Origin of the sequence: Sphingomonas sp. PL20, from assembly GCF_017875905.1 — a bacterium.
Classification (GTDB): domain Bacteria; phylum Pseudomonadota; class Alphaproteobacteria; order Sphingomonadales; family Sphingomonadaceae; genus Sphingomonas; species Sphingomonas echinoides.
Map to the genome: position 1 here is coordinate 462,632 of NZ_JAGINH010000002.1, position 112,205 is coordinate 574,836.

A 112,205-nucleotide genomic window follows, 5' to 3' on the forward strand; every position below is an offset into this window, starting at 1 on the left:
CGATGGAAGCTGCCGGGATCCGCGTCGCGGACTCGCCCAGCGAGCTTGGCACCACCTTGTTGGCGGTGTTGAACGGTTAAACAAAAACCTTCTCCCGGTGGGAGAAGGTGGCCCGTCAGGGCCGGATGAGGGTGACGGGCACGGTGCCCGATGTCACCCTCACCCTCCCACCCGCTTCGCGGGCGGGCCCCTCCCTCTCCCGGTGGGAGAGGGGCAGTATGAGGTGACCTATGGGCTTCGAAGGCCAGGATTTCGCGGATGTGGCGGGCAGCGTAAGCCCCGCTTTTATCGAATCGCTGTATGCACGTTTCAAGACGTCGCCCGACAGTGTCGAGCCCTCCTGGCGGTCCTGGTTCGAAGGGCTGGAAGGCAGCGCGGGCAGCGCCTCGTGGCAGCAGCCCAATTGGCCGCTCTCCTCGACCGATGACCTGACCTCGGCGCTCGACCCGACCCAGATGGAGCCCGCGCCCAAGCCGTCCAAGGGCAAGCCTGCCGCTGCCGCCGCACCCGCCGCGCCATCGCAAGACGCGATCCTGCGCGCCGCGAGCGACTCGATCCGCGCGATGCTGCTGATCCGCACCTATCGCGTGCGCGGCCATCTGGCCGCCAATCTCGATCCGCTCGGCCTGTCCAAGCGTGAGATGCCCGATGATCTGAAGACCGAATATCACGGCTTTTCCGACGCCGATATCGATCGTCCGGTCTATCTCGGCGGCACGATGGGGCTGCAATGGGCCACGGTGCGCGAGCTCGTCGATATCCTGCGTGCCAATTACTGCGGCAATGTCGGCCTTGAATATATGCACATCGCCGATGTCGAGGAGCGCCGCTTCCTGCAGGAGCGCATGGAAGGCAAGGACAAGGCGATCGAGTTTACCGATCTCGGCAAGAAGGCGATCCTCAACAAGGTGATCGAAGCCGAGCAGTGGGAACGCTTCTGCGGCAAGAAATATGTCGGGACCAAGCGTTTCGGGCTCGACGGCGGCGAGAGCATGATCCCGGCACTCGAATCGGTCATCAAATATGGCGGCCAGTTCGGCGTGCGTGAGATCGTGTTCGGCATGGCGCATCGCGGCCGCCTGAACGTGCTGACCAACGTGATGGCCAAGCCGTTCCGCATCATCTTCCACGAATTTGGCGGCGGGTCGGACAATCCCGATGACGTCGCCGGGTCGGGTGACGTGAAGTACCACCTCGGCACCTCGACCGACCGCGAGTTTGACGGGATCAGCGTGCATATGTCGCTGGTCGCCAACCCGTCGCACCTGGAAGCCGAAGATCCGGTCGTGCTCGGCAAGACCCGCGCGATCCAGACCATCGCCAACGACCTGACCGAGCATAAGGCGTCGCTCCCCGTGCTGATCCACGGCGATGCGGCGTTTGCGGGCCAGGGCATCGTGTGGGAGTGCCTCGGCTTCTCCGGCATCCGTGGCTACAATACTGGCGGCTGCATCCACTTCGTCATTAACAACCAGATCGGCTTCACGACCAGCCCGCAATATGCGCGCAGCTCGCCTTATCCGAGCGATGTCGCCAAGGGTGTGCAGGCCCCGATCTTCCACGTCAACGGCGATGACCCCGAAGCGGTGACCTTCGCCACCAAGATGGCGATCGAGTTCCGCCAGCGCTTCCACCGCGACATCGTGATCGACATGTGGTGCTATCGCCGGTTCGGGCATAACGAAGGCGACGAGCCGGGCTTCACCCAGCCGCTGATGTACAAGGCGATCAAGGATCACCCGCCGGTCAGCGAAATCTACGGCCAGAAGCTGATCGCGCAGAAGGTGATCGACCGCGCCTGGATCGACGACAATATCCAACAGTTCACCACGCTGCTCGAGGGCGAGTTCGAGGCAGGGGCGAGCTACAAGCCCAATAAGGCCGACTGGTTCGCCGGGCGCTGGTCGGGGCTGCACGCACCCGCCGATGCCGAGACTGCGCGGCGCAACGTCAACACCGGCATCGAGCAGAAACTGTTCGATTCGCTTGGCCGCACGCTGACGACGATCCCCGACGGGCTGACCGTCCACAAGACGCTCAACCGCGTGCTCGATGCCAAGCGCGAGATGTTCAAGTCGGGCCGCAATTTCGACTGGGCGACCGGCGAGGCGCTGGCGTTCGGGTCGCTGCTGTCGGAAGGCTATGGCGTGCGTCTGTCGGGCCAGGATTCGGGCCGCGGCACCTTCTCGCAGCGGCATGCGGTGTGGGTCGACCAGACCGACGAGCATAAGTATCGTCCGCTCGAGACGATCCCGCACGGCCGCTTCGAAGTGCTCGACAGCCCCTTGAGCGAATATGGCGTGCTCGGCTTCGAATATGGCTATGCGCTTGCCGACCCCAAGACGCTGGTGATGTGGGAGGCGCAGTTCGGCGACTTCATGAACGGCGCGCAGATCATGATCGACCAGTTCATCGCGAGCGGTGAGGCCAAGTGGCTGCGCGCAAACGGCTTGGTGATGCTGCTGCCGCACGGTTATGAAGGGCAGGGGCCTGAGCATAGCTCGGCACGCGTCGAGCGCTTCCTGCAATTGTGCGCACAGGACAATATGCAGGTCGCCAATTGCACCACGCCGGCCAACTATTTCCACTTGCTGCGTCGGCAAATGCACCGTTCGTTCCGCAAGCCGCTGGTGATCTTCACGCCCAAGTCGCTGCTGCGTCACAAGCTCGCGGTTTCGCAGACCGAGGACTTCCTCGGCGACAGCCACTTCATGCGCATCCTCAGCGACCCTTCCGCTCCGGCGGATGTCGATGTGAAGCGCCTGGTCCTGTGCACCGGCAAGGTCGCTTATGACCTGATCGAAGCGCGCGATGCGGCTGGCGATACCAACACCGCGATCGTCCGGGTCGAACAGCTGTATCCCTTCCCGGGCGAGCCGCTGGTTGAGCGTCTGAAGAAGATGCCCAATCTCGAGACGGTCGTCTGGGCGCAGGAAGAGCCGAAGAATAACGGTGCGTGGAGCTTCGTCGATCCGTTCATCGAGGAGTGTCTGGTCGAAGCAGGCGTGCGCTCGACGCGCGCGCGCTATGCCGGGCGGGCCGCTTCGGCTTCGCCAGCCACCGGGCTGATGAAGCGCCACCAGACCGAGCAGGCGGCGCTCGTCGCCGATGCGCTGGGGCACAGCGTTCGCGAAGAAATTCGGCGGACGCGTAAGGTTTGATGGAGTGTCTCGCTACCACCCCGGCGAAAGCCGGGGCCCAGTAGCGGGAGGTAGGTAATTTCGCGCGGCGCTTGATGATCGAGCGTTGCGCAACTGGGCCCCGGCCTCCGCCGGGGTGGAAAAAGAGGCGGATATGGCAACCGAAGTCACAGTACCGGTACTCGGCGAATCGATCACCGAAGCGACGCTTGGCGAATGGCTCAAGCAGCCGGGCGACAAGGTCGCGGTCGACGAGCCGATCGCGAGCCTCGAAACCGACAAGGTTTCGGTCGAAGTCCCCTCGCCGGTGGCGGGCGTGATGGGCCAGCATGCGGTGCAGGTCGGCGATACCGTGCTCGTCGGCGCGATGATCGCGACGATCGAGGCGGGTGACGGCGCGCCTGCGGTTACGGCCGCGCCACAACCGGCCGTGCTCGAATCTCCGGCGGCGACCGCCGGGCAGCAGGCCCCGGCCGCGCCGAGCGATACCCCCGCCGCGCTCAGCCCGTCGGTGCGCCGCGCGGTGCTGGAACACGGTGTCGATCCCGCGACCGTCAAGGGCACCGGCAAGGACGGCCGCCTGACCAAGGACGATGTCGTTGCCGCCGCCGCAACGCCCGCTGCAGCCCCGGCGCCGAGCGAGCCGCTGCCGGTTGCCGCCTCGGTCGCTGCCGCTACGGGCCGCAAGGAAGAGCGCGTGCGCATGACGCGCCTGCGCCAGACGATCGCCAAGCGCCTGAAGGAAGCGCAGAACACCGCCGCCTTGCTGACGACGTTTAACGACGTCGACATGAGTGCTGTGATCGCGGCTCGGGCCAAATATAAGGATCTGTTCGAGAAGAAGCATGGCGTCCGCCTTGGCTTCATGGGCTTCTTCGTGAAGGCCGCGTGCCTCGCGCTGAAGGACATCCCCAGCGTCAACGCCTCGATCGAGGGCGATGAGATTGTCTATCACGATTATGCCGACATCTCGGTCGCGGTGTCGTCGCCGGGCGGGCTCGTCGTGCCGGTGGTGCGCGATGCCGACCAGATGTCGGTCGCTGAAGTCGAAAAGACGATCGGCGATTTCGGCAAGCGCGCCAAGGACGGCACGCTCAAGATGGACGAGATGAAGGGCGGCACCTTCACCATCTCGAACGGCGGCGTGTTCGGCTCGCTGATGTCGACCCCGATCATCAACCCGCCGCAGGCCGCCGTGCTCGGCCTGCACCGCATCGAGGACCGCCCGGTCGTCGTCAACGGCGAGATCGTGATCCGCCCGATGATGTATCTGGCGCTCAGCTACGATCACCGTTTGATCGATGGTCGCGAAGCGGTGACGTTCCTCGTCGCGCTGAAAAATGCTATCGAGGATCCGACCCGGATTTTGATCGACCTGTAAAAGGGCATGTGGCGATGAATTGGCGCGACCATATCCATTCGAACCCCGACATTCTCGGCGGCAAGCCCGTCGTTAGGGGTACGCGGATATCGGTCGAGCTGATTTTGGAATATCTCACCGACGGTGCCAGTGTCGGTGAGATATTGGAGGCGTATCCGCACATTACCGAGCCCGACGTGCGGGCCGCGATTGCCTTCACGCACGACATGCTGGTTGAGGAAGCGGCGATCGCCCGCAAGCGCGCAGCTTGAGCGTTGCGGCTTCTCGCGGACGAGAACATGCATCCGGCGGTGGTGACGCGGTTACGCCACGCCGGATATCAGACCGAATGGATCGCGGAGACGTCGTATGGCGCGACAGACGCGAGCATATTGCAACGGCCCGACATAGGATCGCTGATATTGATCACGTTCGATCGCGACTTTGGGGATCTTATCTTCAATCAGAAGTACCCGCCGCCGCTTTCGATACTCTACACGCGGCTTAGCCGCGCACATCCCGACCAGATTGCCGAACGCCTTCTTGCCGCCCTTGATGCGGGCGTGCCGGCGGGCCAGATGATCACCCTGACGAAGAACGGTGAACGGACAAAGCCGTTTCCCGCTGGAGCACACCATGGCTGACTATGATTATGACGTCCTCATCATCGGTTCCGGCCCCGGCGGCTATGTCGCGGCGATCCGCGCGGCGCAGCTGGGCCTCCGCACCGCATGCGTCGAGAGCCGCGAGACGCTGGGCGGCACCTGCCTCAACGTCGGCTGCATCCCCTCCAAGGCGATGCTGCATGCGTCGGAATATTTCGACGCGGCCGCCAATGGCACGATGGCCAAAATGGGCATCAAGGTCACGCCCGAGCTCGATTTGCCCGCGATGCACGCGCAGCGGATCGACGCGGTCACGCAACTGACCGGCGGCATCGCCTTCCTGTTCAAGAAAAACAAGGTGACGTGGCTGAAGGGTCGCGGCGCGTTCGTCGATGCGCACACCGTGCAGGTCGGCGAGCAGACCGTCACCGCCAAAGACATCGTGATCGCGACCGGTTCCTCGGTCACCCCGCTGCCGGGCGTGACGGTTGACCAGAAGGTCGTGGTCGATTCGACCGGTGCGCTCGAACTGGCCAAGGTGCCCGAGCATCTCGTTGTCATCGGCGGCGGCGTGATCGGGCTTGAGCTGGGCAGCGTGTGGCGTCGGCTGGGGGCCAAGGTCACCTGCATCGAATATCTCGACCAGATCCTGCCGGGCTTCGATGGCGACATCCGCAAGGAAGCCAATAAGATCTTCCGCAAGCAAGGCATCGAGTTCAAGCTCTCGACCAAGGTCACCGGCGTTTCCGTGACCGGCGACACCGCCAGTATCACGGTCGAACCCGCAGCCGGCGGAGCCGCCGAGACTATCACGGCGGATTGCGTACTGGTCGCGATCGGCCGCCGTCCCAATACCGATGGCCTGGCGCTCGAAAAGGCGGGTCTTGCCACCAACGCACGCGGCCAGATCGACACCGATCACCGCTTCCAGACCAGCGTCCCCGGCATCTGGGCGATTGGCGACGTCATCCCCGGCCCGATGCTCGCGCACAAGGCCGAGGATGAGGGCATTGCCGTTGCCGAGAATATCGGCGGGCTGACCGGCATCGTGAATCACGATGTCATCCCGAGCGTGGTTTACACCTGGCCCGAAATCGCAGGGGTCGGCCTGACCGAGGAAGCGGCCAAGGCCAAAGGCGAGATCAAGGTCGGCAAGTTCCCGATGGCGGGCAACAGCCGCGCCAAGACCAATCACGAGCCCGACGGCTTCGTGAAGATCATCGCTGATGCCAAATCCGACCGCGTGATCGGCGTGTGGGCGATCGCGGTGCCCGCAGGCACGATGATCGCCGAGGCGGCTTTGGGCATGGAAATGGGCGCGACCAGCGAGGACATCGCCTACACCTGCCATGCTCATCCGACGCACAGCGAGGCGATCAAGGAAGCGGCGATGGCGGTACGCGGGAAGGCGATCCACGTTTGATCGCCCGAGGCCGTAGCGAAGCTACGGCCGAGGCTTGCCGCGATCAGACCGGCCGGCGGCGCTACGGCGCCGACCGACGGCATGGGCTTTGCCCATGCCAGTTTGGGCCGCGTCCATGATAAGCCCGCCCCGCATTCATTTCCTCGCGCAAGCGCGCTACAGGAGTGCGGATGCTCCCCCTCGCCCCCTGGCAATTCGGCTCGATTCTGCCGTGGCTCGATCTGTTCGGGATCGCCGTGTTCGCCATTACCGGTGCGCTGGCGGCGGCGGGGCGCGGGCAGACTTTCGTCACCGCCGCCTTTTTCGCGCTGATCACCGGGGTTGGCGGCGGGTCTGTGCGCGATCTGTTGATCGGTGCGCCGGTGTTCTGGGTGCATGATCCGCTGGTTGCCGCCATTTGCCTCGCGGTGGCGGTCTTGGTGTGGACGACACCGCGCGGCTGGTGGCAGGGCGCGCACGCGCCGACCTCGGCGCTCGACTGGCTCGATGGCGTGGGGCTAGCCGCTTATGCCGTGTTCGGCGCGGCCAAGGCGCTGGCCTTCGGCATCCCGCCCGTGCCTGCGGCACTGATGGGGGTGGTGACGGCGTGCGTCGGCGGTATCATCCGCGACGTGCTGGCGGGCGAACCGTCGATCCTGATGCGGCCCGAACTCTATGTCACCGCAGCCGCGCTGGCGGCGGGGCTGCACGTCGCGCTGGTCGAACTGGGCATATCGCCGACGGTCGCGGCCGGCGTGGCAGCAAGCTGTGGCTTCGCGCTGCGCGCGGCGGCGATCCGGTGGCGGTTGGGGCTGCCGGCTTATGGGGCGAAATAGCTGCCGTTAGGGAAGACGCCATACGACTTTGTGCATCGCGTGCGCTGTTGCAGGTTTTCCGTCACGGTCGATGACCGCGGCATATCTTCCCTTCTTTTTGAAAGCGCGACAGGCGGTGTCGTCCAGAGGTTTTGATCCGCTGGATTGGACGACGCGACAATCGCCAATCAGGCCGTTGGGCTGGATCGTCCATACGATCACGGAGGTGCCCTCCGAATGCGCTGCTATCGCTTCGGAGGGATAGTCGTCGGTGCTGAGCCACGTCGCAACCTCGGTGCGCGGTTTGGGCGTCGGAACGCGGTCGCGTTCGGTGGGATCGATGCCCCAGCTCTTCAGCAAATCGTCCTGGCAGGCCCTCAGCGCCGCTGCCGCGCCCGGCACGCCGGGCACCGCGAAGCTCTTTCGGGTTCCGTCGGCCAACGCGATCGATATGCTGGTCGAGCGCAGTAACTTCGCCGCGATATCGCCTTCGGCGTTCAAGGTGGTGAGGGTGTTGTTTCTGGCGGGGATGCCATAAACGGTAACCTCGCTCTGAAAGGTTTCACCCGACGGCTGCAGTGTCAGCGTACCCTTCAATTTCTGGTAGCGTTTCGCGGGGATGCCCGGCGATACCGTGATGACTTCAAGCGTGTCGCCGAGCGGAAAGGGATTGAACCCGATGGATGTGACTGCGGGCACCGTTCCATAATCCCGCGACAGGATGCAGCCAGCATTGGCATAGTCGACGGTCCACTTACCGCTTGGGACCAGCGGAGCGTCCGTCGATGTCGCGAGAACCTGCCCCAACAGCGCCACAATCGCGATCGTCTTCATGAATTGCCCCCCAGCATCTTCTTTTTTCGGATTTTAGCGGTTCGTTGCCGCTGGGCAACCGATCGTTCGCCGTTACGCGCGCATGCGTTGCTTGGCGCGGCGGATTACGCCGCCGCCCCGCCATCCATGTCATGGTCCGTCGGCTCGTCCGCGTCGCGTTGCTCGACCGCTGCTTCGCCGCCCAGCGCCGCGAAGCGTTCGTTCGCCAGCCATGCCAGCCGATCCGCCTGCGTCGCCAACGCTCGCCGCAGCCCGGCCTGCACGTCGCGTCCGGCGATGATCTGCGCCAGCCTGGCGATGGTTTGCGCGCGCCGGGCGATCCGGACATCGGGGTGTTGGCGAAGCTTGAGCACGTCGATGCTGACGATCTCGCCCTCGATCGCGGGTGGCAAAGCGCATAACGGAACGTCGGGTGGATCCTTTTCGTTGAGGATGCGGCCGAAATCGCTTTCGCTGACGAGCTTTACGAACACGCTGCGTTCCAGCGCGTTGAGGTGGTCTGCCGCGGCGCGCGCAGCGGGCACGCGTTTCGGATCGCCCTTCACGTCCTGATATTCCGGCAGCAGCCAGACCTTGATCGTGCGCACTTCGAATGGATCGAGCACCGACATCGCCACCGCATCGGTCCGCTGGTTGGTCAAATGCCGCCCGATCCGCCCGCCCACGGTTTCGCGCGTCTGGCCGACATAGATCGGCTCGCCATCATAATCGAAAAAGGCATAGACGCCCCATTTCACCGCCCCGACCGAAATCGAGACCCCGGCTTTCGTTACCGGGGCCTGATCGAAGAAATCGGAGAGTTTCTGCCGCTTGAACTGCTCGAGCGCGCGGCGCAGCTCGATCGTCTCATCGGGGGCGCTTTTGGTGCCGATGTCGGCGACCCGACGCCGGGTTGGCGATCGTGGCTCCTTAAGCAGAGGCAAGGGCGATCCCCGATTGCGTCAGCGCAGGTTCCAGCACCCATTCCGCTATGTGGCGCACGACCGGAACGACCACGCCATCGCCCGTCAAATGATAGGCATCGTTATAGCGCTCGGGCAGGCGATACGCTTCGGGCAGCCCCATCAGCCGCGCGGTTTCGCGAGCAGAGATGAGCCGCGTGCGCACCTTGCCACGCTCGACCACCAGGATCGTCTGGCGGCTGGATCCGCCACCCGGCGTGCGCAGGCATCCCGCCAGATCGAAGCGAACCTCGGCGCGCTGCACCTTCTTGCCGCCTTCGAACCGCGTGCGCTTGTAGACCGCACCAATCGCCCGCCGGGCATTGCCCGCGACCAGATCAACCTTGGCCCGGTTCCCCTTGCTCATCATCGCCAGCAGCTTCTTTGTGTCAGCAGCGCTGTGCCACGCCACATCGCCGGGGTGATCCTCGATGACATCAATGAGGCGTGCCTGGCGCGGGGCCGGGGCCGGGGCGGTGAACCACAGCCATTGCGCGCGCAGCTTTTCCGGCAGCGCGGCCTGCGCCTGGCGCAACCGCTCGGGATGCCAGCGATCGACCGCCCACGGGCTGAACACGCGTGCGGGCACCTCCACGTCGCGATCGAGCGCGATGACGAACAGGCGCGGGCGCGACTGCGGCACGAAATGCTGCGCGTCGATCACCATCGCGCCCAGCCAATAGCCGGCGTCTCCCACCGTCTGGCACAGCGCGGCGAAATCTGCGCCGTTCCGCGATGTCAGCAGCCCGCAGACGTTTTCCAGTACGATCGCGCGCGGCTTGCGACCCTGTTTGCTCAAATCCTGAATCAACTTCCAAAACGGCCAGAACGCGCCCGAGCGTGTGCCCGTCAGCCCGGCTCCGGCCCCGGCGAGCGAAAGGTCCTGGCACGGGAAGGAGGCCCACACCAAATCCGCATGACCTGGCAATTGGCCGAGGGTTACCTCGCCCACATCGCCAAGCCACAGCTCGTTCGTGCCCCAATTGTCGGCATAGGCCTTGGCCTTTTTGGGGTCGAAATCATTGGCGAACAGGCATTGCCACGTTCCGCCCAGCCCCGCGCGGGCCATTCCGCCGCCTGCGAAAAATTCGTAAAAGCCGGGCCGTTCGTTCATCGATTCACCATGCCCGATCGCTTGCCCGGTGCAAGCCCCCTGCTTGTCGATGCCGACTGGCGACGCCATGTTGGGTTTTGCCCGATTGCCATTTGCCTTTCAAGAACAAATCTGGAACACGTCCTTCATGCTGACTCATATTTCGGTGCGCGGCGCGCGCGAGCACAACCTTAAGGACGTGAGCGTGGACATTCCGCGCGATACGCTGACGGTTATCACCGGCCTGTCGGGATCGGGCAAATCGAGCCTCGCCTTCGACACGATCTATGCCGAGGGGCAGCGGCGTTATGTCGAGAGCTTGAGCGCCTATGCGCGCCAGTTCCTTGAGCTGATGCAAAAGCCCGATGTCGACCATATCGAAGGCCTGTCGCCCGCGATCAGCATCGAACAGAAGACCACCAGCCGCAACCCGCGCTCGACTGTGGCGACCGTCACCGAGATTTACGATTATATGCGCCTGCTGTGGGCGCGCGTCGGCATTCCCTATTCGCCCGCCACCGGCCTGCCGATTTCGGCGCAGACCGTCAGCCAGATGGTTGACCGCGTGATGGCGCTGCCCGAGGGCACGCGGCTGTATCTGCTCGCGCCGGTCGTGCGCGGGCGCAAGGGCGAGTATAAGAAGGAACTGCTCGAATGGCAGAAAGCGGGCTTTACGCGCGTCCGCATCGACGGCGAGATTTACGAGATCGACGAAGCGCCCGCGATCGACAAGAAACTGAAGCATGACATTGAGGTGGTGGTCGACCGCTTGGTCGTCGGCCCCGACATGGCGACGCGCCTGGCTGAGAGCTTCGAGGCGGCGCTGAAGCTGGCCGACGGGCTGGCTTATGTGGATTTGGTGGACACAACGGTGGCGGCGCTTTCTGCTCCCCTCCCGCCTGCGGGAGGGGCTGTCAAAGAGGCGCGCCAATCATTTTCAGGCGATATGCCCTCCCCCAACCCCTCCCGCGAGCGGGAGGGGAGTCTTGGTGGCGCGATGAAGGGCGCCGGCATCCCCGCCAACCGCATCGTGTTCAGCGAGAAATTCGCTTGCCCCGTATCGGGCTTCACCATCGCCGAGATCGAACCGCGCTTGTTCAGCTTCAACGCCCCCCAAGGCGCGTGCCCTGCCTGCGATGGCCTGGGCGAAAAACTGCTGTTCGACGAGGACCTTGTCGTCCCCAACCATGCGCTCAGCATCAAGAAGGGCGCGGTGGTGCCCTGGGCGAAATCCAACCCGCCAAGCCCCTATTACATGCAAGTACTGGGCAGTCTGGCGCGCGAATTCGGCTTCAGCCTGGATACGCCGTGGGAGGATCTGCCGGGCGAAGTGAAGCTGATCATCCTGCACGGCACGGGCGGCAAGCCGGTGACGCTGACCTTCATCGACGGCAAGAAGTCGTATGACGTGAAAAAGCCGTTCGAGGGCGTGATCGGCAATCTCAACCGCCGGATGCTCAGCACCGAAAGCGCGTGGATGCGCGAGGAACTCGCCAAATACCAAAGCTCCGCCGCGTGCGAAGTGTGCGGCGGCGCGCGGTTGAAGCCCGAAGCGCTCGCGGTCAAGATCGGGATGCGCGACATTTCCAGCGTCACGCGGCTGTCGGTGGTCGACGCGCTCGCCTGGTTCGAATCCGTCCCCGCCGACCTCACCGACCAGCAACGCGCGATTGCCGAGCGCATCCTCAAGGAAATCCTCGAGCGCCTGGGCTTCCTCAACAATGTCGGGCTCGATTATCTCAACTTGGATCGCACCAGCGGCACGCTGTCGGGCGGGGAGTCGCAGCGCATCCGCCTCGCCAGCCAGATCGGCAGCGGGCTGTCGGGCGTGCTCTATGTGCTCGACGAGCCCAGCATCGGCCTGCACCAGCGCGACAATGACATGCTGCTGAAAACGCTGCGGCGCCTGCGCGACCTCGGCAACACCGTGCTGGTGGTCGAGCATGACGAGGATGCGATCCGCACCGCCGATTATGTCATCGACATGGGGCCGGGCGCGGGCGTCCATGGCGGCGCGATTGTCGCGCAGGGCACGTTCGAGGAAGTGCTCGCCAACCCCAACAGCATCACCGCCGATTATCTGTCGGGCAGGCGGGAGGTCGCGGTGCCCACCACCCGGCGCAAGGGCAATGGCAAGAAACTGACCGTCCACAACGCCACCGCCAACAATCTGAAGGGCGTGACGGCCAGCCTGCCGCTCGGCACCTTCACCTGCATCACCGGGGTCAGCGGCAGCGGCAAATCGAGCTTCACGATCGACACGCTCTATGCCTCCGCCGCGCGCGCGCTCAACGGCGCGCGCGTGCTGGCGGGCAAGCATGACAAGATCACCGGCCTGCAATATCTCGACAAGGTCATCGACATCGACCAGTCGCCGATCGGCCGCACCCCGCGCAGCAACCCCGCCACCTATACCGGTGCCTTCACCCAGATCCGCGACTGGTTTGCGGGGCTGCCCGAGGCGCAGGCGCGCGGCTACAAGCCCGGCCGCTTCAGCTTCAACGTCAAGGGTGGCCGCTGCGAGGCGTGCCAGGGCGACGGGCTGCTCAAGATCGAAATGCACTTCCTGCCCGATGTCTATGTGACGTGCGACGTGTGCCACGGCGCGCGCTACAATCGCGAGACGCTGGAGGTGAAGTTCAAGGGCAAGTCGATCGCCGACGTGCTCGACATGACGGTCGAGGATGCGGTCGAATTCTTCAAGGCGGTGCCCCCGATCCGCGACAAGATGGCGATGCTCGCCGAAGTAGGCCTTGGCTATGTCAAGGTCGGCCAGCAAGCGACGACGCTGTCGGGCGGCGAGGCGCAGCGCGTCAAGCTCGCCAAGGAACTGTCCCGCCGCGCGACCGGGCAGACGCTGTACATCTTGGACGAGCCGACCACCGGCCTGCATTTCGAGGATGTGCGCAAGCTGCTGGAGGTGCTGCACCAACTGGTCGAGCAGGGGAATACGGTCGTGGTGATCGAGCATAACCTCGATGTGATCAAGACCGCGGATTGGGTGCTCGATCTGGGGCCGGAGGGCGGCGTGAAGGGCGGGGAGATCGTGGCGCAGGGGACGCCGGAGGTTGTGGCGAAGGCGGCGGGGAGCTTCACCGGGCGGTATTTGGCACCGTTGCTGGGGAAGTAGGAGGGCAAAGCGGGCGATTGCTCCGGAATGATTAAGGGCGACAAAGCCGATCCATTGCCGCTTTATGTTTATCATCCACGTGCTCAATCAGCTCGAGAAGGCATTTGGCTGCATCTGACACTTGTACCAACGTGTACGCAGAAAATGTAATTACGTCGCCGATATTCTCAGAATGAGACTCTAGTTGAGACAAGCGTTCCATCGCTTTGATACGACCTGCGTCCAACCCTGAATAATCTAGTATTATTTTATCGACTTTTGGTTCTAGTCCGGATGAGCCAGGTTCCTTGAATGCGAGAAATATATCGAGTACCTTTCTAATGGCATTTGGCATTAGATATGCGAATCTCTCGAAACCATCGGGATTTTCTGCTAATGACTTTACGAGACTATAGAGGTAATGATATTCTGACTCATAATCTCTGATCAGTCTCGGCATCTTTGTTATTGAGGATGTTCTCGTTCCATCTGCGAGAATGCCAGTCTCTATGAATAAAAAATCAGCTTCCTCTTTTTTATATTTATTAAACAACCATTTTTTTAATTCGCGCATAAAGTCGAGATTATGTGTCATAATAAATATTTGCGCAGGATTCTTAAAGGTTATTCGAATGACACTTACTACATGCGTCATAGCGCGCGCATCTAAGCTCGAAATCGGATCGTCCAAAACAACGATGGTATCCTTGATTTCTCTGCCCTCGGCCGCCAGCGAGGTTAGAAAGTAACAAAATGCCACAGCTGTCTTTTCTCCTTCGCTAAGAGGCTTTTGCGACTCTTTCCGATCTCGACAGATTCTATATCCATCGTCGACTGACTCCAAAGATATATGATCATGCCCTAGATAGCTTTTGAGATGCTTATTTAGCTCGCGTGCGGCGGGGCCGTGGGTTCTGAGCTGGGCACGTGTCTCCGATATAGCTGCCCGTATTTTTTGCAGCTTTTCACGCGACTCATCTAGAGTCTTTTTAGAATCCCGCTCATATAAAACAGCTTCAAAATACAGACTCTTATGGTCAACAAGGTAATGTCGCTTTAACTTATTTTGTGCGCTTTCTTGTTCATTAGAAAAGTTTTCGATGGACGAATTGTTATTATCTACCTCTATGTTTAGAAGTGACACCGCCTCGCGAAATTGCTCATCCCAGGATTCCGCTATCATCGCTGCATCGGCTTGCTGGTCGGGTCTAGCCCGCTTTTCACCGAGTTGCTCAAGCCACTGAGACGCTATCAATTCCCCATCTGAGAGTACGGCTATCACTGCTTTCCGCCGATTTTCGACTGCCGTTCGGAATGTCGGCAGTGTTTCAATCGGATCTGAAAACTCGCTCAAATTGTTCCTGCAATTTTGGACGAACGACGCAATTCGTTCTTGAGCCGCGTCTAGCTGTCGCGCCAAACTCTCGAAGCCCCCCGCAAGAGCTGCTTGGAGTTCAGCAATACGGCGGCCCATTAAGATGTTGCCGCAAAAGAGGCATTCCTGCTCATTTTTGTGAAGAAGCAAGCCGTCTTCAATCCAGCTCAATGCATCTTTCCTCCGCTCTAGGGCGGCTATCGCAATCTCGGCCACTTCGACGCGGAGGACCGTCGAAACGACGTTAGGTAAGTCTCCGAGTGAAAACGAGATCGAAGCGCGGGCAGATTTATTAGGTATTTCGCTTCGGTTAATTATCTCTTTTAGTGACTTGCGCTCTTCGTCTGAAAGCTTGTCATCCAAGGACAGCGTAAGCGCATCATAGTCGGCTTTCAAATTGGCGGCATTGTACCGTCTGCCGACGTTCAGCTCTTCCGCAACAAGGCGCGCAGTGTCTCTGCACCTCGTTTCCAGCGCACGGGACGCCGCACTCCATTCAGCAGAATGTAAAACGTCATTCTGAATCGCTGGTGATTCCTCCGTCTCCAATTCAGATAGCTTTTTTGCGAGGTCAGCCTGTTCCTTGCCCAGATAAATGATTGGCTTGGCAGCACCCTCTTTCCAAGTAAGTGTGCGTTCCACGTAATCTTCGTTAAAAACTGCGATATATCGAGACACTGCACTGCGCAGATCCGACGTTGATGGGTGGCTCCCATCACTCAAGGTGAACGAAAAATCGGAATTTTCAGAGAGGTTCTCGTTAAGACCATCAACACCTAGGGAATCAAGAAGGCGGGAGAGTGTCGTCTTTCCGCACCCGTTAAATCCATAAACTAAATTGAATCTCTTGAAACGATGCGGAAATTGCCCAGTCGTAACATCTGCAAAAACCCCGACGTTCTTTAGGTGTCGTATTGTATCAATTGTCGGTGTTGGCATCTCGATCTCCCACAACGGGAGATTACGCGGTTAATTGAGGAGTGGAAGTGATTTGATGCGTCTATTCAATAAGCCCATGGTGTGGGTGCGGTGACGGAGACAGGTGCGACAACCCTTTAACGGTCGTGTCACTCCGCCCGCCCCAAAACCCGCATCCCCTGCCCAGCCCAAGTCCCAACACTCGCCCGCACTCGCAAGAACAGCCAATCCGGGATCGCGCCGTAAAAGGGCGTGCCGTCGTCCAGCAGGCGCACGTCCGCCCCCGGCCAGCGGAAGCCGAGCTCCCGGCTCAACCCAGCGCCGCCCGCGTCATGCGCAACGGGTGCGGCGATCCGGGCTGACGGTCAAAGTTGCGTACAACCCCACCGCCTTCCGCAACGCGGCATTCATCCGCCCCTGCCAGCCCGGCCCATCGGGGCGAAAGCGCTCGATCACGTCGAGGTGGAGCCGCAGCGTTGGCGCTGCAAGCCTGCCTCCCCGCAATCCCCTTCTTCCCCCTCCGCTTCTGCGCTATATTCCCGCCATGCCCAAGCTCTCGCCCATCGAGTCCGAGTTCGAGTCGACCGAAGCGGCCGAAGCGCATGATCGCTGGGTACGCGCGAAGGTGGCGCAGGCGCTCGCCGAACCAGCGCCCAGTATCCCGCACGATCAGGTGATGGCCGACCTCCAAGCCGTTCTCGAAGGACACGCGCGCCGCTGATGCTGCGGCTGGTCTGGCGCCCCAAGGCGCGCCATGACCTGCTCGACATCGCCGCCTTCATCCGCCAGCGCAATCCGCTGGCAGCGCAGCGCCTGTCCGCCCTGATCCGCGACGCCGCCGAGCGCCTGCCGGAGCATCCCTACGTCTACCGCCCCGGTCGGGTGCCCGGCACGTGCGAGGCGGTGGTCCACCCCAATTATATTCTGATCTATCGGGTACTGGCGGACACCGTCGAGGTGATCACCGTCCTCCACGCCCGCCAGAACTATCCATGAACCCAGGCCGCAGCGCCCCACGACCCGCCGACGTTCTTTGACAGCACCGCACCACGGCCCCACCCCAACCCAGCGTCGGGCGAAGGGGAGGGGCCATCCGCGCCGCTACCGGTGCAGCGTCCTAATCGCGTCCACGATAACCTGCGGGCTGTGCAGCCCCTTATAGACCGGCGGCGGGGTGCGATCGAGTTTGAGCAGCGTGTACACCGCCGTCATCGCGCAGCGCACCGAATATTCCACGGTGAACACCACATCGTCGGGCTGCTCGGCATATTGGCCGAGAAAGGCGAGGTTGGTAGATCCTTCTGGCACCACCTTGGGCCGGTCCTTGCCCGTCCGCACCATGAACTGGCTGGTGATATAGGGCATTGCGCAGGGGATGCAGGTCGATGCCGCCATCACCGCCGCCTGGTCGGCCGCGCTGAAGTGCAGATGGCCGAGCACTTCCTCCAGGATCTCCGCGCCCGTGCAATCGACCATGCGCTTCTTGACGTAATCGCCGACGCGATCGTGGAACAGGCCGTACCCCCACCACACCGACACGCCCTCGGGCTGATCGGCAAAGAACGGCTGGTGATAGATGGAGAGCGTGATCAGCCAGCTCGACTCCTTGAAGGTGATCAGCCCGCCGGTACCGGGGGCGCTGCCGCTGAAGCGTTCCATCAATTGCAGGAACAGCGGGTCCTTGACCGTGACGGTGTAGGAAATCCACGAACTTTCGGCGATGTTGCCGTTGAACGCGGCGGGGTTGCCGAAGGCGGGGCGGCCCTGCGCGAGCTTCTCCCACAATTTCCACGCGCCCGAATGGTTGCTGGCGTCGAGGCCGGGGGCCTTGGTCATCGATCCGAATGCCTTGTCGGCGGTCATCGATCCGTTGGTGACGAACACGCAGTCGCCGGGCGCGACCGGAATCGCCTCGGGGCCGTGATCGGTGAGCGTGGCGATGCTGGTAACGGTGATCGCCTCGCCGCTCGCAAAGCCCAGATCCTCGACCCGCACGCCGAAGCGGAACTGCACGCCGCGTTCCTTCAGCCAGTTGACGATCGGCACGGCGAAGCTGTCATATTGGTTGAGCAGGCTGCGATAGATGCCCTCCTGCGTGTCGATCGTTGAGAAATGGTGGACGAAGCGCTGGAGGTAGCGCTTGAACTCGATCGCGCTGTGCCATGGTTCGAAGGCGAACAACGTGCACCATTCGAACCAGAAATTGCTCTGGAAGAAATGGGCCGAGAAACAATCGACGATGCGCTTGCCGTCGAGCAGATGCTCGGGCTCGGCCATGATCTTGACCAGGTCGATGCGGTCGCGCTCGGTAAAGCCCATGGTGTGGAAATCGGGGATGCTGCCGTCGCGGTTCACCAGCCGCACCTTGTTGTGCCACGGCCACTCAGCATTGGCGCGGTCGGTCTCCTCGCGCACCGAGATGCTGGGGTCGCTGGCCGAGGGGATCGAATCGAGCAGGTCGAAGGTGCATTGATACATCGCCTCGAACATGCGGCTGCCGCTCATGAAATAGCCGTTCTCGGCATCGCCATGCGCATCGAACGCGCCGCCGAACTGGTGGCTTTCCTCCAGGATCACGATGTCCTTGCCGGCAACCTGGCCGTCCCGGATCAGGAAAACCGCACCGGCGAGCGAGGCGATGCCGCTGCCGACGAAAGTATAGGTGCTCATGGGGGCGATCCTTTTCTAGCTGTTGGAGCGCGGTCTATCAGCGCCCCTGCGCGGGCGAGGAGCCTCGGAAACTACGCAGAGGGCGGGCATGAAAGGGCCGGTTCGCAACCTTTCCGGGCGCGGCGCATTTCGTCTTTACAGAATAACTGGAGGAGTTCCGAAATGCGCGCATTCACGCTCGGCTTGATCGCCGCGTCGACCCTGGTTGCCGGTTGCACCGAATATGGTGAGGGGCCGCGCCGCGGCTATGGCAATGGCGGCTATTCGCAATATGATTATGACCGGCCCGACCCTGCCTATAACGGCTATGACGCGTCGCGTTATTACCGCCAGGATGAGCGCCGCTATCAGGAACGCCGCCTCAGCTCGAACGACCGCGTCTATCGCGGCAGCGACGGGCGGTATTATTGCCGCCGCAATGACGGGACGACCGGCTTGATCGTCGGCGGTGTCGCCGGTGGTGCGCTGGGTGCGGCGATCGCGCCGGGCGGATCGGGCGTGCTGGGCGCGCTGCTCGGCGGCGTTGGTGGTGCGCTGGCCGGACAGGCGATCGACAAGAGCGACAACCGCGACGTGCGCTGCCGCTGATGTGATGTGGCCGGGCGAGGGGTGCTCTCGCCCGGCTTCCGCAAACTTACATGGGCCGGATTGCGCAGCCGTAATCCGCATCCCATATCGCTGCACATGAGCGAGAACCCAATGGTGTGGCACGGCACCACGATCCTGTCCGTGCGCAAGAATGGCCGCGTCGTCGTCGCCGGAGACGGCCAGGTGACGCAGGGCCAGACCGTCATGAAACCCAATGCGAAGAAGGTCCGCCGCCTGGGCGACGGGTCGGTGATCGGCGGCTTTGCCGGCGCGACCGCCGATGCCTTCACGCTGTTCGAGCGGCTCGAGCGCAAGCTGGAGCAGCATCACGGCGCTTTGCTGCGCAGCGCGGTCGAACTGGCCAAGGACTGGCGCACCGACAAATATCTGCGCAATCTGGAAGCGATGATGATCGTCGCCGACAAGGACGTGACGCTGATCCTGACCGGCAATGGCGATGTGCTGGAGCCTGAGGCGAGCGCCAACGGCACCGTCGCCGCGATCGGATCGGGCGGCAATTACGCGCTTTCGGCGGCGCGCGCGCTGGTCGATTACGAAGCCGATGCCGAGACGATTTGCCGCAAGGCAATGGCGATCGCGGCGGAGGTGTGCGTCTACACCAACGACCGGCTGACCGTGGAGAGCCTTGCGGCGTCTGCCTGATCCTCTCCCCTCCCGCTTGCGAGTTTCGGGTGAACGATGCCCCGCATCGTTCAGGTCAGGCTGGGAGCCTGACCGACCCGAAACTGGGCTGGGGGAGGGGCGACCACTTTCCAAAATGCTAACGCGGGTGGCGAGCGCGAGCCCTCCCCCTACCCCTCCCGCGAGCGGGAGGGGAGAAGAAGAGACCTAAAATGAACGAAGCCCTTACCCCCAAAGCCATTGTCGCCGCGCTGGACGCGCACATCATCGGCCAGGCCGACGCCAAGCGCGCGGTTGCGGTCGCGATGCGCAACCGCTGGCGGCGCCAGCAGCTCAGCCCCGAGCTGCGCGATGAGGTTTCTCCAAAAAACATCCTGATGATCGGGCCGACGGGGTGCGGCAAGACCGAGATCAGCCGTCGCCTGGCCAAGCTGGCCGATGCGCCGTTCATCAAGGTCGAGGCGACCAAGTTCACCGAGGTCGGCTATGTCGGCCGCGATGTCGAACAGATTGCGCGCGATCTGGTCGAGGAGGCGATCCGGCTCGAAAAGGAACGCCGCCGCGCCGCAGTGAAGGACAAGGCCGAAGAGGCCGCGATGGGCCGCTTGCTCGACGCGCTGACCGGTAAGGGCGCAAGCGAGGCGACGCGCGAGGCGTTCCGCCAGCGGCTGCACGATGGCCATCTGCGCGAGACCGAAATCGAAATCGAGCTGGAAGCGCAGCCCAACATGCCGTTCGAACTGCCCGGCGGTGGCGCGCAGATGATCAACCTGTCCGAGATGATGGGCAAGGCCTTCGGCGGCGGCCAGTTGAAGCGCCGCAAGCTGACCGTGCCCGCCGCCTGGGACAAGCTCGTCGAGGAAGAGGCCGACAAGCGCCTCGACCAGGATGAAGTGAGCCGCGCGGCGCTGGCCGATGCCGAGGCCAACGGCATCGTCTTCCTCGACGAAATCGACAAGATCGCGGTCAGCGACGTGCGCGGGGGTTCGGTGAGCCGCGAGGGCGTGCAGCGCGATTTGCTGCCGCTGATCGAGGGCACCACGGTCGCAACCAAATATGGGCCGATGAAGACCGACCATATCCTGTTCATCGCCAGCGGCGCGTTCCACGTCGCCAAGCCGAGCGACTTGCTGCCCGAGCTACAGGGCCGCTTGCCGATCCGCGTCGAGCTGAAGGCGCTGACCGAGGACGATTTCGTCGCGATCCTGAGCGACACCAAGGCCTCGCTGACGCAGCAATATGTCGCGCTGATCGCGACCGAGAATGTGGGCGTGGAATTCACCGCAGACGGTATCCGCGCGGTCGCGCGCATCGCCGCCGAAGTGAATGGCGAAATCGAGAATATCGGCGCGCGGCGCTTGCAGACGGTGATGGAAAAGCTGCTGGAAGATGTCAGCTTCAACGCCGAGGATCGCGGCGGGGAGACGGTGGTGGTCGATGCCGCTTATGTCGAGACGCATCTGGCGAGCATCGCTCGCAACACCGATCTCAGCCGCTTCGTGCTGTAAAAGGGGGAGGGTGCCCGCACCCTCCCCGCTTTACTTAGTCCCGCTTGGCTTGACCTTGTCCCACGGCACGAACGCGCCCAGGCGGCAGCGCGGGCCGGGGATGCCGATGCCTGAGCGTTCGAGCGTGTAGAACAGGTCGCCACGGCATAACTGACCGCCAAACACCTCGGTCACCACGATCACGTCGTTGTCGAGGCCGGGGCAGGCGTCGGGCAAGTCGTTGCGCCAGATGCGTCCGCCGTCGCGGTACAGCAAAGTGTGATCGTCGATGACCTGCGGGCTACCGATCCGGCTGGTCGACAGGCACGTCTCGGCGTTCCCCGCCACGCGTCCGGCCAAGGCCTTATCAAGATCCTTGCTGTCCGATGCCATCATCGTGGCCAGCGCGGACACGAACAGGGCAGTGCGGATCATGGTTTGCGGTACGGGATGAAGTCGCCAAAGCTGCAGCTGCCGCTCGGGATATGGCTGGTCAAATCGACGGTGCGGACGATATCGCCACGGCAAAGCTGGCTGCCAAAGGTCTTGGTCACGATCGCATCGCCATTCCGCAGCCCAAAGCAGCCGCCGCCGGTATCGGTGCGCATGATGTCGTTGCGGCCGTTCTTGTACAGGATGGTGTCGCCGACGCGGGCGGTGTCGCGGTACCGAATCGGGTCGATGCAGGTCTGCGGCTTGCCCGGCACCAGCCCGGCGAGTTGCTTGTCGAGCTCGACCTTGTCCTGTGCGGCCTGGCGCGCCTGATAGCCCTTGGTGTCGGCGGAAAGTGCGGCAGTCCCGCCGATCAGCAACGCGGCGGGCAGAAGGAATCGGTACATGGCAACGGTCCTTTTCACAGCATCTGCCCCCGCATCATCTTTACGCCAATTCGCGATTAAAAAACATCCTTCGCCGCGCGGCGCTCGGCCAGTTGCTCGGCCGAGCTGGCGCGCAGGAACGGGTTGGTGGCCAGTTCCAGCGCGATCGTGGTCGGCACGGTCGGCTCGCCCGCCGCACGCTTGGCGTTGACGTCCTTCATGCGTTCGGTGACCGCCGCATTGTCGGGCTCTGCGGCGGCGGCATAGCGGCCGTTCGACTGGGTATATTCATGCGCGCAGAACACGATCGTCTCGGGCGGCAAAACGGCGAGGCGCTGCATGTTGGCGAACATCTGCGCCGGGCCCCCTTCGAACAGGCGACCACAGCCCATCGCGAACAGCGTATCACCGCTGAACAGCAATGCATCGTCGGCCATATGGAACACGATATGCCCGGCGGTGTGCCCCGGCGTTTCGATCACGCGCGCGACGTGGGTTCCGATCTTGACGCTGTCGCCCTCGCGCAGGCCGTAATCGAGCGTGGGGATCTTGTCGGCTTCGGCCGCCGGGCCGCTGACGGTCGCGCCCAGCGCCTTGATCTCGGCATTGCCGTTGGTGTGGTCGGGGTGCCAGTGCGTGTTCCAAATCTGCGAGATGGTCCAGCCGCGCGCATTCGCCGCCGCCAAAACCGGGGCCGCCTCGCTTGGGTCGACCACGACGGTTTCATTGGCAACGGCGTCGTGCAGCAGCCACACATAATTGTCGTCGAGCGCGGGCACGCGGACGATGTCGAGCGTGGTCGCCATTACCATTCTCCGGTGTTGGGCATCGACGCCCAGGGCTCGGCGGGGGCGAGCACGCCATCCTGCAGCAGCTCGATCGAGATATTGTCGGGCGTGCGCACGAACGCCATATGGCCGTCGCGCGGCGGACGGTTGATCGTCACGCCGCCGTCCATCAGGCGCTGGCACGTCTCGTAAATGTTATCGACCTGATACGCGAGATGGCCGAAATTGCGCCCGCCCGTATAGGGCTCCGGGTCCCAATTGTGCGTCAGTTCGACTTGCGCGCTGTGATCGCCGGGGGCGGCGAGGAAGATCAGCGTGAAGCGGCCCTTCTCATTGTCGAAGCGGCGCACTTCCTCCAGCCCGAGCAATTTGAAGAAGTCGATCGTCGCGACCGGGTCGGTCACGCGAATCATCGTGTGGAGATATTTCATCGGCGCACTCCTACAGGCTTTGCCGCCCAAATAGGCATGCGCGGCGGCAAGCGCCAGCTACGGTTTGGCGTCGAACTGCGTGAGCGCCGCCGCTGCGGCCTTTCCGGGGGCGCTATCGGGACGCAGCGTCACCGCCTGATGCCAGGCCGCTTTGGCCCCGGCTTCATCCCCGGCCAGTGCGGCGATGTTGCCCGCCTCCAGCTGTACCGCAGGATCGTCGCCGCCCAGGCGCAGCGCCTCGGCAATGTCCTTCTTGGCGCGCGGCACTTCCTGCATCCGCCGCGCGAGCGTTGCCGACAGCAGCCACGCCAGCGGATCGGTCGGCACTTCGCTCAGCGCATGGTCGATATCGTCGCGCGCATTTTCCATGTCGTCGCCCGCCACCATCGCGCGCGCGCGGTCGAGATGCGCTTCGCCCAGCGACAGGCCAGTCAGCGTGCCGGTAGCCAGCGCGGCATCGAGCGCGCTGCGCGCCTTGGAGGCATCGCCCGCTGCCAGCCAGGCATTGCCCGCCTGCGCCCAGTAATTGACGGCTTGCTTGTCCTTGGCCCGCTCCGCGCCGGTCGCCGCTTTCTCGAAGGCGGCAGCGGCAGCGGACCAGCGTTGTTCGCGGCTATAGGCCATGCCCAGGCACTGGCTGGCGAGAAAGTCGCCACCCGCCAACGCCCATTGCCCCGCTTCGGCCTCGGCGGCGGCGGGGTTGGTGGTCGACAGCGCCAGGCAGCGGTCATAGCGGTCGGCACTCGGGGCAGCCGGGCCGGTTGGCCCGGTGGCGGTGCTTTGCGCAAGCGCAGCGGCGGCAAGCAGGGGCAGCAGGATCATAAAGCGCGCGTCACATCCTCGACCGCGGCGATCAGCAAGGCGAGGTCCGCCTCGCGCGACAGCCGGTGATCCCCGTCCTTGATCAGCGTCACCTGCACCTTGGCTGAACGAATCACCTCGGCGAGGCGGATGGTCCGGTTGGCGGGCACCTCGGCATCGGCCATGCCGTGCAGCAGCCGCACCGGCACGTCGATCGGGAGCCCGGAGAACAGCACGCGATTGGCCTCGCCCGATTGCCAGAAGGCACGGGTATAGACCATTGGCAGATCGGCATAGCGCCCGACCTTCTCCAGCCGCCCTTCGGACAGGATCTGCAGTTTCTCGTCGACGGTGAAGCCCCAGTCGGTGAAATCGGGCGCAGGCGCGATGCCGACCAAGGCGGCGACCTTTTCGGGATAATCGCGCGCGACCAGCAGCATCAGCCACCCGCCCATCGACGATCCGACCAGCACGGCGGGGCCTTCGACCAATTGATCGAGCATCGCCAGCACATCGTCGCGCCAACCGGCGAGCGTCTGTTCCTCGAACGCCCCCGCGCTTTGCCCGCACCCGCCATAATCGAACCGCAGATAGGCATGGCCGGTGCGCTTGGCCCAGGCTTCCAGCGCCAGCGCCTTGGTGCCTTCCATGTCCGAACCATAACCGGGCAGGAACACGACGGTGGGGCCGGTGCCCTTGGTCAAATGGTAAGCGAGGGCGGGGCGAGCGGGGGGCGGCGTGTCGGTCATGGCGGCGGGCTTAGCCGAAGATCGGGGGAGGGGAAATCGGGGGATTGCGTCGCCGCCCTTACTTCCCCGCCACAAACGCGATCACTGCCGCCTTGAATGCCTCTGGTTGATCGAGCATCACCATATGACCGCTGTCGCCGATATCGACATAGCTGATGTGCGGTGCTGCGGCATATTGCTTGCGGTAGAACGGATCGGCCATCGCCTTGGTTGGGCGCTCCGCATTCCACGGGTAGAGCAGCGTCATCGGCGTGGTGATCGACCCCAGTACCGGGCGCAGATCGGTGGTCAGGTCCTCATACATCGCTTGCGCGGTCACGCGCGGGTCAGCGGCCTTGGTCCAGGCGGTCATGCGGGCGATGCTGTTGGGCTTGATCGCAAGACCCCGCGTTTGCGCCGCCACCGCCGCGTCACTCGGCACCGTGCCATAACTGGCGGCGATGGCGTCGCGCATTTTGGCGGCTTGCGGCGCGACCATATCGGGGGTGGGGTCGATCCCCGGCGGGGCCATCAGCACCGCGAAATAGGGGAGCGAGTCGACGATCATCAACCGCGCAAGGTCGCCCGGATGCGCCTTGGCCAGCATCAGGCCGACCAGCCCGCCCATCGAATGGCCGATCACCAGCGCGCCGCGCAGTTTTTCGCGCGCGATATAGCCGTCGAGATCGGCGACGATACCGTCGAGCACGCCGGGCTGCAGATTGGCCCCAGGGTCGTCGCCGCCAAAGCCGTTGACCTGCACCAGGATGACGCGGTGCGTCTTGGCCAGTTCGGGCGCAACATCCTCCCACACCGCGCGCGGGGAGGCGAGGCCGGGGATCAGGATCACCGGACTGCCCTTGCCCATGGTGACGATCGAAAGGTGCGGCAGGCGCTGCTCGGCCGTCGTCGCCACCTGTGCCCCCGTCGGGGCGGCCTGCGTCGGCGTGGCGGGCAGCAACAGCGCCAGCGCGGCGATCAAAGCGGTTTTGCGGGCAGACATCATGCGGCGTCTCCTTTGGAGGGGCTTACGAAAATGGCTTCGATCGGAAGCGCGAACAATTCAGCGATGCGAAAGGCGAGCGGGAGCGAGGGATCGTAGCGCCCGGTCTCGATCGCGTTGACGCTCTGGCGCGATACCTCCAGCCGGTCGGCCAGGTCGCCCTGGCTCCAGCCGCGCTCGGCGCGCAGCACCTTGAGGCGGTTGATCACCGCATCGCCCTCCGCTCGCTCGCCGTGACGATCAGCGCGCCGATTCCCTGGCACGGGAACCACGCCAGCGGCACGGCAAACAGCGGCAGGTGCGGCGCGGCGGCATAGGTTTCCAGAAAGCCCCATGCCGTCGCGGCCATCATCACGATTCCGGTCGCGATCAGCGCCTTCCGAATTTCGAGCAGGCGGATATATTCGTCGCGCAGCTCGACGAAAAACTGCCCGTAAAACCAGAAGACCATCGACAAGGGAAACGCGGGCAATAACGCGATCAGCCACAGCGCTGGCCCGGTCGGGTGCAACCATGCGATCAGGAACGGCAGGGCGACGATCAGCGCCAGATAGACGATCATCGTGGGGATGACTCGGCGGACATAGGCCAATTCGGCGGGATCGCGATCGCGGGTCACAGCGCGGCGTCCGCGCCGAACAGCCGGTTGGCGCAGCGGCCAAGCCCAAGCCCGCCAAACCACAGGACTGCTACGTAAAAAGGCTCGATATGGCCAACCAGACCGAACGCCTCCAGAAACCCCCACAGCGTCGCCGCACTCAGCGCGAAACCACTGGCCCATAACGTCTGGCGGACCATCAGCATCCGCAGATATTCATCCTGTTCCTCGACCAAATACCGGCCGATCGCGACAAACACGCCGATGATCGCCAAAGCGGGTAGCGTGCCCACGATCCATGCGGCGGGGCCGGAAACCAGCTGATGCTTGAAGCAATATACCGCGCTGCACAGCGTGAGTGCGTAGAGCAGCGCCAACCAGATCGTGCGGGTTCGATAATGGCGCATGGCAGGGGTGCGTGACATGGAAAGCATCCTTTCACTCTTGTGAAGGGTACTTTACAGTCAAGTCTCCTTGTCTGTCAAGTGAGCTTTCCCATTCGCACGGTCGCCGAGACACACCCGTCCCCCGGGCATAGGGCCGGGGTGACGAAGCAGGATGATTTCAACTTACGTAGGTTTAGACACGCAACGCCTGCGCCACCGCCTCCGCCACCTTGATCCCGTCAACCGCCGCCGACAAAATCCCACCGGCATAGCCAGCGCCTTCGCCCGCCGGGAACAGGCCTGCGGTATTGAGGCTCTGGAAGTCGTCGCCGCGCGTGATGCGCACCGGGGCGGAGGTGCGCGTCTCCACGCCGGTCAGCACCGCGTCGGGATGGTCATAGCCCGGGATCTCACGCCCGAACTGGACCAGCGCCTCGCGCATCGCGGTGATCACGAATTCGGGCAGGCACAGCGACAGATCGGTCATCGTCACGCCCGGGCGATAGGAGGGGGTGACGCTGCCGAGCTTGGTCGAGGGGCGACCGGCGAGGAAGTCACCGAGCAATTGCGCGGGCGCGTGATAGTTGGAACCGCCCGCGACGAAGGCGCGTTCCTCGATCTGGCGTTGCAGCGCGATTCCCGCCAGCGGATGCTCGGGATAGTCACGCTCGGGGTCGATGCCGACCACCATCCCAGAATTGGCATTGCGTTCGTTGCGCGAATATTGGCTCATGCCGTTGGTCGCGACGCGGCCTTCCTCGGAGGTAGCCGCCACCACCGTGCCGCCGGGGCACATGCAGAAGCTGTAGGCGGTGCGCCCGTTCTTGGCATGGTGCGAGATGTGATATTCGGCCGCCCCCAAAATCGGGTGCCCGGCATTGGGGCCGAAGCGCGCCTGGTCGATCCACGATTGCGGATGCTCGATGCGTACCCCGATCGAAAAGGGCTTGGCCTCGACATGCACGCCCTCGGCATGAAGCATATGGAAGGTGTCGCGCGCGCTATGGCCGACCGCGAGCACGACCTGTTCGGCGGCGAGATAATCGCCGGTGTGCAACTGCAGCCCGCGCACGCGCCGCGCGCCTTTGTCGTCGGTGGCGACATCGATGCCGTCGACGCGGGTCTCGAAGCGATATTCGCCGCCCAGCGCCTCGATCGTCGCGCGCATGCTCTCGACCATCGTGACCAGGCGGAAGGTGCCGATATGCGGGTGCGCCTCGGTCAGGATTTCGGGCGGCGCGCCGGCTTTGACGAATTCGGTCAGCACCTTGCGGTCGAGATGGCGCGAGTCCTTGATCCGGCTGTAGAGCTTGCCGTCGGAAAAGGTGCCGGCGCCGCCTTCGCCGAACTGCACGTTGCTTTCCGGGTTGAGCACGCTGCGCCGCCACAGGCCCCATGTGTCCTTGGTGCGTTCGCGCACCACCTTGCCGCGATCGAGGATGATCGGGCGGAAGCCCATTTGGGCGAGGATCAGCCCGGCGAACAGCCCGCATGGCCCTGCGCCGATCACCACCGGGCGCGGGCCGCTCCAGCCTTCGGGGGCCTTGGCGACGAATTTGTACGCGGTGTTGGGGGTCGGCTGGACATGCTTGTCCTTCTTGAAGCGCGCCAGCACGGGCGCTTCGTCGCGGACGTTCACATCGACCGAATAGACCAATTGGATGTCGGTCTTGTCGCGCGCGTCATGCGCCCGCCGGGCGATGGTGTAGCGCACCAGATCGCGTGGGGTGATGCGCAGCCGCTGGCGGATCGCGGCGGCGAGTTCTTCGTCGGCGTGGTGAAGCGGGAGCTTGAGGTCGGTGATGCGCAGCATCGCGCCGCCATAGCGGGGAAGCGAACTTTCGGGAACCGCGTTCCTCCCCGGCACGGGGAGGGGGCTCACCGCAGACGGTGCGCTCGCGGAGGTCCCCCTCCCCGTGCGGGGGAGGATAACGTTAGATCACATATTCGACCGTGCGGCGCTGAAGTTCATCCGCCATCACCGCTGCACGCTTTTCGACGATGCGCTGGTTCAGGCGCAGCACGGTCTGGCTGCCGGTGGTCTTGAACGCGGCGGGCACGAAGGCGTGGACCAGGCACGCCAAGCCGCCGCCAACCAGCTCCATGCCAAAGCGCGAGGCAACGCCGAAATGCTCGGCATAGCTCTCGCCAACGGCTGCGGGGTGATCGAGGAACAGGCGGCGAAACATAAAGCGGCTCCTTGGCAACTCAGGCGACCTTGAGCGCGATTTGTGGCAGCATGTCGGCGGCCAACTGGCTCAGCGTGTCGTCCCGCGCCCCCATTACCACAATCCGGTCGCCGGGTCGCGCTTGCTCGACCAGCCAGGCGGCGGCCTGTGCGCGATCGGCGATGTGGTGGGCCTGCGCACCGATGTCGCGGGCGATATCGGCGCTGGTCACCTCGCGCGCGACGGTGCCGCCTTGATAGACCGGATCGGGCAGCACCAGCAGGTCGTCGGGGGCGAGCGCGCGGCGGAACATCGCGACCAGTTCGGCGCGCATCACTTTCAGCGGGCCATAGCCATGCGGCTGAAACAGCACGCGCAAGCGCCCCGGAAAGGCGTGCAGCGTGGCCAGCGTCGCGGCGATCTTGTCGGGGTTGTGTCCGAAATCGTCGATCACGGTGACGTCGGCGCTGGTCCCGACCAGTTCGAAGCGACGCTTGAGGCCGGTGAAACCCGCAATAGCGGCAATCGCTTCGGCCAGCGACACGCCTGCCGCGCGCGCCGCGCCCAGCGCCGCCAATGCATTGGCGACATTGTGCCGACCTGGCACCGAAAGCCGCACCGGATATGTCGCGCCATCGACGTGCAGATCGAAGGTGATCGCGAAGGGTTCGGGCTTCAGGTTGTGCGCGCTGAGATCGGCATCGGCTTCGACTGCGAAGGTGACCAGTCGCGCAGGATCGAGCGCCGCCGCCAGTGCCGCCGCCTCGGCATCACCGACGTTGAGAATGGTCGTCTCCGCTTTCGCTGCGAAATCGGCGAACAGCGCGCGCAATTCCTCCAGCGACTTGTGGTCGAGGCTGACATTGTTGAGCACCGCGATTTTGGGCGTGTAGAGCGCGATCGAGCCGTCGCTCTCATCGACTTCGCTGACGAAGGCCGGGCCATTGCCGACCAGCGCGCTGGCAAAGGGCGCGTCGGGCGAGGCGAAATTCTTCATCACCGCACCGTTCATCACGGTTGGATCGCGCCCGCAGGCGTGGAGGATCCAGCCGATCATGCCCGTCACGGTCGATTTGCCGCTGGTGCCGGCCACGCCGATCGGCAGCTCGCTCGCGTTGAACAGGGATGCGAGCAATTGCGGGCGGCTCAGCCGCTGCGCGCCGACGCGATCGGCGGCGACGATGTCGGCAACGCTCGGCTCGACCGCGGCCGAGGCGACGACGATCTGCTCGGCCGAGGTGACGCCCGAGCCATCCTGCGGGAACAGCGCCACGCCCTTGGCGGCGAGGTCGGCGAATTTGGCGGGCAAACGCCCGGCATCGAGCGTGCGGTCCGACCCCGCGACGCTGGTCCCGCGTCCGGCCAGGATCATCGCCAGGGGCATCATGCCGCTGCCGCCGATCCCGACGAAGAAATAGGGGGCGGAAAAGGAGTGTTTGCCGTTGCTCATGACAGCGGGCTATCGCGGGGCGTCGGAAAGCACCACCCCTCCCGTACGTTTCGAGCGTAGTCGAGAAACCGGGCGGCGAGGGGCAGGTTTCTCGATTGTGCTCGGCAGAGATGGGCTCGAAACGAACGGTGATGGCATGAAGATTGGGGTGGTGGCACCGGCACGCGGGATCGATGAAGCGCTGGCATCGCGTGCGCTCGGGCTGGCGGCGGTGGCGATGCCCGAGGTCGATCTGGTGTTTCACCCGCAATGCTTCCTCAGCGAAGGGCATTTCGCCGGATCGGATGCGGTGCGCGCGGCGGCGTTTCTGGAGGTTGCCAACGACCCTGCGTTCGACGCGATCTGGTTCGCGCGTGGCGGCTATGGCTCCAACCGCATCCTGCACAGCGTGATGCCGCAACTGGGCGCGGCGGCGCGGCGCAAGACCTATCTGGGGTTTTCCGACATGGGGTTCCTGCTTGGCGCGCTCTATGCCGCCAGGATCGGGCATCCGGTGCACGGCCCGATGGCGTCGGTTGCGGGCAGCGGCGATGGCGGCGCGGCGTTTGCGCGGTCTTTGCTGTGGCTGGCGAAGAAGGATCGCAGCGTGCTGGAACCCGGCCTCGACGGCCGACCGGCGGCGGCGTTCAACCTTGCGATCCTGACCGCCTTGATCGGCACGCCGTGGCTGCCCGATCTTACCGATCATGTGCTGATCGTCGAGGAAGTGTCCGAGCCGCTCTACCGCGTCGACCGGATGTTGTTCACGATGGCGCACGCCACGCAGTTGAAGGGACTGGCGGGGGTGCGGTTGGGTCAAGTCAGCGAAGTGGTGAACAATGATCCGCCCTGGGGTGAAAGCCTTGAGACGATGATCACGCGCTGGTGCGGCGAGATGCGCGTGCCCTATCTCGGGCGCGCCGAGATTGGCCATGTTCGCAACAATCGCGTGGTGCCGTTCGGGGTGGCCTAAGCGGCTCGCGCAAAGGCCGGTCGGTCGTCGTCATTGGCGGAGGGCGGAGCCGCGCGCTTGCCGCGCCGCCGCTGCGCGCGCGGCGCGCGGTGCGGCAGGAACCGAGCGATGAGCGTGCGCCAGCCCGCGCCGCCGCGCGTGGCGGTGGCGACCACCGCCGTGGTCAGCACGATGTCGATATAGGTCGACACGTCCCACAGCACGACCAACGCCATGTCCAATGGCCCGGCCATCGCCAGCAGCTCGGTACCGGCGATCAGGATGATGCTCATCAGGATCAGAAAGAGGATATGGCGGCGCTCGATCCTGCCGAGCCCCTCGCGCGCGGCTGCCACCGCCGTGTCCAGCCACCGCGCTATCGCGGTTTCGGGGAAAACCCGCAGCACGATCATGGCACCCAGCAGCAGTCCGGTCAGCATCATCATCCCCCCTGGCGGAGTGAGTTTAGGTATGCCCAGTCCACGAAGCAATCCGCAAGAAAGCCATGATGCTCCGATACTTCGAGGATATGGAATAGCCCAGGCGGATCATAACGACTCCGAAATTTCCATCTACAATACAAAAGGCAGCTTTCGCCACCGCGTGGGGGATATCCCTTTAACACTAAAGAATGAATTCGGGAGAAGTGCCGTGTATTGGTTTAAGGCGTCCGCGCCGATACGTTTGAAGTTGCTATTGGCTTTTGGATTTTTCGTTGGCCTTTTGGCTCTGACCACCTGCACCCTATGGATGTATCCCAAGAACGCGTTACTGGTCGGCATCGTTGCGACCGCAGTTGGCCTCGTCATGGCGCATCTTTTCCGCGAGGCGATCGCCGGACCCTATGTCGCGACCGTCGGGCGCATGGAGGGGCTTGCCGCTGGTGACCTCGACTCGCCGATCGAGTTCACCGACTTCACCGACTGTGTCGGGCGCATGACCAAGGCGATGTTCACGTTTCGGGAAAACGCCCAGAAGCAGGTCGTCATGAACCAAGAGCTGGAACGCAATTCGGAAATCAACGCGGTGGTCACCAAGACGATGGTCGGCAAGCTCGGGCGGCTCTCCGATGGCGACCTTACCGTCGATATCACGGAGAATTTCCCCGCAACCTACGCGCCGATGAAGAGCAGCTTCAACGAGGCGCTGGGCAACCTTCGCGAGCTGCTCGCCTCGGTGAAATCGAGCGCCAGCAATATTCACAGCGGCTCGAACGAAATCGCCCAGGCGGCAAACGACATCGCCCGCCGCACAGAGAGTACGGCGGCGAGCCTGGAGCAGACCACCGCCGCGATTCAGCAAGTCGATTCGCGGCTCAAGGCGACGGCACTCGCCGCGTCGCAGTCGGTGGAAACGTCCGAGGAGGCCAATGCCGCCGTGCTCGAAGGGCGCGGTCGCACCGATGCCGCCGTGCAGGCGATGACCCGCATGCTCGACAGCGCCAAGGGCATTGACGATGTGATTGGCGGGCTCGACAAGATCGCGTTCCAGACGCGCGTCCTTGCCATGAATGCGGCGGTGGAAGCCGGGCGGGCGGGCGATGCAGGCCGTGGCTTCGCGGTGGTGGCCGATCTGGTGTCGGCGCTCGCCATGCGCGCCGAGGAAGAGGCGAAGCGCGCGCGAGACCAATTGGGCGTGACGCGGATTGACATCGGAGCCGCCGTGGATGCGGTCCAGCAAGTGGACGAGGCGTTCGGCGTCATCCTCACCTCCGGCGACCGCGTCGCCGTGCTGGCCAAGCAGATCGCCAAGGATAATGAGGCGCAGGCGGGCGCGATCACCGAAGTGAGCAGCGCTGTCCACGCGATCGACCGGTCGACGCAGGAAAATGCCGCGATGGTTGAGGAAACCTCGGCGGCGGCCCGCAATCTGACCGGCGAGGTCGGGCAGTTGTCTGCCCAGGCCGACCGTTTCCAGGTCGAGCAGGGCCGACGGATGCCCTCGTCGACCGCGCTGTTGGCAACAGCGGTCAGCGGGAATTGCTGACGGGACCGGCGGGCAGAGGGTGACGGATCGCGCGCGCTTGCTTATATCGACCAGCCCGGCTTAAGCGCCGGGCTCCTATAAGCCAAGAAAGATCCCATCCCGATGTCCGCCCTGTTCCGCATCTCGCTGCCCGACGGTTCCGTCCGTGAGGTAGCCCCGGGGACTACCCCCGCGGATGTGGCCGCAGCGATCGGGCCGGGGCTGGCGAAAGCGGCGATCGCCGCGCGCGTCGATGGCGAATTGCGCGACATTATGCGCCCGTTCGAGGGCGACAGCGCGCTGGCGCTGGTGACCGCGAAGGACGAGGCCGACGCGCTGGAACTGGCGCGGCATGATTATGCGCATGTGCTGGCCGAAGCGGTGCAGAACCTGTTTCCGGGGACGCAAATCACCTTCGGTCCCTCGACCGACGACGGCTTTTATTACGACTTCGCGCCGAAGGATCGCCCGTTCGCTGACGAGGATCTGCCGACGATCGAGGCCGAGATGCGCCGCATCATCGGCAAGGACGAGCCGCTGATCCGCGAAGTGTGGAGCCGCGCCGACCTGATCGCGCGCTGGACCGCGCAGGGCGAAAGCTTCAAGGCCGAATGGGCCGCCGAACTGCCCGAGGGCGAGGAACTGACGGTCTATAAGGCTGGCAAGGGCGACGATGCGTGGCTCGACATGTGCCGCGGGCCGCATCTGGCGTCGACCGGCAAGCTTGATCCGCAGGCGTTCAAGCTAACGCGTGTGAGCGGCGCTTATTGGCGCGGCGACCAGAAGAATGCGATGCTCAGCCGCATCTACGGCACCGGCTGGCTGAACAAGAAGCAGCTCGATGCGCATCTGACGATGCTCGAGGAAGCGGCCAAGCGCGACCACCGCAAGATCGGCCAGGAAATGGACCTGTTCCATCTCCAGTCCGAAGCGCAAGGCAGCGTGTTCTGGCACCCCAAGGGTTATATGCTGTGGCGCCAGCTCGAGGCCTATATGCGCCGCCGGCTCGACGCGGTGGGCTATGTCGAGGTGAAGACCCCGCAATTGATGGACGCGCGCCAGTGGGAGCAGTCCGGCCATTGGGGCAAATATCGCGAGAACATGTTCGTCGTGCCCGACGAAATCCCGGGGACCGAGGATGACGCAGCGATCTTCAGCGGCACCGCCGATCTGATGGCGCTGAAGCCGATGAACTGCCCGGCGCATGTGCTGATCTTCCGCCAGGGCATTAAGAGCTACCGCGACCTGCCGATGCGCATGGCCGAATTCGGCTGCTGCCACCGTAACGAGCCGCATGGCGCGCTGCACGGCATCATGCGCGTGCGCCAGTTCACGCAGGACGACGCGCATATCTTCGTGCGCGAGGACCAATTGGTCGGCGAAGTGCAGCAATTCTGCGAATTGCTCGACAGCGTGTACCAGCATCTCGGCTTCTCCGATTATGCGGTGAAGCTCGCGCTGCGCCCGGAAAAGCGCTTCGGCTCGGACGCAATGTGGGACAAGGCCGAGGATGAATTGCGCCAGGCGGTGCTCGGCTCCAACCTCAGCGAGACGATCAAGGCCAATTTCGAGGAATTGCCGGGCGAGGGGGCGTTCTATGCGCCCAAGCTCGAATTCCATTTGACCGATGCGATCGGGCGGACGTGGCAGGTCGGCACGATCCAGTCGGACCGCGTGCTGCCCGAGCGACTCGACGCCAGCTATGTCGGCGCGGATGGCGAGCGCCACCGCCCGGTGATGCTGCACCGCGCGATCCTCGGCACGTTCGAGCGCTTCATCGGCATCCTGATCGAACATCATGCCGGGCGCTTCCCGCTATGGCTGGCACCGGTGCAGGCGGTGGTCGCGACGATCGTGTCCGATGCGGATGGCTATGCCACCGAAGTGGCCGCGAAACTGGCGGCGGCGGGGATCCGCGTCGAGACCGATCTGCGCAACGAGAAGATCAACTATAAGGTGCGCGAACACTCGCTGGCGAAGGTCCCCAACCTGCTCGTGGTCGGCAAGCGCGAGGCGGAAGAGGGCAAGGTCGCGCTGCGGCAATTGGGCAGCGAGCGGCAGCAATTCCTGACGCTCGACGAAGCGATTGCGATGCTGACCGAGGCGGCCAAGGCACCGGACCTTTAAAATCGACGACCACCCCGGCGAAGGCCGGGGCCCAGTTGCGAAGGTTTTTGCAAGGGAGCGTAGCGCTTTCAGCATTAGCCTGTCCGGCTGGGCCCCGGCCTTCGCCGGGGTGGTATGAGGATCGAACGAGTGCACCTTTCGTTTTGCCCGAAAATCCCCTATATCAGTCCATCAACAACGACAGGAGCTACACCTATCCGTCCTCCCATGACCCGGCAGGCGCCGCCAATGAACGGCCCTCGCTTCAACGAATTCATTGTGTCGTCCAAGGTCCGCGTGATCGATCAGGACGGCGAAAATCTTGGCGTGATGTACACGCGCGAGGCGATGGAGCAGGCGCGCGAGGTCGGTTTGGACCTGGTCGAGGTGTCGCCCAACGCTGATCCGCCCGTCGCCAAGTTCCTTGATGTCGGCAAGTTCAAATATGAGGCGCAGAAGAAGGCGAACCTCGCGCGCAAGTCGCAAAAGACGCAGGAGATCAAAGAGATCAAGATGCGTCCCAATATCGATGACCATGATTACGACACCAAGATGAAAAAGGTGCTCGAGTTCATCGACGAAGGCGACAAGGTCAAGATCACGCTGCGCTTCCGCGGCCGTGAATTGAGCCACGGCCAGCTCGGCATGATCCTGCTGCAGCGCGTCCAGGCCGACGTGGCGGAAACCGCCAAGGTCGAAGCCTATCCGCGCATGGAAGGCCGTCAGATGCTGATGGTGCTCGCGCCCAAATAAGGTTGGGCGGGCAGCGCGCCCGCCCGCTTTGCGTCAGTCTGCAGGGGCCTCCCACAGTTCGATCGGACGGCCTTCCGGATCGTGGATCCGGGCAAACCGGCCCGTTGTCGGGTCGTCCCATTCGGGCTTGGTCAGCACGTCGATTCCGGCACCGGTCAGACTGGCGATCAAGTCGTCCAGGTCCGTCACGCGCAGATTGAGCATGAACTGCCGGTCTGCGGGAAAATAATCGGTATCGGCGGCGAAGGGGGCGAATATGACGGGGCCGCCTTGGGCCTGCCATGACCACGGATCGGGCGTTGCGCCCTCAACCGAAACGCAGCCAGCGCCGACGCCGAGATGATCGCGATACCACGCCGACAGGGCGTCCGGGTCGGTGCTGCGCAAGAATAGGCCGCCAATTCCAAGTACCGGCATGCAATCCTCCTTGTGACAATGTTTGCCCCGAGGCCCACGGAACGCGGCCATGGAGGCACCTCAAGATATCACCGAATACGAACCGCAAAAGCGAAAATGGGGGAGCGGAATCCCTCATAAAGCCGACGCTTCGTCCGTCATATCCGCCAAACCTACGGCTTTCGTGCCCCCCTGCTGTCGCTTGAAATCAAATCCCGCCGCTCGCCCGCTAACGCTTTACCACCGTCTATAAAGAGGGCAGGGCAAGAAGGACTATGCGATGCGTTTGAATATCGGCCGTCGACTGAATCTTCTTACTTTGGCGGCGCTGTGCGCGATGACGCTTGGTCTTGGCGTCGCGCTGCTGCGCTTGGGCGATGTCATGTTGCACGATGTCGCCACGCAAACGCGCGCCACGCTGGAAACCGCTTATGGCGTCGTGGAACAGTATCAGGCGCAGGAGGCCGACGGTCGCCTCACCCGCGAACAGGCGCAGGCGGGCGCGCTCTCCACGCTCCGCAAGATGCGCTACAACGGCAAAGAGTATTTCTGGGTCAACGATCTGTTGCCGCGCATGATCATGCATCCGGTCAAGCCGGAGCTGGAGGGCAAGGATTTGCGCCAGACCACTGATCCGGATGGTCGCTTTCCGTTTGTGGAATTCGTCAAGGCGGCCGAGCGCAACCCGGACGGGGACTTCGTCGCCTATCGCTGGCCCAAGCCGGGCTCGGACGCACCGCAGCCCAAAATCTCCTTCGTGAAGAAGTTCGCGCCCTGGGGCTGGGTGATCGGCACCGGCGCGTACCAGACCGATGCCTGGGCGGCGATCTGGGGCGAAGCCTCCTTGCTGGTTGGCCTTGCGCTGCTCGGAATTCTGGCGATGGCGGCGCTGGGTTGGTTGCTCGCCCGCTCGATCACGCGGCCGCTCAACGCGCTGACGGCGCGCATGGGGGCGCTTCAGGCGGGGGACACCGCGACCGACATTCCCGGTCTCGCCAGGTCTGATGAATTGGGCGATATGGCGCGCGCCCTCGGCACCTTCCGCGATGTGGCGGTGGCCAAGGCAGCCGCCGATCGCGCCAAGGCGGCGGAAGATATCGCGCAGCATGCGGTGGTCGATACGCTTTCACGCCACTTGAAGGCGATGTCGGATGGAGATCTGACCGCGCAGATTCGCGAAGAGTTTCCGAATAACTATGAAGAGCTTAAGCAGAATTATAACGGCGCGGTCGGTGATCTGCGCGAGCTGATGGCATCGGTCACCGATGCGTGTCACGGCATCCGCACCGGCTCCAACGAGATCGCGCTGGCGGCGGATGACCTCGCCCGGCGTTCCGAGGGCAATGCCGCCAGTCTCGAAAAGGCGTCTGCGTCGCTGACACAGATGGAGGGCGTGCTGGTGCAGACGGCGCGATCGGCGGGCCAGACCGTCGATCAGACCGAGCAAGCGGTGTCGAACGTGGTCGCCGGTCGCAACACCGCCGAGCATGCCGTGTCGGCGATGAGCCGTGTGCTGGACGGCGCGAAGGGGATCGACAGCGTCATCGAAGGCCTCGACAAGATCGCGTTCCAGACGCGCGTTCTGGCGATGAATGCGGCGGTCGAAGCGGGGCGCGCAGGCGACGCCGGACGCGGCTTCGCCGTCGTCGCCGACCTGGTCTCGGCGCTGGCAATGCGGTCCGAAGAGGAGGCGAAGCGCGCGCGTGGGCAGTTGACCGCGACCCAGGAGGACATCAGCACCGCCGTTGGTGCGGTGCAGAATGTCGATGGCGCTCTGTCCAACATTTCCGGCAGCGTGGAGCAAGTATTGTCGCTGGTGTCGCGCATGGCCGCGGAAAACCGGACACAAGCCACCACGATCAAGGAGATCGCCGGAGCGGTGAACGATATCGACCGGGCGACCCAGCAAAATGCCGCGATGGTGGAACAGACCTCCGCCGCCGCGCGCAACCTGGCGACCGAAGTCGATGGCCTCGATCGCAATGCCAGCCGGTTCAAGACCCGCGATACCGACAGCGCGCGGGTGGGGGCCAAGGTCCGCGACCATCGCGGCGATGCGGGCGGCAGTTCCGCACGGCGATCAAAGGCGATCGCATCGGGCGGATTTCAGGTGCATTGACCGGAGCGACGTGGATCGCCTACGAGACAGGCTCTCGCAGCTATCCCGCCCCGGCAGACTTTACGCCGCGTCCGTCATCCGCTCGCCCGCCGCCGCGCCGAGCAAGCGGCGCTCGATTGTCTTCAGCCGACTCGGCGCGGCAATCTTGTCGCCCGTCAAATCGGTCAGATAGAAGGTGTCGACGGCGCGCTCACCATAGGTCGCGACATGCGCCGAATGGATCGTCACCTTGGACTGGAACAGCGCGTGCGCCAGTTGGTGCAACAAGGCCGGCCGGTCGCGCGCGTTGATTTCTATAACGGTGAAGCGGTTCGACGCCTTATTGTCGATCAACACGTTGGGCGCGATCGCAAACGCTTCCGCGCGCGGGCGGGTTAGCGGCTTGGCCATCAGCCGGTCGATCATCTTGCCGCGATTGGCAAGCGCGTCCGCGATCGCCTGTTTCAGCCGCGACAGCTGCGCACTTTCGTCGAACGGGCGACCAAAGGGATCCTGTACCAGGAAATTGTCGAGCGCCATGCCGTCGCGGGTGGTGTGGATGCGCGCGTCGATGATGTTTCCGCCGCCGACGCTGATCGCCCCGGCGATGCGGTAGAACAGCCCCGGATGATCGGCGGCGTAGACGGTGACCAGCGTCGCGCCGCGTTCGGGATAGACTTGCGCGGTGATCGACAATTGCGCGTCGCCCGCCTCGGCAATCAGCCGGGCGTTGCGGGCGATCACGTCCTCGGGTTCGGCCACCCAATAAGGTTCGGGCAAGCGGCGCACGAGATGGTCGAACTGCGCCGCATCCCAGCCCAGCAGCACCTGTAACGCCTCCTGCTTGGCGGCGATCCGCTCGCCGCGCCCCTTTTGCTTGTGCCCCAGCCGCAGCACTTCCTCGGCGGATTCGTAGAGGTCCGACAGCAATTGCCGTTTCCACCCGTTCCACACGCCGGGGCCGACCGCGCGAATGTCGACGACCGTCAGCAGCAGCAACAGCCGCAGCCGCTCGGGGCTTTGCACGGCTTCGGCGAAATCGAGGATCGTTTTGAAGTCCGACAGATCGCGTTTAAACGCGGTCGCCGACATCAGCAGGTGATAGCGCACCAGCCAGGCGACGGTCTCGGTCTCGGCCGGGGTCAGCCCCAGGCGCGGGCACAGCCGGTGCGCGACCTCGGCCCCCAGCACCGAATGATCGCCACCGCGCCCCTTGGCGATGTCGTGCAGCAGCACCGCGACAAAGAGCGCGCGGCGCGACACGATCTGTTTCAGCAGCACCGTGCACAGCGGATGGTCGGCCTCCAGCTCGCCATGCTCGATCCGGCTGAGCAGCCCGATCGCGCGGATGGTGTGTTCGTCCACGGTGTAGTGATGGTACATGTCGAACTGCATCTGCGCGACGACGCGGCCGAAATCGGGCACGAAACGGCCGAACACGCCCGCCTCGTTCATCCAGCGCAGCACGGTTTCAGGGTCGCGCGGCGAGGTGAGCACCTCAAGGAACAGCGCGTTGGCGGTCGGATCTTGGCGGATGTCGTCGGCCAGCTTCGCGTCGCGCGCGGCGGCGCGCATCGCCAGCGGATGAATTTCCAGCCCGTGTTTGTCGGCGAGCGCGAACAGCTCGATCAGCCGCACGGGCTTCTCAGCAAGAAAGCCGTCATTGGGGATGGCCAGACGACCGCGCGTAAGGGTGAAGCCGTTCAGCTTGCGTGGGGAACGCCGCAGCGTCGGAAAGCCGAAGCGCCGCCCGCGTGCCGCGAATTTCTCATCGAGATGCGCCAGGAACACACCGGTGAGGTCGCCTGCGGTGCGCGCCTGCAGGAAGTAATAATGCATGAAGCGCTCGACCTTGGATTTGCCGGGGCGATCGGCAAAGCGCATTCGCTCGGCAATTTCGCGCTGCAAATCGAAGGTCAGCCGGTCTTCCGCGCGGCCGGAAATGGCGTGGAGGTGGCAGCGCACCGCCCATAGGAAGTTCTCGGCGCGGTAGAACTGGCGATATTCATCGTGGCTGAGCAGCCCGGCCTCGACCAGCTCGGCGGGTTCGGTGACGTTATAGGCATATTTGCCGATCCAGAAGAGCGTGTGCAGATCGCGCAGGCCCCCCTTCGCCTCTTTGACGTTGGGTTCGACGACATAGCGCGTGTCGCCCATCTTGTGGTGGCGCACATCGCGCTCGGCGAGCTTATCGGCGATGAACTGGCGTGCGGTATCGGCCTGGACCTCGGCTTTGAAGCGCCGCGCAGCCTCGTCATACAGCGCCTGGTCGCCCCACACATAGCGCGCCTCGAGCAAGGCGGTGCGGATCGTTACGTCGCTCTTCGCCTGCCGCACCATCTCGTCGAGCGAGCGGCTGCTATGGCCGACTTTCAGCCCCAGATCCCACAAAGCATAGAGCATCGTCTCGATCACTTGCTCGGCCCAGGGCGGTTGCTTGGCCGGGGTGAGAAAGCCGACATCGACGTCCGAATAGGGGGCCATCTCGCCGCGCCCATAGCCGCCGACCGCGATGATGGTGATGCGTTCGGCCGCCGTCGGGTTGCTGGCCGGATATAGCCGCTGGACGGTGAAGTCGTATAACAGGCGCAGCAATTGATCGACCAGAAAGGCCTGTCCGGCGGCCGCCTCCAGCCCGCGCGAGGGGTGTTCGATCAGCCGCCGCCCGATCTCGGCGCGGCCGGCGTCGAGCGCTTGCTTGAGCAAGACGGTTGCCGCGCTCCGCAAAGTGTTGCGATCCCCCTCGAGTGCGGCGAGCGCATCGGTGACGGTGCGCCGATCGATGATCGAACGACGTTGCGGGAGGGTTTCAAAGCGTGGCGGCATGCGTTCCAGATAGGGGGTCGGGCGATCCGCGTCCACGCGCGATGCGTATGGGGCCGTGGCCAAAGCTTGTCGTGCCGCGGTGTCATGATGCACAGTGTCGGAGGGTGGCGCGGTTTGATGGCAAGGGCCGGGATGCGCCGCGCCGCGCTTCTCGGGTGTAAGGGGCCAATGACCAACCTGCCATTCTCGCCGCTCGATCGACCGATCTGGCACAGTCTCACTGGTCGTCAGGGGGCGCTGGCGATTGGCGACGCCCGCGCGCTGCGCTTCCGGCCTGACGTCAATCTGTTTGGCGAGGCGGTTGATGATTCATCGGAGGCATTGGCCGCGCTCGCCGCGCTCGTCCCGGACGGCGGCACGCTCGGCCTGATCGGGGTGGGCCCAGCCGTGCTGCCGCCGGGGACGGCGATCGTGTCGGAGCGGCAGCTCGACCAGATGGTCGCGACCCGGCTGCACCGCGCGGCGCGCGACGTGGACATCGTGCGTTTGGGCGACGAGGATGCGCCCGAGATGCTGGCGCTGGCAACGCTGACCGCGCCGGGCCCGTTCTTCGCGGCGACGCACCTGCAAGGCGGTTATATCGGGGTGCGCCGCGCCGGGCGGTTGGTCGCGATGGCGGGCGAGCGGATGAAGGTGCCGGGTTTCAGCGAGGTGAGCGCGGTCTGCACGCATCCTGACTTTCGCGGGCAAGGCTTTGCACGGGCATTGATGGAAGCGGTGATCGCGCCGCTGATCGCGGGGGGAGAGGGGGTGTTTCTCCACAGCTATCCCGACAATCCGGCGGTCGCGCTCTACCGTGCGCTCGGCTTCGAGACGCGGCGGGAGCTGACCTATACGGTGATCGCGCGGGCGTAGATCATCGCACATCGCCGCGTGCGCTTGCCGACTGCCGCCATGGTAACGCGCCGGTAAACCCTGCCATGCCAGAAAGGCGGCGATGCAGAGTCCGCCGATCCTGACGAAAGACTGGACTCCCGGGTGGCGGACCTGGGCGATGGTCGTGGTGGTGGCCTTCACTGCGCTGACGACGGCGATTGCGCTGTACGCGCCCTATCCCTCCCCGTTCGACGAACTGGCGCACGTGTCGGTCGCGCGGGCGCAATATGACCATCCCGCACCGTTTGCCGATGCCAGCCGCTATCGCATGCTCAGCCGTGACGATCCGACGCGGTGGACGGCGGCGGGCAATTACATCAACCACCCGCCGCTTTATTACATGGCGATCGGGCAGATCCTGCGAGTCACGTCCGACGTCCTTTTCCTCAGGCTTGCCAATGTCGCGCTGGCGCTTGTGGCGCTGGTGATCGGCCTTTGGGCGGGGTTGCGGTATTTGCGGGGCGAGGGCGACCGGGCGGTGTTCGCGCTGCTGATCGCCTGTTTTCCCAAGGCACCGCTGATTGGCGGGATCGTCAACAACGACAATCTGGCGAATGTCGCGGCGGCAATAGTTTTTGCCGGCTTGACCGGTGTGGGGGGCAGCGCGTGGCTGCTTGGCCTCGGGCTGGCTTTGGCCGGATGGACCAAGCTGACTGCGCTCGTCTCGCTCGGCGCGGCGGTGATCGTTGCGCGCGGCTGGTCGCTGGTGCGGGGGGGAAGCCCGTGGCGCTTTGCCGATCTCTGGCCGATCGCGCTCGGGGCCGCCATCGGCGCGCTGCCCTATCTGGTCAATTATGCGCGCACCGGCCATCTGCTGTACGTCAATGAGGCGGTATATGGCGCAGCGCTGGCCGACCGGCCGCAGATCGATATCTGGGGCTATGCCGCCTTCTTTCTTGGCATGCTGGCGAACAAATGGCCGGCGGCGGAATATCAGTTGCCCCTCGCCGTGTCCGCTTTGCTGGCGCTGACACCGATCGCTTTGGCCGTGGTGGGGAGCCGGGCGGACCGGCGGGTCGGCGCGATCGGCTGGCCGTTCCTGGCCGCGCTGGGGGTGACGCTGGTGATCCATTTCTGGTTCGGATGGAGCGCGTTCCAGCGGATCGGCGACCAGACGATCGCGCAGTCGCGTTATTATGCCGTGCTGTGGCCGGGCATCGCACTGGCCGCGGCGAGCGGTGTCCGTGTGCTGGCGCGGCGTTCTCCGCCGATCGCAGTGGTCGCGGTGCTGATGATCCTGACCCCGACCGTGCCGGGTGGCGCGGTGGTGGCGCTGCTGCTGCGCTGACTTACCCGTCCCGCGCCAGCGCCTTCAGCCGGTAGAGCGTTTCGAGCGCCTCGCGCGGGGTGAGCGCGTCGACGTCGAGCGCCTCCACCTCGGCGCGGATCGCGTCGGCTTGCTCTTCCTCGACCTCCATCGCGGCGGCGAAGAGCGGCAGATCGTCCAGACCCGCCGCCAGCCCCCCGGTCTTGGCGCGGCCCGCTTCCAGCTTTGCCAGCACCGCCTTGGCGCGCGCGATCGTCGCAGGCGGCAGCCCCGCGAGCCGCGCGACCGCGAGGCCATAGCTGCGATCGGCCGGGCCTTCGGACACTTCGTGCAGCAACACCAGCTCGCCCTTCCATTCGCGCGCGCGGACATGGTGGAGGGTGAGCGCATCACAGCGTTCGGCGAGCCGAGTCAGTTCGTGATAATGCGTGGCGAACAGGCAGCGGCAGCGATTGTCGTCATGGATCGCCTCGACCACCGACCAGGCAATGGCGAGCCCGTCATAGGTCGAGGTGCCGCGCCCGACCTCGTCGAGGATGACGAAGCTGCGCGGCGTGGCCTGCGCCAGAATGGCGGCGGTCTCGACCATTTCGACCATGAAGGTCGAGCGACCGCGCGCTAGATTGTCCGACGCGCCGACTCGGCTGAACAGCCGGTCGACCAGTCCGAGCGTCGCGCTGGCGGCGGGGACGTAGCTGCCCGCTTGCGCCAGCACGGCAATGGCGGCGTTCTGGCGCAGGAAGGTCGATTTACCGCCCATATTGGGGCCGGTGACGAGCCACAGGCGCGAGTCTTCCGACAAGCGACAGTCATTGGCGACGAAGCGTTCGCCGCGTTTGGCCAGCGCATCCTCGACCACCGGGTGCCGCCCGCCGACAATGTCGAAACAGGCATGTTCGACCAGATCGGGGCGGGCCCAGCCGCCTTCCGCCGCGCGCTCGGCATGGCTGGCGGCGACATCGAGCCGTGCCAGCGCATCCGCCGTCGCCGCCACCGCCTCGCGCCGGTCGAGCGCGGCGGCGATCAGATCTTCGAGATGCGCCGCCTCGGCTGCGAGCGCGTGGGCACCGGCTTGCGTCACCTTGGCGGCGACTTCGTGCAGTTCGGGCGCGTTGAAGCGCACCGCGCCCGCCATCGTCTGGCGGTGGATGAAGCCGCTATCGGGCTTCATCAAACCATCGGCCGCGCGCGCAGGCACTTCGATATGATAGCCGAGCACGCCATTGTGGCGGATCTTGAGTTGGGCGACGCCGGTGCGGGCGCGATAGTCGGCCTCCAGCGCGGCGATCGCGCGCCGGCCGCCCGCGCCCGCATCGCGCAGATCGTCGAGCGCGGCGTCATAGCCCGCCGCGATATAACCGCCGTCCGAGGCGTCGATCGGCGGGGAGGGGACGAGGGCCCGGCTGAGCAAGTCGATCAGTGCGCCATGTCCGCGCAGGCGCGGGGCGAGCTCCGCCAGCAGCGCAGGTGGCGCGGCGATCGCGTCGAGCCGCTCGCCCAAGCGCCACGCGCCGTCAAGCCCGTCGCGCAACTGGCCGAGATCGCGCGGGGAGCCACGCCCCGCCGCCAGCCGCCCGAGCGCGCGGCCGATATCGGCCATGCTGCGCAGCGTGCCGCGCAGCGATTCTCGCAAGCCCGAATCCTCGGCCAGCAAAGTGACCAGATCGAGCCGCGCCTCGATCCGCGCGCGTTCCATCAGCGGCGCGCCGAGGTCGGCGGCGAGCAAGCGTGCGCCCGCTGCGGTCACCGTGCGGTCGATCGCGTCGAGCAAGCTGCCCTTGCGCGCGCCGCTCGTCGTCTGGGTCAGTTCCAGGCTTTCGCGGGTGGCGGCATCGATCGCCATATGCTGCGCGCTCTGGCCGAGACGGGGCGGGCGCAGGAACGGCATCGCGCCCTTGGCGGTGTGATCGAGATAGGCGACGAGGCCACCTGCCGCCGCCAGCGCCGCACGATCGAACTGGCCGAAGCCGTCGAGCGTCGCCACCGCGTACAGGTCTTTCAGCCGCGCTTCGCCGCGCGCGCTGTCAAACTCGCCGCGCGGGCGCAGCATCGTCGCCAATTCGGCAAAGGCGCTCGCTTCGGACGCGATCGTCTCGGCCGGGCTGAGCCGGGCGATTTCCGCGGGCAGCCCGGCAGCGTCGCAGGCGATCAGCTCGAAGCGCCCGGTCGAGATGTCGGCGGCGGCGATGGCGACCGCGCCGCCCGCTTCGCCGATGGCGGCGCACCAATTGGCGGCGCGCGCATCGAGCAAGGCTTCCTCGGTCAGCGTGCCCGCCGTCACCACGCGGACGATGGCGCGCGCCACCAAGGTCTTGCCCGCGCGCTTCTTGGCGTCGGCGGGGCTTTCGGTCTGTTCGGCGATGGCGACGCGGTGCCCGGCCTTGATCAGCCGTGCGAGATAGGCGTTGGCGGCGTGGACCGGCACGCCGCACATCGGGATCGGCACGCCGTCTTGCTCGCCGCGCGCGGTCAGCGCGATGTCGAGCACGGCGGCGGCGACCTTGGCGTCTTCGAAGAACATCTCGAAGAAATCGCCCATGCGGTAGAACAGCAGGCAATCGCTCGCCTCTGCCTTAAGCGCGAAATATTGCGCCATCATCGGGGTGAGAGCGGGGGTTGGTGCTGGCGCCATCGCCGTCTGATACCGCCCGCCCCCCCGAAAGGAAACCGCCGCGTCAGTGGCTTTGGTTGAGCGCGGCAAAGACCGCGTCATAGCGCCCCTCACGCTCGGCATCGCGCAGGAATTTGACGCGCTCGACGGCGTTTTCGGGGCCGTGCGGATTGGCGTCCAGCAGTGCCATCGTCTCGGCGATATAGGCGTCGAGCGGCATCGAATTGGGGTTTTCGGCATGACCCGGCATCAGGTCGGTCGCGACGGCAGGCGGCGCGATTTCGATCACGTCGATGCCCGTATCGGCGAGCTGCGCGCGCAACGACTGCGACCAGCTGTGGATCGCCGCCTTGGTTGCGCTGTAGGTCGGTGTCGCCACCAAGGGCACGAACGCAAGGCCCGACGACACGGTGAGGATCGCGGGGTTCGCCTGCTTGCGCAGGTGCGGCAGCAAAGCCGCAGTCAGCCGGATCGGCCCCAGTAAATTGGTCGCGATCATCGCCTCGGCATCGCTCAGATCATAAGGCTGTGCGGTCATGTCTTCGGCGCGCATGATCCCGGCATTGTGGATCACGACGTTGAGCGACGGGTGCTCGCTGGCGACCGTGCCGGCGAAGCGCGCGATGTCGGCTGCGTCGGACACGTCGAGCACGCCAGTGCAGATTCCGGGGACATCGCGCGCGAGCGCTTCGAGCGGCTCGGCGCGACGGCCAGCGACGATGACGTGGTTGCCGCGCGCCTGGAATTGCTCGGCGAGCGCGCGGCCGATGCCCGTGCCGCCGCCGGTGATGAGGATGGTGTTGCCGCTGATGTTCATGGGTATTGCTCCTGTCGTTCGGTTGACAAAGCCCCTAAAAGCTGCGCTTTCCATTGGAAAGTAGGCACGTAAAAGTGCGGTACTTACCAATAGGAAACCAATGGCCGTTTCGCACGAATATCCCGAAAATCTGGACCCGCGCGTCGAGGCCTTGGTCACCGAGGTGATCGGGCGCGTTGCCGACAAGTGGACGATGATCGTGCTCGAAGTGCTGACCGAGCATGGCGAGCTTCGCTTCTCGCGCCTCGCCCAGCTTGCCGAGGGCATCTCCCAGAAGATGTTGACCCAGACGCTGCGCCAGATGGAGCGCGACGGACTGGTGATCCGGACGATCCATCCCGTTATTCCGCCCAAGGTGGAGTATCGCCTGACCGATCTCGGCTTCACGCTTTCCGAGGCGTTTTGCGGCGTGTGGGCGTGGGCGGCGCACAATGTCGATCGCATTGCCGAGGCGCGGCGGTCCTTCGATAGTCGTAACGGCAACTAGGGCCGTTTCCTTCCGCCCAAAGTGTTTCTAAGACGACGCCGATCCAGGAGGCCTCCCCGATGACTGAAGACTCGAACGTCCAATTTTCCGAGCGCGAGGCGCTGCTGTTCCATTCGGAAGGTCGGCCGGGCAAGATCGAGATCGTCGCGTCCAAGCCGATGGCGACTCAGCGCGACCTGGCGCTGGCCTATTCGCCGGGCGTCGCGGTGCCGGTGCTGGCGATCGCCGCCGACCCGAGCCTTGCTTATGATTACACGGCCAAGGGCAATCTCGTCGCGGTCATCTCCAACGGCACCGCGATTCTGGGCCTGGGCAATCTCGGCGCGCTGGCCTCCAAGCCGGTGATGGAAGGCAAGGCCGTCCTGTTCAAGCGCTTCGCCGATGTCGATGCGATCGATATCGAGCTCAAGACCGAGGATGCCGACCGGCTGATCGACGCGATCGAACTGATGGAGCCGAGCTTTGGCGGCATCAATCTGGAGGACATCAAGTCCCCCGAATGCTTCATCATCGAGCAGACGTTGCGCCAGCGCATGAACATCCCGGTGTTCCATGATGACCAGCACGGCACCGCGATCATTTGTGCGGCAGGCTTGATCAACGCGCTGTTCCTGACCGGGCGTGACATCAAGGACACCAAGGTGGTGATGAATGGCGCGGGCGCGGCGGCGATTGCCTGTGCCGAGCTGATCAAGGCGATGGGCTTGCCGAGCGATCAGCTGACGATGGTCGATCTGGGCGGGGTGATCTATCAGGGGCGGGTCGACATCAACCAATGGCAGTCGGCGCATGCCGTCGCCACCGACAAGCGCACGCTGGCCGAAGCGCTCGATGGTGCGGATGTGTTCGTCGGCCTGTCGGCTGCTGGCGCGCTGCCGGCCGAATATCTGCTGAAGATGGCGCCCAAGCCGATCATCTTCGCCATGGCCAATCCCGACCCCGAAATCACGCCGCCCGAAGCCAAGGCGGCTCGGCCCGATGCGATCATCGCCACGGGGCGTTCGGATTATCCGAATCAGGTCAACAATGTGCTTGGCTTCCCGTTCATCTTTCGCGGCGCGCTCGATGTGCGCGCGACGACGATCAACGACGAGATGAAGCTGGCCGCCGCGCGCGCGCTGGCGGCGCTGGCGCGCCAGCAAGTGGCCGAGGAAGTGGCGGTGGCCTATGGCGTGCGCCACACCTTCGGCCCCGATTACATCATCCCCGCACCCTTCGACCCGCGGCTGATGGAGATCGTGCCGGTCGCGGTGGCCAAGGCGGCGATGGATTCGGGCGTGGCGACCAAGCCGATCCTCGATCTTGAGGCGTATCGCCAGACGCTGAAGGCGCGGCTCAACCCGACCACCTCGGTGCTGACGCTCGCATATGAAGGGGCAAAGGCGCATCCCAAGCGCGTGTTGTTCGCAGAAGGCGAAGAAGAAGTCGTGCTGCGCGCGGCGATCGCGTTCAAGGATGGCGGTTATGGCACGCCGGTGCTGGTCGGTCGCGACGACGTGCCCGAGCGGCTGCGCGCGCTCGGCGTCACCGATCCTGACAGCTATGAATTGCACAACAGCCGCAAGTCGCCGCTGGTGCCGCGCATGGTCGATTTCCTGTACGAGCGCCTGCAGCGGCGCGGCTACCTGCGCCGCGATTGCGAGCGGATGATCAACCAGGATCGCAACATCTTCGGCGCGGTGCTGCTGCAACTGGGCGAGGCCGATGCGATGATCACCGGCATCACCCGCACCTATGCCCACACCATGCGCGAAATCCGCCGCGTGATCGACCCCGAAGCGGGGCGCACGCCGTTCGGCATTCATTTGATGGTGGGGCAAAGCCACACCGTGTTCATGGCCGACACGACCGTGAACGAGCGTCCGACCGCCGAGGAACTGGCCGACATGGCCGAGCAGACGGCGTTGGTGGCCAAGCGCATGGGGCATGAACCACGCGTGGCGTTCCTCAGCTATTCGACCTTCGGCAACCCATCGGGTAATTGGATCGACAATATCCGCGGTGCGGTGCAGGTGCTCGACGGGCGCAAGGTCAGCTTCGAATATGAAGGCGAAATGGCGCCGGACGTGGCGCTCAACCCCAAGCAGCTCGCCAACTATCCGTTCGCGCGGCTGTCCGGCCCGGCCAATGTGCTGATCATGCCGGGGCTGCAATCGGCCAATATCTCGGCCAAATTGCTGCGCGAGCTGGGCGGGGACGCGGTGATCGGCCCGATGCTGGTCGGCATGGAAAAATCGGTGCAGATCGCGCCGATGACGTCCACGGCGAGCGAACTGGTGACGCTGGCCGTGCTCGCGGCGGGCGGCATCGCCCGGTAACGCGCCTTCAGCGGCACGGCAGCCGGTTGATTTTGCGATGCGCGACCTCGCGCCGAATGCGTTCGGGCGGGGTCGACGCGAGAATTGGGGAAAACCTTAAAGTAGGATTGAGGATTTCTGCCGCTGGTGTCGTCACACACATAGCGGGGGCTTGGCGTATTCCATTTTGCCCCGTGGGCGGAAGTTAGGAAACGACAATTGGCGTCTTCCCTAAGAGTGCGGCAGGAAGACTCGATCGTCAGCTTTGCCGGTCATGACGCCCCTTGTCGGTGTCGGACAGGAGCAGATGTGTGAGCATTCCGATCTGGGTGGCCGCGATGCTGGTGACGGGCACGCCGGTGGCCGACGGCGATGTGCAGGCAAGCCCACCAGCCGAACTGGTTATGGCGGGCAATCTGCAACCGTTTTCGACGGTCTCGCTGATCGCCCCGGAGACTGCGGATCTTGTCGCATCCGACGTCGCCATGGTGTCGCCTGCTGCCCCGATTCCGCCGGAAGAACCGGAAGAGTCGCAAGACATCGTCGTCATGGCACGTCCACGAAACGCCGCAAATGATCCGATCGCGGCGATCAACACCGAATCCTTCAAGGCCACGCAGGCGGTGGACCGTGCCTTTGTCGGGCCGCTCGCTTTGGCGTATAAGCGCGGCGTTCCGACACCGGTGCGCAGTGGCATCCGCAACTTCATCTACAATCTGCGCGAGCCGATCGTGTTCGTGAACTTCCTGCTGCAGCATAAGGTGGGCAAGGCCGCTGAGACGCTGGGGCGGTTTGTCGTCAATTCCAGCGTCGGCGTCGGCGGCGTTTTCGACATGGCCAAGCGTCGTCCGATCCATTTGCCGCGCCGCCCGAACGGCTTTGCCGACACGCTCGGGTTTTACGGCGTAAAGCCCGGCCCGTTCCTGTTCCTGCCGCTGATCGGCCCCACGACATTGCGCGATTTCGTAGGCGACACGGTCGATCGGCTGGTGTTGCCGCTGGCGGTTGGAAAACCCTTCAACCGGGCTGCCTTCACCATCCCGGTCAGCGTGCTGGGGGTGCTTGACCGGCGCGCCGAAAATGACGAGCTGTTCCACGAGCTCCATACCGGACCGACCGATCCGTATGTCGCCACGCGCACCTTCTATTTGAAGCGGCGCCAGGCCGAGATCGACGATCTGCATGGCAAGCATCGTAGCGTGCCCGCGACCCCGATGCCGACGACAACAGGTGCGACCGCTAAACCTTAAACGGCGGGTGCTGGTGTTAGCGGAGCATCTGCGGATTGCGCTGCGGTGAAATGATGCTCCAGGGTGACGCGAGTCCCCGGCGCGGCATCCGTCACGGTGACGCTGGCGTCCATCTGCTTGGCGAGCGCCTGCACGATATTGGTACCCAACCCGGCCTTGGTCGGGCCAGTCTGCTTTGCCATGCCGATTCCGTCGTCGCTCACCGAGAGCGCCCAATCGGCACCGCTGCGCTGATAATCGACCGCGATCTTGCCGTGCCGTCCATCGGGGAACGCATGCTTGAGCGCGTTGATGACCAACTCCGTCACCACCAGACCAAGGCTGACCGATATATTGGCCTGGACCTGCTCCCGGGCACTGGTGACTTCGATCGAGATCTGGTCATGATCATGGATCATCGATGCCCCGATGCTCTCGCACAATTGGTGCAGATATGGACCGACATCGACCTTGTCGAGCGAGGCGACCGCCAATTGCCGCTGGATCGCCGCGACCGACATCACGCGACTGTGCGCGTCCCGCAAATGCCCGCGCACCTCTTCCGACTGAACCTTGCGGGCGCTCTGCAGCAATACGCTGGCGATGATCTGCAAACTGTTCGCGACGCGGTGCTGCAATTCCTGCAGCAACACGCTCTTGTCATGAACCAGATCGTCATTCATTTTTTCGGCGATGCGAGCATCGGTGACGTCCGATATGGCAAGCAACAGGCGCGGTTCGGCACCCACGCCATAACTGAGTTTATGCGCGTTCAGGACCAGGCACCGTGTGCCAAGGCCGGGGCGCTTCAAGTCGAATTCGTAATTCTTGACCTCAGCGAGCCCCGACGCCGTTGCCTTGAGGAGCGATTGCAGTTGCGGAATGGCCCATTCGCCGTTGCCCAGATCGGCAAAGGTTTTGCCGACGATTGTTTTGGGATCGATGTCGAAGGCTGCGCAGAAGGCGTCGCTGGCGACGATGACAGCGCGATTTTCGTCCAGCAACAGCACGGGCGCGTGGGAGGAGCCAACCACCGCGAGGGCAAGATTGAGGCCGAGTTCGGCATCGGGAGAAACGGGAGACGGCATCGGAACCCTTTCGGTCCCGGGCGTTCCGTGTGGACGCTATTCGGGCGCGGTCACAGCGGGCCGGTGGGTGTAGGTACCATAAGCGTGCCGATTTCCGGCACCAATTCGTCCGCGCGCGCCATCGAGCGTGGGTAACCTCCGCCGTTTGTGACTGCCGTACCAATGGCATAAGGCGACGATCGGCGCTGGATCGTCGCCGATCCCCGCACGTTCAGGCGGCTGCGTTGCGGGATTGCGGCGGCGGATTCGAAAGGAATGCAATGGCGGACGTTCAGCTCAAACTTGACCATAGCAGCGTTATTCTGCGGCCTGACCCATCGCGCACGGTCGTGCGGCCGTTTTCGCTCGACTATCCCACCCAATTTCAGCGGGAAGGGCACAGCCGCACCCAGACGATCGTCGATCGCGTGCTGACGTTGACCGGGGATGCGCTGGCGGCGGAGTTGGCGTTGATCGTGGACTCGCTGGATGAGCGGCACCGCGATGTCGATGCGATGTTGCTGCGGCGTTATGATGAGATCGCTGGCGCTTTGCCGGTGCCGCCAGTGGCATCGGAGGGGCAACGCCGCTTGATCGGGGCGTATTTCAGCGAAGAATTTTCGTATGAGGCCGCCGCCTTGTTCAACCCGAGCGCGGTTATCGCGCCCGACCAAACGGACGTCGAGGCGGGCGCGGTGCGCTTTGTCCTGTCGTTGCGCGGCATTGGCGAAGGGCATGTTTCCTCTGTCGCATTTCGCACCGGGACTTGGCTGCCCGGCGGCGCGCTCAAGATCGATCCGCCAAGCCTGGTCGCGGTACCGCCGATCATCGATGGCACCGATGTCGACGCTGGGGCGGTGACGATGCTGCGTTGCGGGGGTAGTCGCGATATTTCCGAGACGGTGCTGTTTCCGGTACTGCCGAGCCAACGCCAGGGCATTGAGGATTTACGCCTCGTCCACTTCACCGAGGAAGATGGCAGCACGACCTATTACGGCACCTACACGGCCTTTAGTGGCGCGGCGGCGCGCCCGGAATTGCTGTCGAGCGATGACTTTCGCAGCTTCACGATGCGGGCGCTGACGGGGGACGCTGCGGGGGCAAAGGGTATGGCGCTGTTCCCGCGGCGCGTCGGTGGGCGGTTCATGATGCTTGGGCGGCAGGATAGCGAAAGCATCTGGCTGCATGCTTCCGACGACATTCTGCATTGGGCGGGCGGTGGTAAGATCGTCTCGCCGCGTTACCCGTGGGAGTTCGTGCAGATGGGCAATTGCGGCTCGCCGATTGAGATTGACGAGGGCTGGCTGGTGTTCACCCACGGCGTCGGGATGGTGCGCAATTACTGTGTCGGCGCGTGCCTGCTCGACAAGGCCGACCCATCACGCTTGCTTGCGCGCACGCCTGAGCCGATCCTCACGCCAAGCCCGCTCGAGCGCGACGGTTATGTGCCCAATGTGGTCTATAGCTGTGGCGTGTTGGCAAAGGGTCGCGACCTGTTGATCCCATATGGCGTGGCCGACAATTTCACCGCGTTCGCCACGACCACGGTCGATCAGTTGCTCGCGGTGATGGCCTAGTCAGCCTTCATAAAGCTGCGCCCGCTATTATATTCCGGTGGTGAACACGCTTCCGGATCTTGGGCCGCACGGCTCGCTCTATCTGCTGGTCGTCGCTGTCGTGGCGGTGATGGTGCTTGCGCGGCGTATTCCGGTGATCGGGCGGTTCCTCGCTTTTGCGATGACCGCCGGATGCCTGGTGCTGGTCGCTTTGCTGCTGATGGAGCGCGCGCCGCTTGACCCGACCTTCGCCCGCGTGGCGCAGCGCTTCGCGTTGGACGGGCAGCGCGTGGTCGGCAAGGAGATGCGCGTGCCGATGGCGGCGGACGGGCATTTCTGGGTGCGCGTGAAGCTGGGCGGGATCGAACGGCGGATGTTGGTCGACAGCGGGGCCACCGTGACCGCGATTTCGGCTGACACTGCTGCTGCAGCGGGGATCGAACCGAGCGATTCGTTGATGCCGGTGATGATGCAGACCGCCAATGGCACGGTGGCGGCGCAAATCGCGACGGTGCCGGAACTGCGCATCGGCAATGTCGTTGCGCGCGATTTGCCGGTGGTGGTGTCGCCCGCCTTTGGCGACATGAACGTGGTGGGGATGAACTTCCTGTCGCGCCTCAAATCCTGGCGGGTGGAGGACGGCGTCATGATTTTGCAGCCGCATCACCCAACCAAGTCCCTGTCGCTTGGCGAGAGGGAAGCCGCCCGCCCGGCCTAGTCGGGTGGGGAGGGTGGGGACGACGCTGGCGTCACCCCCACACCCCCAAGCGCGCGGGGTTAGGCGTCGATGCTTGTGCCTAGTGCTGCATGGACCAGCCCGCCATCGACGGTGATGGTATCGCCCACTACATAATCGCCCGCGCGACTGGCGAGGTAGATCGCGGCACCCGCCATATCTTCATCGACGCCGATGCGTTTGGCGGGGATGCTCTGCGCGATCGCCGAACCATGGTCGCGCGCGGCCTTGTTCATCTCGCTGGCAAAGGCCCCCGGCGCGATCGAGGTGACGTTGATATGATCGGTGATGAGCCGCGCCGCCATCCGCTTGGTGAGGTAGATCAGCGCCGCTTTGGAGGCCTGATAGCTGTACGTCTCCCATGGGTTCAGCCGCTGGCCGTCGATCGAGGTGATGTTGATGACCTTGGCCGGATGCCCGGCGCTGGCGGCGGCTTTCAGCGGGGCGTGCAGCGCCTGGGTCAGGAAGAAGGGCGATTTGACGTTGAGGTCCATCACCTTGTCCCAGCCTTTTTCCGGGAACACCTCGAACGGCTCGCCCCAGGCCGCCCCTGCATTGTTGACCAGAATGTCGAGCCGGTCGCTATGCTCCGCCAGCTGTGCCGCGAGCGCCTTGCACCCGGCCACCGTCGATACGTCCTGCGGCAGCGCGATGCACTTCTCGCCCAGTTCTGCAGCGGTTTCGAAACAGGCATCGGCCTTGCGCGACGAGATATAGACGGTCGCGCCCTGCGCGATGAAGCCGGTCGCGATCATCTTGCCGATGCCGCGCGAGCCGCCGGTGACAAGGGCGATGCTGCCGTCGAGGCGGAATAGTGTGCTGGTGTCCATGTTTCTCTCCTGATGGCTCCCCTCCCGCTGCGCGGGAGGGGCTGGGGGAGGGGAGTGCGTCCCACAAGCGTGGCGCTCGCGACACTGCCCTCCCCTAACCCCTCCCGCGCAGCGGGAGGGGAATGTGCTTGCTGTTTTATCCCCCGCGCTTGATCGTCTCGCGCGCGATGATGAGTTGCTGGATCTGGCTGGTGCCTTCGTAAATGCGGAACAGCCGCACGTCGCGGTACAGCCGCTCGATCCCGTAATCGGCGATATAGCCCGCCCCGCCGAAGATCTGCACCGCGCGGTCCGCCACACGTCCGACCATTTCGCTCGCATAATATTTGGCCGCCGCCGATTCCAAGACGACGTCCTTGCCCGCATCCTTGGCCGCCGCCGTCTCCAGCACCAGCGCGCGCGCGGCGAGCGCTTCGGTCTTGCTGTCGGCGACCATGCCCTGGATCAGTTGATGCTCGGCAATCGGCTTGCCGAACTGCTTGCGCTCGGTCGCATAGGCCACGCAATCCGCGATCAGCCGTTCCGCCACGCCGACGCACACCGCCGAAATGTGGAGCCGCCCGCGATCGAGCACGCGCATCGCGATCTTGAAGCCTTCGCCCTCGGCACCGAGCCGGTTCTCCACCGGCACAACGACGTCGTCGAAATGGACGTCGGCGACCTTTGCGCCCTTTTGCCCCATCTTCTTTTCAGGCTCGCCGACGCTCACGCCCGCCAGCGTCCGCGGCACCAGAAAGGCCGAGACGCCGCGTGCGCCGGGATCGTCGCCAGTCCGCGCCATCACCGTGAACAGGTCGGCCTTGTCGGCATTGGTGATGTAGCGTTTGGTGCCGCTCAGCCGATAGGATTGGCCGTCAAAGGTCGCGCGCGTCTTCACCGCGCCCGAATCCGAGCCGACATCGGGCTCGGTCAGCGCAAAGCTGGTGATGATCTCACCGCTCGCGATCTGCGGCAGCCACGCCGCTTTCTGCGCTGCATTGCCCGCCATCACCAACCCTTGCGAGCCGATCCCGACATTGGTGCCGAAGGTTGAACGGAAGGCAGGGGTGGTGCGGCCAAGCTCGATCGCGACCTTGGTTTCCTCGAGCATGGTCAAGCCAAGACCGCCATACTCCTCGGCGATCGACAGGCCGAACAGCCCCATGTCGCGCATTTCGCTGACGATGTCGGCGGGGATCGCGTCGGCCTCCTCGACCGCGCCCTCCAGCGGCCGGAGCCGCTCCGCGACGAAGCGGCGCACGGTTTCGATCAGCGCGTCGAAAGTTTCGGGGTCGAGTGCCATGATCTCTCTTCTCTGCGCCATCCTTGCGAAACGCGGCTGTGCGGCAGTGGTAGGGAAATGCGGCGGCGGTCGCAAGGCTGCGCCAAACCCAAAATTCCAAAAATACCGTGATGGCCCGGATTGACCGGCCCATAGCCCGTACTAAGGTGACAAAAAATACAGGAGAGCAAGATGCGTTTTGCGGGCAAGCGCGCCGTCGTCACCGGCGGTGCCTCAGGAATAGGGCGCGCCACCGCGCTCCGGCTGGTGCGCGAAGGGGCCGAGGTGTGGATCGGCGATGTCGATGTCACAGGCGGGCAGGAGCTTGCCGAAACCTCCAACGGGCGCATCCATTTTCTGCGTACCGACGTGACCGACGTTGGCGATATCGCCGCCCTGCTGCAGGCGGCGGACGATGCCGGGGGCATCGACGTGCTGTTCAACAATGCCGGTGCGGGCGGCGCGCGCGAGACGATCGACGCGATTTCGCCCGAGGATTGGGACCGCACGCAAAGCCTGTTGCTGCGCTCGGTCGCGATGGGCATCCGCTATGCCGCCCCGCTGATGATCGCGCGCGGCAAGGGTGGGGCGATCGTCAACACGTCTTCGATCGCGGCACTCCAGACCGGTGCCGCCCCGACCGCTTATTCGGTGGCGAAAGCCGGTGTGTTGCATTTGACGACGCTTGCCGCCGCCGACCTGTCGCAGCATAATATCCGCGTCAACGCGGTGTGTCCGGGCTTTATCACCACCAACATCTTCGCCTCGGCACTCGGCATTTCGGGCGAAAAACGCGTGATGGCCAATGGCATGATCGAACAGATCGCGGCGCACGCGCAGCCGTTGCAGCGTGCCGGCACTGCGGACGATGTTGCCGCTGCCGTCGCTTATCTGGCGAGCGATGATGCGGCCTTTGTCACCGGCACACGCATCGTCGTCGATGGTGGCATGACGATCGGCCCGCGCCACAGTTGGGACCCGAAGACGCCGTCGCTCTTTTCCAGCCTTGAGGCGTTTGCCGCGTGACCACGCCGCTCGCGATCCCGGCGGCGCGACGACTCGGCGCGCGCAGCCGCTGGTCGTTCGGTCTCGGCTCGATCGCTTATGGGGTGAAGGATAGCGGTTTCGCGACCTTCCTGCTGCTGTTCTATAATCAGGTGATCGGCCTGCCTGCCGGGCTGGTGGGCGTGGCGATTATGGCGGCGTTGGTGGTCGAGGCGTTTGTCGATCCGCTGGTCGGCTATCTGTCGGATCATACGCGCGGGCGCTGGGGGCGACGACACCCGTGGATGTACGCCTCGGCGCTGCCGGTGGCGATCGGATGGCTGCTCTTGTGGAACCCGCCGCATTGGTCGCACGCGGCGCTCGGTTTCTATGTGTTTGGCAGTGCGCTGTTGGTGCGGATCGCTTTGTCGGCGTTCGAGATTCCGTCCTCGGCACTCGGGCCCGAACTCAGTTCGGACTATGACGAGCGCACCCGGATGTTCTCCTATCGCTATCTGTTCGGCTGGGGTGGCGGGTTGGCGATGCTGGCGCTGGCCTATGGCGTGTTCCTGGTGCCCGACGCGACGCATCCGGTGGGGATTCTCAACCGCGATGGCTATGCCGCGATGGCGACGCTGGCGGCGGTGGTGATGGCGGTATCGATCGTGCTGTCGTCGATCGGCTTGCACCACGAAATCCCGCTGCTGCCGCAAATCCCGAAATCGCAGGAAACGCTGGCCGAGCATTTTGCCGATTTTCTTCGGACCGTCCGCAATCGCGGTTTTCTGATCCTGATGGTCGCGGGGGTGTTCGCTTATACCGCGCAGGGCGTCTCGTTTGCGCTGTCGACCTATATGTATCAGTTCGTCTGGCAATTTGCGGGCCGCGATTTCAATTGGCTGTCGCTCGCGCTGATGATCGGCGCGCTGGGTGCGTTCTTCCTGGCCCCCGCGCTGACCAAGGGCGGCGACAAGCCGCGCATCGGCATGATCGCCTCGTTCGGCAGCGCGGTGCTGCTGGTCTCGCCTTATGTGCTGCGGCTGGCGGGCTGGTTTCCGGAGCCGGGCTCGCCGCTGCTATTGCCGGTGTTGCTGACGATCTTTGCGGCCAACACCGCGTGCGGTGTGTCGGCCTTCATCCTGGGGGCGGCAATGCTGTCCGACGTGGTGGAGGAATCCGAAGTGCGCACGGGCAAACGATCCGAAGGCGTGTTCTTTGCCGGCGGGTTTTTTGTGCAGAAACTGGTCGGCGGGCTTGGCATCTTCATGGCCGGCGCGATTCTGGCGTTTGCGCAGTTTCCGCAGGGCGCGCGCCCCGGGATGGTGCCGTCCGGGACGCTCGACCGGCTGACAATCGTGTTTATCGTGCTGGAACTGGCCTTTTACGGCATGGCCGGGCTCTGCTACGCGCGTTTTCCGTTCGGGCGCGCGGATCACGATGCGCGGCTGGTTTCGGCGGCGCGGGGTTAACCTGCGACCGGACGGACGAAGCTGCTCAACACCCAGCCCGATTTGCACGGCCCGGCATAGGCACTCGCATTGGCCAGCGTGGCCGCCACTCCGCAATCAAGCTGCGGCGAATCGACTGGCGGGACCACGACTCCCTGCCAGCGTTGGTCAAGCGAGCGCTGACACAGGAAGAGTTTCGCACCCTCGCCAAGCCGGGCGACTTCCTGCGCCTCGGTAAAGGGTGCGGCGCGGAGCGGCAGATAGGCCTCGCCACCGGGCGACAGGTTCATCACCACGCCGGAACTGGCGCAGGCCGGATAGGCCGGGCCGCCTTCGCCGACGCGCACGGCCTGTACGCCAGGGGTGAGAGTCGTGGTGTTGCTTTGATAAAGCGACGGATCGTTGCTGAACGCGCCTTCCCGCGAGCAGGCGGTCAAGAGCAGGGCGATCGCCAGGATGCTGCGGTTCATGACTGATTCTTAGCCGAGTGCGCGCGGGTTGGCGAGCGGGCATCATCCGAAAGCACTGTTTCGGCAGCGGCGAAAAGCCACCCATCGTGCGACAAACTCACTTCGTCGGAAATGGTTCCGTTCGCCGCGCGGTGGGGTTTTCAACCCTGCTATGAACTGCTTTGAGACACTTAACGAATTCATCGCGACCTGAGGGGGTCACATGACAATCCGGACTTTGACAGCGCGTTTTGCGCTGGTGGTATCTTGCGCCCTGATGTCGGCGACCCCAGCGATGGCCCAGTTCTGGCAGTGCGCGCCATATGCCCGGATGATTTCTGGCATCGAGATCCGTGGCAACGCCAACACCTGGTGGGGCCAGGCTGCTGGTCGCTATGCGCGCGGCCATGCCCCCAAGGTCGGTGCCGTGCTCGCTTTTGCCTCGACCAGCCACATGCGCCTCGGCCATGTTGCGATGGTCAGCGAAGTGGTGAGCGATCGCGAAGTCCTGTTGACCCATGCCAATTGGTCGCGCCGCGGCGGTGTCGAGCGTGACGTTCGCGCGATCGACATTTCGGAAAAGGGCGACTGGACGCGCGTCAAGGTCTGGTACGGTCCGCAGGGTGGCCTCGGCACCTCGGCCTATCCGACCAAGGGCTTCATCTACGCCGAACATGCGCCGCTGAACGACCAGGGCGACGACGCGATCGACAGCACCGCCAAGGCCCCGATCATCCTGGCCTCGCTCAGCCAGGGGTCGGCGCGCTTCTAAGCCGCCAACCCGCCGCGCTGCGGCCCGGCGTTACGCTTTGCCGGGGGTAAAACTGAGCGCCACGCCGTTCATGCAATAGCGCTTGCCCGTCGGTTGCGGGCCATCATCGAACACATGGCCAAGATGGCCGCCGCAGCGGCGGCAGTGCACTTCGGTCCGCGTAAAGCCGAGCGAACCGTCGGCGCGGGTGCGCACGGCATTGGGCAGCGGTGCCCAGAAGCTCGGCCAGCCCGTGCCGCTGTCGAACTTGGTTTTCGAGGAAAAAGCGGGGAGGGCACATCCCGCGCAGGAGAACACCCCCGCCCGATGTTCGCTGTTGAGCGGGCTGGTAAAGGGCGTCTCGGTGCTTTCGTGGCGCAGCACGACATAAGCGGCGGGCGACAGTTTCTTCCGCCACGCGGCATCGCTCAGCACCACTTCAAACTGCTCGGGCGCGCTCGCCGTGGCCCCCTTGCAACCGAATAGAGCAATCGCGGCAGCACCGGTGCCGGCGAGGCTGAGGAAGTGGCGGCGGTGGGGCATCAGGGCGGGCATCGATAGGGTCCTCTTTTCGGGCGTCATGTGGCTATACGCGCGCGGCGACACAATAGTTACGCGGCTTTCGGCCAGGCGGATGCACTGCGCCCGGAACCGCCTGCGATTTCGCGCGCTTTTGGCATATGACGATGCAGCAACTCGATCCGCCGCTTCCGGTCCATGTTCTCGACAAGGGCCCAGGCTATGCCTTCGCCGTCATCGATTATGGCCAGGAGCATAACCTCATCTGGGTCACCGCGATCAACGAGACCGGTGAAATCTGGTGCGCGCCCAATCCACGCGTGCGGATGCAGGCCAACTGGACAATGGGCCGCAAGAAACCGGCGGCAATCGCGCGAGAAAATGGCGATTGCTCGGGCGCGGCCGAGCCGGTGGTGGCGGAAGCGATCGCCAAGCCGAACTGAGCAATGATGGTTTGACTCGGCAGATGCCGACCTGCATCCTCCGGTCCGCATGCGGGGGCATGCGGGGGGAAACCGATGCCGTTCCGCTACGCGCCGTATTGGCTCGCCGCGCTGCTCGCGCTGACCGTGCTCGGCTTTTGGCCGGGCTATTTTTCGGTGTTGGTGACGGCACCCTGGGGCTTTCACCTTCACGGCATCAGCGCGACCTTGTGGCTGATCCTGCTCGGGGTGCAAAGCTGGTCGGCGCACGCGCGGCAGATGGCGCTGCATCGCAGCGGCGGGATGGCGAGCCTTGCGCTCTTCCCGATTTTTTTCGCCGGCAGCGCGGCGGTGATCTGGAGCATGGCCGCCGCAACCGCCGCAGGCGACCCCTTCTACCAGATTTATGGCGCTCGGCTCGCGATGATGGATCTCATTTCGGCGTTGCTGCTGGGCTATCTCTATTACCATGCGCTGGCCGAACGCCGCCGCGTGCAGTTGCACGCGCGGTATCTGCTCGCGACGCCCTTGCCGCTGATCATGCCGATTGTCGGTCGGGTATTCGCTGGGTTCGTGCCGGGGTTGGTCATTCACGGCCCGCAGGATTTTGCGCTGTTCGCCTGGTCGGTGCGCTTGTCGAGCGTGGTCGCGCTTGGCCTGACCGCATGGCTTTATCTCAGCGCGCCGCGCCACGGCAAACCCTTTGCAGTGACGGGCGCGGTGCTGCTGGTACAGACGATAGTGTTCGACACGCTCGGCGCGACTCACGGATGGGACGCGGCCTATCGCGCGCTCGCGCTGTTGCCGGTGGCACCGTTACTGCTCACCGGCCTGGTCGCGGGCGCTGCGGTCGCCTGGTTCGGCTGGGCTGCGGGGCAACGTCCGCGCGTCCGCGCGGTCAGTACCGGCTGATCTCGACCGGCAACTTGCGATAGCCATGGACGAAACAGGCGGCAACGCGCTCGGGCTCGCCGAGCACGTTTACGCGCATCCGCCGCTTGGCCATCTCCTCCAGCAACACCGAAACCTGTAATTCGGCGAGGCGTGCGCCCACGCAGCGATGGATGCCGTGGCCAAATGCCAAGTGGCGGCGCGCATTCGCGCGATCGACGATGATCTGGTCGGCGTTTTCGAACACGCTTTCGTCGCGATTGGCCGACAGATACCATAAGGCCAATTTGTCCCCGGCCTTGATGTGTTGTCCCTCCAATTCGGTGTCGGCGGTGGCGGTGCGGCGCATATGCGCGAGCGGGGTCTGCCAGCGGATCACTTCCTGCACGGTATTGTGGATCAGCGATGGGTTGGCCTCAAGTTTCGCGCGCTGGTCGGGAAACAGGTCGAGGCCGTAGGCGACCGCGCTCATCGTGTTGCGGGTGGTGTCGTTGCCGCCGACGATCAGCAGGATCAAATTTCCGAGAAACTCCATCTGGTCCATCTCGGCCATCGCATCGGAATGGATCATCATCGAGATGAGATCGGGGGTCGGATCCTTGCCGACCTTGGCGTTCCACAGATTCTGAAAATAGGCACCACACTCGTACATGTGCTTCAGCCGTTCGAGCCGCAGTTCGTCATTCTTGGCGAGTTCGATGTCACCCGCCCAATCCGACCAGAAGGTCAGCTTGCGGCGTTCTTCCCACGGGAAATCGAACAGGATCGCCAGCATTTGCGTGGTCAGTTCGACCGAGACTTTATCCACCCAATCGAACGGCGTATTCCAATCGAGCGAGTCGAGAATTTCGGAGGTGCGCGTGCGGATATTGTCGCTCATCCGCACCATTTCGGAAGGCGTGAAGGCGGGCGCTACCGTTCGGCGCTGGCCGGTGTGTTTGGGCCGGTCCATCGCGATGAACATCGGCATCCGCACGTCGCCGGGATTGTTTTCGATAAAGTCGGCCAGCGTGATGCCACCGGCTTGCGACGAATAGAGATCGGGCAGCGATTCCACCGTGATAATCGGCTTATAGGTGGAGACCGACCAATAGGGTCCGAAGTCCGAATGTTCGACGCGGTGGACGGGTGCGGTCGCGCGCAATTCCCGGAACGGCGCTTGCCACACATCGTCGCGATACAGTTCGGGACGGCTGACATCGAGCGGATCCACCGCGCGCACGGGTGCTACGGGTGCCAGAGTCGCCATCATCACTCTCCTGTCTTTTATGGAGAGAGAAGACCCTTAACTGACACTGATGTCAACAGCGTTTCGCCGTCGGAACAGCGGTCGCCCGCTACCCGATTTGAGCACGCCGCGCCGGAATACCCGTGCGCCGATCGTGATCGCGATCGCCACCCACAAAGCCTGCCAGCCGAGCGCGGCGACGTGCGGCCACAGGTCGGGCTTGTCGGCTGCGCGGGCCGCCATTGCATAGGGCGAACTCAGCGGAAACAGCTCGATAAAGCGCGTCGTGGCCGCCTCGGGTGCGCCGATTGCCTTCAACGCCAGCCCGAACATCGCGACCTGGATGATGGTGATCGGCAGCGACAGCATCTGCAATTCGCGCGGGGTCGAGGCTTGCGCGCCCGCGCCGAGGAAGACCGCGCCGAGCAGCAGATAGGCCATCGCGAAATAGGCGAAGAACAGCAGGAAGAACATCGGCACGCCCACCGCCGGGCCGATCTGGCCGATCGCGCTGGCATATTGTGCAGGCAGGATGCCGCTGATCTGGCTGACCAAAGTCGCCCAGAAGGCGACAAACAGCAGCGCCGATCCGAACATGCCGAGCAGCTTCCCGAAGAACACCGCCTCCAGCGGCACAGCGGCGGCGAGGACTTCGATCACCTTGTTGCTGCGTTCCTCCATCATCGTGCCGACCGCCTGGCCCGCGAGCAGCAGCGTCAGGAAGAAAATGCCGATCACGGCGATGAAGGCGGCCTGTTTATGGCCACCCTCGGTCGGCGCGATGCGCGCGATCGAGGTGAGGGTCGCGGTGCTGAGCGGGGCGGTCTGCGTAGGGTTGGTCCGCAGCGTCGCCTCGGCCAGCGCCGCCAGATAACGGGCATCGCCGCGACCCTGGCCATCGTAGAGGATCGTCGGATGGGTGAGATCGCCGAACAAGGCGGCGGAGACATCCGCGCCCTTGCGCATGGTGAAAGTGGCGCGCGCCTGTGCCTGCGGGTCGGCGCTCGGATTTTCCAACGTCAGTGTGGCGGGACGATCTCCGCGCGGAAACATCGCACGCAGCCGCGCGTCGGCGGCGCGCATCGCCGCCTGCTGCGCCGGGGCCACGATCGCGACGATGCGGGTTTTGTCGGTCGATCCGCTGGCCACGCTTGACGCGCCCATCCCGCCGACCAGCCCGAAGCCGATCGTGAACAAGGGCGAGAGCAGGAACAGCAGGAAGGTGGGGGTGAACACCGTCGCCACGAAATCACGCCGGGCGATGGTGAAGGTCTGGCGGACGATGCGGGGCAGCTTGCTCATTGGCCTTGCTCCAGGGCGGCCTTACCGACGATGCGGACGAACGCATCGTGCAGGCCGGGGCGTTCGATCGAGAGCCCGGCAATGCCGTGGCCCGCGCCGATCAGCCGACTGAGCGCTTGCTCGACCCCGCCATCGGGCACTTCGAAATGCCAGCCTCGTTCGTCATGCGTGGCGTCTTGCGGCAGATGCGTGGCGATGGCGGCATCGTCGCGTTCGGGCACATAATGCGCGCGCATCGGCAGCAGGCCGCGCGCCTCGGCGACGGTGCCCTCAAAGCGGCGCTTGCCGCCCGCGATGATCGCGAGCCGGTCGCACAGCCGCTCGGCATGGGCCATGACATGCGTCGAAAACAGCACCGTCGCCCCGCGATCGCGCTCGGCGAGGATCAGCGCCTCCAGCCGTTCCTGGTTGACCGGGTCGAGCCCAGAAAAGGGTTCGTCGAGCACCAGCAGATCGGGCTGATGCACCACCGCGCCCAGCAACTGCACGAGCTGCGCCATGCCCTTGGACAATTTGCGGATCTTGGTATCGACCGCATGGCCGAGCCCGGCCGCTTCGAGCAGTGCCACCGCGCGCTTGCGCCCGGTCTTGAGGTCAAGCCCGCGCAACGCGCCCATGAAGGCGATCGCATCCTTGGCGCGCATCGCGGGATACAGGCCGCGTTCCTCTGGCAAATAGCCGACGCGGTCGCTCGCCTCGCGCGGGCGTTCATGGCCGAGCAGCGTGCGCGTTCCGCCATCGGGCTCGATAATGCCGAGCAGCATCCGCAGCGTTGTGGTCTTGCCTGCGCCATTGGGGCCGAGCACGCCGTAGATCGTGCCCGTTGGCACTGCGATATCGACCCCGTCGACGACGCGCCGGTCGCCGAAGCGCTTGATCAGGCCCGATGCGCGGACCGCGAATTCCTGCCCCAACGCCAATTCCCTGTTTCAGCCCAATTCCCTGTTGGGCAATCCCCGTGGTAGCGGGTGGTGGTGCAGTTCGACAAGTCACTCCATGCCCGCCTGGTGGCGAAGGCATCCGAATATGGGTTCGCGGCGTGCGGGGTCGCGTCCGCCGATGCCGCGCCCGAGACGGCGGCACGGCTGCGGCAGTGGCTGGCCGAGGGGCGGCATGGCGAGATGATCTGGATGGAGACGCGCGCACACCACCGCGAATCGCCCGCCGGTTTGTGGCCCGAGGTGCGCAGCGTCATCGCACTGGGGATGAGCTATGCCCCCTCGCGCGATCCGCTGGCGCTGGCTGGAGAAGGCGGCGTCGGCCGAATTTCGACCTATGCGCAGGGCGGCGATTATCATGATGTGGTCAAGCGTGCGTTGAAGGCGTTGGCGCGGTGGCTGGTGGGGGAGGTGCCGGGGATCGACGTCAAGGTGTTCGTCGATACCGCGCCGGTGATGGAAAAGCCGCTGGCTGCGGCGGCAGGGCTTGGCTGGCAAGGCAAGCACACCAATTTGGTGAGCCGCACCGAGGGGAGCTGGCTGTTCCTGGGGGCGATTTACACGACGCTGGAATTGGCGGCATTCGGGGGAGAGGAGGCGCACGAGCGCGACCGCTGCGGCTCGTGTGACGCATGCCAGCGTGCGTGCCCGACCGACGCCTTTCCCGCGCCCTATCGGCTCGATGCGCGGCGCTGCATTTCCTACCTCACGATCGAACATGCCGGGCCGATCCCGCACGAATTTCGCGAGAGCATCGGCAACCGCATCTATGGTTGCGACGATTGTCTGGCGGTGTGCCCGTGGAACAAGTTCGCGGAGGCCGCGCACGCCAACCGCGCCTTCCGCCCGCGTGCCGAACTGGCGGCACCGGCGCTGGCGGATCTGCTTGCGCTCGATGATGCAGCGTTCCGTCAGGTGTTTTCCGGCTCGCCGATCAAGCGCATCGGCCGCGACCGGATGATGCGCAACTGCCTGATCGCGGCGGGCAATAGCGGTGACACAGCGCTACGCGCGCCGGTGGCGCGGCTGCTTGATGATCCCAATGCCGTGGTGGCGGAAGCTGCGGGCTGGGCGCTGGCGCGGCTGGCCTAGGCGGGCGCTATTTCCGTCGCCCTGCCTGCAACGCCCCGACACAGCTCGCGCGGTCAATCGGCGATCCGTCGGTCTGGCGCGCATCGAGATAGGTGACGACCGGCTCGGCAGTGCCCTTTGGGTAGAGATAGGTATCGAGCACGCAGGTGGCGTTGCCGAATTGCAGCTTGCGCGCGGTGCCTTCGCGGATATCGGCGACGGGGGCCCCGAACATCCGCGTCAGATTGGCGGCGTTGGTGCCCAGCACATGGTCAAGCCCTGCCGTTCCGGTCGGGATCGGGATGAGCGGTGGGCGCACCGTGCTGGGCGCTGGTGTCCCAGTGGTCGCGCAGCCTGTGACGAGCAGGCCCGCCGTCAAAGCGCCAAGAAGTCTCATGTGTTTCGCCCCGCATGGAACAGATGGGTGGCCATCGCCGCGCCGAGGATCGGCGCGAACAGGTTGAGCACCGGAACCATGAACAGGGCGGTGCCCGCAACCCCCAGCGCGAAACGATCGACCGCGCCGGTCTTGCGCCAGTCTCGCATCATCGCATCGGGAATGTGGCGTGCCGCCACCATGGTGCCGAGATCCTGACCAAGCAGCCACCCATTGACCAGGAAGAACAACAGCCAGGTGCCCACTCCGGTGGCGAGCAATGCGAGATAGATTGGGGCCAGCGCGATGTTGATCAGGATCGCCCGCAGCGCCGACCGCACGCCAAGCGCGATACCGCGCGTCAGCGGCACACTGCGCGCGGTGGCAAGGGCGTTGGGATAGTGTTTGGCCTCCACCGCGATCACGATGTCATCGGCAAACACGCCCATCACGCCAATTGCGATCACACGGAACAGCAGCCAGCCAAGCCCGAACGCGGCGAGCAATGCCATTGCGCCGAGCAGCCCCCCCATCTGCGTCCCCCATCCGAGCCATGCGGCCAGCCGGGTTGCGCCATACCACAGCCCGCCCCCCGCCGCCGTGAGCAGCGCCAGGGTCACCGCGAGTGATTTCAGGAAGACGGCGGCAAAGGCGCGGTCGCCAATCTGGCCAATCGCGAGAAGGAAAGCGCGGAGCATGGCCGCAGTCTTAGCGGTCGATCGTGAAATGAGAAACCAGCGTGCCGCCTAATCGCCGCGCGAAGCTAATTGTAGCGTGGCGATCGCGCGGGCGCGCGCAGCCCTTCGCTGGTATGGGCCGAAATCAGGCAAAGCTCGGCATACAGCCGGTCCCACAGGGACGCCGGGATATCGAGGGCGACGAGGCCGCCGTCCTGTGTCAGGGCCAGATTGACGACGGGATCGACCACCAGCCGGAATTGCGTCGCAAACGGGCCGCCGACGATTTCGTCGGGAAGCCCGCCCGACAGGGACAGGCGTGCGGCCATCAAGAAGGCGCGCAACACTTCGGCACCATAGCGATCGAGCAGCGCACGCGTGCCGTTGCTCAGGTCGCCCCGTTCCAGAATGACCAGGCTGCCGGAATGGCGATCTTCGGCCGTGACACGTAGCCTGCTGCCCAGCCCATCGGCTATCTCTCTAATGCGCAGCGACAATGCTCAAACTCCTGTTATCCTTGTTCCATTATAGCGGGGATCGCGCCCGCATTCGGCCCCTGCGACCGATGAAACACAGGTTAAAAAAGAAAAGGGGCCGACGTGGTTTCCCGCGTCGACCCCAGTGCAGCGACCAGATACGCGGCCGCTGATCTCTCTTAACGGAACAGCGACGTGATCGCCTGCGGTGCCTGGTTGGCGATCGAAAGCGCCTGAACACCGAGCTGCTGCTTGACCTGCAGTGCCTGCAGGTTTGCAGACTCCTTGGCCAGATCCGCATCAACGAGATTGCCGATGCCGGTCGTGATCGTGTCCGACAGCTTGCTGACGAAGGTCATCTGGCTGTCGATCTTGCGCGAAGCCGAACCCAGCGTGCTGAGGCTTGCGTTGATCGTGTCGGACACGGTGTTGAGCGTCGTTACCATGGTCTTCGCGCCCGCAGCGGTCGTGAAGGTGGAACCAATCGCCGTCGTGACGCCTGTTTCGAAGTCCTGGTTGGCGACGTCGAGGGTGGCTGCGGTCGTATCAGTCGACTGCAGTGCCTTGACGGTGCCGGCCGAAACGCTCGACAGGAGGTTCGTACCGTTGAACGACGAGGACGAGATAACCGTGGCAATCTGATCCTTCAACGCGGTGAAATCCTTCGCGTTGGCGGACAGGCTGGCGGCATCAAGGCCGGTGTCGCTGGCGGTCGTTGCCTTTGCCTTCATCTGGTTGACCAGATCCGAGATCTGCTCGGCACCGGCAGTTGCCACGTCAACAACGCTCTTGGCGCGGCTGAGCGAGGAGCTGACCGACTTCAGGCTACCCACGTCACCACGAAGGCCCTGGGCGATCGTGTACGAAGCCGAATCGTCCTTGGTCGAAGAAACCGACAGGCCGGTCGTGATGCGGGTTTGGGTCGTCGCGAGGGACTTGCCGGTCGCACTCAGGCTCTGGAGAGCCGTCATCGCGCCGACGTTGGTGTTTACCGAAAAGCTCATTGTATTTTCCTTCTAGGATTGAGAGCCGCATTCTGCGGCCTGGGGCTAGACGCCGCCCCGGCGATGCTCGGCGAAGAATGCCGCTCACCTCTCCATTTTGGGAAAGTTATTGGATTACCAAAATCGAACGGCAAATTATTAAAGGTTACCGAAAGATGAAGGTGCGCGCTGACCGTCGCGACGCAGTCGGCCCGCTTCCCCGGGGCGCGGGAAAGCGGGCCGATTGGCAAAGCAAGTGTCAGAAATTGCTGAAAATTGTAACGTCTCAGAAGGGGAAGAGCGCATCATAGATCTGCTGGCCCCAGCGCGCCTGCTGCGCATCGGTCAATTGGCCCTTGCCGCCATAAATGATGCGGGCCTCGGCGATCTGGGTATGCGCGATGCTGTTGTCGCGACCAATGTCTTGCGGGCGCACGATGCCGCTGACGATCAACTCGCGCATCTCGAAATTCACGCGCACTTCCTGCCGTCCGCGGATCATCAGATTGCCGTTGGGCATCACATCGGTGACGATTGCCGCCATCGTCATGTTGATGGTTTCCGACCGCGCCACCGTACCGGCACCATTATAGCCGGAGGTCGATTTGGTATCGACCAGCTTCGCCGGATCGACCTGCCCGGGCAGGACCTTGGCCAACGGGTTTTGCAGCCCCAACAAGGCGCTGATGCCGCTGGTTTCGGTGCCGCCGCGGGTGCGGGTCGTGGCGTTGCCCAAATCCGCCTTGTCGGCGATCTTGATGCGGATCGTCAGGATATCGCCCTTTTGCGAGGCGCGCTGATCATGAAAGAAGGCACCTGCCCCCGTGCGAAAGAGCGACGCATTCGGCGGCGAGGGCGGGGCGGTGGCCGAACGTCCCTGGCCGCGCCGATCGGACGGGGCAGAGAGCGATGGCTCAAGCGCCGGCCCATCGTCCGTGCCCGCCGGGCTCAGCTTTGGGGCCTTGCCGACGCTGGCCAGTCGGCCTGGTATGCCGCACCCGGCGAGGGTGCTGGCGAGGAGGAGCAATGCGAGAGTCTTCTTCATGGCGGTTCTTTCGGTTCGGGCCGACGGTGGAAGGCGGATCGGATCGATCTTTAAGGCGCGACGATGCGGACCGAGCCGGTACCGTCGACGATGCCGTCGAGGGTTCGGCTGGTGGTGTTGGTGACGACGCGCACCATCTCGCCTTTGGCACCACTGGCGAGCGCGCGCCCGCTGGCGGCAATGGTCAGGCCGCCGCTGACGACGCGGATCATCACCGGCTCGCCGCGACGGACGAGCTGTTGCGGCATCAGATCGGACGTCATCACGATCGAGCCCGAGGGAAGCGCGCGCCGCGCCTCCAGGCCAACGCAATCGCGCGGTGGCAGCGCAATACGCGCCTGGGCCGCAGGGCGCTGATCCTCGGTGAAGTCTTCCTGCGTGAGCACATCGCCGCGCGCGATCGGATGGCCAAGCACCGCGACGCGGACCGCCTCGGGCGGCTGCGCGCAAGCGATGCCGGGCGCAAACGCCAGTAGCGCAAGGAGCGCGGCACGGCCGAGCTGCTGGCTCATCGCATCTGCGCCGTGGTGGAGAGCATTTCGTCCGCCGTCTTCACCACGCGGCTGTTCATTTCATACGCGCGCTGCGCGCTGATCAGTGCGGTGATTTCCGAGACGGGATTGACGTTCGACGCCTCGATAAAGCCCTGGCTCAGCGTCCCGAAACCCGGTTCGCCGGGGTTGGCGGCGGTGGGTTTGCCCGACGCGTTGGTTTCCAGGAACAGGTTGCCGCCCTTGGCCTCCAGCCCGGATTCGTTGATGAAGGAGGCAAGTTGGATCTGGCCGATCGTTTGCGGCGTGGGGTTGCCCGACAAGGTGACCTGAACCTCGCCAGTCTTGGAAATATTGAAATTCACGGCCCCCTGCGGAAGCGTGATGCCGGGCTGGACGGCATAGCCGTCCTGCGTGACCAACTCGCCCTGGTCGGAAATCTGAAAGCTGCCGTCGCGCGTATAGCCGGTTTCGCCCGAGGGAAGCGTGACCTGGAAATAGCCCTTGCCCTGGATCGCGACGTCTTGCGGGTTGCTGGTTTGCGTCAGCGCACCCTGTTCCAGAATGCGATAGACGCCGCCGGTCTTGACGCCGGCCCCGATCTGGATGCCGGATGGGATCTTTGCATCGGCACCGCCCGAGGCTGAGCCGGGGCGCGACACCTCCTGATAGAGCAGATCCTGAAACTCCGCGCGCTGGCGTTTGAACGCGGCGGTGTTCATGTTGGCGATGTTGTTCGAAATCACGTCGACGTTGGTCTGCTGTGCAAGCATACCGGTCGCGGCGATCGAGAGAGAACGCATGATAAAGGCCTTTCACTCAGGGAAGGGGGGCTCAGCCAACTTTGCCGAGCTGATCGATTGCCTTGCGGCGCATGTCGGTCATGCTCTGGGTCATTTGCTGGCTGGATTGGTACGCCCGCAAAATCTCGACCATGTCGGCGGTTTCGCTGATCGGCTGGACGTTTGATCCCTCGACGCCACCGCTGCGCAGCTTTGTTTCCGTGGCGGGAAGCTCGCGCCCGCCGCTTGCGGCCATCAACCCGTCGCCGCGCGGCGTGACGCCCGCTTCACTGGGGAAGACGGTAACCGCGATGCGTCCAAGCTGGCCGGTCTTTCCCGACACGGTGCCGTCCGCCGCAACCGAAAGGTTGCCGGCATCTTCTAGGGGAATATTGATCGGCTTGCCGCCTTCGCCGAGCAGCCGCTGCCCGCTGATCGTCCCCAAATCCCCCGACGGCAGCACATGGATCAGCCCAGCACGGGTATAAGCGGTCGCCCCACCGGGGGCCTCGACCGCAAGATAGCCGGGGCCGTCAATCATCACATCGAGCGGATTGCCGGTCGGCTGAAACGCGCCCGCCGTGGTGTCGTGCGTTGCCCCGTAATCGAGCACGAACGCCGTGGTCTTCGCATCTTCGGTCACCGCCTGGTCGGCATGCTCGACATAATCATGGAAGACGGGCTGTTCGCGCTTGAACCCCACGGTCGAGATGTTGGCCATATTGTTAGCCGCCACGTCGAGCCGACGACGCAGCGCCTGCTCGTGGCTCAGCAGCACATAGGAAGAGACATCCATCGGCGGTTGCTTTCGAAATCTTTGTCGATCTGGGTCACTAGGCAGAATTTGCCGCCCATTGATCCTATAATAGGATGAAATCACCGAGCGGGTTGACCGTCTGGCGAAACAATCATGGGGATTACGGCCTTGTCGGAACCGAACGTCACATCGAGCGAAGAAGGCGAGGAGGGGGCGGCTCCCGCTGCACCCAAAGCGGGCAAGAAGAAGCTGCTGATCCTTATTGGCGCTGTCGTCTTGCTGTTGCTGCTGGCGGGGGGCGGCGCGGCCTTCTTCCTGTTGGGCGGCAAGAGCGATCCAAAGGCGGAGGCTGCCAAAGCGGAAGCGGCGAAAGCCGAGGCGGCCAAGCACGGCGGTGGCGAAGAAGGCGTAAAGTTCGTCGATATCCCGGCAATGGTCGTCAACATCCGCTCCCCTGATGGGGTGGCGCGCTTTTTGAAAGTGCACGTCATGCTGGTCCCGGGCACGATGAAGGAGGAGGCGATCAAGGCCGGCCTGCCGCTGGTGCTCGATGCGTATCAGCCGTTCTTGCGCGAATTGCGCCCCGAGGATCTTGCCGGCTCTGCAGCGGTGTTCCGCGTGAAAGAGGAGTTGCTGGTGCGGACCACCGGCGCGCTTGGCGAAGGATCGGTCAAGGACGTGCTGATCGAAGATCTGGTGCAGCAATGAGCGACGATTTCGAAGAATTCGACCTGCCCGATGTCCCCATGGGGGGCGCGATGCTGGGCGATGGCACCTTTGACCAGGCCGCCATCGATGCGATGTTCGGTGATAGCGGCGTCCCGCAAGAGGCCAAGAAGGGCCTGCGCGCGGTGCTGGAATCGCGCGTCATCGCGCATGAACGCCTGCCGATGCTGGAGGTGGTGTGCGATCGCGTCGTGCGTGCCTTTTCCAGCTCGATGCGCAATCTCACCTCCGATGCGATCGAGGTCAGCCTGGAAGAGGTGACCTCGACCCGCTTTGGCGAGTTCGTCGGGCGCGTTGCGCTGCCCGCGATGATCGGCGTCTTCCACATTCAGGAATGGGAGAATTACGGGCTCGTCACGGTCGAGTCCGGCCTTATCTACGCCGTGGTCGATGCCCTGCTGGGCGGACGTGGCGGCAGCGCGCCGGTGTTGATCGACGGTCGCGCCTTCACCACGATCGAGACCAAATTGGTATCGCGCATGCTGGATCTGGCGCTGTCCGATTTTTCGGAAGCCTTTGCCCCGATCGAGCCGATCACCATGGGGTTGGAGCGGATCGAGACCAACCCGCGCTTCGCGGCAATCGCCGGGAACAGTAATATCTGCGCGGTGGCGACCTTCCGGGTCGATATGGACGGGCGCGGCGGCAAATTCTCGATGCTGCTTCCTTACGCCACGCTCGAGCCAGTGCGCGAAAAGCTGCTGCAGCGCTTCATGGGCGAGAAGAGCGGGCGCGACCATATCTGGGAAGAGCATATGGTCTCTGAAATCAGCAAGACCGACATCTCGCTCGACGTCGTGCTCGGCGAAGCGGCGATGTCCCTCGACAAATTGCGCAGCCTTGCCGTGGGGGATGTCGTCAACCTCGCGCAAAGCCCGGACGCCCCGCTCGAATTGCGGTGCGGCGGCGTGCCGCTTGGCCGCGCCCAGATCGGACAGCGCAGCGGCAAAATGGCCGTTCGCCTAATCACCGGCATATCCCGAAACCCATACCAGGAGTGCGCATGATGAATTTCGTCGCCTGTACCAATATCGCCACCGCGCTGTTCTGCGCGGCGGTCCTGATCCAGAGCGTGCGGATGATGCGCAGCCTGAAGGCGATGCGGAATTCGCCATTGTCCGATGTCGTTGCGGCGCTGGACGATTCGACCGAGCGTGCCAAGACTGTCCTGTCGGAGATGAAGGCGATGCTGTCGCATGGCATCGCCGCCAATGGGCGCTGTTCGGAAGATGCGCGCAAGCTGAGCGACGAATTGCGGATCATCATCGAGATTGCCGATGCCGCCGCTGACCGGATCGTCGAGGCAACGTCTGCCGCCAATCAACGCGCACACGCCGAACGCACGCTGGCTGCCTATATTGAGGCGGACGCCTGATGGGTCGCCCTTCGCTTCTCGTAATGACGGCGGTTGCAGCCGGCCTGTCGATTTTTGCCAACGGCGTTACTGCGGCTCTGCCCGCACTGGCGGATCAGCCCCAACCGACGCGTTTGGGTAGCGCCATCCAGGGCGATCTTGGCGCGCGCGACGCCGCGACCAAGAAGCGCACGCGCGCGCTCGACATGCGCGAGCAGGCGGCACGCGCGGCGGAGGCACGGTTGAAAGCCGACATGGCCGCGCGCCAAGAAGCGGCTGCCGCGGCAAAGCCCGCCGCCGGCGGCCCGACCGCGCCGAGCGACCCGCAATATGAAAATCTTGCGCGGATCTATCAGGCGATGAAGCCTGCCCGCGCTGCGGTTGTTTTCGAACAACTCGAAATGGACGTGCAGATGCAGGTCGCGCAGAAGATGCGGGATCGGTCGACCGCGATGATCTTGGCGAGCATGACGCCGCAAGGGGCCGCCAATCTGAGCATGGCACTGGCGCGCCGCAATGCGAATGCGGGGAAGAAGCCGGTTGTTGGCACCCCCAAGGGGCCGACGCGCGCCGCGCAGCCGGTCAGCCGTTCGTCGCCGACACCTCCGTGATCAGCACCCGCGCATGGCCGAGATCGGGGCCGGCCATGGCGGTCGTCAAATTACCTTCCAGCAATTCTGCATTCACCGGCAGGAAGGGCGACGCGTGCAGCCGGGCAAAGTCGATCGCGCTGCCCATCGCCGCCTGCCGCAGGACGGGCAGGCGCAGCTTCATCTTTTCCGCGCTGGCCGCGTCTCCGGCATCGATCATGATCTTCAGGCGCAAATTGCCCGTGATGCGATCCGAATCCACGATCGGCACGACGAAGGGATCGAGCGCGACATATTGCGGTGCCGCGTGCGCGGGTGCGCTTTCGCCGCCCGAGGCACCGGTGCTGACGATGACGATAGGCAGTGCGGCAATGGCTCGAGCGAAACGTTGGCGCATGATGTCTCCGGCTTGTGTCGCCGCGACGACTGCGGGCGGCACGCTCCCTCTATAATAGAACAATAAAGGAAGAGGCGTATCACCATGAGTCATGATCAGCGACCCAGTCGCGTCCGTGTGGTTGCCAGCCGCGACGCAACGGCGGCCTCGGCGGCTTCTGCGGAACCGCTTCGCGCCGGTGACGTGGTCGCCAGCGCCACGGCCAAAGACGCGACTTCACCGGCCAAGCGCGGGATGATGGTGCCGTCGCTCGTGTTCTGCATTGGCTGTGCCGTCGGCGGGCTCGGCCTTGGTGCCGCGTTGCTCGCGCACTGATGCGGCTGGTTTCTCTCATCGCGCTCGCTTCGGCGATCGCTACGCCCCTTGCTGCCACGCGGGCCAATGCACCATCGGCGGCGGGCCCGCCCGCAGTCGCTCCGTCGCCTGCGGCACCATCCGCAGCGCAGCCCGTCTCGGCGGCGGTGGCCGCGGCCAATGCGCCAATGGCGCTGGCCAGCGCACCGCGTTTCCGGGGATTTGCACCGGTGTTGAGCGCGCAGCCCGCGCTGGTCGATGGCACTGCATGGGCCGCGCGCCCGGAAGCGGAGGCATGGTCCGCATTGGCGCACGCGACGCCCACCACGCGGCAAGCCGCCCGCTGGGCGCTGGTGCGCAGTCTGATCGGCAAAAGCCGGTATCCAGAAGCGCTCGGCACGCTGCAGATCATGGCTGCCGACGACCCTGATCTGCTGCTGGTGCCCGCCTTCCAGCTTGCCCGCGGCGTGACGTTGGCGGGGTTTGGCCGGAGCGGTGAAGCGCTGTCTGCCCTGTCGGGGCCGACGTTGTTGGGCAATGCCGAAGCGTGCGCCTGGCGGCTGCGAGCGCAGGAGGCCCTGGGCAATCCGGCGGCGGCCTTGGCAGAGGTGCATTGCGCCTTGCCGGCGATCAACCACCGCGCGGCACTGGAGCGGCGTCCCTTTGCCTTGGCCGCAATCCGCGCCGCGCTCGACGATGGCCGCTGGTTACAGGCTTTGCATTGGCTGAAACGGCAGCCTGCCGACGGTGAAGCCAACATCCTGCGGGGCCGTGCCTATCTGGGGAAGGCCGATTTCGGCCATGCCCGCACTCAGTTCGAGAAGGTCGGTGCTGCGGCAGAGCGCGGGCAACGCGCCGAGGCGGCATTGGGCCTGGCGATGGTGGGCATTGCGCAGCGGCGGATTGCCCCGGCCGCTGCCGTGCGGCAGCTTGGGGCGATCCGTTTCGGCTGGCGTGGTGACGATCTTGAACGGCGCATTCTGACCGTTGAATTTGCGCAGGCGCAGGCCGCGCACGATCCGGCTGCGATGTTGCGCACGGGGTCTACCCTGCTGCGCTATTGCAAGCTCGGTGCTGCTGCTGCGCCGGTTCTGTCCCAGCTGCAACAATCGCTCACGACGATGCTGGCTCCCGATTCCAAGATGCCTCTGCCCGATGTGGCTGGCGTGTTCTGGGAATATCGCGAGATTACGCCAGCCGGTGCCGATGGCGATCTGCTGGCGGTGCATCTGGCCGATCGACTCCAGGCGGCGGGTTTATATGCCCGGGCGGCGGAGCTGCTCCAATATCAATTGACCGCGCGTGCCAGCGATGTCGCGAAGGGGCCATTGTCGGTGCGCGTGGCGACGTTGCGCATCCTCGCGGGCGACCCGGCCAAAGCGGTCGAGGCGTTGCGGAACAGCAGCGGGCCCTCTTATTCGCAACCGATGATCTGGGATCGCCAACGTGTCGAGGCGGTGGCGCTAGCCTTGCTGGGCAAGACCGACGCCGCGTTCGCGGCGCTCGCCGATGTCCCCGACGGTGCTGCGATCCGCGCGGAAATTCTGTGGCGGCGGCGTGACTGGAATGGATTGGCCACCGTGACCGGTGCGTCGCTCCCGGCCAAAGTGGGCTTGAGCGAGGTGGCGCAGGCCACCATCCTTCGCCACGCGATCGCACTCGCGATGATCGGTCGGGAGGACAAATTGCAGGCCTTGCGCGCGCGCTATCAGGCGGCATTTGCGACATTGCCCAGCGCGGGTGTGTTCGATGTGCTGACAAGCCCGGTCGGGAAGATCGACTCCGCTCAAATCAGTGCCGCAATGGCAGCGATTCCGTCGGCCAGCCCGGCGGGAGTCTATGCGGACTTGCTGGCCTCGACCCCGGGATAGTGCGCAATGCCCCGTTCGCTCGCCGCCATTGGGGCGCGTCGAACGGGGCTTGCCGCGGTTATTTCAGATACTGAACCAGGCTCAGCCCGGCGAGCTGCGAAAACACCGAATAGCTCGCCTCCAGGATCGTCTTTTGCTGCGAAATGTCGGTCGCGACCTGGCCCAGATCGGCATCCTCGTTCGCGCCGATCACCCCCGTCAGCAACGTCTTGCGCTGATCGCCGCTGTTGATCATCGATTCCACTTGCGTGGTCCGGCGGCCATTTTCGGCATTCACTGCGCGCAGCGATCCAAGGCCGCTCTGCAACTGGTCTACGACAGTCGTCAACGCCGTTTTCTGGGCGGCCGTCAGCGTCGCGCCGATCGGGCCCGCCTGAGCAAGCGACTGAAATGCCGTGTAAAGGCCGCCCCCTGCGGTACTTGCGCCAACGCCATACGGGACATCAACCCCGTCTGCGATGCGCGCCGATGCAACGACGCTATCGTTGGCAAAGGCATCGGACTGCGGCAACCCGACCAGATCGCTCAGCGCCTTGGGCTTGAAGGGGGGCGTATCGGTTTGCGAGCCACCGAACATGGCGACGCCGCCCTCGGTGCTGTTGAGCGCGTTGCGATATTGTTCGAAGGCCCCGTCAATCGTCGATTGCAGGCCGCTTGTCTGGCCGTTGCCGAGCGCGGTGAGGATGCTTTGGCGCAGGTTTTCCGAGGACGTATCGATCCCGGTCAGTTGCGCATCATACAGGCTCAGCGTCGTCTGCACGCGCTTTGCGACCGTGGTCTCGGCACTCTGCCGCGCGAGCATGCTGTGCGCCGAAAGGTTACGGACCGATTCGCTGCCCAGGTCCGCGAAGGTGTTCGCCTTCTTGGTGGTCGCCAGGTTTTGCTGCGATGTCGCGAGTTTGGCTTGCGCGCGCTGGATCGCGTTCGACATGACTTGTTGCAGCGGGACGGTGGCAATACGGGTCATGGGGCGTTCCTATCGGATCATCGCCAGCAGCGTGTCGTACATGCTGCTGGCGGTGCTGATGACACGGGCGGAGGCCGAATAGCTGCTTTGCAGCACGACCATCTGCGACAATTCCTCGTCGATATTGACGCCCGAAAAACTGTCTCGACGATTGATCGCATCGTCGCGGCGCGAGGTCGCATTGTCGAGATTGGTCTTGGCCTGGCTGGCTTTCAATCCCGCGCCGCCGAGCAGCGCGCTGGACACATGATCGAGCGTGACGACACCGTCCTTACCCAGATCGATGGTCTGTGCCAGCCGATCGACAAAGGCGGTGGCACCGCGAATGTCGCCCGCGCCGACGGCCTTGGCACCGACCGCTGCGGTTGTATCCAATATGGCCAGGGGCAGCTTGTTCGGGTTGACGTCGATGTCGCCGCGCACTTTGGCGTGCCCGAGGCCACTTGTCGCACCGGTCAGCCCCGACAAAGAGCTGAACGAGACGCCGCTGCCGAAGCGATTGGTCGAGTCAGACGGGACCGACAAGACGGCCCCGGACAGACCGGTGAGGGGGCTAAACTCCACGCGACCGCGTTGATCGAGCGCGAAGCTGCCATATTTGGACAAGGGCGACGCGTTCAACTCGGTCACCAGATCGCCAATGGTCGGACCGACCGAGCCGGTGAGCGTATAGCTGGTCAGCGCGCGTCCCGACACGTCGCGCAGCACAATGTTGGCGGTTTCCCCCGCCCCAAATCCGTGCGGGTCGCTCGCGGTGAAGCCACTCGGCGTCAACGTGCTGGTATCGCTGCGGACCAGGTCGTTCATGCCAAAGAATTGCGAGAAGCCGATTCCGGCGCGATCGCTGGGCGCACCGGGTGTCTGCGCGATGGCGACGCCGTTGCCGCCGCCGCCCGTCGCCTTCAAGGTCAGCACCCCGCCGGTGAAACTCGCCGTGGCCGCGCCGCCAAGGCCGGCATTGATCGCGTTTACGGCATCATTGACCGTCGCGCCCGCGCCCAGGCCGGAGAAATCGACCGTCGTGCTGGCCACCAGCTTTCCGCTGGTGCCGAGCACCGCGAACGTTGCCGAGCCGGTAAAGCCGAGGCGGTCACCGCCGACCAATCCGGTCTGCCGCCCGTCGAGTTCGGTCGGGGCCGGAACCGTGGTGCCGGCGTTCGACACCGAATTGAGCGCTTCCGCCATCCCGCTGAACACGGTGCCGAGTTGCTCTTGAAACTGCGGCAGCGCGCGGTCGCGCAGATCCAGCAATCCACCGAGCTTCCCGCCCGCCGCAGCGGTCTCGATCCGTTCGCCCGTTGCCGGCGAGGCACCGCCGGGGTCGGCAAAGCGAATGTCGATCGGCGGATAGGACGCCTGTGCGCCATCGCCCGTTCCGGTCCCGGCATAGGATAGTTGGCGCAGACGCCGGTCGAGGAGCGTCGCACCGGAGGCTGTTTCGATCGAGACCCGGCCATCCGGTTGGTCGCGTACCGTGATTCCGATCAGGCTGCTCAGTTCGGTAAGCGCCGTCGTCCGTTGATCGGCAGCGCCGGACGTGCTGCGGCCTTGCCCGACCTGCTGCGATACGGTTCCATTCAGATCATTGATTTGCGACAGCAGCCCGTTGATCCGGTCGACCGTGGTGCCGACTTCGGATTCGACATCGCCGCGCAGATTCGTGACGTCGCCATTGAGCTGCTGCATCGACGAAATCGCGTCCTGCACGTTGCCGGTAAACGATGCGACGGTCTGGGCCGATCCCGGCGATCCGGTCAGCGCGATTGCGGATGCCGAAATCGAATCGAGCTTTGCGGGCAAGCTCGCCGCATCGCCCGGCTGGCCCAGCAAGGACTGGAGCCGATCGAGATAAGAGGACGTCACATCCGCCCGACCGAAGTCCCCGCCACGCTGATAAACCGAGGCTTCGAGAAAGCGATCGGCGACCCGCTGCGGCTCGCCAATGACGACGCCGTTGACCCCGCCGGAATTGACGCGGGTCGCCAGTGTAACCTTTTCGCGCGCATAGCCCGCCACGCCGACATTGGCGATGTTGTTGGACACCGTCCGCAGCCCGGCCTGCGCTGCCGCAAGCCCGGACGTCGCCGATCCCAGAATTTCGCTAAGCGACATGACCGGCCCCCATTGTCATCCGATCAGCGCTTCAGGTCGCTGACTTCCCGCAACATTTCGTCGGCGGTGGTGATGATCTTGGACGCGGCACTATAGGCCCGCTGAAAGCGGATCATGTTGGTGAACTCGCCAGCCAAGTCCACGGTGGATGCTTCGAGCGAGCTCGCTGCGACCGTGCCTGCGGCGAGCGAGCCCGGCTTGTTGAGGGTGAGGGTGCCCGAGTTCTTGCTGCTCGCATAGGCATTGCCCGGCAAGCGGGTGAGGCCGTCGGGATTTTGAAAATTGGCGATCGGCAACTGAAAAACCGAGCGAGTCTTGCCGTCCGAGAACACGGCGTTGACTTGGCCGGTCTTGGTGATGTCGATCGACGACAATTGGCCGAGCTGTCCGCCATCGACGTTGGAGGAGATCAGCGCGGATTCGCTGCCAAATTGGGTAATGCCGTCGAGCCCGCCATCATTGCCGATCGCAAGCGTTATCGGAGCCGATGCGGCCGCATTGGTCCAGGAAATGCTGAGCGGACTGAACAACGCTGCGGTCGAACCAGTCTTGTTCAGGCTACCATCTGGATTGAACGCAAGCGTGCCGCTCGACAGCAAGCCGCCGGCTGCCGTCACGTCACTGGCCGGTTCGGCATAGGTTTCCGAAGCCCATTGGTTAGCGCCAGTCTTGAGATAGGCCATGGTCAAACGGTGCGATCCGCCCTGCGAATCATAGACGTCGAAGGAGCGCTTGAAGTCGGGCGTTACCGTTCCGCTGGCGAGGTTCCCCGGCGTATAAGCTCCGACATGGACTGCGGTGGTGGATTGGAGATTGGCACGGACCTGAATGCGCGTGGTGGGCGCAGCTGTCCCGACCAGATCGCTAACGCGGACGGATTCGAGCCCGTTCAGCCCGCCGGTATTGGTGTAGCTGCCGGTGGAATCGAGACGCCAGCCTTGCAAATACAGGCCGCTCGCGTTGCGCAGAAAGCCCTCCGAATCCGGGCGGAACGATCCGGCGCGGGTGAAGGCGGGGTCGGCGGTGCTGCTTGTCGACGTGCGCGTAACGAAAAAGCCGCCGCCGTCGATGGCCAGGTCGGTGTTGCTGCTCGAGGACTGGATCAGCCCTTGCTTTGAAACTTGCGCGACCGAGACGGCGGCGACGCCGCCGGCCGAATAATTGGCCTGCGAACGGCCGTCGGTGACCAGCGTACGGAACTGGGCCTCGGTCCCCTTATAGCCGATCGTATTGATATTGGTGATGTTGTCAGCAACCGTCGCCATGGCGCTGGATTGAGCATTCAGGCCGGAAACGCCGGCGTAAAGGGCGGAATAGAGGCTCAATGCGGATCTCCTTGCAGTGCGCAGTACGCGACACGCTCGCTTATTTTATAGGATGCGGTTGGCGCGGGGGCGCGATGTCGGCCCACTATTTGTGAAGAAAATCGGCAGGTGGGCAATTTTTGCCGACCGGTTTGGCCGACCAGGCAAGAATGATCCTATAACGATGGCAGATTGAGAGGACGCCACCATTATGTTGAGGATCACTTTGCGCGATGGCGAGAAGGCCATTTTGAACGGTGCGGTCATCAGCGCCGTCGGCCGAACCCAGTTGCGCGTCGAAAACACGGTGTCGATTCTGCGCGGTCGTGAAGTCATGCGGCCGGAAGAGGCCACGACTCCGGCACGCCAACTCTATTTTTCCTGTATGCTGGCGTATATCGACCCGGACGGGCGCGAGAAGCACCAGGAAGCAACCTTGGTTGCGTTGCGCGACTTGCTCAATCCCGGCGCTCCCGATGCGGTGAAGCAGGCCTGCGTCCGCTTCGCCAACGAAATCGCCCGGGGCGAATTCTATCGCGCGCTGGCCCCGGCGCGGGATCTGATTGCGCTGGAGAGGCCGGCAGGGTCCTCCGAAACCGCAGCGGCCTGAGCGGGTCATGCCGACGCTGGCCGGCGCTGCGCGGGCAATCCGCGCGCTATCGCCCGATACCCGCTTTGGACGTGTGGTCGCGGTGCGCGGTGCCTTGATCGAAGTCGAAGGCTTGGTTGGTGCGGCGCATATCGGCAGCCGTATCCGTATCGCCGGGGGCGAGATTGAGGCCGAGGTGACCGCGCTCGACCGCGGCATTGCGCTGTGCCTTCCCTTTACCGATCCGCAGGGCGTCGGCCTTGGCATGCGCGCCGATCTGACGGCGGGCGAGGTTTCGATCCGGCCCGGCGCGGGCTGGCTGGGGCGGATGGTCGATGGGCTCGGCCGCCCGATTGATGGGCTCGGCCCGCTTCCGCTCGGCCCCGATCCGCGCCCGATCAAAGCCACGCCGCCGCCCGCCGCCGATCGTGCGCGGGTAGGAAGCCGGGTCGAGACGGGGGTGCGCGTGCTCGATCTGTTTGCTCCTTTATGTGAGGGGCAGCGCCTTGGCCTGTTCGCCGGCTCTGGCGTCGGGAAATCGGTGCTGCTCTCGATGCTGGCACGCTGGACCGAATGCGACGTCGCGGTGATCGGGCTGGTCGGCGAGCGCGGTCGCGAAGTGCAGGAATTCGTCGAGGACGATCTCGGCGCGGAAGGTCTGGCGCGCAGTGTCGTCGTCGTCGCGACCTCCGATGCGCCGGCGCTGATGCGGCGGCAGGCGGCGTGGACGACGCTCGCCATTGCCGAGCATTTTCGCGATCAGGGGCTGAACGTGCTGTGCCTGATGGACTCGGTCACGCGCTTCGCGATGGCGCAGCGCGAAATCGGGCTGGCGTCGGGCGAGCCGCCCGCGACCAAGGGGTATACGCCGACGGTGTTTGCCGAGTTGCCGCGCTTGCTCGAACGCGCAGGGCCGGGCTTGCCCGGGCAGGGCTCGATCACCGGGCTGTTCACCGTACTCGTGGACGGCGATGACCATAATGAGCCGGTCGCGGATGCGGTGCGCGGGATTCTCGACGGCCATGTCGTGATGAGCCGCAAGATTGCGGAGCGCGGACGCTATCCCGCGATCGACGTCCTCAAATCGGTGTCGCGCACCTTGCCGCACTGCCTGAGCGACAGCGAGAACGCGACCAGGCTTGGCGCGCGCGCGTTGCTGTCCACTTATGCCGATATGGAGGAACTCGTCCGGCTCGGTGCCTATAAGGCCGGGTCGAGCGCCGAGATCGATCGCGCCGTGGCGATCGCGCCACAAATCGAAGCGATGTTGCGCCAGGGCAAGGACGACCAGGGCGATTGCGCCGGCGGCTTCGCTGCGCTGGCCGCGATGCTGGAGCAAGCCGCATGAGAACGCCGTTCGATACCGCGCAGCGCGTACAGCAGCGCGCGGTCGAGACCGTCCGGGTCGCGATCAGCGTAGAGGTGGAATATCACAGCCGGATCGAACGCGAATCGGACGCGCTGGTTCAGTCGATCGCGCGCGAGCGCGCGGTCGGGCAAGCGGCCGGTTGGCTCACCACCGATGCGTGGCTGGCCCGCATGCGCGCCGAACGCGAGCGACTGGAGCACGAAGCCCGTAGTGTCGAAGCGCGCCTTGCCACGCTGCGCGGGCAAGCCGCCGAAGCCTATGGATCGATGCGCGTCATTGACGGCGCGGTGGAGCGTCATCGCGACGAACTGGTGCGGACCGAAGAGGCCAGTGAACAGGGGCGGCTGGATGACATCGCGGCCGCGCGCCTGACGCGCAGCAGGGTGGCACGGCGATGATCGATCGAGCGGCCCTTGTGGCGATGACGCCGACCCAGCGCGCGCATGTGATCTACAGCACTGCCCAGACCGAGCTCGCCAATAGCTTGTGGCGCGCCGCGCTCGGCGACGGCGGTGCCCCGGACCGTACCGCTGCCGACCCAGGATTGACGCGCAGCGACATGGATGCGCTGCTGAAAATGCTGGCACCACAAGAGAATGCGCCCGATGACGCGCCTGTAAAAACGGTGCCGTGTCCGTGCGACGATCCGGCGACGGCGACGGTGCCGTCGGCATCGGGCGCGCCTTTGTCCCCGTCGGGCGCGGTCGATGCATCGGCCGCGCTTGGCCCGGATGGCGGACTCGGCCCCAATGCGCGCTTCCGCGCGGCTTTGTGCGAAGCGGCGCAACGCACCGGCATTCCCGCGACGGCGCTCGCGACGATTGTCGATGCCGAGGCGGCCAAGAGTCGAGATGGCAGCTGGAATTGCCACTCGCGCAATCCGCGGTCGAGCGCGGCCGGGCTCGGGCAGTTTCTTAACGCGACGTGGGAAGGTCTCGCCGAAACGCCGGGGACGGCGCTGAACGCCACGGCGCATGCGAAGGGCTGGCTCAATTCGGACGGCAAGGTCAGCGGCGCGGCGCGCGGTGCCTTGCTTGCCTTGCGCTATGATCCGACGACCGCGATTGACGGCATTGCCGATTATGCCCGGCAAAACCTCTCGCAGCTACAAAAGCGGGGCATCAGCACCGACGACAGCGTGAAGACCACCGCGCGCGCTGCCTATCTCGCGCATCATCTCGGTTTGGGAGATGCGGTGCGGTTTCTCAAAGGCGGGATCTTGCCCGCGCGGGCGCATGTGTTGCTACGCGCACAAGTTGGCGCGGCCGACGCCGAAAAGCGGATCGCGCAGGCCGGTGACCCGACGCGGGCCCATCAGCAGTGGTTGCTTGCCTACATCGATCGCCGGATTCAGCCCGCCAATTTCGCGATTTGAGCGGTCACGCCGCGCAATTGCCGATTCTTCGCCCTTGCAATCCAATATCATCCAATATATGTATTGTGATAGCGATGCGTGAGTAAGTCACTATAAAAACGCATATTATCTAGACTCGGGTCGCGCTGTGACGCGGCCGATGTAGATATACGTATAGGATCGTTTCCTCCTTGTTAGGATTTTTCCGCGACACCGGTCTCCAGAGCGAAGGGCAGTAGGGGCTGCCCACTTATTGGGGAAAATCGATGTCGAAGACCACAGCAGCACTCGAAGCCGCAGTCGCCACTATCATCGAGAACACACCGCGCGACGCCAAGCAGACCGCCCGCCAGCGCGTTGCCGTCGATCGCGCCTTTGCAAATATCCTGAAGCTGATCGCGCCGCGCATCCGCCACTTCATCCGCCAATATGGCCTGGCCGCACATTGGGATGATGCCGAGCAGTGCTGTGCGATCGCGGTGCATCGCGCCATCGAAGCCTATGATCCGACCAAGGCGCAATTCACCACCTTCGTGAATTGGCAAATCCGTGGCGAGCTGCAGAGCCTGCGCTTCCGCATGATGGCCGATCAGCGCCCGTCGGCGCGCAAGGTTGGCGCAATGACCGTGTCGCTCGATGCGCTGACGGCCCGTTCCGAGAATGAAGACGGCGCGGTCGAAGTGACCATTGAGGACGAATTCGCGCTTGAACAGACTGAGGCCTGTGCGTCGAACTATCTCGCCGAATCCGCGATGAACGCGTTGATCGACGCCTATGTCGACCATCTGCGCCAGGTGTCGCTCGATCAAATGCGCCGCCGCCCGCGTGCCAAGCGCGCCACGCCCGTCCGCATCGACGGCGCGCCGCGCTTCAAGACCGCCACGCACGGGATTGATCCCGAGCAGCTCGACAAGCTGGAAGAAAAGTTGGCCCGCGACCGTGAAATCGTCGCGCGGCGCATCTTCGAGACCGCCACGCTTGACGATCTCGCAAACGAGACCGGTGTCACCAAGGAACGCGTGCGCCAGATCACCAAATCGGCGGCGCGAACGATCGTCGAACTCACCGCACGCGACCCGCGCTTCGCGTTGATGACCGAAGGACTGCGCCAGCGCCACGCCGCGCCAGCTCCGCGCAAGCCAAAATCGCCGCCGCCGCTGCGCACTGCGCCCGTGTCGTTGCTGCCCGATCCCTCGGCTCCGCACAACCGGCTGGTACAGGTCACGGCGTTCGACACGGTGCAGGCCGCCGATGCGGCAAGCGGCCGGATTGCACCAACGAGCCGGGCATCGTTGCCTGAGCCGTTTTCCATCCACCTCGCGGCGGAGGATGCCCCCTTGCACGGCTCGCGCACGACCCACTGAGCGTGATTTCACCCGGTGGCACCACACACGCTGGTGCTCGGATGGTCCTCTGATCCAAAACGATTGGCACAACCATGCACACCAACCTTCAGAACATCCGCGTTGAATGGTTGCAGCGTCCGCTTCCTCGGCCCAATCGCCGCCTCACGGCCCTTGCGACGCGGCTCGCCCGTTGTGCGGGGGCGTTGATGCAGATTGGCAACCAGACGGCGCTGATCGGCGTGACAGCAGAACGGGGTATCCTTCGCCTGACCTGCTGGAATCATCGGATGGACGTGTGGGCGGAACTGACCGCCGGCGCACCTGCGTTCGCGCCGGCGTCGTCCCTGGAGGGCGCATTGCAACGCGCCGGTGCGGCCTTGCTCGACTATTTTGCGGGGCGGTGGCCGGATGGTGCCAGTCCGCCCTGCCTGGGGGTGGTCACCGACGGCATCGGGGTCGCGTTTTCGCCAAGTTACCCTGCACCCTGCGTGCCCGGCTGGCTGGAATTGCACGGTAGTGGCCGTGTCGCCGCTGTGACGATTTTGCCTTTTGCCGATGGTGGCCTCTTTGGCCAAGACACCCAGGCTGGCCACCGCCTGCACTGAGATGCGACCTCCGATTTCGCGACCGCGTTGACCGCCCCGCTCGCCCTGCCTACAAGCGCGCGCAAGGATAGCCAGGGCAGTGGATTCCGGCGGAGCGAGCAATGGAATCAACGATCGGCCGGTCAACACAGAGCGAAGCAAAAGTCGGCCAGCGCGATCTGACCGAAATCCCGATCGATCCTTTTCGTAATATCGTGTTTCCCAACCGGCTGCGGGAGAAGCGTCGCGCCGCCGGCTTTATGAAATTGCTGCGCTTTGCCGCGGTTTTACCCGAAATCCCCTATATCCGACTGTCCAAGATCGAACGCGGCGAAGTGGTTGCGCGGACGGACGAGCTCGTTCGCATTGCAACCGCGCTTGGCATCGCTCCGCGCGACTTGCTCATCGACATTGACGATCCCGGCTTCGATCTCGCCGAATGGGCGCAACCCTTTGCCGACGGCAAGCCGATCGACGACGATGCGGAACGCTTCGCTTTGCTGCTGGCGGCGGCGGTGCGGGCGCGACGGTCGCTCGACGCGGACCTTACCATCGCCGATGTGGAGCAGCGTTTCGGGCTGGCGCAAGTCAACCTGTCTCGGGTCGAAAACGCGGCAAAGCCGTGGCCGCGCTGGAACGCTGCGGTACAGTCGGCGCTTTTGCGGTTGTTTGGCGTCGCGGATGAAGCGGCACTCCGGCACAACGTCTTGGCCGCCTATCAGGACGGCAGCCTGGCACCGTTTCTCGAAAATGTCGTCGACCCCGCGCATCGATGGTCGCGGAGCCGGAGCCGGATCGCGAGCCTCGCGCGGGAGCTGAACGGGCTATCTGCCGTGCACCCCTCGTCCGAGGCCCGACCGCTTCCCAACAAGCGAGACGCGCATGAAGAGCGTGCGCTGGTCAAGCCGTCGCCCGCCCCACGCGCGCGCGCGCTGACGGTCTATGGTGCGCCTTTGCCCGACGGGTTGATCGATTTCGTCAACACTGGCGGCACAATCGACGCGCCGCGCGATGTCAGTGACGCGGCATTCGGGCTCCGGGTAGGGCGCGCGACACTGGGCGGCGGTTTGCCGGGGCACGCGATCGTGGTGGTTGATCCCGGCCGCTATCCGGTCGCGGGGGGATTGGCAGCGGTGCGAGAGGGGACCGCCTGGCGTGTCGTCGCCGTAACGATCGATCGCGATGGCGTGCTCGGCGGCTACAGCGTCAATCCTGCGCGCGAAGTGCCGATCGACGGTCGCGATGTGGCCGAGGTCGCAGCGGTGGTCGCCGCACTTTTCTAAATTTTACCGCGCCGACGGAGTTTACGCCTGCGACACACCCGATGTCGCGTCTGCCCCGCCGCGCGCGGTGGCGGGCGGCAGCAAGCGCTTTTGACAACGAAAAACCCGGCCCGAGCGATGCTCGGGCCGGGTCTTATCCGTCGTTAGAGCAGATCAGAACTTAGCCGACAGCTCCAGGCCCCAGGTGCGGGGTGCGTTGAAGTTGGCATAGTCGCCGAGGATGCCGCCATAGTTGGTCGAGGCAACCGTGCCGTTCGGATTGTAGTTGACGACCGGCGACGAGTTCGCAGCCGAGCGACGGTAGATGTAGGTCGTGTCGAGCAGGTTGCGCGCCCAAACCGAAACGGTGACCTTATTATGGTCGTTCACCGCAATGTCGGCCAGTGCGAGGCGACCGTTCATGACGAAGCTTGCGTCGGTCTTGGTCGGCTCGAGCTGGAAGCTATACTGGCTGCTCGAATAGTTGCCGTCGAGGTGCAGGCGAACGCTCGCGTCGCCAACATTGATCGGCACGACATAGTCGATCGCGCCCGATGCGGCATTCTTAGGCGTGTAGACGATGTAGAGCTGCTGCGCCGGAGCGCCCGGGGTCAGCGGGTTCACCGCCGACGGAGCCCGCCAGTAGGTATAGGCATACGAACCGGTCAGCGTCAGTTCCGGGATCGGCTTCACGGTCAGATCGATTTCAACACCACGGATCTTGCTGCTGCCAGCGTTCGTGGTCTGCTCGATATGGGTACCATTGGTCACGCTCTTGCCGTCTGTATCGAAATAATCGAAGTCGAACTGCGTGTTGGTGCGATCCATGATGTAGTTGGCGATGTTCAGGCGCGCACGATGGTTCCAGAAGTCCATCTTTGCGCCGATTTCGTACGACTTGACGGCTTCAGGCCCGAACGCGTTGAACTGGAGCGAACGGTCGTTTGCGCCACCGGCACGGAAGCCGGTCGAATATTTGGCGTAGAAGTGAACGTCGCGGCTGGCATCAAAGGCGATGTTGAACATCGGGTCGAAGCGGCTGATGCTGTTCTTGAACGAGAACGGCGACACCGTACCCGCAGTCACCAGATCGGACCGGTTGTTGACGACGTAGAGCGTGCCGTGGCGATCGTCCTTGGTCCAACGGCCACCGGCGGTGATGTGGAGGACATTGCCCAGGAATTCGGGCGTGTAGGTCAGGTTGCCGAAGACCGAATAGTTGTGGTCGGCAGCCTGGCTGGCGCGCGTGATGAACTGGCAGCTGTTGGCAAACTGCGCAACGGTGGCACCCAGCGTGTTGTTGCACGACGGATCGTACTGCTGATAGCCCGAGTTCGCGCCAGTGATCGCCGAGGCGTTGCCGGGGATCGGGCTGCGGATGGTGTAAGCCGTGCCGTCGCTATTCCACTGGTTGGAGAGCGGGGTCGCCGCATATTCGGTCGCGTGTTCGGTATAGTAATAGGCACCGACGACGTAATCGAACTCAGGGATGCTACCAACCGCCTGGAATTCCTGGCTGAACTGATGCTGGCGCAGGAACGAAAGGCTGTAACGGCTGAACGTGCCGGTCGTGTTGATCGCCGTCGGGTTGGCTGTGTTGGGCACGAACGGCGCGAACGAGCTGCGCTCTGGGCCGCCCGAATTGTCCCACTGGTCCGTGCTGACGCCGCGCCATGCGGTGATCGAGCGCAGCTCCATCCACGGAGCGACCTTGTACTTCAGATTGGCCGAGAAGCCGTGGGTGATATCGACGCTAGGCTGCTGCGGCACGCCAACGTCTGCAACGGTCTGCCGCCCGGGATGCACGCCAACCAGCGGGCCCTTGGGCGCGACGCAGATCTGGCGTCCGGCCGCGGCTTGCACCGGAGTGATGGTGCCGCCGCAGGCCGCGCCGTTGAGCGTCAGAGCACCAGCCGCGTTGTAGGTGCCGACGGCATAGTTGTTCGGGTTGTAGTTGATCAGCTGGCTGTACTGCGGGGTATTTTCGTCCTTCGCATAATCATAAGCGAAGTCGGCCGTGAAGCCGTCAACCGGCTGCCAGCGGGCAGCGGCGCGACCGCCCTTGCGATCATAATAGTTCCAGCCGGTCGAACCCGTGAGCGGATCCTTCACGGTCGGATCCTGATGCTGGTACACGCCGTCGAACTTCAGCGCGATATTGTAGAAGGACGGCAGGTCGAGATGCGCGTCGACATTGTGGCTGCCATAATTGCCGACGCCGCCGGTGATGCGGCCATCGAACACGCCGGTCGGTGCTTTGGAGACCAACGACAGCGCGCCGCCTTCGGTGTTGCGACCGAACAGCGTGCCCTGCGGACCCTTCAGCACTTCGATACGCTCAATGTCGAACAGCGCAGCGTTCAGGCCCTGCGTCTTACCGAGCGCGACACCGTCGATATAGACGCCGACGCCGCCGTCGCGAGCGGTCTGGTTCTGATCGTAAGGGACGATACCGCGAATGCCGATCGTCAGCGCCGACTGGCGTGCTTCGAAGGTTGCAACGCGCAGCGACGGGATCGTGCCGTCGGCCAGGTTGAACAAGCTGAGCACGTGGCGGTCGGTCAGACCCTGCGTGTTGAGCACCGAAATCGAGATCGGCGTCTTCTGGAGGTTGGTTTCGCGCTTGGTCGCGGTAACGACGATGTCACCGAGGCCTTGATCTTCCGGAGTGGCGGTCGCCGCTGGTGCGGTAGCATCGGCGGTCGGCGCGGTCTGCGCGAACGCTGGCGTCGCGCTGATGGCGAGAGCAGCGCCACCCAAGAGGAGCTGCAGGCGGAAGCCCGATCGAACAGTCATTTTGAATCCCCTGAACCTTTGGACTTAGGCGTCCTGGTGCTCCGGGCGGCTACACAGGGTTTGGGTCAAGATTGTTACAGTCAACGTCACTGAAATGGCGCTGAAATGTCACAAAAAATTCACATATCTGGATTGGCGTGGCGAAATCGCATGATAGGCGACCCATTTGGTGGGCGTTGCGTAAAAGTCGCAGTTTGAATTAATTTCCCGGGGCGGTTTGATGTGCCTAGGCGGCCGCGCCTTTGCGCACCCGCCGCTGTGCCGCCCGTACCGACCCGACGATGCGCGACAGGATGAGCTCCTCGATCCCGGCATAGCCCAGGCCGAGATGGGGTGGGCGCACCGCCGCCGCGTCGCCCAGCCGCAGCGTGCCGGTCCGCAGACCGGCACGACCGATTCGGGCCCAGCGCCGCGCGGTTTCCCAGCGAATGAGGCTGCGGCTCTCGCGATCCGGACGATGCTGGGCCAGGAACCGGTCCTGCAAGGCGACCAGCGCCGATCCCACCCGTTCCAACGTCAACCGATCCGGCACCGGTTGCTGGCCCATGACATGCGTGACGATCAAATCGGCCGTCTCCGCCGCCGCTTCGCCAAACGGCTCGACATACACTCCGGTCAAAACGCGGATTGCGGCCTGGCGCATGGCCTGCGCTTGCGTTTGCGACGCGCCGCCGCTGTGGCGACGATAGGTCAGCAATTCATCGTCCAACCGCGCGACGCCGCCAAAGCTGGCGATGCGGTGGTAGAGATCGAAGTCCTCGGCATAGACCATTTCCGGCCGCATAAACGGGTCAAGCTGCCGCGCCGCATCGGTGCGCAGCATAACGGACGACCAGACCAGCGGATTTTCAATCTGCAGCAACCACGCGATGACCGGGGGCGTGGAAAGCGGCGCGAGCGATGACGGGAGAATGGTGCCGTCTTCCAGGACATTTGCGGCGCTGCCGACCAGTACGATCCCCGGATTCGCGTCGAGATACGCGACCTGGCGCTGGAAGCGATCGGGGTGGCAGAGATCATCGTGGTCGAGCGCGGCGATATAGCGCCCGCGTGCCTCGGCAAAGGCTGCGTTGCGGCTCAGCACGACGCGGCGGTTTTTCTGCGACTGGATCAGCCGGATGCGCGGATCGTCGAAGCTGCGGATCACCGCCACAGTGTCGTCGGTGGAGCAATCATCGACGATGATGAGTTCGAAATCGCGAAAGCTCTGCGCCTGCAGCGACGCAATCGTCTCGCCGATAAGCGCCGCGCCATTGTAGGTCGGCATCACGACGCTGACCGTCGGCGCTGGCAGGCGTGGTGTCATGCGACCGCCCGCACCGCGTCGTCCAGCACCTGATCGACGATCATCGCACCGACGTCGTTCTGCCACTGCCACAGGCCATTGGCCTGGCCCGAGAAGCTCGCCTCGCCGCCGAGCTTGCCCCATGGCACGAAGCCGGCTGCCAGCCCGATACCATAGAGTCCGGGGATGGGCGCGCCGCTCGCATCGACGATGCGGCAGTGGCGATCGACCATTGCTGCGCCGTGATCGGCGGCGAGCGCGATGCGAGCGCCCTTCGCATCGTGGATCGGCAGCGCGCGCGGACGATAGCCGAGCGCGGCGATGACGATATCGGCCTCGGCGAGGTGGGCGCGGGTGACGGGATCGTCGTCGCCGGTCACCTGATGAACGGTCAGGCGCGGATCTGGCGTACGCCCATCGATCCGCAACATCCGCAGCACCAGTTCGCGCGCTTCCAGCCGGAATCCGGCGAGACGATAGACAAAGCCGCTGACCGGGCAGATGTCATCGGGGCCGAAATCGGTGAAGCCTTCCGCGCGTGCCGCTTCGGGGGTGGGGTAGAAGGGACGGAGCGGTTCGCGGTGGAGCAGCGTGATCGCGCCTGCGCCGAAGGGGATGCTGGCGGTCTTGAGCAGCAACACGATCGTGGCGATCGCGCTGGTCGATCCGCCGATGATGACGATTTTCGGATTGCGCCGCGTCGACAGCAGATCGGCGATCTTCGCCGGGCCACCCAGCGACAGTGCTTCGTCCGATTGCATCAGGCGATCGCCGACTTCGCTGACCAGCGCGACTCCGCCGACGCGTTGCGTCACAAGCCGGTCGAGCGGTTGATGGCCGCCGGTGGCGATCGCGACCGCGTTGGACAATTGCTCGAATTCCACCCCGTCGCTGCGGCGGCGCAGGCGGCTTGACCACAGGCCGCCGGCCGTGGCGCGCGTCGAGAGAACCTCATGGCCGGTCAGCACGGTGCCGCCATGGCGATGGACCAGCCCATGAAGCCGTTCGCCCGTCGCGCGGACGAAGCGCCCGGCGTCGACCAGCGGCACGCCGAGCGCACCGACATAGCGTGCGACCACGCGCGCGCTCGGATGATCGATCATCGTGGCGAGTTCGGGGTGGGGGCTGTCCTTCACCGCGCTGAGAAAGGTTTCGGCGGTGCTGTCCGACGTAATCGCATAGCGCCCGAGCGTACCCTCGCCGAGCCCGTCATCGCGTTCGGCGATGACCAGGCCGGACGCGGCGAGTTCGGGCAAACGCCCGCGCTTGGCGGCGGCGGTGAGCAAGGCGGTGCCGGCGGGACCGCCACCGACCAGCAGCAATGAAGCGATCGGACGCGCGCGCGGCGTGGCGGGAACGCGCGCTTCCTTGGCAAGGATGCGGTTAAAAGGTCGCCGAGATGGTGCCGATGTCGGCAACGCTCAGCGTGTCGCTGACGGGGAGCGACAGCATCCGCCCCGCAACCGAATCGGCAATGGGGGTCGGCAGGATCATCGCTTCACGCTGGAACAGGGGTTGTTCGCCCAGATGCGGGCTAAAATAGCGGCCGCAGCCAATCCCTTCGGCTTCGAGCGCGGCGCTGATCGCGTCGCGGCGCGGGCCCATGCCTTCCGGCAGCAGGATCGGCATGAACTGGCTGGCGCGGCGTTGCCCCTCCGCCTGCTGAAAGTCGACGCCGACCAAGTGCGTGCGATAGGCCTCTTCCAGCGCTGCGCGGTGGTCGCAGACGGTATCGATCTCGGCCAGTTTCGCGCGCGCCATCACCGCGATCACTTCGGGCAGCTTGGCGTTGAGGCCGGGCAGCGTCGCGTTGCGCCCCGCTTCGAATCCGAAATTGGTCATTGCGCGCAGCCGGTCGATCAGCCGCGCGTCGCCCGAATGGATCAGGCCACCCTCGGCGACGGCGAAGGTCTTGGTCGCGTGCATCGAATGGACCACGGCGAAGGGCGCGTCCGCGCCAAAGCCCTCACCGCTCGCGTCGCGGGTGCCAAGCGAGGCGGCAGCGTCGATTACCACGCCGACGCCGTGCTGGCGCTGGAGCCAGGCATAGCGATCGAGATCGATCGCATTGCCGAAGGTTGCATAAGGCAACAGCACCGCGATCCGGTCGCCATATTCGCGCAGCAGCCGCTCCTCTGCCTCGGCGCTGGCACCCCAGTCGTTCGGATCGATGTCGCAAATGAGCGGCGTCAGGCCGGCCCAGAGCGCCGCTTGTGCCGTCGCGGCAAAGGTGAGGGCGGGCATCAGGGCGTAACGACCCGCAGGCTGATCCCCGGCGGCTTCGCGCAGTGCGATCATCAGACCGAGCGTGGCGTTGCCGACCGCAAGGCTCGCGCCCCGGCCGCCGAACAAGGTCTCGGTCGCCTCCGCTTCGAAGGCGCGCACTTCCGGACCATTATTGCTGAACACGCCAGAGGCCTCGACACGGCGGAGCGCCTCGACATGGGCGCTGAGCTTGGGCGGGTTGGGGGCAATCAAGGGATAGCGCATGCGGGCGGACCTGAATGGTGTGCGACCCGTGGCTTGTGATCCAAAGCCCCCTAAAATCTCGTTACGCTTACCGCGCGCTTGACGATATCGGTGTGGTGCGCGCCGCGATCAGCCTTCGCGCGCCACCGCGAAACCGGCGAAGGACTGGTTGACGGGCATCAGTTCCAGCCGGTTGATGTTGAGGTGCGGCGGCAATTGCGCGACCCACAGCATCGTTTCGGCAATGTCGTCGCCGGTCATCGGGTTGACGCCCCCATACAGCGCGTCGGACGCCGCCTGATTGCCACCGGTGCGCACGACGGTGAATTCGGTTTCGACCATGCCCGGCTCGATCGATGTGACGCGCACGCCCTTGCCGTGGAGGTCGGCGCGCAGTCCGAGGCTGAATTGGCGCACGAACGCCTTGGTCGCGGCATACACATTGCCGCCGGAATAGGGGTAGGTCGCGGCGACCGAAGACAGGTTGATGATCGCGCCCTTGCGCGCGACGAGACCCGGCAGCAGTTTGCGCGTGATGCTGACCAGCGCCGAGACGTTGGTGTCGATCATCGTCTGCCAATCGTCGAGGTTCGCCTCCTGCGCAGGGGCCGTGCCGAGCGCGAGGCCGGCATTGTTGATCAGCAGGTCGATCTCGGCAAAGTCGGCGGGCAGGGAGGCCAAGGCGGCGTCGAGGGCGGCGGCATCGCGAATGTCGAAGGCGAGCGTGTGGACGGCACCCCCCAGCGATTCGGCCAAGGCGGCGAGTCGGTCGGCGCGGCGCCCGGTGGTGACGACGCGCCACCCGGCTGCGACAAACGCCCGTACGGCGGCCTCACCGATGCCGGCAGTTCCACCCGTGATGAAAGCCGTGCGCATCACCATCTCTCCAACGCTGTCTGAGAAAATGGTGCCCGAGGGCGGATTCGAACCACCGACACTGCGATTTTCAGTCGCATGCTCTACCAACTGAGCTACTCGGGCACACCCGAAGTTGCTCGGGGAAGCGGCCTCTTAATCGCGCTCTGGCGTGCTGTCTAGCCCGTCTTGTTCTTCTCCGGGCGGGGTCGACACGGGAAGCGCATAGCCCTCGCCCAGCCATTGCAGCAGATCGCGGTCGCGGCAGCCCTGGCTGCAGAACGGCGCATGCGCGGCCACCGGGTGCTTTCCGCACAAAGGACAGGGTTTGGAACGCGCCATCATGCCACCTCGAAGATCGGGGTCACGCCGGTACGCCGGGCGAGCTCGGCGATCCAGTGCGGATTGGCCTGCAGCACCTTTTGCACCGCGACCGACACGCGGTTGTGCGCCGGAACCGGGGGCGGGGTGCGCTCGATTCGGCGGAGCAGCGCGCGCGCCTGTGCCGCAACGGGATCGGCGCGGAGCAGTTCGGGAAGCGACGCGCGCGGGCGGCGGCGGATGATCTGGACGAAGCCGAAGCCGTTCATCGCGGTGCGCTCGAACGGTTGCGGGATGCCGGCATCGAGCGCGGCATCGACTGCGGCGCGGGCGGCCTTGCCCTGCAGCGTCGGGAAATCCACGCCGATCGAGCCGCCAATATCGAGTCGCACGATTGCGGCGGCGACCGCACGCGCGGCGGCGAGCGCGAGCGGATCGAGCGGGGGATAGCCGTCGACGTCGAACAGCGTCATCGCGGGGGTGGGGCTCATCCGCAGCGCGCCGCCGACCGGGCCGCTGAAGACGATGTCGCCGGTCAGCGCTTCCTCCAGCACCTCCGACCAGCCCGCCGCTTCGAGATGGTCTGGCTCATGCGCGTGGCAGATCCGCACGGGCACGCCGGTCGCGGTGATGCGCTCCAGCAGCGTTGGCCCGGCGCGTTCGGGCCCCTCGGCGGGGGCGCAGCGCGGGAGCTTGGCGCGGCCGGGCTCAGGGATCGCCTCGCGCACCAGCTCGACCATCAGCGCCGCACCCTGGGTGATGCCGGGGGGCGGAGGCGACAGCAACGCCTCGCCGCCAGCGAAGGCGACGCGGCCCTCGCGGCCCTTGACGGTGATCTCGACCAGCCGCGCCGCCAGCACCGCGCCCAGCGCCGGGCCGGGGCGATCGGGGGCGAGTCGCGCTTCCAAGATGGTGCCATGCTCGACCAAGGCGGCGCGCGCTTCGCCGATTCCGGCCTCATAGAGCCATTCAGCCAAGCGCAAGCCCCGCCGCCAGCAACAGCGCGCGCGTTTCGAACAGGGGCAGGCCGATGACGCCCGAATGCGAGCCCGACAGGAAGCGCACGAACGCCTCGGCGCGGCCCTGAATGGCATAGCCCCCGGCCTTGCCCAGCCCCTCGCCGCTGGCGACATACGCGTCAATTTCGGCCGAAGACAAAGGCTTGAAGGCGAGGATCGTGTCCGACAGGCGGTGGCGCACAGTGCCGTCCGCCGCGATGACGCACACCGCGCTCAGGCAATGGTGGCGGCGGCCCGAGAGCATTCCGAGCATCGCGCGGACGGTGGCATCGTCCTCCGCCTTGCCGAGGATGCGGCGGCCAAGCGCGATGGTGGTGTCGCCCGCCAGCACCACTTCGCCCGGCGCACGTTCGACCGCCAGCGCCTTGGCGCGCGCGACCCGCTCGACATAGGCACGCGGCGGCTCGGCCTTGAGCGGCGTCTCGTCGATATCGGGCGCGGCGATGCGGGTGGGCACAACGCCCAGCCGCGCGAGCAGATCGGCGCGGCGCGGGGAGGTGGAGGCGAGGACGAGCGTCAAGAGGTCACCATTCGCCCTGAGCCTGTCGAAGGGCCGCACTTCACACGCGAAGGGGTCGCGTGGGGCAAGCTGGGCTTCGACAGGCTCAGCCCGAACGGAACAACGGGGACACGCACCGGCTCAAGGGCGGGCACGCCGCTCACTTGAAACGATAGGTGATCCGCCCCTTGGTAAGATCATAGGGCGTCAGTTCGACCAGCACTTCGTCGCCGACGAGCACACGGATGCGGTTCTTGCGCATCTTGCCGGCGGTGTGACCGAGAATTTCATGGTCGTTCTCAAGCTTCACGCGGAACATGGCGTTGGGGAGAAGCTCCACCACCTGGCCGCGCATTTCGAGCAGTTCTTCTTTTGCCAAACAAACCTCTGGGGATTTTGGGGGAATTCTTGAAGGGCGCGCCTTAGCCGATGATGCGCCAAAAGGAAAGCCGCGTGCGGCGGGCGGTGGGGGCGGGCGAAATTTCAGGAAGTTCGCCCATGTGCGGCCTAAAAATACGAAAAAGCGCGCGGGCGGGGTGCCCGTTGGGGAAAGCGTAACGGCAATGCGAAAGAGCGGCGCGCCCGCGCGCGGCGGGCGGCGCGGGGGAGAATGCCAGCGCGGGGGCGTGTAGGACAGGGGCTCACACCTCGTCGAAAAAGGCGTGGTCGACGCTGACTTCATAGGTCGTCACCGGGCGCACCACCACGCCCAGCCCGACCTCGCGCAGCAAATCGCACAAGGCCTCGCCATCGATCAGATCGATCGCGGGCGCGCCGTCGCGCGTGGCCTCGCGCCGGGCGTCGGGGGTGAAGGTGCCGGTGGTGATGACCAGCCCCTTGTCGGCGCGGCCCTGCATGGCCCCGCGAAAATCGCGGATGGTGGAGGCACCGACCGAGCCCTTGTAGCGCTTGCACTGGAACAGCACGTGGAAGGAGACGAGGTTGACGCGCAGCACGCCTTGCCCGTCAATGCCGCCATCGCCCGATTTGCCGGTCACCTCGACGCGGGTGAAGCCATGTTCGCGCAGCAAGCGCTGGCACAGCCGCTCGAACGCGGCGGGCTCGATCGACTGGAGTTTGGCGAGCAACAGATCGGACCAGCCGGCGACGGCTTCGTCGGCCTCCTCCTCGGCGGGGTCGAGCACGAGGCTGGACGCCTTGGCCTTGAGCTGCTCCGCGCGCCGCGCCGCCTTGGCCGAACGGATGCGCTGACGCAGCGTTTCGAGCGGCTGATCCACCACCAGCCGACCGGCCTCGGTCAACACCCACACGCCGCGCGAATCGTTGGCGACGAAGCCGGGGAATTTCAGATAGCTGCGCGCCCAGGACATTTTGTCGGTGATGATATTGTCGCCGCTGGTGGGGTAGGTCGCGTCGAGATCGGCCTGGGTGAAGCCGAAGCGATCGATCAGCTTTTCTTCAATTTCCTCAATCGAGGCGGAGCCGCCCAGATCGCGCAGCACTTGCAGCGTGGGGACGTAGAAATCGTCCTTGCGGATGGTGGCGACGTGGGCGGGCTTCATGCTTGCGGATCCTGTTGGGCGGCGCTTTTGCGGGCGACGCGCTTATTGGCTTTTACACCGGCAGTGGCGAGCGGGTTTACCATTTTGGGGTCCAAAGCCCTCGCCACGCTATTCCGGCAAAAAGCCAAGCGAGAAGACCATGGGGCGAAGCTTTTCGGACAGTGCGGCGTAAGCCGCCTTCATCGGTTCGAAGTCGGTCAGCTCGGTATCCTCATACGCCTCTAGCGCGCGGCGGATTTGATACCAGCCAGCGTCGGGGCGGCCGAGCTTGAACTCGTCCCTGATCTTGCGCGGAAACTGCGTCGCGTGGAAACGCCGGAACAGTGTGCGTCCCGCATCAAGCACTGCCTGCGCCTCGGGCGAGAACGTCATGTCCGCCATGTAGCGGACCATAAAATCGGACTCAAACCGCCCTTTCGCGCCGACTTCGCTTTCGGTGAAAGGGATGAAATGGTTGACGACGCTCCAGTCGCGATCGTTCCAGTGCAAGCCATCGGCACCGGCGGTGAGGTTGCTGCCGTTGAACAACATCCAAACGAGGCAGTCGGATTTGAATTCGTCGCTCAGTGGCTTGCTAGGTTGCAAGAATTGGTCGCGATCGTTGAGCCAGGTTGGCTTGATCAAGCGTCGGACGGCAAAAACGATGGCCGAACGATCAAGGTTTGCAGGTAAAACGTATAAACCGCCGCCATTTCTTCCAGTATAAATGGACGATGTAAGGCAGGTCCCAGTGGACGCATTTTGTAGGTCGTTGTTGCCTGCAAACAGGTAGCCCAACGATCCCTCGCATGACAGCTTCCTTCGTGGATTGCGCGAGATCGTCAGGGCATTGGACAGAGGAAGCGCCAACTCGCCTCGAGCTTGGGGAGCAGGTATCCAGGCGTTTAGGAGGGAAGAAGTCGGGCGAGCCACAAACATCTTTTCCCCGACCAACAAGCCATTCCGGTCGAGTGCCAGCGCCGTAACATCGCGAATTGGCTCGCGCTTCGATTGTTCCCAGATAAGGAAGCCGATAGGGAAGTCCCCATTAAGACCATCAAACGCACGGCTATGGACTAGAAAGCCGTCGAGATATTTCGCTTTCCAGACGCTACGAAACAATTCGAAGTTTGGCGCATTTACGTATTTTAATGTACTGAACATCGCAAGAAATGATTCTGATAGCTCTAGCTGGATCCTGATCATGAACTGAACGAATAATTCTTTGCCTGCGTAGCCGAGATTCATCGCCCGCATAATGTTATTGATCCGAGACTTCTCAACGCCGATCTTATTCTCGTCGCCCTTACCAATTCCTGATCCGCTCTCTGCGTAAGGTGGATTGATAAGTAACAGGATCGGCTTTGCGCCCTTCTTTCCCTCGCGTGCATCGGCGATCGCCTGGCGCAGCGCGATCGGCAGCTTGTTCGAAAGGGTGTAGTCGATCTCGCCAAAATCGGTGACGTCGTCGTTTAGATAGTCGTACTGGAAAATCTCCGCCCCCGCGAAAGCCGGGTTGGACTTCATGATTGTCACATCGGCTTGGTCAAGCGTCGACATGAAGACGTTGCGCAGGTTGCTGTGCTTCGCCTCTAAATTGCCGACGCCAGCACACATGTCCCATACCAGATAGCGGTCTTGCCATTTCTCGCCCAATGTAGCGCGCAACTGGTCGTAGGCTTTGTCGACGATGTGCAGCGGGGTATAATAAGCACCCTTGAATTTCTGCTCGTCGAGCGGGAGCAGGCTGTCGCGGCGTTCGAGCAGATAGTGGCGGTGCTTTACCTCGGGCGGGCGGTGATAGATCGCCCAGAAATTGCGATAGCCGCGCTGGCTCGCTAGTTCATATTGCTGACCGTTGAGCAGGAACACCGGATTTTCGCCGCTGAACAACAGCCGCGCGGGCAGGTTGGTCATCGCCTCATTGTGGCCGTCATGCATGATGTCGGCGAAGAACAGCACGGCATAGTCCGACGGATTGACCGTACCGAGTTCGCTGCCGACCATCTCGACCCAGCGATCGAACACCTGGCGAAGATTGTCGGGCGTGATCGGCGTGCGGATGATCCGCCGTTCGCGGATCGCGTCCTTTACCGCTTTGATGAAAGCTGCCTCGTCGTGAGCGATCTCATATTCGACGATGTGAGTCTGGACATAGGGCGCGATCTGCGTGGCAAGCTGACGCCCCGCCGCCGACCCCGATTTGGGCCAAACGATGGTCTTGTCTTCGAGCAACGGCAGCGCGCGTTCGGTTGGCATGATCGCCGCCTTCTCGCGATCAATCACGGCGAGAAAGGCGGGGATAGCTTCGCCGCGCTTCTTCGCCGCGCGCACATAGACGAGCAACTGCCCGAACATGACGATTGGCGGGGTCGGCGCGTCCTTCGCCTCGAACCACACTTCCTCGGTCTGGATGTCCACCAATCCCTTGGAATAGGATTTCAGGCCGAGCGCCTTGATGTAGGCGTCCTTGACGTCCTCTTCGGTTCGCGTGCGCGCAAGGGCGTTTGCGAGGCTCATCGCCTTGGTTCCCAATAGTGGATGCGTCCTTCTTCACGGACAGATTGAGAATGAACGCCGCTGGTGTGGTTGATGAGTGCCTTGCTGATGGTCCGTCCCCTGTCGGATCACGATGCGACAAGCGCTTGTGGGTGCGCAAGAAAAAAGGCTGAGAGGGCCAGCGCCGCGGCAAAGCCGCGTCGTCGGTCGGATCGGGCGGGGAGCCCGCCCGTCCGCCGGCCGGGCTTGCGCGGATCCGCGGCTAACGGCTGCGCCGTTAGCCTTGGGCGCTACGCCGGATTATGCTCCTTCAGAAACGCTTCCATCGCCTTCAAAAACTCCAGCCGGTCGGCCTGGCGGGTGAAGTGGTGATCGCCCAGCGGTTGCTCGATATAGATATAGGGCTTGCCCGCCGCCTTCAGCTTCGCCGCCATGTCGCGCGATTGCTTGACGGGGACGACGGTGTCCTTCTTGCCGTGCATGATCAGGATCGGCATCGAGAATTGCGCCGCGCCGTACAGCGGGGAAACGGCCTTCAGATCGGGGGCCTGTTCGCGCAGATAATCCTTGTTGCGCCCGCCATTGAGGAAGCTGCCGTCATAGCGCAGCATCGCGGGCATATCCGACACACCGGCAAAGGAGATCGCGCAGCGATACACCGCGCCATCGCGCTGCGCCCCGCGAAACGCGGCATAGCCGCCATAGGAGCCGCCGACGATGCAGACGCGCTTGGCATCGGCCAGGCCGCTATCCGCCGCCCATTTGACCGCGTCGGTCAAATCGTCCTGCATGGCGAGGCCCCATTGCCCGCGCCCCTTTTTGGTGAAGGCGGTGCCATAGCCTGACGATCCGCGATAATTGGGTTGCAGCACGGCATAACCACGGCTGGCGAGGAATTGCGTCCACCAGTCCCAGCTTTCGTCATCGCGCGCGAACGGGCCGCCATGCGGCAGCAGGATCAGCGGCAGGTTCTTAGGGTCCTTGCCGCGCGGCAAGGTGAGCACGGCGGAGATTTCGAGGCCGTCGCGTGCCTTATATTTCACCGTGCGCACCGGGCCATAGCCCTTCAGCCCGAGCGCTTCATTGACCATCGCCATCATGTGCATCACGCCTTCGGCCTGGCGATAGACATAATAGGCGCCGGGGCGATCGGGCCCGCCGACATGGACGATCAGCACCTGGAAATCCTTGCTCCACGACACGATCCGCGCGGTGCGGGTGCCGACGGCGGCATCGAGCTTGGTCTGGATGTCGGCGAGCGCGGGGTCGATCCAGTGCGTGCGCGGGCGCGTGTCGGTATAGCGCACGCCGACCAGGCGCGTGCCGCTGTCGTCGGTGATGATGCCGTCAATATCATAACCGGGCACGCCAAACAGTTTCGGGCCGGTCTTGAGCGTGGCGAGATCGAGCGGATAGAGCGCGGTCACGTCATCGGCATCGCTGATCGACAGCGCCTTGCCGGGTTCGGGCAGGAACATCGCGGGGGTGTTGCCGAGATCGGCATCCTTGCCCTTTGCCTTGACGAGCGTGCGGAAGGGCTGGGCGGCGCTGTCGCGGTAGAGCAAGCGGTAGGAGCGCGCGTCATCGTCATAAGCGAGGCCCGAGCGCACCGTGCCGGTGCCATCGGCATACCAGTCCATGACGGTGTCGCGCGGCGGCTGCACCTGCACGCTGTGGCCGTTGGTGACATCGAAATCGCGCACTTCGGGCCAGAAGCCTGCGGCATCGCGGTAGATCGAGGTCTGCAGCGCGAGGCGGATGTGCGGGCTGCCATCGCGCGCGATCCACAGGATGTCATCGGCCCCCTGCGCGGCGACATCCTTGCCGAGCACGTTGATTTTCTTGCCATCGGCGCTGATGCCGATCGTGCGGCGCAGATACCAGCTGTCCCCTTCGACCGGGGCGGTGGTACCGATCGTGGCGACGAGCCAGTCATTATTGACCCAGGCCCAGCTGTTGAGATCATTGGGGCCGGGGTTGATCATCACCGGGTTGCTCGCGCCGTCGAGCCGGATGATGGCGAAGCGTTGCTCGCCCTTGATCGCCATTCTCAGCGCGACGCGCGTGCCATCGGGCGACAAAGCGGGCGCTTGCAGAAAGGGGAGCGTGGCAAAGGCTTCGGCGGGGAGCGGCGCGGCGGTGGCCGCAGTGGGGTCGGCAACCGGCGCTGCCCCCTGCGCATGGACGACGCCAGCGGATATCGCGCTCGCGAGCGCCAGCGCGTGCCAGTAACGGTATAGGATCACGGTGATTTCCCTCCCCCAGAGATGCCGCCAAGCTTTATTGCCGATGCGCGCGCTGACAAGGGGGATGACAAGAAAAAATGCGGTTATTGTATGAAAACGACCAGCCGTTGCAAAATGTGTGATTGCGGCGCAGTCTTTTTGTACCTGTCGTGACGATTCAAAGACTCTGCAGCGATGGATACGGCGTGCGCCACGGGGAATGGTGCATAAAAGCCTGAAATATATCTCTACTGTAGAAGCCATCCTGTTATTGATAAAAAGGGTATATTGTGTCAGTTTAAAGTTGCGTTCTACGAAAAGACATGGAGAGGGGATGGTGATGCGGGACGATCGATTAGGTCCAATCCCTATCGTCGTACGCGGGATAGGGGATATTGTGCGAAGGGCCGCGGTGGGGGGACTTGCCGTGTCGCTGGCCGGGTGCGCCACCGTAAGCGGATTTCCAAAATCGGCGTTCGATACTACGCAAGTCAATGCCGAGATTGCGCCGTATCTGCTGGCGGCAAAGGTCACCGCTTATGACTCCTGTCAGGCCAAGAAAGCGTGCCGCAATGATATTATCGACGCGCGGCTACGCGCGATCGACCTGCGTTTTGGCGAATATGAGCGCAATCTTTACAAGGAGGGCGTCGGTTTTGGCGTCGGAACCGACTGGATCGCGCTTGCGCTGAACGGGGTCGGCTCGGTGAGCGCGGCATCGAAGGCGCTGTCGGCGGCCTCCGCCGGGGTGCTGGGCGCGCGCGCCTCGTTCGAGAAGCAGGCGCTGTACAATATGACTATGCCCGCGATGCTGGCGCAAATGGTCGCGAAACGCCGCGAAGTGCTGGCCCGCATCCGCGAGGGCGAATCGCAGGATGCCGCCGCATATTCGCTGTTCCGCGCGCTCAACGACATCGATGACTATGCTTTCGCTGGTACGCTTCCCGGGGCGATCACCGAAATTTCCAATCATGCGGGCGTGCAGGCGACGCAGGCAAATGCCGACATCAAGGCGATCCAGATCGTCGCGCCGGTCGCCCAGGATTTGCAGGACCGCCGGGAAAAGATCGCGACCCTGCTGAAGGCCGCGACGCCCGCGCAACTCGGACTGTTGCAGCGGGTGTCGGGTGGGGAGCCGAGCGATGCCGATCCGCTGATCAACGCGCTGAACCTGCTTGATTCGGCACGAACGACGGAGAAACTCGACACCTTTTGCCAACGTTTCACGGTGTCGATCGGAGGGCCCTGCTAATGGCGATTGTTCAAAAGGCGTGCGACGGCAACCAGCCGCTCAGCTATCTGCAAACGGTGGTGCAGCAGGAGGAGGGCATTTACGGCCCGCTCTCCGGGCTGATGGCGCAGGCCCCCAATAATGTGATGACCTTGCAGATCGGCGCGAGCCCTGCCGTCGGCAAGCGCGCCGTGCTGGACGTGTATAGCGGCCATCCGCCCGAGAAAGACGGCCATGTGCTGATTTGCGTGGCCAACTGCCTGGTGAACGCGGCGATGCAGAGCGTCGCCGCCTACCGACCGACCTGATCGGCGGCATGTCGTTTGGCGCGGCGGTCGATGGGAGGGGCCGCCGCGCCGTGAACCTCATCCTGACGCCGCCAAAGCCGCGAGCAGCAGCAGCGCGACGATATTGGTGATCTTGATCATCGGGTTCACCGCCGGGCCTGCGGTGTCCTTATACGGGTCGCCCACCGTGTCGCCGGTGACGGCGGCCTTGTGGGCTTCGCTGCCCTTGCCGCCGTGATGGCCGTCTTCGATATATTTCTTGGCATTGTCCCACGCGCCACCGCCCGACGTCATCGAAATCGCGACGAACAGGCCCGAGACGATCACGCCCAGCAGCATCGCGCCCAGCGCCGCAAAGCCCTCGGCCTGGCCCGCGACCGCAGTGATGACGAAATAGACCAGGATCGGGGATAGCACCGGCAGCAGCGACGGGATGATCATTTCCCGGATCGCGGCCTTGGTGACCAGATCGACCGTGCGGGCATAATTGGGGCGGCTGGTGCCCGCCATGATGCCGGGATTGTCGCGGAACTGCGCGCGCACTTCTTCCACCACCGCGCCCGCCGCGCGGCCGACCGCGGTCATCCCCATCGCGCCGAACAGATAGGGGAGCAGCGCGCCGAGCAGCAGCCCGACGATGACATAGGGGTTGGAGAGCTGGAAATTGACCGTGAGATCGGGGAAATCGCGGCCCAGGTCCGAGGTATAGGCGTTGAACAGCACGAGCGCGGCGAGCGCGGCCGAGCCGATCGCATAGCCCTTGGTCACCGCCTTGGTGGTGTTGCCGACCGCGTCCAGCGCATCGGTGCGGTGGCGCACATCATCGGGCAGGCCCGCCATTTCGGCGATGCCGCCGGCATTGTCGGTGACCGGGCCATAGGCATCGAGCGCGACCACCATCCCGGCCTGCGCCAGCATCGCAGTGGCGGCAAAGGCGATGCCGATCACCCCCGCCAGCTGATACGCCGCGATCACCGCGATGACGATGACGAGCGTGGGCAGAGCGGTCGATTCGAGGCTGATCGCCAGGCCCTGGATCACGTTGGTGCCGTGGCCGGTTTCCGAGGCCTTGGCGATGCTGCGCACCGGGCGGAAGTTGGTGCCGGTATAATATTCGGTGATCCACACCAACAGCCCGGTGACGGCGAGGCCGATCATCATCGACCAGAACAGCTTCATGCCGGTGAAGGTGCCGACATCGCCGAGAAAGGCGTTGCCGCCGATCGGCGCGGTCATGTCGCCCAGCGTATATTGCGTGGCGAAATAGATAGCGGGGATCGACAGCAGCACGCTGACCCAAAAGCCCTTGTACAGCGCGCCCATGATCGAACCGCTGCTGCCCAGCCGCACGAAGAAGGTGCCGATGATGGAGGTGAGGATGCACACCCCGCCGACGATGAGCGGCAGCGTCATCACTTGCAGCAGATGATCGGCATTTTTGAGCGCGAGCGCGACCGAGATCATCGTCACGCCGATCGTCACCACATAGGTTTCGAACAGATCGGCGGCCATGCCTGCGCAATCGCCGACATTGTCGCCGACATTGTCGGCGATGGTGGCGGGGTTGCGGGGGTCGTCCTCGGGGATGCCCGCCTCCACCTTGCCGACCAGATCGGCGCCGACATCGGCAGCCTTGGTGAAGATGCCGCCACCGAGGCGCGCGAAGATCGAGATGAGCGACGCGCCGAACGCCAAAGCCGTCAGCGCCTTGACCACCACGGGGCCGCCCGCGCCGACGCCGTTCGCCCCCGCCAGATACCAGAAGGTGCCCGAAATCGCGAGCAGGCCCAGCCCTGCCACCAGCAAGCCGGTGACCGCGCCCGAGCGGAACGCCATCGTCAGCCCGCCTTGCAGCGACGTGCGCGCGGCTTCCGCCGTGCGGACATTGGCGCGCACCGAGATGTTCATGCCGACATAGCCCGCCACGCCCGACAGCACCGCGCCGAGCGCGAAGCTGATGGCGGAGACGGGGCCGCGCATTCCGTCGAGGAACACCCACACCAAAGCGAGCACGATCAGGCCGACAATGGCGATGGTGCGGTACTGGCGGCCGAGATAGGCTTTGGCGCCTTCCTGAATGGCGGCGGCGATGTCCTGCATCTTTTCGTTGCCGGGCGGCGCGCGGAGGACCTGGGCGCTGGTGATGATGCCGTAAGCGACGGCAATCAGCCCACAGATGATGGCGGCATAGACGATCGTCATGCGTATCCTTTCCCTGGCTTGTCGGTGGGATGGTCACACGATGCGTGCCCCCACGCTTGTCCCGTCAGACTAGCGCCGGGGAATGGCTTGGCAAGCCGCTGTCTTAGCCGTGTTGGAAGCCGAGCCGGGCGGGCAGCTCGACCGCCGCGCCGTCCTCGCTGAGGGTCAGGCCCTCGCCGTGCGCGAAGCTGCCGATGCGGGTGGCGGGGACGGGGGGCGTATGATCGGGGGCAAATGCGAACAGCAATTGATAATCGTCGCCCGCGGTGGCGGCGGCAAGGCGGGCGGCGCGGGTGTCGCCGGTGAAGGCGCGGTACGAGTCGGACAGCGGCACTTGGGCGAGGTCGATGGTGACGGCGAGGCCGCTCGCTTGGGCCATGCGGTGCGCGTCGATCAGCAGGCCGTCGGACACGTCCATCATCGCGTGGACCAAAGGCGCGAGTGCCTGCCCCTCGGCAAGGCGCGGCTGCGGGCGGCGATAGGCGGCGAGCAGATCGGCGGGGCCGCTCTCCCCGCGCGCGATGGTAAGCCCGGCCCCGGCATCGCCGATCGTGCCGGTGACGTACAGCGCATCGCCCGCGCGCGCGCCGCTGCGGGAGGGGGCGTGCGCGCTGTCGCCGAGCGCGGTGAGCGTGAGCACGCGCGGGGCGTGCGGCGGGAGCGACACGGTGTCGCCGCCGAGGATCGGCGCGGCGAAGGCGGTGAGTGCGTCGGCCAGGCCGCAGAGGAAGGCGGTGTCCCAGTCTTCGGCATCGTTACCCGCTGTTCCCGCAGCGCCCGTCACCGTCACCCCGGGCTTGTCCCGGGGTCCACATTGCGGCGTCTCCTGCGGCGGTTGGTTTCGCGGCCCGGTGGACCCCGGGACAAGCCCGGGGTGACGGGTTGCGAGCGTGGGGTTCGGCTGCGAAGCACGCAACGGGTAATTCAGCATCACGCCCACCGGCACCGCGCCCTTGGCGGCGAGATCGGACAGGTTGGTCGCGACCAGCTTCCACGCGACATCCCCGGCGGGATCGCTGGCGAGATAATGCACGCCCTCGACCAAAGTATCGCTGGTCAGCACCAGCCGCCCGAGCCGCGCGGCATCGTCGCGTAAATCCAGCGCCCCTGGATGCAGCGGCAGCGCGCGCAAGGCGGCGAGGAAATCGGCTTCGGTCATGCGCGCCGGTTTAGCGGGGGTGGGGGCGGATGTCTGCGGGCTGGTGGTTAGTGGCCGTTCCGCAACAGCCTGTTGACTAGCCAGCGCACGCTAAATCCTATCGTAACGGCCACTAAACCGGTAGGCAAGGCGACCATCAACCAGAAGCTCTTATGGCACGGTGAATCAGGAAAGCAGTCGCCTAACGTTTGGCCAAGAAAGAGAAAAGCGAAGAGCGGTAATGCGCAGACTGCCGATAGCGCACATCCCCACTTCCCGCCCGTTGTACCGCCCGATCTATATTGGCCATTGCTCATAGCACCATCCTACGAGCAACCGCGACGTCTGCAACTGGGCGAGAGCGGACAATCGCCGCCTTCACTCCTCCCGCTTCGCCCCGTCCAGCCCGCGTTCCAGCCGCGCCGCCTCCACTGCCGCTGCCTCGCGCTCGGCCTTGGTGCGGCCGAAGGCGGCGCGGTTGCGGGTGGCGGTGGCGTCTGCTGCTTGACGGTCGCGGGCCTTGCGGGCGCGGCGGAGGTTGATGACCTCCGCCATGGTTAGACGCGGACGTCCTTGGCGATGGCGTCGAGCAGGCCGTTGACGAAGCCTGCCTCGCGCTTGTCGAAGAAAGCGTGCGCGACATCGACATATTCGGTGATGACGGTGCCGACCGGCACATCCGCGCGCGCCAGCAATTCATAGGTGCCCGCGCGCAGGATCGCGCGCATCGCCTTGTCGAGCCGGGCAAGGTTCCAGCCCTTGGCGAGCTTTCCGGCAATGGCGGTGTCGATTTCGCCGAGCCGCGCTTCGGTGCCCTTTACGACATCGTCGAAGAAATCGACTTCGGCCTCGGCATATTCGGCATCCTCGATCGTCGCGCCGAGGCGGTGATTGTGGAATTCGTTGAGCAACTGCGCGATCGGCGTTGCCTCCATATCATGCTGATACAGCGCCTGGACGGCAGCGAGACGGGCGGCGGCGCGCGCTTTGGAGCGGGCGGCGGTACGGGGGGTGGCGTGGGAGGACATGGGCGGGCCCTTAGGCGAAAAAGCGGGGAACGGGAAGTTGGGTGTTTTTGGGGGGGCTTCTTGCCTCCCCTCCCTGGAAGGGAGGGGATTGAGGGGTGGGTCGGCCCGTAATCGGGCGTAACATCCGCCATCAGCCGACCCACCCCCGGCCCCTCCCTTGTCAGGGAGGGGAGGAAGAGGGGGCATTGATCGCATCGCGAAGCCCGTCACCCCGGGACGAGCCCGGGGGGACGGGGGGGGTTATTTCAGCCGCAGCGCCACCGATCTGGCGTGCGCCGGGAGGCCCTCGGCTTCGGCCAGCGCCACCGCCGCCGGGCCGATTGCTGCCAGACCCTTGGGGTCCAAGTGCAGGAAGCTGGTGCGCTTCATGAAATCGAGCACCGACAGGCCGCTGGCGAAGCGCGCGCGGCGGCCGGTGGGGAGGACGTGGTTGGGGCCTGCGACATAATCGCCGATCGCTTCCGGCGTATGTCGGCCGAGGAAGACCGATCCGGCATGGCGCACCTTGTCGAACAAGGGTTGCGGATCGTCGCAGGCGAGCTCGAGATGTTCGGGCGCGAGGCGGTCGACCAGCGGCAGCGCTTCGGCGAGCGTGGCCACGAGGATGATCGCTCCGTTCGCATCCCACGCCGCGCGCGCGACCTTGGATGTGGCGAGCGTGGCGATTTGCGCGTCGACCTCAGCCGCGACGGCGTCGGCGAAAGCGGCGTCATCGGTGAACAGGATCGACTGGCTGGTCGGGTCATGCTCGCTCTGTGACAGCAGATCGGCGGCGATCCAGTCGGCGCGGTTCTGGCCGTCGGCGACGACGACGATTTCGGACGGGCCTGCGACCATGTCGATGCCAACCACGCCGTAAAGCTGGCGCTTGGCCTCGGCCACCCAGGCATTGCCGGGGCCGGTGATGACGTCGACCGGCGCGATGCGATCGGTGCCGTAAGCGAGCGCCGCGACGGCTTGCGCGCCGCCAATGCGCCACACTTCGTCCACCCCGGCAATGTGCGCGGCGGCGAGCACCAGCGGGTTGATCTCACCATCGGGGGTGGGGGTGACCATGACGACGCGATCGACGCCCGCAACTTTGGCGGGGATGGCGTTCATCAGCACCGAGCTGGGATAGGCCGCACGCCCGCCGGGGATGTAGATCCCGGCATTTTCGATCGCGTTCCAGCGCGCACCAGTGCGGATGCCGTGCGCGTCGGTCAGGTCGCTGCCCTGCGGCTTCTGCTTTTCGTGATAGGTTGCGATGCGCTGGGCGGCGAGATCGAGCGCTGCGCGCAGATCGGGGGCGAGGCCGTCATAAGCGGCGCGCCATTCTTCGCGGTCGATCTGCCAGCCGGTCGCGTCGAGATCGTGGCGGTCGAAGCTTTGGGTGTAAGCGCGCACGGCGGCGTCGCCTTCGTCGCGGACGCGCGCGATGATCGCGGTTACGTCGCGCGCGACATCGGCATCGGCTTCGCGGCGGGCGTTGACCAAAGCGGTGAAGTCCGCGGCGAAGCTGGGGGCGGTGGTGGTGAGGCGGATCATAATTTCCTCCCCTCCCGCTTGCGAGTTCGGGGTCGCCAGCGCCCCGCGCTGTCGAGGATGTGCCGGGGGCACATCCGACCCCGGACTGGGTTGGGGGAGGGAAAGTGCGTCATCATCATGCGGCAGCCTTGCTTGTCTCGGGCCCTCCCCCAGCCCCTCCCGCAAGCGGGAGGGGAGAAGAGACAGCCCGCCGAAACGCTTCGACCAGCGGCACCACCTGCCCGCGCGTCTTGAATGCGGCGCGGTTGACGATCAGGCGGCTGGTGACCTCGCAAATCACTTCGACCTCGACCAGGCCGTTTTCTTTCAGCGTGCGGCCCGACGACACCAGATCGACGATGCGCGGGGCAAGGCCGAGCAGGGGGGCGAGTTCCATCGCGCCGTTGAGTTTCACGCATTCGGCCGACACGCCACGGCGTGCGAAATGCGCCTCGGTGACGTGCGGATATTTCGTCGCGACGCGGACATGGCTCCAGCCGCGCGGATCGTCATTGGCGGCCATGTCGGCGGGCTCGGCGACCGACAGGCGGCAATGGCCGATGCCGAGATCGACCGGCGCGTAAAGCTCCGAATAATCGAACTCGGCCAGCACGTCCGACCCGACGATGCCGAGCTGCGCGGCGCCATGCGCGACGAAGGTGGCGACGTCGAACGCGCGGACGCGGATCAGGTCGATGCCGGGGTTGTTGGTCGAGAAGCGCAAGGCGCGCGAATCCTCGTCGCGGAACGCGGCTTCGGGAACGATTCCGGCGCGTTCGAGCAGCGGAACAGCCTCGGCGAGGATGCGGCCCTTGGGCACGGCGATGATGATGGGATCGGCCATATCCGCCGGGCTTTACTTAGGCGCGGGGGTGGGCGCAACAACGGGGCCGAACGACGGAGGACCATTATGGCGAGCGAGCAGAACAATCGCGGGGCGTTCCTGATCCAGCAGCATTATTGCGAGGCCAATGCCGCGCCGATCTATGGCCGGATGGCGGGCGCGGTGGCGGCGGGGCTGACGCGAGCAACCGGGATGGGCGCGCGCATCCTCGATTGGCCGGGCGAGCCGACGCGCGACGCGCTGCCGCTGCGCTTCTTCGGCGGCCTCCATGCGCTGGTGCAGGCGGGCAAGGATGATGGGCTGGCGGCGGTCTTTGCGGGAGCGGTGACCGAGCAGGCCGAAATTGTCGCCACGCTGGAGCGCGTGCTGGCCGAGCATGAGGCGGCGCTATTGCCCTGGCTCGACGGGCCGCCGCAGACCAATGAGCCGGGGCGATCGGCGGCGCTCATGCTGGGGTTGATCGAGATCGCACGGCGGCACGGGCCCAGACTCGAACTGCTCGAGATCGGGTCGAGCGCGGGGCTCAATTTG

General features: G+C 64.6%; 107 protein-coding genes, 1 tRNA gene and 1 pseudogene (2 of these 109 running past the window's edge). 47 read left to right on the forward strand and 62 right to left on the reverse strand.

The window, feature by feature from the left end:
• From sucD to H4W01_RS02340, 7 genes are all read left to right on the forward strand, one after another.
• On the forward strand, positions 1-80 hold the 3' end of the coding sequence (sucD, locus tag H4W01_RS02310) for a succinate--CoA ligase subunit alpha (RefSeq protein ID WP_209609738.1). 805 nt of this gene lie to the left of the window's left edge; 80 of the gene's 885 nt are visible here — the last part of the coding sequence; its start codon lies beyond the left edge, outside the window; its stop codon occupies positions 78-80.
• A 150-nt stretch (positions 81-230) separates the two neighbouring features.
• Positions 231-3,161, forward strand: a complete 2,931-nt coding sequence (locus H4W01_RS02315) for a 2-oxoglutarate dehydrogenase E1 component (protein ID WP_209609739.1) — start codon at positions 231-233, stop codon at positions 3,159-3,161.
• A 133-nt stretch (positions 3,162-3,294) separates the two neighbouring features.
• Positions 3,295-4,521 (forward strand): 2-oxoglutarate dehydrogenase complex dihydrolipoyllysine-residue succinyltransferase, encoded by a 1,227-nt coding sequence (odhB, locus tag H4W01_RS02320; RefSeq protein WP_209609740.1) that lies wholly within the window; start codon positions 3,295-3,297, stop codon positions 4,519-4,521.
• 14 nt (positions 4,522-4,535) lie between these two features.
• The gene (locus tag H4W01_RS02325; protein ID WP_209609741.1) at positions 4,536-4,772 is read left to right on the forward strand and encodes a DUF433 domain-containing protein; all 237 of its coding nucleotides are present in this window, start codon (positions 4,536-4,538) and stop codon (positions 4,770-4,772) included.
• A 3-nt stretch (positions 4,773-4,775) separates the two neighbouring features.
• Positions 4,776-5,144 carry a DUF5615 family PIN-like protein gene (locus tag H4W01_RS02330; RefSeq protein ID WP_209609742.1) on the forward strand — a complete coding sequence of 123 codons (369 nt, stop codon included), beginning with the start codon at positions 4,776-4,778 and terminating at the stop codon, positions 5,142-5,144.
• Positions 5,137-6,528, forward strand: a complete 1,392-nt coding sequence (lpdA, locus tag H4W01_RS02335) for a dihydrolipoyl dehydrogenase (RefSeq protein WP_209609743.1) — start codon at positions 5,137-5,139, stop codon at positions 6,526-6,528. Before H4W01_RS02330 ends, lpdA begins: the two co-directional genes overlap by 8 nt.
• Positions 6,529-6,698: 170 nt before the next feature.
• Complete coding sequence (locus H4W01_RS02340) at positions 6,699-7,343, forward strand: trimeric intracellular cation channel family protein (protein ID WP_010407064.1); 645 nt, start codon at positions 6,699-6,701, stop codon at positions 7,341-7,343.
• A gap of 6 nt (positions 7,344-7,349) precedes the next feature.
• Here H4W01_RS02340 and H4W01_RS02345 read toward each other — a convergent pair whose 3' ends face one another.
• The 3 genes from H4W01_RS02345 to H4W01_RS02355 form a co-directional block, all read right to left on the reverse strand.
• Positions 7,350-8,156, reverse strand: a complete 807-nt coding sequence (locus H4W01_RS02345; RefSeq protein ID WP_209609744.1) for an energy transducer TonB — start codon at positions 8,154-8,156, stop codon at positions 7,350-7,352.
• A 104-nt stretch (positions 8,157-8,260) separates the two neighbouring features.
• On the reverse strand, positions 8,261-9,079 hold the full coding sequence (locus H4W01_RS02350) for a GIY-YIG nuclease family protein (protein WP_209609745.1): 819 nt from the start codon (positions 9,077-9,079) through the stop codon (positions 8,261-8,263).
• Complete coding sequence (locus tag H4W01_RS02355) at positions 9,066-10,280, reverse strand: DNA cytosine methyltransferase (protein ID WP_209609746.1); 1,215 nt, start codon at positions 10,278-10,280, stop codon at positions 9,066-9,068. Before H4W01_RS02355 ends, H4W01_RS02350 begins: the two co-directional genes overlap by 14 nt.
• A 58-nt stretch (positions 10,281-10,338) precedes the next feature.
• Here H4W01_RS02355 and uvrA point away from each other — a divergent pair, with 58 nt between their 5' ends.
• Entirely contained in the window at positions 10,339-13,320 is a 2,982-nt protein-coding gene (gene uvrA, locus H4W01_RS02360) for an excinuclease ABC subunit UvrA (protein ID WP_209609747.1), read from the forward strand.
• 31 nt (positions 13,321-13,351) lie between these two features.
• On the opposite strand, the gene H4W01_RS02365 is transcribed toward uvrA, so the two are convergent.
• Complete coding sequence (locus H4W01_RS02365) at positions 13,352-15,613, reverse strand: AAA family ATPase (RefSeq protein WP_209609748.1); 2,262 nt, start codon at positions 15,611-15,613, stop codon at positions 13,352-13,354.
• A 309-nt stretch (positions 15,614-15,922) separates the two neighbouring features.
• Entirely contained in the window at positions 15,923-16,096 is a 174-nt protein-coding gene (locus H4W01_RS02370; protein WP_209609749.1) for a BrnA antitoxin family protein, read from the reverse strand.
• A gap of 40 nt (positions 16,097-16,136) precedes the next feature.
• Here H4W01_RS02370 and relB point away from each other — a divergent pair, with 40 nt between their 5' ends.
• A complete protein-coding gene (gene relB / locus H4W01_RS02375) occupies positions 16,137-16,313 on the forward strand; it encodes a type II toxin-antitoxin system RelB family antitoxin (protein WP_209609750.1) in 177 nt (58 codons plus the stop codon).
• Positions 16,313-16,588 (forward strand): type II toxin-antitoxin system RelE/ParE family toxin, encoded by a 276-nt coding sequence (locus H4W01_RS02380; RefSeq protein ID WP_209609751.1) that lies wholly within the window; start codon positions 16,313-16,315, stop codon positions 16,586-16,588. Before relB ends, H4W01_RS02380 begins: the two co-directional genes overlap by 1 nt.
• 105 nt (positions 16,589-16,693) lie before the next feature.
• Here the strand turns inward: H4W01_RS02380 and H4W01_RS02385 are convergent, their stop codons facing one another.
• On the reverse strand, positions 16,694-18,262 hold the full coding sequence (locus H4W01_RS02385; protein ID WP_209609752.1) for an oleate hydratase: 1,569 nt from the start codon (positions 18,260-18,262) through the stop codon (positions 16,694-16,696).
• A 162-nt stretch (positions 18,263-18,424) separates the two neighbouring features.
• Here H4W01_RS02385 and H4W01_RS02390 point away from each other — a divergent pair, with 162 nt between their 5' ends.
• The 3 genes from H4W01_RS02390 to hslU all read left to right on the forward strand — a co-directional run bounded on the left by H4W01_RS02390 (position 18,425) and on the right by hslU (position 21,000).
• Positions 18,425-18,850 (forward strand): hypothetical protein, encoded by a 426-nt coding sequence (locus H4W01_RS02390; RefSeq protein ID WP_209609753.1) that lies wholly within the window; start codon positions 18,425-18,427, stop codon positions 18,848-18,850.
• A 96-nt stretch (positions 18,851-18,946) separates the two neighbouring features.
• On the forward strand, positions 18,947-19,513 hold the full coding sequence (hslV, locus tag H4W01_RS02395; RefSeq protein ID WP_209609754.1) for an ATP-dependent protease subunit HslV: 567 nt from the start codon (positions 18,947-18,949) through the stop codon (positions 19,511-19,513).
• A gap of 191 nt (positions 19,514-19,704) precedes the next feature.
• Positions 19,705-21,000, forward strand: a complete 1,296-nt coding sequence (gene hslU, locus H4W01_RS02400; RefSeq protein ID WP_209609755.1) for an ATP-dependent protease ATPase subunit HslU — start codon at positions 19,705-19,707, stop codon at positions 20,998-21,000.
• A gap of 30 nt (positions 21,001-21,030) precedes the next feature.
• On the opposite strand, the gene H4W01_RS02405 is transcribed toward hslU, so the two are convergent.
• The 13 genes from H4W01_RS02405 to H4W01_RS02465 form a co-directional block, all read right to left on the reverse strand.
• The gene (locus H4W01_RS02405) at positions 21,031-21,414 is read right to left on the reverse strand and encodes a hypothetical protein (RefSeq protein WP_209609756.1); all 384 of its coding nucleotides are present in this window, start codon (positions 21,412-21,414) and stop codon (positions 21,031-21,033) included.
• On the reverse strand, positions 21,411-21,818 hold the full coding sequence (locus H4W01_RS02410) for a hypothetical protein (protein ID WP_010407084.1): 408 nt from the start codon (positions 21,816-21,818) through the stop codon (positions 21,411-21,413). Before H4W01_RS02410 ends, H4W01_RS02405 begins: the two co-directional genes overlap by 4 nt.
• 56 nt (positions 21,819-21,874) lie before the next feature.
• On the reverse strand, positions 21,875-22,603 hold the full coding sequence (gene gloB / locus H4W01_RS02415; RefSeq protein ID WP_209609757.1) for a hydroxyacylglutathione hydrolase: 729 nt from the start codon (positions 22,601-22,603) through the stop codon (positions 21,875-21,877).
• Positions 22,603-23,016, reverse strand: coding sequence for a VOC family protein (locus tag H4W01_RS02420; protein WP_010407086.1), 414 nt, complete (start codon positions 23,014-23,016; stop codon positions 22,603-22,605). The genes gloB and H4W01_RS02420 overlap by 1 nt, the downstream gene beginning before the upstream one ends.
• A 57-nt stretch (positions 23,017-23,073) precedes the next feature.
• A complete protein-coding gene (locus tag H4W01_RS02425; RefSeq protein WP_209609758.1) occupies positions 23,074-23,838 on the reverse strand; it encodes a hypothetical protein in 765 nt (254 codons plus the stop codon).
• Positions 23,835-24,566: an alpha/beta fold hydrolase gene (locus H4W01_RS02430; protein WP_209609759.1), complete on the reverse strand. Its 732-nt coding sequence runs from the start codon at positions 24,564-24,566 to the stop codon at positions 23,835-23,837. Before H4W01_RS02430 ends, H4W01_RS02425 begins: the two co-directional genes overlap by 4 nt.
• Positions 24,567-24,624: 58 nt before the next feature.
• On the reverse strand, positions 24,625-25,551 hold the full coding sequence (locus H4W01_RS02435) for an alpha/beta fold hydrolase (RefSeq protein ID WP_209609760.1): 927 nt from the start codon (positions 25,549-25,551) through the stop codon (positions 24,625-24,627).
• Positions 25,548-25,757, reverse strand: a complete 210-nt coding sequence (locus tag H4W01_RS02440; protein WP_209609761.1) for a helix-turn-helix transcriptional regulator — start codon at positions 25,755-25,757, stop codon at positions 25,548-25,550. Before H4W01_RS02440 ends, H4W01_RS02435 begins: the two co-directional genes overlap by 4 nt.
• Positions 25,754-26,167, reverse strand: coding sequence for a hypothetical protein (locus H4W01_RS02445; protein ID WP_209609762.1), 414 nt, complete (start codon positions 26,165-26,167; stop codon positions 25,754-25,756). The genes H4W01_RS02440 and H4W01_RS02445 overlap by 4 nt, the downstream gene beginning before the upstream one ends.
• A complete protein-coding gene (locus H4W01_RS02450; protein WP_209609763.1) occupies positions 26,164-26,571 on the reverse strand; it encodes a hypothetical protein in 408 nt (135 codons plus the stop codon). Before H4W01_RS02450 ends, H4W01_RS02445 begins: the two co-directional genes overlap by 4 nt.
• 154 nt (positions 26,572-26,725) lie before the next feature.
• Positions 26,726-28,345, reverse strand: coding sequence for an NAD(P)/FAD-dependent oxidoreductase (locus H4W01_RS02455; RefSeq protein ID WP_209613215.1), 1,620 nt, complete (start codon positions 28,343-28,345; stop codon positions 26,726-26,728).
• Between the two features lie 121 nt (positions 28,346-28,466).
• Complete coding sequence (locus H4W01_RS02460; protein WP_102673085.1) at positions 28,467-28,721, reverse strand: DUF6356 family protein; 255 nt, start codon at positions 28,719-28,721, stop codon at positions 28,467-28,469.
• A 19-nt stretch (positions 28,722-28,740) separates the two neighbouring features.
• Positions 28,741-30,150, reverse strand: a complete 1,410-nt coding sequence (locus tag H4W01_RS02465; protein ID WP_209609764.1) for a glutamate ligase domain-containing protein — start codon at positions 30,148-30,150, stop codon at positions 28,741-28,743.
• 136 nt (positions 30,151-30,286) lie between these two features.
• Here H4W01_RS02465 and H4W01_RS02470 point away from each other — a divergent pair, with 136 nt between their 5' ends.
• On the forward strand, positions 30,287-31,102 hold the full coding sequence (locus H4W01_RS02470) for an LD-carboxypeptidase (protein ID WP_209609765.1): 816 nt from the start codon (positions 30,287-30,289) through the stop codon (positions 31,100-31,102).
• On the opposite strand, the gene H4W01_RS02475 is transcribed toward H4W01_RS02470, so the two are convergent.
• Positions 31,099-31,524 carry a hypothetical protein gene (locus H4W01_RS02475; RefSeq protein ID WP_209609766.1) on the reverse strand — a complete coding sequence of 142 codons (426 nt, stop codon included), beginning with the start codon at positions 31,522-31,524 and terminating at the stop codon, positions 31,099-31,101. The two genes, H4W01_RS02470 and H4W01_RS02475, sit on opposite strands and share 4 nt — an antisense overlap.
• A 307-nt stretch (positions 31,525-31,831) precedes the next feature.
• Here H4W01_RS02475 and H4W01_RS02480 point away from each other — a divergent pair, with 307 nt between their 5' ends.
• From H4W01_RS02480 to infC, 3 genes are all read left to right on the forward strand, one after another.
• Positions 31,832-33,067: a methyl-accepting chemotaxis protein gene (locus tag H4W01_RS02480; RefSeq protein ID WP_334685123.1), complete on the forward strand. Its 1,236-nt coding sequence runs from the start codon at positions 31,832-31,834 to the stop codon at positions 33,065-33,067.
• A gap of 102 nt (positions 33,068-33,169) precedes the next feature.
• Positions 33,170-35,173, forward strand: coding sequence for a threonine--tRNA ligase (thrS, locus tag H4W01_RS02485; RefSeq protein WP_209609768.1), 2,004 nt, complete (start codon positions 33,170-33,172; stop codon positions 35,171-35,173).
• 228 nt (positions 35,174-35,401) lie between these two features.
• On the forward strand, positions 35,402-35,905 hold the full coding sequence (infC, locus tag H4W01_RS02490; RefSeq protein WP_231565245.1) for a translation initiation factor IF-3: 504 nt from the start codon (positions 35,402-35,404) through the stop codon (positions 35,903-35,905).
• A gap of 33 nt (positions 35,906-35,938) precedes the next feature.
• On the opposite strand, the gene H4W01_RS02495 is transcribed toward infC, so the two are convergent.
• Positions 35,939-36,322, reverse strand: a complete 384-nt coding sequence (locus H4W01_RS02495; protein ID WP_209609769.1) for a VOC family protein — start codon at positions 36,320-36,322, stop codon at positions 35,939-35,941.
• Between the two features lie 259 nt (positions 36,323-36,581).
• On the opposite strand from H4W01_RS02495, the gene H4W01_RS02500 reads away from it, so the two are divergent.
• Entirely contained in the window at positions 36,582-38,420 is a 1,839-nt protein-coding gene (locus H4W01_RS02500) for a cache domain-containing protein (protein WP_209609770.1), read from the forward strand.
• 60 nt (positions 38,421-38,480) lie between these two features.
• Here the strand turns inward: H4W01_RS02500 and H4W01_RS02505 are convergent, their stop codons facing one another.
• Positions 38,481-41,225: a [protein-PII] uridylyltransferase gene (locus H4W01_RS02505; RefSeq protein ID WP_209613216.1), complete on the reverse strand. Its 2,745-nt coding sequence runs from the start codon at positions 41,223-41,225 to the stop codon at positions 38,481-38,483.
• A 168-nt stretch (positions 41,226-41,393) separates the two neighbouring features.
• Between H4W01_RS02505 and H4W01_RS02510 the strand changes: the two genes are divergently transcribed.
• Together H4W01_RS02510 and H4W01_RS02515 are read left to right on the forward strand one after the other, a co-directional pair.
• A complete protein-coding gene (locus H4W01_RS02510; RefSeq protein ID WP_209609771.1) occupies positions 41,394-42,080 on the forward strand; it encodes a GNAT family N-acetyltransferase in 687 nt (228 codons plus the stop codon).
• 82 nt (positions 42,081-42,162) lie between these two features.
• The gene (locus tag H4W01_RS02515) at positions 42,163-43,389 is read left to right on the forward strand and encodes a hypothetical protein (RefSeq protein WP_209609772.1); all 1,227 of its coding nucleotides are present in this window, start codon (positions 42,163-42,165) and stop codon (positions 43,387-43,389) included.
• A gap of 1 nt (position 43,390) precedes the next feature.
• Here the strand turns inward: H4W01_RS02515 and mutS are convergent, their stop codons facing one another.
• Positions 43,391-45,967 (reverse strand): DNA mismatch repair protein MutS, encoded by a 2,577-nt coding sequence (gene mutS, locus H4W01_RS02520; RefSeq protein WP_209613217.1) that lies wholly within the window; start codon positions 45,965-45,967, stop codon positions 43,391-43,393.
• A 76-nt stretch (positions 45,968-46,043) separates the two neighbouring features.
• Positions 46,044-46,796: an SDR family oxidoreductase gene (locus H4W01_RS02525; RefSeq protein WP_209609773.1), complete on the reverse strand. Its 753-nt coding sequence runs from the start codon at positions 46,794-46,796 to the stop codon at positions 46,044-46,046.
• Between the two features lie 100 nt (positions 46,797-46,896).
• On the opposite strand from H4W01_RS02525, the gene H4W01_RS02530 reads away from it, so the two are divergent.
• The 3 genes from H4W01_RS02530 to H4W01_RS02540 all read left to right on the forward strand — a co-directional run bounded on the left by H4W01_RS02530 (position 46,897) and on the right by H4W01_RS02540 (position 50,830).
• A complete protein-coding gene (locus tag H4W01_RS02530) occupies positions 46,897-47,283 on the forward strand; it encodes a winged helix-turn-helix transcriptional regulator (protein ID WP_010407130.1) in 387 nt (128 codons plus the stop codon).
• Positions 47,284-47,342: 59 nt separating this feature from the next.
• Complete coding sequence (locus H4W01_RS02535; RefSeq protein ID WP_209609774.1) at positions 47,343-49,601, forward strand: NADP-dependent malic enzyme; 2,259 nt, start codon at positions 47,343-47,345, stop codon at positions 49,599-49,601.
• Between the two features lie 290 nt (positions 49,602-49,891).
• A complete protein-coding gene (locus H4W01_RS02540; protein ID WP_209609775.1) occupies positions 49,892-50,830 on the forward strand; it encodes an MlaA family lipoprotein in 939 nt (312 codons plus the stop codon).
• Here H4W01_RS02540 and H4W01_RS02545 read toward each other — a convergent pair.
• The gene (locus tag H4W01_RS02545) at positions 50,827-51,897 is read right to left on the reverse strand and encodes a sensor histidine kinase (RefSeq protein WP_209609776.1); all 1,071 of its coding nucleotides are present in this window, start codon (positions 51,895-51,897) and stop codon (positions 50,827-50,829) included. The genes H4W01_RS02540 and H4W01_RS02545 overlap by 4 nt on opposite strands.
• A gap of 260 nt (positions 51,898-52,157) precedes the next feature.
• Between H4W01_RS02545 and H4W01_RS02550 the strand changes: the two genes are divergently transcribed.
• Complete coding sequence (locus H4W01_RS02550; protein WP_209609777.1) at positions 52,158-53,453, forward strand: glycoside hydrolase family 130 protein; 1,296 nt, start codon at positions 52,158-52,160, stop codon at positions 53,451-53,453.
• A 40-nt stretch (positions 53,454-53,493) separates the two neighbouring features.
• Positions 53,494-54,150 carry a retropepsin-like aspartic protease family protein gene (locus tag H4W01_RS02555; protein ID WP_209609778.1) on the forward strand — a complete coding sequence of 219 codons (657 nt, stop codon included), beginning with the start codon at positions 53,494-53,496 and terminating at the stop codon, positions 54,148-54,150.
• Positions 54,151-54,209: 59 nt separating this feature from the next.
• Here H4W01_RS02555 and H4W01_RS02560 read toward each other — a convergent pair whose 3' ends face one another.
• On the reverse strand, positions 54,210-54,998 hold the full coding sequence (locus H4W01_RS02560; RefSeq protein ID WP_209609779.1) for an SDR family oxidoreductase: 789 nt from the start codon (positions 54,996-54,998) through the stop codon (positions 54,210-54,212).
• Positions 54,999-55,134: 136 nt separating this feature from the next.
• Entirely contained in the window at positions 55,135-56,280 is a 1,146-nt protein-coding gene (locus tag H4W01_RS02565; RefSeq protein WP_209609780.1) for an acyl-CoA dehydrogenase family protein, read from the reverse strand.
• 171 nt (positions 56,281-56,451) lie between these two features.
• Between H4W01_RS02565 and H4W01_RS02570 the strand changes: the two genes are divergently transcribed.
• On the forward strand, positions 56,452-57,285 hold the full coding sequence (locus H4W01_RS02570; RefSeq protein ID WP_209609781.1) for an SDR family NAD(P)-dependent oxidoreductase: 834 nt from the start codon (positions 56,452-56,454) through the stop codon (positions 57,283-57,285).
• Positions 57,282-58,712: an MFS transporter gene (locus H4W01_RS02575; protein WP_209609782.1), complete on the forward strand. Its 1,431-nt coding sequence runs from the start codon at positions 57,282-57,284 to the stop codon at positions 58,710-58,712. The genes H4W01_RS02570 and H4W01_RS02575 overlap by 4 nt, the downstream gene beginning before the upstream one ends.
• Here H4W01_RS02575 and H4W01_RS02580 read toward each other — a convergent pair.
• Complete coding sequence (locus H4W01_RS02580) at positions 58,709-59,161, reverse strand: hypothetical protein (protein ID WP_209609783.1); 453 nt, start codon at positions 59,159-59,161, stop codon at positions 58,709-58,711. The two genes, H4W01_RS02575 and H4W01_RS02580, sit on opposite strands and share 4 nt — an antisense overlap.
• Before the next feature lie 202 nt (positions 59,162-59,363).
• Between H4W01_RS02580 and H4W01_RS02585 the strand changes: the two genes are divergently transcribed.
• Complete coding sequence (locus tag H4W01_RS02585; protein ID WP_209609784.1) at positions 59,364-59,912, forward strand: CHAP domain-containing protein; 549 nt, start codon at positions 59,364-59,366, stop codon at positions 59,910-59,912.
• 30 nt (positions 59,913-59,942) lie between these two features.
• On the opposite strand, the gene msrB is transcribed toward H4W01_RS02585, so the two are convergent.
• Positions 59,943-60,434 (reverse strand): peptide-methionine (R)-S-oxide reductase MsrB, encoded by a 492-nt coding sequence (gene msrB / locus H4W01_RS02590; protein WP_040602168.1) that lies wholly within the window; start codon positions 60,432-60,434, stop codon positions 59,943-59,945.
• 137 nt (positions 60,435-60,571) lie between these two features.
• On the opposite strand from msrB, the gene H4W01_RS02595 reads away from it, so the two are divergent.
• On the forward strand, positions 60,572-60,853 hold the full coding sequence (locus H4W01_RS02595) for a hypothetical protein (protein WP_209609785.1): 282 nt from the start codon (positions 60,572-60,574) through the stop codon (positions 60,851-60,853).
• 75 nt (positions 60,854-60,928) lie between these two features.
• Positions 60,929-61,744, forward strand: coding sequence for a hypothetical protein (locus H4W01_RS02600; protein WP_209609786.1), 816 nt, complete (start codon positions 60,929-60,931; stop codon positions 61,742-61,744).
• Here the strand turns inward: H4W01_RS02600 and H4W01_RS02605 are convergent.
• From H4W01_RS02605 to H4W01_RS02615, 3 genes are read right to left on the reverse strand one after another with little or no spacing between them, the layout of a single operon-like run.
• Complete coding sequence (locus H4W01_RS02605) at positions 61,731-62,972, reverse strand: cytochrome P450 (protein ID WP_209609787.1); 1,242 nt, start codon at positions 62,970-62,972, stop codon at positions 61,731-61,733. The genes H4W01_RS02600 and H4W01_RS02605 overlap by 14 nt on opposite strands.
• Positions 62,973-63,008: 36 nt before the next feature.
• The gene (locus H4W01_RS02610) at positions 63,009-64,253 is read right to left on the reverse strand and encodes an ABC transporter permease (protein WP_209609788.1); all 1,245 of its coding nucleotides are present in this window, start codon (positions 64,251-64,253) and stop codon (positions 63,009-63,011) included.
• Positions 64,250-65,173, reverse strand: a complete 924-nt coding sequence (locus H4W01_RS02615; RefSeq protein WP_209609789.1) for an ABC transporter ATP-binding protein — start codon at positions 65,171-65,173, stop codon at positions 64,250-64,252. The genes H4W01_RS02610 and H4W01_RS02615 overlap by 4 nt, the downstream gene beginning before the upstream one ends.
• Positions 65,174-65,221: 48 nt before the next feature.
• On the opposite strand from H4W01_RS02615, the gene queG reads away from it, so the two are divergent.
• Positions 65,222-66,283 (forward strand): tRNA epoxyqueuosine(34) reductase QueG, encoded by a 1,062-nt coding sequence (gene queG / locus H4W01_RS02620; RefSeq protein WP_209609790.1) that lies wholly within the window; start codon positions 65,222-65,224, stop codon positions 66,281-66,283.
• A 7-nt stretch (positions 66,284-66,290) separates the two neighbouring features.
• Here the strand turns inward: queG and H4W01_RS02625 are convergent, their stop codons facing one another.
• The 8 genes from H4W01_RS02625 to H4W01_RS02660 form a co-directional block, all read right to left on the reverse strand.
• On the reverse strand, positions 66,291-66,659 hold the full coding sequence (locus H4W01_RS02625; protein WP_209609791.1) for a hypothetical protein: 369 nt from the start codon (positions 66,657-66,659) through the stop codon (positions 66,291-66,293).
• Positions 66,656-67,336 (reverse strand): EI24 domain-containing protein, encoded by a 681-nt coding sequence (locus tag H4W01_RS02630; protein WP_010407169.1) that lies wholly within the window; start codon positions 67,334-67,336, stop codon positions 66,656-66,658. Before H4W01_RS02630 ends, H4W01_RS02625 begins: the two co-directional genes overlap by 4 nt.
• 65 nt (positions 67,337-67,401) lie before the next feature.
• Positions 67,402-67,812, reverse strand: coding sequence for a hypothetical protein (locus tag H4W01_RS02635; protein WP_010407172.1), 411 nt, complete (start codon positions 67,810-67,812; stop codon positions 67,402-67,404).
• Between the two features lie 158 nt (positions 67,813-67,970).
• Positions 67,971-68,795, reverse strand: a complete 825-nt coding sequence (locus H4W01_RS02640) for a flagellin (protein ID WP_209609792.1) — start codon at positions 68,793-68,795, stop codon at positions 67,971-67,973.
• A gap of 265 nt (positions 68,796-69,060) precedes the next feature.
• Complete coding sequence (flgH, locus tag H4W01_RS02645; protein WP_209609793.1) at positions 69,061-69,819, reverse strand: flagellar basal body L-ring protein FlgH; 759 nt, start codon at positions 69,817-69,819, stop codon at positions 69,061-69,063.
• A gap of 50 nt (positions 69,820-69,869) precedes the next feature.
• Positions 69,870-70,331: a flagellar basal body P-ring formation chaperone FlgA gene (gene flgA, locus H4W01_RS02650; protein WP_209609794.1), complete on the reverse strand. Its 462-nt coding sequence runs from the start codon at positions 70,329-70,331 to the stop codon at positions 69,870-69,872.
• Positions 70,328-71,113 carry a flagellar basal-body rod protein FlgG gene (gene flgG, locus H4W01_RS02655; RefSeq protein ID WP_010407180.1) on the reverse strand — a complete coding sequence of 262 codons (786 nt, stop codon included), beginning with the start codon at positions 71,111-71,113 and terminating at the stop codon, positions 70,328-70,330. The genes flgA and flgG overlap by 4 nt, the downstream gene beginning before the upstream one ends.
• A 31-nt stretch (positions 71,114-71,144) precedes the next feature.
• Positions 71,145-71,888 carry a flagellar hook-basal body protein gene (locus tag H4W01_RS02660; RefSeq protein WP_209609795.1) on the reverse strand — a complete coding sequence of 248 codons (744 nt, stop codon included), beginning with the start codon at positions 71,886-71,888 and terminating at the stop codon, positions 71,145-71,147.
• A 114-nt stretch (positions 71,889-72,002) separates the two neighbouring features.
• Here H4W01_RS02660 and H4W01_RS02665 point away from each other — a divergent pair, with 114 nt between their 5' ends.
• The 4 genes from H4W01_RS02665 to H4W01_RS02680 are packed head-to-tail and all read left to right on the forward strand — an operon-like array spanning position 72,003 to position 74,540.
• Positions 72,003-72,557, forward strand: a complete 555-nt coding sequence (locus H4W01_RS02665) for a flagellar basal body-associated FliL family protein (protein ID WP_209609796.1) — start codon at positions 72,003-72,005, stop codon at positions 72,555-72,557.
• Positions 72,554-73,582, forward strand: coding sequence for a flagellar motor switch protein FliM (gene fliM, locus H4W01_RS02670; protein ID WP_010407186.1), 1,029 nt, complete (start codon positions 72,554-72,556; stop codon positions 73,580-73,582). Before H4W01_RS02665 ends, fliM begins: the two co-directional genes overlap by 4 nt.
• Positions 73,579-73,950, forward strand: coding sequence for a DUF6468 domain-containing protein (locus tag H4W01_RS02675; protein ID WP_209609797.1), 372 nt, complete (start codon positions 73,579-73,581; stop codon positions 73,948-73,950). The genes fliM and H4W01_RS02675 overlap by 4 nt, the downstream gene beginning before the upstream one ends.
• Positions 73,950-74,540 carry a MotE family protein gene (locus tag H4W01_RS02680; RefSeq protein ID WP_209609798.1) on the forward strand — a complete coding sequence of 197 codons (591 nt, stop codon included), beginning with the start codon at positions 73,950-73,952 and terminating at the stop codon, positions 74,538-74,540. Before H4W01_RS02675 ends, H4W01_RS02680 begins: the two co-directional genes overlap by 1 nt.
• Here the strand turns inward: H4W01_RS02680 and H4W01_RS02685 are convergent.
• A complete protein-coding gene (locus H4W01_RS02685; RefSeq protein WP_209609799.1) occupies positions 74,512-74,916 on the reverse strand; it encodes a hypothetical protein in 405 nt (134 codons plus the stop codon). The two genes, H4W01_RS02680 and H4W01_RS02685, sit on opposite strands and share 29 nt — an antisense overlap.
• A gap of 84 nt (positions 74,917-75,000) precedes the next feature.
• Here H4W01_RS02685 and H4W01_RS02690 point away from each other — a divergent pair, with 84 nt between their 5' ends.
• Both H4W01_RS02690 and H4W01_RS02695 read left to right on the forward strand, forming a co-directional pair.
• Positions 75,001-75,231 carry a hypothetical protein gene (locus H4W01_RS02690; protein ID WP_209609800.1) on the forward strand — a complete coding sequence of 77 codons (231 nt, stop codon included), beginning with the start codon at positions 75,001-75,003 and terminating at the stop codon, positions 75,229-75,231.
• Positions 75,231-77,081 (forward strand): hypothetical protein, encoded by a 1,851-nt coding sequence (locus H4W01_RS02695; RefSeq protein WP_209609801.1) that lies wholly within the window; start codon positions 75,231-75,233, stop codon positions 77,079-77,081. The genes H4W01_RS02690 and H4W01_RS02695 overlap by 1 nt, the downstream gene beginning before the upstream one ends.
• Before the next feature lie 58 nt (positions 77,082-77,139).
• Here the strand turns inward: H4W01_RS02695 and H4W01_RS02700 are convergent, their stop codons facing one another.
• The 3 genes from H4W01_RS02700 to flgE are packed head-to-tail and all read right to left on the reverse strand — an operon-like array spanning position 77,140 to position 81,485.
• Positions 77,140-78,048: a flagellin gene (locus tag H4W01_RS02700; RefSeq protein WP_010407196.1), complete on the reverse strand. Its 909-nt coding sequence runs from the start codon at positions 78,046-78,048 to the stop codon at positions 77,140-77,142.
• Positions 78,049-78,057: 9 nt separating this feature from the next.
• Entirely contained in the window at positions 78,058-80,160 is a 2,103-nt protein-coding gene (flgK, locus tag H4W01_RS02705) for a flagellar hook-associated protein FlgK (protein ID WP_209609802.1), read from the reverse strand.
• A 23-nt stretch (positions 80,161-80,183) separates the two neighbouring features.
• Positions 80,184-81,485, reverse strand: a complete 1,302-nt coding sequence (gene flgE, locus H4W01_RS02710; protein ID WP_010407198.1) for a flagellar hook protein FlgE — start codon at positions 81,483-81,485, stop codon at positions 80,184-80,186.
• Positions 81,486-81,675: 190 nt separating this feature from the next.
• On the opposite strand from flgE, the gene H4W01_RS02715 reads away from it, so the two are divergent.
• The 7 genes from H4W01_RS02715 to H4W01_RS02745 all read left to right on the forward strand — a co-directional run bounded on the left by H4W01_RS02715 (position 81,676) and on the right by H4W01_RS02745 (position 87,989).
• On the forward strand, positions 81,676-82,074 hold the full coding sequence (locus H4W01_RS02715; protein WP_209609803.1) for a flagellar biosynthesis repressor FlbT: 399 nt from the start codon (positions 81,676-81,678) through the stop codon (positions 82,072-82,074).
• 7 nt (positions 82,075-82,081) lie between these two features.
• A complete protein-coding gene (gene fliI / locus H4W01_RS02720; protein ID WP_209609804.1) occupies positions 82,082-83,401 on the forward strand; it encodes a flagellar protein export ATPase FliI in 1,320 nt (439 codons plus the stop codon).
• Entirely contained in the window at positions 83,398-83,820 is a 423-nt protein-coding gene (locus H4W01_RS02725) for a hypothetical protein (RefSeq protein ID WP_209609805.1), read from the forward strand. Before fliI ends, H4W01_RS02725 begins: the two co-directional genes overlap by 4 nt.
• Positions 83,817-84,797, forward strand: coding sequence for a peptidoglycan-binding protein (locus H4W01_RS02730; RefSeq protein ID WP_209609806.1), 981 nt, complete (start codon positions 83,817-83,819; stop codon positions 84,795-84,797). Before H4W01_RS02725 ends, H4W01_RS02730 begins: the two co-directional genes overlap by 4 nt.
• A gap of 245 nt (positions 84,798-85,042) precedes the next feature.
• A complete protein-coding gene (locus H4W01_RS02735; protein WP_209609807.1) occupies positions 85,043-86,140 on the forward strand; it encodes a sigma factor-like helix-turn-helix DNA-binding protein in 1,098 nt (365 codons plus the stop codon).
• 74 nt (positions 86,141-86,214) lie between these two features.
• Positions 86,215-86,727, forward strand: a complete 513-nt coding sequence (locus H4W01_RS02740; RefSeq protein ID WP_209609808.1) for a hypothetical protein — start codon at positions 86,215-86,217, stop codon at positions 86,725-86,727.
• Between the two features lie 101 nt (positions 86,728-86,828).
• Positions 86,829-87,989, forward strand: coding sequence for a helix-turn-helix domain-containing protein (locus H4W01_RS02745; protein WP_209609809.1), 1,161 nt, complete (start codon positions 86,829-86,831; stop codon positions 87,987-87,989).
• A 153-nt stretch (positions 87,990-88,142) separates the two neighbouring features.
• Here the strand turns inward: H4W01_RS02745 and H4W01_RS02750 are convergent, their stop codons facing one another.
• The 12 genes and pseudogenes from H4W01_RS02750 to H4W01_RS02805 all read right to left on the reverse strand — a co-directional run bounded on the left by H4W01_RS02750 (position 88,143) and on the right by H4W01_RS02805 (position 103,459).
• Positions 88,143-90,764 (reverse strand): TonB-dependent receptor, encoded by a 2,622-nt coding sequence (locus H4W01_RS02750; RefSeq protein ID WP_010407217.1) that lies wholly within the window; start codon positions 90,762-90,764, stop codon positions 88,143-88,145.
• Positions 90,765-90,990: 226 nt separating this feature from the next.
• Complete coding sequence (locus H4W01_RS02755) at positions 90,991-92,070, reverse strand: glycosyltransferase family 2 protein (protein WP_334685124.1); 1,080 nt, start codon at positions 92,068-92,070, stop codon at positions 90,991-90,993.
• Positions 92,067-94,539, reverse strand: a pseudogene (locus H4W01_RS22970) (DegT/DnrJ/EryC1/StrS family aminotransferase). The gene H4W01_RS02755 and the pseudogene H4W01_RS22970 overlap by 4 nt, the downstream one beginning before the upstream one ends.
• Positions 94,540-94,647: 108 nt before the next feature.
• A complete protein-coding gene (locus H4W01_RS02765; RefSeq protein ID WP_209609810.1) occupies positions 94,648-95,394 on the reverse strand; it encodes an SDR family NAD(P)-dependent oxidoreductase in 747 nt (248 codons plus the stop codon).
• 29 nt (positions 95,395-95,423) lie between these two features.
• Positions 95,424-95,499: transfer RNA gene (locus H4W01_RS02770), tRNA-Phe, on the reverse strand.
• A gap of 30 nt (positions 95,500-95,529) precedes the next feature.
• Complete coding sequence (locus H4W01_RS02775) at positions 95,530-95,715, reverse strand: DNA gyrase inhibitor YacG (protein WP_209613219.1); 186 nt, start codon at positions 95,713-95,715, stop codon at positions 95,530-95,532.
• Complete coding sequence (locus H4W01_RS02780) at positions 95,715-96,671, reverse strand: ribonuclease (RefSeq protein WP_209609811.1); 957 nt, start codon at positions 96,669-96,671, stop codon at positions 95,715-95,717. Before H4W01_RS02780 ends, H4W01_RS02775 begins: the two co-directional genes overlap by 1 nt.
• Complete coding sequence (locus H4W01_RS02785; protein ID WP_209609812.1) at positions 96,664-97,233, reverse strand: Maf family protein; 570 nt, start codon at positions 97,231-97,233, stop codon at positions 96,664-96,666. The genes H4W01_RS02780 and H4W01_RS02785 overlap by 8 nt, the downstream gene beginning before the upstream one ends.
• 139 nt (positions 97,234-97,372) lie before the next feature.
• Positions 97,373-97,591 carry a translation initiation factor IF-1 gene (gene infA, locus H4W01_RS02790; RefSeq protein WP_010162480.1) on the reverse strand — a complete coding sequence of 73 codons (219 nt, stop codon included), beginning with the start codon at positions 97,589-97,591 and terminating at the stop codon, positions 97,373-97,375.
• A gap of 262 nt (positions 97,592-97,853) precedes the next feature.
• On the reverse strand, positions 97,854-98,735 hold the full coding sequence (locus tag H4W01_RS02795; protein ID WP_209609813.1) for a restriction endonuclease: 882 nt from the start codon (positions 98,733-98,735) through the stop codon (positions 97,854-97,856).
• Positions 98,736-98,843: 108 nt separating this feature from the next.
• Positions 98,844-101,234, reverse strand: a complete 2,391-nt coding sequence (locus H4W01_RS02800; protein ID WP_209609814.1) for a hypothetical protein — start codon at positions 101,232-101,234, stop codon at positions 98,844-98,846.
• Positions 101,235-101,503: 269 nt separating this feature from the next.
• Positions 101,504-103,459, reverse strand: coding sequence for an alpha/beta hydrolase family protein (locus H4W01_RS02805; protein WP_209609815.1), 1,956 nt, complete (start codon positions 103,457-103,459; stop codon positions 101,504-101,506).
• A 199-nt stretch (positions 103,460-103,658) separates the two neighbouring features.
• Between H4W01_RS02805 and H4W01_RS02810 the strand changes: the two genes are divergently transcribed.
• Both H4W01_RS02810 and H4W01_RS02815 read left to right on the forward strand, forming a co-directional pair.
• On the forward strand, positions 103,659-104,690 hold the full coding sequence (locus tag H4W01_RS02810; RefSeq protein ID WP_209609816.1) for a hypothetical protein: 1,032 nt from the start codon (positions 103,659-103,661) through the stop codon (positions 104,688-104,690).
• Positions 104,690-104,977: a hypothetical protein gene (locus tag H4W01_RS02815; RefSeq protein ID WP_209609817.1), complete on the forward strand. Its 288-nt coding sequence runs from the start codon at positions 104,690-104,692 to the stop codon at positions 104,975-104,977. The genes H4W01_RS02810 and H4W01_RS02815 overlap by 1 nt, the downstream gene beginning before the upstream one ends.
• A 57-nt stretch (positions 104,978-105,034) precedes the next feature.
• On the opposite strand, the gene H4W01_RS02820 is transcribed toward H4W01_RS02815, so the two are convergent.
• The 6 genes from H4W01_RS02820 to hisG all read right to left on the reverse strand — a co-directional run bounded on the left by H4W01_RS02820 (position 105,035) and on the right by hisG (position 111,674).
• On the reverse strand, positions 105,035-107,158 hold the full coding sequence (locus H4W01_RS02820; protein WP_209609818.1) for a sodium-translocating pyrophosphatase: 2,124 nt from the start codon (positions 107,156-107,158) through the stop codon (positions 105,035-105,037).
• A 103-nt stretch (positions 107,159-107,261) separates the two neighbouring features.
• Entirely contained in the window at positions 107,262-108,317 is a 1,056-nt protein-coding gene (locus H4W01_RS02825) for a thiamine-phosphate kinase (RefSeq protein WP_209609819.1), read from the reverse strand.
• A gap of 357 nt (positions 108,318-108,674) precedes the next feature.
• The gene (locus tag H4W01_RS02830) at positions 108,675-108,851 is read right to left on the reverse strand and encodes a DUF4169 family protein (RefSeq protein WP_209609820.1); all 177 of its coding nucleotides are present in this window, start codon (positions 108,849-108,851) and stop codon (positions 108,675-108,677) included.
• A 2-nt stretch (positions 108,852-108,853) separates the two neighbouring features.
• Positions 108,854-109,324, reverse strand: coding sequence for a transcription antitermination factor NusB (gene nusB, locus H4W01_RS02835; protein ID WP_010407265.1), 471 nt, complete (start codon positions 109,322-109,324; stop codon positions 108,854-108,856).
• A gap of 240 nt (positions 109,325-109,564) precedes the next feature.
• The gene (hisD, locus tag H4W01_RS02840) at positions 109,565-110,851 is read right to left on the reverse strand and encodes a histidinol dehydrogenase (RefSeq protein WP_209609821.1); all 1,287 of its coding nucleotides are present in this window, start codon (positions 110,849-110,851) and stop codon (positions 109,565-109,567) included.
• Positions 110,852-110,966: 115 nt separating this feature from the next.
• Complete coding sequence (gene hisG / locus H4W01_RS02845; RefSeq protein WP_209609822.1) at positions 110,967-111,674, reverse strand: ATP phosphoribosyltransferase; 708 nt, start codon at positions 111,672-111,674, stop codon at positions 110,967-110,969.
• A gap of 66 nt (positions 111,675-111,740) precedes the next feature.
• Between hisG and H4W01_RS02850 the strand changes: the two genes are divergently transcribed.
• Positions 111,741-112,205 carry the 5' end (the start) of a DUF2332 domain-containing protein gene (locus H4W01_RS02850; protein WP_209609823.1) on the forward strand. 639 nt of this gene lie beyond the right edge of the window, so 465 of the gene's 1,104 nt are visible here — the first part of the coding sequence; the start codon lies at positions 111,741-111,743; its stop codon lies off the right edge, out of view.

Excerpts from the sequence above, each read along its gene's own strand:
- H4W01_RS02765 (WP_209609810.1), bottom strand. The coding sequence starts at position 95,394 with ATGCGCACGGCTTTCATCACGGGTGGAACTGCCGGCATCGGTGAGGCC.
- H4W01_RS02580 (WP_209609783.1), bottom strand. The coding sequence starts at position 59,161 with ATGAACCGCAGCATCCTGGCGATCGCCCTGCTCTTGACCGCCTGCTCG.
- H4W01_RS02425 (WP_209609758.1), bottom strand. The coding sequence starts at position 23,838 with ATGATCCTGCTGCCCCTGCTTGCCGCCGCTGCGCTTGCGCAAAGCACC.
- mutS (WP_209613217.1), bottom strand. The coding sequence starts at position 45,967 with ATGATGGCGCAATATTTCGCGCTTAAGGCAGAGGCGAGCGATTGCCTG.
- H4W01_RS02450 (WP_209609763.1), bottom strand. The coding sequence starts at position 26,571 with ATGTCACGCACCCCTGCCATGCGCCATTATCGAACCCGCACGATCTGG.
- H4W01_RS02665 (WP_209609796.1), top strand. The coding sequence starts at position 72,003 with ATGGGGATTACGGCCTTGTCGGAACCGAACGTCACATCGAGCGAAGAA.
- H4W01_RS02605 (WP_209609787.1), bottom strand. The coding sequence starts at position 62,972 with ATGGCGACTCTGGCACCCGTAGCACCCGTGCGCGCGGTGGATCCGCTC.
- H4W01_RS02775 (WP_209613219.1), bottom strand. The coding sequence starts at position 95,715 with ATGGCGCGTTCCAAACCCTGTCCTTTGTGCGGAAAGCACCCGGTGGCC.
- H4W01_RS02405 (WP_209609756.1), bottom strand. The coding sequence starts at position 21,414 with ATGATCCGCACTGCCCTGTTCGTGTCCGCGCTGGCCACGATGATGGCA.
- msrB (WP_040602168.1), bottom strand. The coding sequence starts at position 60,434 with ATGCCCCACCGCCGCCACTTCCTCAGCCTCGCCGGCACCGGTGCTGCC.
- H4W01_RS02435 (WP_209609760.1), bottom strand. The coding sequence starts at position 25,551 with ATGATGTCTGCCCGCAAAACCGCTTTGATCGCCGCGCTGGCGCTGTTG.
- H4W01_RS02480 (WP_334685123.1), top strand. The coding sequence starts at position 31,832 with ATGTATCCCAAGAACGCGTTACTGGTCGGCATCGTTGCGACCGCAGTT.
- fliI (WP_209609804.1), top strand. The coding sequence starts at position 82,082 with ATGCCGACGCTGGCCGGCGCTGCGCGGGCAATCCGCGCGCTATCGCCC.
- hisG (WP_209609822.1), bottom strand. The coding sequence starts at position 111,674 with ATGGCCGATCCCATCATCATCGCCGTGCCCAAGGGCCGCATCCTCGCC.
- H4W01_RS02625 (WP_209609791.1), bottom strand. The coding sequence starts at position 66,659 with ATGAGACTTCTTGGCGCTTTGACGGCGGGCCTGCTCGTCACAGGCTGC.
- H4W01_RS02795 (WP_209609813.1), bottom strand. The coding sequence starts at position 98,735 with ATGAAGCCCGCCCACGTCGCCACCATCCGCAAGGACGATTTCTACGTC.
- thrS (WP_209609768.1), top strand. The coding sequence starts at position 33,170 with ATGTCCGCCCTGTTCCGCATCTCGCTGCCCGACGGTTCCGTCCGTGAG.
- H4W01_RS02595 (WP_209609785.1), top strand. The coding sequence starts at position 60,572 with ATGACGATGCAGCAACTCGATCCGCCGCTTCCGGTCCATGTTCTCGAC.
- H4W01_RS02470 (WP_209609765.1), top strand. The coding sequence starts at position 30,287 with ATGAAGATTGGGGTGGTGGCACCGGCACGCGGGATCGATGAAGCGCTG.
- H4W01_RS02460 (WP_102673085.1), bottom strand. The coding sequence starts at position 28,721 with ATGTTTCGCCGCCTGTTCCTCGATCACCCCGCAGCCGTTGGCGAGAGC.
- relB (WP_209609750.1), top strand. The coding sequence starts at position 16,137 with ATGCCCAAGCTCTCGCCCATCGAGTCCGAGTTCGAGTCGACCGAAGCG.
- fliM (WP_010407186.1), top strand. The coding sequence starts at position 72,554 with ATGAGCGACGATTTCGAAGAATTCGACCTGCCCGATGTCCCCATGGGG.
- flgK (WP_209609802.1), bottom strand. The coding sequence starts at position 80,160 with ATGTCGCTTAGCGAAATTCTGGGATCGGCGACGTCCGGGCTTGCGGCA.
- H4W01_RS02365 (WP_209609748.1), bottom strand. The coding sequence starts at position 15,613 with ATGCCAACACCGACAATTGATACAATACGACACCTAAAGAACGTCGGG.
- H4W01_RS02585 (WP_209609784.1), top strand. The coding sequence starts at position 59,364 with ATGACAATCCGGACTTTGACAGCGCGTTTTGCGCTGGTGGTATCTTGC.
- H4W01_RS02380 (WP_209609751.1), top strand. The coding sequence starts at position 16,313 with ATGCTGCGGCTGGTCTGGCGCCCCAAGGCGCGCCATGACCTGCTCGAC.
- H4W01_RS02325 (WP_209609741.1), top strand. The coding sequence starts at position 4,536 with ATGAATTGGCGCGACCATATCCATTCGAACCCCGACATTCTCGGCGGC.
- flgH (WP_209609793.1), bottom strand. The coding sequence starts at position 69,819 with ATGAAGAAGACTCTCGCATTGCTCCTCCTCGCCAGCACCCTCGCCGGG.
- H4W01_RS02430 (WP_209609759.1), bottom strand. The coding sequence starts at position 24,566 with ATGACCGACACGCCGCCCCCCGCTCGCCCCGCCCTCGCTTACCATTTG.
- H4W01_RS02610 (WP_209609788.1), bottom strand. The coding sequence starts at position 64,253 with ATGAGCAAGCTGCCCCGCATCGTCCGCCAGACCTTCACCATCGCCCGG.
- H4W01_RS02730 (WP_209609806.1), top strand. The coding sequence starts at position 83,817 with ATGATCGATCGAGCGGCCCTTGTGGCGATGACGCCGACCCAGCGCGCG.
- H4W01_RS02410 (WP_010407084.1), bottom strand. The coding sequence starts at position 21,818 with ATGTACCGATTCCTTCTGCCCGCCGCGTTGCTGATCGGCGGGACTGCC.
- H4W01_RS02690 (WP_209609800.1), top strand. The coding sequence starts at position 75,001 with ATGAGTCATGATCAGCGACCCAGTCGCGTCCGTGTGGTTGCCAGCCGC.
- H4W01_RS02565 (WP_209609780.1), bottom strand. The coding sequence starts at position 56,280 with ATGGCACTCGACCCCGAAACTTTCGACGCGCTGATCGAAACCGTGCGC.
- H4W01_RS02475 (WP_209609766.1), bottom strand. The coding sequence starts at position 31,524 with ATGATGCTGACCGGACTGCTGCTGGGTGCCATGATCGTGCTGCGGGTT.
- gloB (WP_209609757.1), bottom strand. The coding sequence starts at position 22,603 with ATGGCGACCACGCTCGACATCGTCCGCGTGCCCGCGCTCGACGACAAT.
- H4W01_RS02560 (WP_209609779.1), bottom strand. The coding sequence starts at position 54,998 with ATGGACACCAGCACACTATTCCGCCTCGACGGCAGCATCGCCCTTGTC.
- H4W01_RS02570 (WP_209609781.1), top strand. The coding sequence starts at position 56,452 with ATGCGTTTTGCGGGCAAGCGCGCCGTCGTCACCGGCGGTGCCTCAGGA.
- H4W01_RS02390 (WP_209609753.1), top strand. The coding sequence starts at position 18,425 with ATGCGCGCATTCACGCTCGGCTTGATCGCCGCGTCGACCCTGGTTGCC.
- H4W01_RS02355 (WP_209609746.1), bottom strand. The coding sequence starts at position 10,280 with ATGGCGTCGCCAGTCGGCATCGACAAGCAGGGGGCTTGCACCGGGCAA.
- H4W01_RS02340 (WP_010407064.1), top strand. The coding sequence starts at position 6,699 with ATGCTCCCCCTCGCCCCCTGGCAATTCGGCTCGATTCTGCCGTGGCTC.
- H4W01_RS02815 (WP_209609817.1), top strand. The coding sequence starts at position 104,690 with ATGGCGATTGTTCAAAAGGCGTGCGACGGCAACCAGCCGCTCAGCTAT.
- flgA (WP_209609794.1), bottom strand. The coding sequence starts at position 70,331 with ATGAGCCAGCAGCTCGGCCGTGCCGCGCTCCTTGCGCTACTGGCGTTT.
- H4W01_RS02455 (WP_209613215.1), bottom strand. The coding sequence starts at position 28,345 with ATGCTGCGCATCACCGACCTCAAGCTCCCGCTTCACCACGCCGACGAA.
- H4W01_RS02315 (WP_209609739.1), top strand. The coding sequence starts at position 231 with ATGGGCTTCGAAGGCCAGGATTTCGCGGATGTGGCGGGCAGCGTAAGC.
- H4W01_RS02515 (WP_209609772.1), top strand. The coding sequence starts at position 42,163 with ATGCAGAGTCCGCCGATCCTGACGAAAGACTGGACTCCCGGGTGGCGG.
- H4W01_RS02725 (WP_209609805.1), top strand. The coding sequence starts at position 83,398 with ATGAGAACGCCGTTCGATACCGCGCAGCGCGTACAGCAGCGCGCGGTC.
- H4W01_RS02385 (WP_209609752.1), bottom strand. The coding sequence starts at position 18,262 with ATGAGCACCTATACTTTCGTCGGCAGCGGCATCGCCTCGCTCGCCGGT.
- lpdA (WP_209609743.1), top strand. The coding sequence starts at position 5,137 with ATGGCTGACTATGATTATGACGTCCTCATCATCGGTTCCGGCCCCGGC.
- H4W01_RS02695 (WP_209609801.1), top strand. The coding sequence starts at position 75,231 with ATGCGGCTGGTTTCTCTCATCGCGCTCGCTTCGGCGATCGCTACGCCC.
- H4W01_RS02830 (WP_209609820.1), bottom strand. The coding sequence starts at position 108,851 with ATGGCGGAGGTCATCAACCTCCGCCGCGCCCGCAAGGCCCGCGACCGT.
- H4W01_RS02680 (WP_209609798.1), top strand. The coding sequence starts at position 73,950 with ATGGGTCGCCCTTCGCTTCTCGTAATGACGGCGGTTGCAGCCGGCCTG.
- H4W01_RS02500 (WP_209609770.1), top strand. The coding sequence starts at position 36,582 with ATGCGTTTGAATATCGGCCGTCGACTGAATCTTCTTACTTTGGCGGCG.
- H4W01_RS02685 (WP_209609799.1), bottom strand. The coding sequence starts at position 74,916 with ATGCGCCAACGTTTCGCTCGAGCCATTGCCGCACTGCCTATCGTCATC.
- H4W01_RS02800 (WP_209609814.1), bottom strand. The coding sequence starts at position 101,234 with ATGAGCCTCGCAAACGCCCTTGCGCGCACGCGAACCGAAGAGGACGTC.
- uvrA (WP_209609747.1), top strand. The coding sequence starts at position 10,339 with ATGCTGACTCATATTTCGGTGCGCGGCGCGCGCGAGCACAACCTTAAG.
- infC (WP_231565245.1), top strand. The coding sequence starts at position 35,402 with ATGAACGGCCCTCGCTTCAACGAATTCATTGTGTCGTCCAAGGTCCGC.
- H4W01_RS02510 (WP_209609771.1), top strand. The coding sequence starts at position 41,394 with ATGACCAACCTGCCATTCTCGCCGCTCGATCGACCGATCTGGCACAGT.
- H4W01_RS02505 (WP_209613216.1), bottom strand. The coding sequence starts at position 41,225 with ATGCCGCCACGCTTTGAAACCCTCCCGCAACGTCGTTCGATCATCGAT.
- H4W01_RS02735 (WP_209609807.1), top strand. The coding sequence starts at position 85,043 with ATGTCGAAGACCACAGCAGCACTCGAAGCCGCAGTCGCCACTATCATC.
- H4W01_RS02700 (WP_010407196.1), bottom strand. The coding sequence starts at position 78,048 with ATGACCCGTATTGCCACCGTCCCGCTGCAACAAGTCATGTCGAACGCG.
- H4W01_RS02420 (WP_010407086.1), bottom strand. The coding sequence starts at position 23,016 with ATGAAATATCTCCACACGATGATTCGCGTGACCGACCCGGTCGCGACG.
- odhB (WP_209609740.1), top strand. The coding sequence starts at position 3,295 with ATGGCAACCGAAGTCACAGTACCGGTACTCGGCGAATCGATCACCGAA.
- H4W01_RS02345 (WP_209609744.1), bottom strand. The coding sequence starts at position 8,156 with ATGAAGACGATCGCGATTGTGGCGCTGTTGGGGCAGGTTCTCGCGACA.
- H4W01_RS02545 (WP_209609776.1), bottom strand. The coding sequence starts at position 51,897 with ATGCCGTCTCCCGTTTCTCCCGATGCCGAACTCGGCCTCAATCTTGCC.
- H4W01_RS02715 (WP_209609803.1), top strand. The coding sequence starts at position 81,676 with ATGTTGAGGATCACTTTGCGCGATGGCGAGAAGGCCATTTTGAACGGT.
- H4W01_RS02740 (WP_209609808.1), top strand. The coding sequence starts at position 86,215 with ATGCACACCAACCTTCAGAACATCCGCGTTGAATGGTTGCAGCGTCCG.
- H4W01_RS02465 (WP_209609764.1), bottom strand. The coding sequence starts at position 30,150 with ATGAGCAACGGCAAACACTCCTTTTCCGCCCCCTATTTCTTCGTCGGG.
- flgG (WP_010407180.1), bottom strand. The coding sequence starts at position 71,113 with ATGCGTTCTCTCTCGATCGCCGCGACCGGTATGCTTGCACAGCAGACC.
- H4W01_RS02495 (WP_209609769.1), bottom strand. The coding sequence starts at position 36,322 with ATGCCGGTACTTGGAATTGGCGGCCTATTCTTGCGCAGCACCGACCCG.
- H4W01_RS02525 (WP_209609773.1), bottom strand. The coding sequence starts at position 46,796 with ATGAACATCAGCGGCAACACCATCCTCATCACCGGCGGCGGCACGGGC.
- hisD (WP_209609821.1), bottom strand. The coding sequence starts at position 110,851 with ATGATCCGCCTCACCACCACCGCCCCCAGCTTCGCCGCGGACTTCACC.
- H4W01_RS02530 (WP_010407130.1), top strand. The coding sequence starts at position 46,897 with ATGGCCGTTTCGCACGAATATCCCGAAAATCTGGACCCGCGCGTCGAG.
- H4W01_RS02825 (WP_209609819.1), bottom strand. The coding sequence starts at position 108,317 with ATGACCGAAGCCGATTTCCTCGCCGCCTTGCGCGCGCTGCCGCTGCAT.
- H4W01_RS02820 (WP_209609818.1), bottom strand. The coding sequence starts at position 107,158 with ATGACGATCGTCTATGCCGCCATCATCTGTGGGCTGATTGCCGTCGCT.
- H4W01_RS02640 (WP_209609792.1), bottom strand. The coding sequence starts at position 68,795 with ATGAGCTTTTCGGTAAACACCAACGTCGGCGCGATGACGGCTCTCCAG.
- hslV (WP_209609754.1), top strand. The coding sequence starts at position 18,947 with ATGAGCGAGAACCCAATGGTGTGGCACGGCACCACGATCCTGTCCGTG.
- H4W01_RS02810 (WP_209609816.1), top strand. The coding sequence starts at position 103,659 with ATGGTGCATAAAAGCCTGAAATATATCTCTACTGTAGAAGCCATCCTG.
- H4W01_RS02675 (WP_209609797.1), top strand. The coding sequence starts at position 73,579 with ATGATGAATTTCGTCGCCTGTACCAATATCGCCACCGCGCTGTTCTGC.
- H4W01_RS02535 (WP_209609774.1), top strand. The coding sequence starts at position 47,343 with ATGACTGAAGACTCGAACGTCCAATTTTCCGAGCGCGAGGCGCTGCTG.
- hslU (WP_209609755.1), top strand. The coding sequence starts at position 19,705 with ATGAACGAAGCCCTTACCCCCAAAGCCATTGTCGCCGCGCTGGACGCG.
- H4W01_RS02630 (WP_010407169.1), bottom strand. The coding sequence starts at position 67,336 with ATGCTCCGCGCTTTCCTTCTCGCGATTGGCCAGATTGGCGACCGCGCC.
- H4W01_RS02745 (WP_209609809.1), top strand. The coding sequence starts at position 86,829 with ATGGAATCAACGATCGGCCGGTCAACACAGAGCGAAGCAAAAGTCGGC.
- nusB (WP_010407265.1), bottom strand. The coding sequence starts at position 109,324 with ATGTCCTCCCACGCCACCCCCCGTACCGCCGCCCGCTCCAAAGCGCGC.
- H4W01_RS02550 (WP_209609777.1), top strand. The coding sequence starts at position 52,158 with ATGGCGGACGTTCAGCTCAAACTTGACCATAGCAGCGTTATTCTGCGG.
- H4W01_RS02660 (WP_209609795.1), bottom strand. The coding sequence starts at position 71,888 with ATGGATGTCTCTTCCTATGTGCTGCTGAGCCACGAGCAGGCGCTGCGT.
- H4W01_RS02755 (WP_334685124.1), bottom strand. The coding sequence starts at position 92,070 with ATGACACCACGCCTGCCAGCGCCGACGGTCAGCGTCGTGATGCCGACC.
- H4W01_RS02750 (WP_010407217.1), bottom strand. The coding sequence starts at position 90,764 with ATGACTGTTCGATCGGGCTTCCGCCTGCAGCTCCTCTTGGGTGGCGCT.
- H4W01_RS02600 (WP_209609786.1), top strand. The coding sequence starts at position 60,929 with ATGCCGTTCCGCTACGCGCCGTATTGGCTCGCCGCGCTGCTCGCGCTG.